This window comes from Nocardia sp. GP40, from assembly GCF_050434125.1.
In the GTDB taxonomy this organism is placed as follows: Bacteria; Actinomycetota; Actinomycetes; order Mycobacteriales; family Mycobacteriaceae; genus Nocardia; species Nocardia albiluteola.
In genome coordinates, this window is sequence record NZ_JBNPVW010000003.1 from 403309 (window position 1) to 518651 (window position 115343).

At 66.6% G+C, this 115343-nt stretch carries 64 protein-coding genes and 1 pseudogene (2 of these 65 only partly in view); 14 read left to right on the forward strand and 51 right to left on the reverse strand.

Annotation, left to right across the window (positions count from 1 at the left end; all coding sequences use genetic code 11):
- The 17 genes from ABH933_RS10930 to ABH933_RS11010 all read right to left on the reverse strand — a co-directional run.
- A protein-coding gene (locus ABH933_RS10930; protein WP_429416713.1) for a pyridoxal-phosphate dependent enzyme crosses the window boundary here: on the reverse strand, positions 1-16362 show its 5' portion. 5580 nt of this gene lie to the left of the window's left edge; 16362 of the gene's 21942 nt are visible here — the first part of the coding sequence; its start codon is at positions 16360-16362; its stop codon lies beyond the left edge, outside the window.
- 34 nt (positions 16363-16396) lie between these two features.
- A complete protein-coding gene (locus ABH933_RS10935) occupies positions 16397-16840 on the reverse strand; it encodes a YbaB/EbfC family nucleoid-associated protein (RefSeq protein WP_429416716.1) in 444 nt (147 codons plus the stop codon).
- 6 nt (positions 16841-16846) lie between these two features.
- Positions 16847-17188, reverse strand: a complete 342-nt coding sequence (locus ABH933_RS10940; RefSeq protein ID WP_429416719.1) for a hypothetical protein — start codon at positions 17186-17188, stop codon at positions 16847-16849.
- A gap of 51 nt (positions 17189-17239) precedes the next feature.
- Positions 17240-18688: a hypothetical protein gene (locus ABH933_RS10945; RefSeq protein ID WP_429416722.1), complete on the reverse strand. Its 1449-nt coding sequence runs from the start codon at positions 18686-18688 to the stop codon at positions 17240-17242.
- Between the two features lie 146 nt (positions 18689-18834).
- Positions 18835-19131, reverse strand: coding sequence for a WXG100 family type VII secretion target (locus tag ABH933_RS10950; protein ID WP_429416725.1), 297 nt, complete (start codon positions 19129-19131; stop codon positions 18835-18837).
- Between the two features lie 35 nt (positions 19132-19166).
- Positions 19167-19505 carry a WXG100 family type VII secretion target gene (locus ABH933_RS10955; protein WP_429416728.1) on the reverse strand — a complete coding sequence of 113 codons (339 nt, stop codon included), beginning with the start codon at positions 19503-19505 and terminating at the stop codon, positions 19167-19169.
- A 65-nt stretch (positions 19506-19570) separates the two neighbouring features.
- Positions 19571-20353, reverse strand: a complete 783-nt coding sequence (locus ABH933_RS10960) for an ESX secretion-associated protein EspG (protein WP_429416731.1) — start codon at positions 20351-20353, stop codon at positions 19571-19573.
- Positions 20350-21315 carry a PPE domain-containing protein gene (locus ABH933_RS10965; RefSeq protein WP_429416734.1) on the reverse strand — a complete coding sequence of 322 codons (966 nt, stop codon included), beginning with the start codon at positions 21313-21315 and terminating at the stop codon, positions 20350-20352. The genes ABH933_RS10960 and ABH933_RS10965 overlap by 4 nt, the downstream gene beginning before the upstream one ends.
- A gap of 21 nt (positions 21316-21336) precedes the next feature.
- Complete coding sequence (locus ABH933_RS10970; RefSeq protein ID WP_429416738.1) at positions 21337-21645, reverse strand: PE family protein; 309 nt, start codon at positions 21643-21645, stop codon at positions 21337-21339.
- Positions 21646-21673: 28 nt separating this feature from the next.
- Positions 21674-22945, reverse strand: a complete 1272-nt coding sequence (locus tag ABH933_RS10975; protein WP_429416740.1) for a hypothetical protein — start codon at positions 22943-22945, stop codon at positions 21674-21676.
- Entirely contained in the window at positions 22942-23598 is a 657-nt protein-coding gene (locus ABH933_RS10980) for a type VII secretion target (RefSeq protein ID WP_429416743.1), read from the reverse strand. Before ABH933_RS10980 ends, ABH933_RS10975 begins: the two co-directional genes overlap by 4 nt.
- Positions 23599-23635: 37 nt before the next feature.
- A complete protein-coding gene (locus ABH933_RS10985; protein ID WP_429416746.1) occupies positions 23636-23959 on the reverse strand; it encodes a YbaB/EbfC family nucleoid-associated protein in 324 nt (107 codons plus the stop codon).
- Position 23960: 1 nt separating this feature from the next.
- A complete protein-coding gene (locus ABH933_RS10990; protein ID WP_429416749.1) occupies positions 23961-24308 on the reverse strand; it encodes a hypothetical protein in 348 nt (115 codons plus the stop codon).
- 110 nt (positions 24309-24418) lie between these two features.
- Positions 24419-25249, reverse strand: a complete 831-nt coding sequence (locus ABH933_RS10995; protein WP_429416752.1) for an ESX secretion-associated protein EspG — start codon at positions 25247-25249, stop codon at positions 24419-24421.
- Complete coding sequence (locus tag ABH933_RS11000) at positions 25246-27399, reverse strand: hypothetical protein (RefSeq protein ID WP_429416755.1); 2154 nt, start codon at positions 27397-27399, stop codon at positions 25246-25248. The genes ABH933_RS10995 and ABH933_RS11000 overlap by 4 nt, the downstream gene beginning before the upstream one ends.
- Positions 27392-28198, reverse strand: a complete 807-nt coding sequence (locus ABH933_RS11005) for an ESX secretion-associated protein EspG (protein WP_429416758.1) — start codon at positions 28196-28198, stop codon at positions 27392-27394. The genes ABH933_RS11000 and ABH933_RS11005 overlap by 8 nt, the downstream gene beginning before the upstream one ends.
- Complete coding sequence (locus ABH933_RS11010; protein ID WP_429416761.1) at positions 28195-30159, reverse strand: hypothetical protein; 1965 nt, start codon at positions 30157-30159, stop codon at positions 28195-28197. The genes ABH933_RS11005 and ABH933_RS11010 overlap by 4 nt, the downstream gene beginning before the upstream one ends.
- A gap of 372 nt (positions 30160-30531) precedes the next feature.
- On the opposite strand from ABH933_RS11010, the gene eccB reads away from it, so the two are divergent.
- On the forward strand, positions 30532-31950 hold the full coding sequence (eccB, locus tag ABH933_RS11015) for a type VII secretion protein EccB (protein ID WP_429416764.1): 1419 nt from the start codon (positions 30532-30534) through the stop codon (positions 31948-31950).
- A gap of 12 nt (positions 31951-31962) precedes the next feature.
- On the opposite strand, the gene eccA is transcribed toward eccB, so the two are convergent.
- Complete coding sequence (gene eccA, locus ABH933_RS11020; protein ID WP_429416766.1) at positions 31963-33798, reverse strand: type VII secretion AAA-ATPase EccA; 1836 nt, start codon at positions 33796-33798, stop codon at positions 31963-31965.
- Between the two features lie 135 nt (positions 33799-33933).
- On the opposite strand from eccA, the gene eccD reads away from it, so the two are divergent.
- From eccD to eccCa, 3 genes are read left to right on the forward strand one after another with little or no spacing between them, the layout of a single operon-like run.
- Positions 33934-35400, forward strand: a complete 1467-nt coding sequence (gene eccD, locus ABH933_RS11025) for a type VII secretion integral membrane protein EccD (protein ID WP_429416768.1) — start codon at positions 33934-33936, stop codon at positions 35398-35400.
- Positions 35397-36839, forward strand: a complete 1443-nt coding sequence (gene mycP / locus ABH933_RS11030; RefSeq protein WP_429455022.1) for a type VII secretion-associated serine protease mycosin — start codon at positions 35397-35399, stop codon at positions 36837-36839. The genes eccD and mycP overlap by 4 nt, the downstream gene beginning before the upstream one ends.
- Positions 36829-40851 (forward strand): type VII secretion protein EccCa, encoded by a 4023-nt coding sequence (eccCa, locus tag ABH933_RS11035; protein WP_429416773.1) that lies wholly within the window; start codon positions 36829-36831, stop codon positions 40849-40851. Before mycP ends, eccCa begins: the two co-directional genes overlap by 11 nt.
- Positions 40852-40874: 23 nt before the next feature.
- Here eccCa and ABH933_RS11040 read toward each other — a convergent pair whose 3' ends face one another.
- The 11 genes from ABH933_RS11040 to ABH933_RS11090 all read right to left on the reverse strand — a co-directional run bounded on the left by ABH933_RS11040 (position 40875) and on the right by ABH933_RS11090 (position 49303).
- Entirely contained in the window at positions 40875-41108 is a 234-nt protein-coding gene (locus tag ABH933_RS11040; RefSeq protein ID WP_429416776.1) for a ferredoxin, read from the reverse strand.
- A complete protein-coding gene (locus ABH933_RS11045; RefSeq protein ID WP_429416778.1) occupies positions 41105-42343 on the reverse strand; it encodes an NADH-ubiquinone oxidoreductase-F iron-sulfur binding region domain-containing protein in 1239 nt (412 codons plus the stop codon). Before ABH933_RS11045 ends, ABH933_RS11040 begins: the two co-directional genes overlap by 4 nt.
- Positions 42340-42903 (reverse strand): ferric reductase-like transmembrane domain-containing protein, encoded by a 564-nt coding sequence (locus tag ABH933_RS11050; RefSeq protein WP_429416781.1) that lies wholly within the window; start codon positions 42901-42903, stop codon positions 42340-42342. Before ABH933_RS11050 ends, ABH933_RS11045 begins: the two co-directional genes overlap by 4 nt.
- Positions 42900-43859 (reverse strand): FAD:protein FMN transferase, encoded by a 960-nt coding sequence (locus ABH933_RS11055; RefSeq protein WP_429416784.1) that lies wholly within the window; start codon positions 43857-43859, stop codon positions 42900-42902. Before ABH933_RS11055 ends, ABH933_RS11050 begins: the two co-directional genes overlap by 4 nt.
- On the reverse strand, positions 43859-44140 hold the full coding sequence (locus ABH933_RS11060; RefSeq protein WP_429416787.1) for a hypothetical protein: 282 nt from the start codon (positions 44138-44140) through the stop codon (positions 43859-43861). The genes ABH933_RS11055 and ABH933_RS11060 overlap by 1 nt, the downstream gene beginning before the upstream one ends.
- 121 nt (positions 44141-44261) lie before the next feature.
- A complete protein-coding gene (locus tag ABH933_RS11065) occupies positions 44262-44543 on the reverse strand; it encodes a DUF3027 domain-containing protein (RefSeq protein WP_429416789.1) in 282 nt (93 codons plus the stop codon).
- Positions 44544-44610: 67 nt separating this feature from the next.
- On the reverse strand, positions 44611-45417 hold the full coding sequence (locus ABH933_RS11070) for an acyl-[acyl-carrier-protein] thioesterase (RefSeq protein ID WP_429416792.1): 807 nt from the start codon (positions 45415-45417) through the stop codon (positions 44611-44613).
- A gap of 282 nt (positions 45418-45699) precedes the next feature.
- A complete protein-coding gene (locus tag ABH933_RS11075) occupies positions 45700-46278 on the reverse strand; it encodes an RBBP9/YdeN family alpha/beta hydrolase (RefSeq protein ID WP_429416795.1) in 579 nt (192 codons plus the stop codon).
- Positions 46279-46312: 34 nt separating this feature from the next.
- Positions 46313-47365: a 3-keto-5-aminohexanoate cleavage protein gene (locus ABH933_RS11080; RefSeq protein WP_429416798.1), complete on the reverse strand. Its 1053-nt coding sequence runs from the start codon at positions 47363-47365 to the stop codon at positions 46313-46315.
- A gap of 41 nt (positions 47366-47406) precedes the next feature.
- A complete protein-coding gene (locus ABH933_RS11085; protein WP_429416801.1) occupies positions 47407-48300 on the reverse strand; it encodes a TauD/TfdA dioxygenase family protein in 894 nt (297 codons plus the stop codon).
- Positions 48301-48328: 28 nt separating this feature from the next.
- Entirely contained in the window at positions 48329-49303 is a 975-nt protein-coding gene (locus ABH933_RS11090) for a quinone oxidoreductase family protein (protein WP_215920517.1), read from the reverse strand.
- Positions 49304-49420: 117 nt separating this feature from the next.
- Here ABH933_RS11090 and ABH933_RS11095 point away from each other — a divergent pair, with 117 nt between their 5' ends.
- Positions 49421-50416 carry an AraC family transcriptional regulator ligand-binding domain-containing protein gene (locus tag ABH933_RS11095; protein WP_429416805.1) on the forward strand — a complete coding sequence of 332 codons (996 nt, stop codon included), beginning with the start codon at positions 49421-49423 and terminating at the stop codon, positions 50414-50416.
- A 27-nt stretch (positions 50417-50443) separates the two neighbouring features.
- Here ABH933_RS11095 and ABH933_RS11100 read toward each other — a convergent pair whose 3' ends face one another.
- The 7 genes from ABH933_RS11100 to ABH933_RS11130 all read right to left on the reverse strand — a co-directional run bounded on the left by ABH933_RS11100 (position 50444) and on the right by ABH933_RS11130 (position 57512).
- Positions 50444-51022, reverse strand: coding sequence for a hypothetical protein (locus ABH933_RS11100; protein WP_429416808.1), 579 nt, complete (start codon positions 51020-51022; stop codon positions 50444-50446).
- 70 nt (positions 51023-51092) lie between these two features.
- Positions 51093-51293, reverse strand: coding sequence for a hypothetical protein (locus ABH933_RS11105; protein WP_429416811.1), 201 nt, complete (start codon positions 51291-51293; stop codon positions 51093-51095).
- Positions 51294-51314: 21 nt separating this feature from the next.
- On the reverse strand, positions 51315-52652 hold the full coding sequence (locus ABH933_RS11110) for an MFS transporter (RefSeq protein ID WP_429416813.1): 1338 nt from the start codon (positions 52650-52652) through the stop codon (positions 51315-51317).
- 139 nt (positions 52653-52791) lie between these two features.
- Positions 52792-53967: an MFS transporter gene (locus ABH933_RS11115; protein ID WP_429416816.1), complete on the reverse strand. Its 1176-nt coding sequence runs from the start codon at positions 53965-53967 to the stop codon at positions 52792-52794.
- Between the two features lie 143 nt (positions 53968-54110).
- Complete coding sequence (locus ABH933_RS11120) at positions 54111-54995, reverse strand: hypothetical protein (RefSeq protein WP_429416819.1); 885 nt, start codon at positions 54993-54995, stop codon at positions 54111-54113.
- 780 nt (positions 54996-55775) lie between these two features.
- Positions 55776-56330 carry a GNAT family N-acetyltransferase gene (locus ABH933_RS11125; protein ID WP_429416821.1) on the reverse strand — a complete coding sequence of 185 codons (555 nt, stop codon included), beginning with the start codon at positions 56328-56330 and terminating at the stop codon, positions 55776-55778.
- 135 nt (positions 56331-56465) lie between these two features.
- Positions 56466-57512, reverse strand: a complete 1047-nt coding sequence (locus ABH933_RS11130) for an SDR family oxidoreductase (protein WP_429416825.1) — start codon at positions 57510-57512, stop codon at positions 56466-56468.
- Positions 57513-57599: 87 nt separating this feature from the next.
- Between ABH933_RS11130 and ABH933_RS11135 the strand changes: the two genes are divergently transcribed.
- A complete protein-coding gene (locus tag ABH933_RS11135; RefSeq protein ID WP_429416828.1) occupies positions 57600-58226 on the forward strand; it encodes a TetR/AcrR family transcriptional regulator in 627 nt (208 codons plus the stop codon).
- A gap of 94 nt (positions 58227-58320) precedes the next feature.
- Here the strand turns inward: ABH933_RS11135 and ABH933_RS11140 are convergent, their stop codons facing one another.
- Positions 58321-58482 (reverse strand): hypothetical protein, encoded by a 162-nt coding sequence (locus tag ABH933_RS11140; RefSeq protein ID WP_429416831.1) that lies wholly within the window; start codon positions 58480-58482, stop codon positions 58321-58323.
- Positions 58483-58901: 419 nt separating this feature from the next.
- Here ABH933_RS11140 and ABH933_RS11145 point away from each other — a divergent pair, with 419 nt between their 5' ends.
- A complete protein-coding gene (locus ABH933_RS11145; protein WP_429417777.1) occupies positions 58902-59162 on the forward strand; it encodes a hypothetical protein in 261 nt (86 codons plus the stop codon).
- Between the two features lie 18 nt (positions 59163-59180).
- Here ABH933_RS11145 and ABH933_RS11150 read toward each other — a convergent pair whose 3' ends face one another.
- Together ABH933_RS11150 and ABH933_RS11155 are read right to left on the reverse strand one after the other, a co-directional pair.
- Complete coding sequence (locus ABH933_RS11150) at positions 59181-59438, reverse strand: hypothetical protein (protein WP_429416834.1); 258 nt, start codon at positions 59436-59438, stop codon at positions 59181-59183.
- Positions 59439-59554: 116 nt separating this feature from the next.
- Positions 59555-60139, reverse strand: a complete 585-nt coding sequence (locus ABH933_RS11155) for a flavodoxin family protein (RefSeq protein ID WP_429416837.1) — start codon at positions 60137-60139, stop codon at positions 59555-59557.
- A gap of 102 nt (positions 60140-60241) precedes the next feature.
- Between ABH933_RS11155 and ABH933_RS11160 the strand changes: the two genes are divergently transcribed.
- The 4 genes and pseudogenes from ABH933_RS11160 to ABH933_RS11175 all read left to right on the forward strand — a co-directional run bounded on the left by ABH933_RS11160 (position 60242) and on the right by ABH933_RS11175 (position 63840).
- A complete protein-coding gene (locus tag ABH933_RS11160) occupies positions 60242-60997 on the forward strand; it encodes a TetR/AcrR family transcriptional regulator (RefSeq protein ID WP_429416839.1) in 756 nt (251 codons plus the stop codon).
- Positions 60998-61117: 120 nt separating this feature from the next.
- Positions 61118-61393, forward strand: a complete 276-nt coding sequence (locus tag ABH933_RS11165) for a hypothetical protein (RefSeq protein WP_429416842.1) — start codon at positions 61118-61120, stop codon at positions 61391-61393.
- On the forward strand, positions 61353-62720 hold the full coding sequence (locus ABH933_RS11170; RefSeq protein WP_429416845.1) for a TIGR01777 family oxidoreductase: 1368 nt from the start codon (positions 61353-61355) through the stop codon (positions 62718-62720). Before ABH933_RS11165 ends, ABH933_RS11170 begins: the two co-directional genes overlap by 41 nt.
- Positions 62721-62855: 135 nt before the next feature.
- A pseudogene (locus ABH933_RS11175) lies at positions 62856-63840 on the forward strand (FAD-binding domain-containing protein).
- A gap of 58 nt (positions 63841-63898) precedes the next feature.
- Here ABH933_RS11175 and ABH933_RS11180 read toward each other — a convergent pair.
- Together ABH933_RS11180 and ABH933_RS11185 are read right to left on the reverse strand one after the other, a co-directional pair.
- Complete coding sequence (locus tag ABH933_RS11180; RefSeq protein WP_429416851.1) at positions 63899-64630, reverse strand: SDR family NAD(P)-dependent oxidoreductase; 732 nt, start codon at positions 64628-64630, stop codon at positions 63899-63901.
- On the reverse strand, positions 64627-64986 hold the full coding sequence (locus ABH933_RS11185; RefSeq protein WP_429416854.1) for a hypothetical protein: 360 nt from the start codon (positions 64984-64986) through the stop codon (positions 64627-64629). The genes ABH933_RS11180 and ABH933_RS11185 overlap by 4 nt, the downstream gene beginning before the upstream one ends.
- Before the next feature lie 27 nt (positions 64987-65013).
- Between ABH933_RS11185 and ABH933_RS11190 the strand changes: the two genes are divergently transcribed.
- Positions 65014-65856, forward strand: coding sequence for a LysR family transcriptional regulator (locus ABH933_RS11190; protein ID WP_429416856.1), 843 nt, complete (start codon positions 65014-65016; stop codon positions 65854-65856).
- Positions 65857-65871: 15 nt separating this feature from the next.
- Here the strand turns inward: ABH933_RS11190 and ABH933_RS11195 are convergent, their stop codons facing one another.
- Positions 65872-66615: a response regulator transcription factor gene (locus ABH933_RS11195; RefSeq protein ID WP_429416859.1), complete on the reverse strand. Its 744-nt coding sequence runs from the start codon at positions 66613-66615 to the stop codon at positions 65872-65874.
- Positions 66616-66746: 131 nt separating this feature from the next.
- Entirely contained in the window at positions 66747-67106 is a 360-nt protein-coding gene (locus tag ABH933_RS11200; RefSeq protein ID WP_215920467.1) for a hypothetical protein, read from the reverse strand.
- Between the two features lie 616 nt (positions 67107-67722).
- On the opposite strand from ABH933_RS11200, the gene ABH933_RS11205 reads away from it, so the two are divergent.
- Positions 67723-69195, forward strand: coding sequence for a sensor histidine kinase (locus ABH933_RS11205; RefSeq protein ID WP_429416863.1), 1473 nt, complete (start codon positions 67723-67725; stop codon positions 69193-69195).
- Positions 69192-70124, forward strand: coding sequence for a TAXI family TRAP transporter solute-binding subunit (locus tag ABH933_RS11210; protein WP_429416866.1), 933 nt, complete (start codon positions 69192-69194; stop codon positions 70122-70124). Before ABH933_RS11205 ends, ABH933_RS11210 begins: the two co-directional genes overlap by 4 nt.
- A 4-nt stretch (positions 70125-70128) precedes the next feature.
- Here the strand turns inward: ABH933_RS11210 and ABH933_RS11215 are convergent, their stop codons facing one another.
- The 8 genes from ABH933_RS11215 to ABH933_RS11250 form a co-directional block, all read right to left on the reverse strand.
- On the reverse strand, positions 70129-70452 hold the full coding sequence (locus ABH933_RS11215) for a hypothetical protein (protein WP_429416869.1): 324 nt from the start codon (positions 70450-70452) through the stop codon (positions 70129-70131).
- Between the two features lie 19 nt (positions 70453-70471).
- Positions 70472-72508 carry a hypothetical protein gene (locus ABH933_RS11220; protein ID WP_429416870.1) on the reverse strand — a complete coding sequence of 679 codons (2037 nt, stop codon included), beginning with the start codon at positions 72506-72508 and terminating at the stop codon, positions 70472-70474.
- Between the two features lie 195 nt (positions 72509-72703).
- The gene (locus ABH933_RS11225) at positions 72704-73060 is read right to left on the reverse strand and encodes a YbaB/EbfC family nucleoid-associated protein (RefSeq protein WP_429416873.1); all 357 of its coding nucleotides are present in this window, start codon (positions 73058-73060) and stop codon (positions 72704-72706) included.
- 23 nt (positions 73061-73083) lie between these two features.
- Entirely contained in the window at positions 73084-73584 is a 501-nt protein-coding gene (locus ABH933_RS11230) for a YbaB/EbfC family nucleoid-associated protein (protein WP_429416876.1), read from the reverse strand.
- Positions 73581-74711, reverse strand: a complete 1131-nt coding sequence (locus ABH933_RS11235; RefSeq protein WP_429416879.1) for a hypothetical protein — start codon at positions 74709-74711, stop codon at positions 73581-73583. Before ABH933_RS11235 ends, ABH933_RS11230 begins: the two co-directional genes overlap by 4 nt.
- A 91-nt stretch (positions 74712-74802) precedes the next feature.
- The gene (locus tag ABH933_RS11240; RefSeq protein WP_429416882.1) at positions 74803-76239 is read right to left on the reverse strand and encodes a sensor histidine kinase; all 1437 of its coding nucleotides are present in this window, start codon (positions 76237-76239) and stop codon (positions 74803-74805) included.
- A 136-nt stretch (positions 76240-76375) separates the two neighbouring features.
- Positions 76376-77953, reverse strand: a complete 1578-nt coding sequence (locus tag ABH933_RS11245) for an MFS transporter (RefSeq protein ID WP_429416884.1) — start codon at positions 77951-77953, stop codon at positions 76376-76378.
- Between the two features lie 52 nt (positions 77954-78005).
- Positions 78006-115343 carry the 3' portion of a C2 family cysteine protease gene (locus ABH933_RS11250; RefSeq protein ID WP_429416887.1) on the reverse strand. Its footprint extends 3912 nt past the window's final position, so the window shows 37338 of its 41250 coding nt (coding positions 3913-41250); the start codon falls outside the window, past its right edge — the gene reads right to left on this strand; its stop codon occupies positions 78006-78008.

Consider the following 115343-nt stretch of genomic DNA (forward strand, 5'->3'; position numbering starts at 1 on the left):
ATCCTCCAGGCGTGTGACCTCGCCCTGAGCGCGCAGGTGTGCCTCTTCGGTGAGCACGGCCGGCTCCGGGACGTGGGGGCCGACCGCCCCAGCTGCCTCCTCACGGGCGGCCGCGGCCTCGGTCAGCAGCGCCCTCCGTTGCGCCAGTTCCGATTCCAGCTGGTCCCGCAGTTCCCGCAGCATGCCGCGGGCCCGCTGGCAGTCCAGGACGGCCCCCGCAGGATCTGCGTCGGCCCGCCGTGCCTGCGCGGTCAGGTCCTGAATCTGCCGACGCAGGCTTTCCGCGTCCCCACGCGGCTGTTCCGGCGCCCGCGTCCCCTGCGTCATCGGCTCGCCGGCCTCGGCCGCATTGTCATGGCGCCGCTCCGCGTCGAGCCGGTCCTGCGCTACCTGCAGCTCCCGCTCGCGAGCCTCCACGTGGGCCTGTGCCAGGGCCAGTTCGACCTCCGCGTCCAGCCTCTGGTCCGTGCCGGCCGCATGCTGGGTCCCGGCCTCCCGCAACAGATCTCGCCGCCGGTCCAGATTCCCCTGCTTGTCATCCCGTGCCTCGCGCGCCTCCCGCAGCGCTCTACGGTACGGCGCGAGCCGCTCGTTGGCCGACTCCGCCCGGCCCCCGGAGGTCGACTCGGCCCGGGCGAGCGCATCCCGAATCTCGACGAGATCGTGTTCGGCCGAACGGAATTCGTGAACGGCCCGCTGCAGCTCGTCCACCCGGATGCGTCCGGCGGCGTCGGGCTGCGCCGCCCGCAGCGCGTCGAAGTGGGCCCGGTCCCCACCGAGTGCCACCAGCGGGTCCTCGAGCCCGGCCGCGGCAGCGTCCAGCTCCGCCGAGGCGCGCTCGAGCCGAGCCTGCGCCTCGGGTAGCGCCAAGCGGCTCCGATCGCCCGGCAGGATGGTTTCCATCGGGTCCAGGCCGGTGTGCAACCGTGACGGATTCTCGGCTCCGCGGGTGGCATGGGCCAGGCGCGTCAGGGCCTCGTTGCGCTCGCGGACCGCATCCTCGAGCGCCGTCACGCCCGCCGGGTCGGCGTTCTGGGCTTGCAGCGAATCCACAAGTTCCTGCCACGCGTCACGTGCCAGCGCTGCACGCACATCGTCCGGTTCTTCGCCCACCGCCCGCACGGCCTCGTCGAGCCCCCGACCGGCCTGTTCGAGTTGCTCCTTGGCGTTGGGGCCCTGCGTCCTCTCCGCCGACCGGAAGTCTTCGATCGCCGAGCCGAGGGCCTCGACGCGATCCAGCCCCTCGCGCCCGGTCTGCCGCTCCCGCAACGCGTTCAGCAAGCTCCGGGCCGGATCGTGCGCCAATGCCTCCAGCACGTCCTGTGGGTCGCGCCCCAGCGCTCGAGCGGCCCGGTCCAGCACCACCGAGGCGTCCTCGAGCCGCTGGAGCGCCCGCGGGCCCTCCATCAGCTCCGCCAGATCGGACCGATAGACGATCTCGGCGCGCCAGTCCGTCCTCGGCGGACGGACCGAATCCCAGTCGAAACCCTGGGCCGCGGCGGCTGCGTTCGCGTCGTCCCAGGTTCGGAAGGGGTTGGTCTTGGTGTCGTTGGCCGCGGTGTGCTCGGCCTCTGCCAGGGCGTCGCGCAGCAGGATCACATCCGACATCAGCGGATGACGTAGCCGCGGAATCACGGTGTCGCCCACCGGTTCCACGCTGATCAGCCGGTCGATTGCCTCGGCGACATCGGCGACCTGATCCATTCGCCGAGAGATGAGACGGCCGTCGGGGTCGAGGTGGTCGACCACCCAGTGTGCCTTGACCATCAGGTGATCGAGCACCTGTTGCACCTGTTCGCGGGTCAAATCCAGTGGCGGTGGTGTATCGGTGAACGCCACATAGTCTTGGCGCACATAGTCTTCCCGCATCTCGTCGGCGATACCCTCGGCCACCTGGTTCACCATCTCGTCGGTGATCTCGCCGTTCCGCATGCGGCCCACGAGATCCCGGTAGGCCGAGCCGACGATCTCGTGGACCGCGTCGGGGTCCTCGGTCCGGAACGCCTCGGAGATCCGCTTGAACTGCGACAGTCCGTCGGCGGCCTGGCCACCGAACATCCGGCTGCCGTGCTCGGCGATCGTGAGGCCGCCGAGTTCGCGCAGCCGCGCGCGCTCGGGATCGCGCAGGTGCTTGGGATCGGGGTCGCGCAGCTGGTCGCGCTCGGGATTGCGCAGCTGCGAGCTTCTCGAGCTGTCCAGATAGTCGTCGATGTGCTGTCGCACCTGGTCCGCGTAGCCCGAATCGGTACAGTCCCCAATGAGCAGATGTTTCAGCACCATGCGCATCTGAGCTAGGGACAGCGCGTCATCCTCGCCGAGCGCCTCTCCGGTCAGCCGTTTATACACCGCGACAAGGGATTCGCTCTCCTCGGCGATCTTGTTCGTATGGGCATCGGAGAAGATGCGCCTGAATCGGGACAGGCCATCACTGGGGACGGTCAGGTCGCCTATCGTTTTCACGTTGCGGTACTTCAGATTTCGGAAGTCTTCGTCCCGTCGCCCGGCCAGGAAGGCATCCATCCGACCCGCCTCATCGACTCCACGCCACGGGCGCTGCACGGATTCGGGACGCATCCGTTCGGCGGGAGGCACCTCATCGATCAGCTCCTGGCGAATCCGCTGCACGATGGTGCGCGCGGCCAAGACACGCTCGTTGCGTTTGTGCTGGTCCAGCCCGGCCACGATCTTGTCCGCCAGATGCGGGTCCGCGCGGTACGTTTCGTATCTCTGATCGGTCCACGACAGCATCTGCCACAGATCGGTGATCGGATCGCCGCCTGCGAAACCGCTCCGCATATGCGGGGTCAGAGCATTCACGACCCTATCGATCACCTCGCTCTGTACCGGTCCGGCGGTGTGAGATTCACTCAGGATGCGATCCAGATCGGTCAGTGTCTTGCGGACAGTCTCCGGATCCTCGATGCCGAATGCGGGCGCGAATTCCTCGATCGCGGACTCGAGATTCCCGTGCCTCAGCATGGCGGTGCGGAATTTCGTGACCACCGCGCGGGCGGTACGGGCCCGCAGTTCGTGCAGGACTTCCTCCGGAGAGCGGTTGCGCAGCCGATCGTACAAGCTCCGCACCTCGGCAGGCCATTCCACGCGAGCCGGATGGACCGTATTCTCGTTGTGATGGCGGATCGGGAACATCGGCTGCTCGTACTGCTGTGCTCCGCGATGCCAGGCGTATCCGTCGAGCATTGTGGTGAACGGCGCCTTACGCTTCAGCCAGGGCCGCTCGAATATCTTGTCGCCAATTCCCGGATGGTTCTGGATAAATCTCTGCACTCGCGGAACCTTCAGCACACTGAACAGGTTTCGTATCTGGCGCTGGGCGAAGTTTATCTCGCCGCCGATATGCGGTGAGAACCCTTCTTCGCCAGTGTCGTTGAAGACACTCTTGCCGGCACCGACCACGAACATGTTGGACGGCAACAGATCTTGCGCAACCTTGTCGGGCGGAATGTGCGCGAACAGCAGATCGAGGGAATTGATGTACTGCACCAGCCCGCCCCACCATTGCGGCGCGCCCTCCTCGTACATCTTGTCCTTGTAGTCCGCGAGTTCTTTCGGAGTGGGCCTGGACCGCCGTCCAGCCATATCCGGATCGATCGGATGCCATCGCCCTACACTGTCGCGCCATTCGCCCAGACGCACCGGGGCGCGGTCGCGACCGGGATCCGCTTCGTAGTAGCGGGTGTCGGCGCTGCCCGGCCCGCTCAGCGGCTCGGGGTGTACCCGTTCCGGGCCGGAGACCATCTGCCAGTACTCGACCAGTGGGCGCGCGAGCATGGCGCGTGCGACCCTCGGATCCTGTTCGATCGCCCGCTGCAGTTCGCGGTCGAATTCGGCGCGATCGCCCTCGGTGTCCAGTCGCGGCCCCAGCACGATGATCCGCGGCGGCGCGGGCGGTCCCTCGGCGCCGGGTTCGGGCGAGGGCTCGTCGAGGACGACGACGCGCTCGGTCGTCTTCGTCAGGCCCCTGTCTGACAGTGCCCGGTCCCACCGGCCGGTCAGGCGCGCGGCCTCGTCATCGAGCCGGCCCAGATGATTCTCGATGGGCCGCAACGCATCCGCGATGCGGCCCAGCTCGTCCAGCATGCTCCGCACGTGCGGCTCGGTGCCGTCGGTGCGCGCGGCGGCCCGCGCACGATGCTCGTCCAGCACCTTGCGCAGTGCGGAGGCATCACCGTGCGCCTGCGCATCGGTGACGTCGACACCGTTGCGCCGCAACCGATCGAGCACATCGGCCAGCCGAGCTCGCAGCTCACTGTGGCTGGTCCGCAACTCCTCGCCGTTGCGTTCCAGCTGCTCCAGCATGCGCAGCACGTCCGGACCCGTGCCATCCGTACGCATCGCAGCCGTCCTGCGATGGGCATTCAGGATCGCGCGCAGGGCGTCGGGATCGCCGTCCACCTCCGCATCGGTGATATGGACACCGTTGCGCCGCAACCGATCCAGCAGCATGGTACGGCCCGCATCCGGGTTCTCCAGCAGCTTGACGCGTTCGGCGTCCAGGTGGAGCATCTTCTCGGCCAGCTCCGGAGGATGCGGGATGCCGTCACCGATGCCATGGACGGCCAGGTCCTGCAGTCGTTCCTCGAGTTTGCCCTGCTCCGCCTTGATGTTGTCGATGCTGGTGACCAACTCCATCAACTTGCGGATCTGCAGGCGGCGCTGCGCGATCTCGTTCGGAGAGGTGGCGCGGTGCTCCACCGCGCCGGGAAAGTCGAGGGTTGCCGGAACGACGATTCGGCGCTCCTGCGCCTCGTGCAGCCGCGCCAGGACCGCCTGGTCGTAACCGCTGCCCGTGAGTTCGTGCACGTGGACCTTGTCCGCGAGCTCAGCGAGCTGTTCCTGCGCCGCCTGCTGCCGCTTGCGCAAGTCCGCCCACCTCCGGACGAGGCGATCGTGTTCGGACCGCAGCGACGAGTCCTGCGTCAGCGCCTCGACCTCGCGGTCGAGCGACGCGATCCGCCTGTCGTGCTCGTGTAACGCTGTCCGTGTGTTGATCAGGTCCCGGACGACGGCCCCGCGCTCCCCGTCATCCTGCACGCCGTCCCGTTCCCGAGCTTGCCGCAACGCCTCGCCGAAATCGTCGTCTCCCAGCGCCCGCCAATTTCTGGCACCTGGGAGGTCCAGCTCGACGGCCAGCGCATCGCCCCGGGTGAGCAGGTCGGCGCGCTCTCTCTCCAGCTGCGCGCGCCACACGCGGAGCTCTTCCAGCCGGGCGCGCGCGGGGTCGTTCGCATTCGGATCGTTCGGATCCTGCGTTGTAGCAGCGGAATCGGGGTGTTCCTCGCGCTGCACCGCCAGATGGCCGTGCTCGTCCGGGACGACGCGCAGCACCACCACGCGCGTGCGGTCCCCGGCCAGCGCTCCGATCTCCGGGCTGTGCTCGGCGGCGCGGTCGAGGACATCGTCGGCGGTCTGCGAATCGCCCCAGAGCACCACGGCCACACGACGTCTCGGGCCGTCGATGACGCCGACATCCGGCAGCCCGGGTACCGAGGTCGCACTGACGGTCCGCAACGCGATCTGTTCGGCGATCGCCCGCATGTGGGTGACTGCCGTTGCCTCGTGGTGAGCCGCGGCTTGGTATGCCCGGAAAGCGGCCTCGAGCTCGTCGTATGCCTCCTGCCGGGTGTCGCCCACCACTAGGCGCAGCGTCGGGTCCCGCAGGTTCGCGATCGCCAATTCCCCATGCTGTGGATCGGCCATCTGCGCCCAGTTCACCCCGGCCGTGTGCATCTCACCGCGCGCGCCCGCCGCCGCCTCGAGCTGGTTGACCTCGGCGATGGCGTCCCGCAGCGCACGCTCGGCCTCCACGCGCGGGCGCACCGCCTCGGCAGCGTCCCACTCGGCCTGTCTCAGCAGCTCCGCCCGCCGCCAGTCCAGCTGCGCGCGTGCTGCTTCCAGGTGCCGCTGGTTCGCGTCCTCGATGCGGGCTGCGTCCGTGGGGACTCGGCCCCACTCGTCCCGGGGCACCATGCCCGCCGTACCTCCGCCGGGGCGCAGCGCCCTCGTGGCCTCCCGATCTGCCGGTGGATCACCGTGCAGCACTGCATGAATCAGTGCGGTCAGCGGTTCGAGGACGGCATCGCCGCCGCGGCGGGCTCGCCGTCCCAGGGCCGCGGCGACCTTGCGAGCGCTCGGCCCGACGGCCTGGTTCTCGTGGAGGGTGTGCCTGCCATGGCGGATGCCGGCCTTGTCCTCGTATTTCTCGACCTTGCCACCGACCCGGACCGGACGTTTTCGGATTCGGGCCTCGGGCACCTTCAGCGCGCGCAGCAGACGACTGCGCCCGCGGGCGACCGCAATGCTGTCGCTGTGCGGGCCTTCGGCCATGATCTTCAGCAGAGCGCCTGCAAGCTCGCGCCGCTGCGACCGGGTCAGCCCCGGCCCGGCCAGCACACGGGCCAGGTTCTCGGGCGTGAGCGGGTAATTCCCGACGACTTTCGCGAAGGCCACACGCAATTCTTCCTCCGCGGAGGTAGTACCGGTCTGGGCCGGACCACCGTCGGAGGCTGCCGAATGCTGCTCGGCCCCGGTCGATTCGGAACTCTCCGAACCGTTCGAATCTCCCGAACCCCGCTCGTCGTCGTTTTCCTCGGTGTTCCATTCCTCCTGCCGCCGCATCGCCTCGGCGAGCTGCTGATGGCTGTGCGCCAACCCCTCGGCCATATGCGCCATCCGCCGCAGGAACTCGTCGTCGGGGTTGTCCTGCGCCTCCCTGGCACTTTCGCGCGCCATCCGGGCTGTCCGGTCAGCCTCGGTCTCGGGTCCGGACATCGTCCGCAACAGGTCCGCGTCCAGCAGAGCCTGCTTCTTGTTCCACTCGGCCTGTTTCGCCTTCTCCTGCTTCGCCGGGTCGCCCGGATCCGCGTCTGCCTCCTCCCGTGCCCGCTCGGCGGCCACGACCTTGTCGTGCGCCAACTGCTCGGCCTGGTCGATATCCGCCGCGCGGCGCAACCGAGCCGCCTGCTCGGCTGCCTCCGGCGTCGGATGTTCGGCCGACGACTCCTCTTCGTCGCCACCCCGTGGCCCCTCGCCGTCCGGCGGGTCCTCACCGCCGCCCGGCGGCTCGCGGTTTCGGCCGACGCCCACCCAGTCCGCCGTGCCGACCTGCTCCTGCGCCTCACGAAGCAAGCGCTCCCGGGTCGGCTCATCGATCCGATCGACCGGCACGCCCTCGTGGTCCAGGAAGATCGCCCCGATACTTTCCACATCATCCGACAGGCGGGACAGATCCTCGTGGACCTCCCCCGTCCCCAAGTCTTCGACCGTGATCCGGTCACCTTCACGCCACAGCAGATAGGCGTGACCACCGACCCGGTTTCCGTCACTCCGCCCGTACATGTCCACCACCAGCGCGGCCCCGCCATCGGGCACCCGATCCGCGACATCGGTATGCCTGGTGAACTGCTCCTCCAGCCGCCCGCCTGTCGCCCCCACGAGTTCATCCCGCGACATCCCTTCGACGCCGATCAGACGCGCGGGCAGGCGAATTCCCGAACGCTCGCCGAAACGCAGCAGCAACCTGCGCAGCGCCCGTATCCCGCACTCGGCGTTGTTCGCGGCGTCCCCGGGAGCCCGGCGCTCCGGCGCCTCGATGTGCGACGATCCCGGATCATGTTCTGCCACAGCGTGTCCGGAGCCAGCTCCGGCCGCATCGGCGGAGCCGGGTTCGAGCACACGGTTGAACGGGTCATCGCCGCCGTGGCGGGTGTGCACCTCGAACAGGTCGATCCGCCTACCCGGGAACCGATCCTGCAGCGCCGCGTCGACCATCCGGCGCACATTCAGGAATTCGGGATGATCGGACTGCGGGTGGTGGTAGATGACGGTTGCCGTCGCCTTGCCGTTGTCAAAATCGCGGTACCACGCCGTGACGTCCACCGTGTGACCGTTGCTCTCGACGCGGACTATGGCCGACCGGTTCTCCCCGAACATCGCCTGGCTGATGTCGACGCCCACGGCCAAGCCCAGATCGATGTGGTCAGGCCCGCGCGCCTCGACCGAGCTCAAAACGAGCTCGGGCACTCCGTCGCCGCCGGTAGTCAGGCGGCTGCGCGGGGAAATAGCGGTGACCACGCCGGCCACCGAATCCCCGTTGGGGCCGGGGAGCTCGACCTTCCGCGGCTCGATCCTTCCCGAAACATCCGGCAGCACAGGATCTTTGGACCTTCTCGTCCACGGCATGCCCCATCGACGGCGCTGCGGGCTCCGCGATCCGTCTTCGGACATCGGCGAGGCGGACCTTCTGCCGTTCCGCTCGGGCACGCCACGCCGAGAGTCCCAGTGCGCGTCGGACGAATCATCGTGCGCGCCAGGCGATTGCGCATTCCGCCTGGTCGGGGGCTCATCCGGATCGATCAGCTGTGGGTGTCCCCCGGGGTCAACGGAACCGGTCAACCTGGTACGGCGCGGGCGGATCACAGCGGTCGGTTCATCGGGATCACCCGGATCAGGCGCATGAGATGGATCCACTCGACCGCCCGGATCGGCATGAGCACCGGGACCGCCCGGATCGGCGTGGCCCGCCTGCTGCGGCGAGGGTGTGGCCTGCTGCCGGAACGGTTCCGGATGCTCCGGATCGAGTTCCTGGTCGGAGCGAGCGTGAGCCTCGAGATCGTCGATGCGCCGCATCATCGACTCGTGCCAGTCCGAGCGTCCGAGCCGTTCGAAATCCGGGCGCAGCGCACGCATCATCTCGCGCAACCGCCGGACCTCCGAGACGGTCATCGAATGGCGCTTCGCCGTACCGTCGGGATTGAGGAAGGTACGCGCGTTGTCGTTGAGCGGCCGATTCGACGGGTCGACGCCGAATGCGAGATGGTCGTTGAGCCAGGCGTTCTGGTCGCCGACCCCGACCCGATCCCAAGGGTCCGACAGCACCGCGCCGACCAGCGCGTCGTGTACGTCCAGGGCCGGTGGGTGACTCTCGTTACGGAACAGCCCCAGCAGTTGACCGCCGTCGAAACCGACGCGCGGGGACAGGTAGACCTTGTCGCCGACCGCCACCGCTTCCGGGACGTCCAGGCCGAGCGCGCGCGCCACCCGAGACGAGAGTTCCACGGCAGCAGCGGATTCCGCACTGGCCAACTGCAAGCGAATGACCGGCGTTCCGTCGGCGAGAATTACCTTTTCCACACTGACGAGCCCGTCGACCGCACGGAACACGGTGAGCGGCTGTTCATCCCGGACAGGCCTGCGCAACTGGTCCAGCACGTGCTCGTCGAAGGGCGCCTCGCCTTGGAGCCTGTCCTGCAGCTCCAGATAGATGTCCCGATAGAATTCGCCGTTGTCGAGATGCGACTCGATCACCGGTCGCAGCGCCCGCACCCCCGCCTTGTGGGCAGTCCAATCCAGCGCCGCACGCTCCGAATCCAACATACGCGCGGCGCCTGGGAAACGAACCCGGTGCGCCTCGGTAATCCATGCCTCCGAGCACGCGTCGATATATTCTTGTACCCCCTCTGGCACACGGATATTCAGACCGGCATCGAGACGTTCCATCGCCCAGACGATCTCACTGGCCTGAGCACGCTGGTGCTCCTCCAGCATCGCCCTGATATAGGACTCCGGCGACTGCCCGTCGCGTCGTTCTATAACGCCCTCGGGGCCCAGCACACCCGCCGTGCGCACGTGGGTGGCCGTCTGGACGATCGCGGCCATGTATTCGTCGTCGGACAGACCCGCGTCGAGCACAAGCTGGTTGCTCAGCGCCTCGTACCGCTGCCCGAGCGGATCGTCCGTGTGCGATATCCGTACACCGCGCATGGTGTCGACGGCCTGCTGGCCGAGCGGAGTCCGCTCCAGTTGCCGGACAATTTCTGTCCATCGTTTCTCCGCAGCCCGGTCGGCCCAGCCGAATTGCTCGACCCGCTGCTCCGACTCGACGGCGTCGTCGGCGTACCGGATGTCGGGGTACTGGTCGGTCGCGCGGCAGATCACCGTGCCGTCGGGGGCCACCTCGACGGTCTCTCGAACCACCCGGTCCGGGGGCAGACCCGCAATCTCTCGCGCGACGGCAGGATCTCCCAGAACATCGGCGTGTTCACCAGGCCCGGTTATCACAACGACCGACGGATCCCTGCCTGTCGTCAGATACGCATGATCCGACAGTCGCGTTCCGTACGCACCCGAGGCGGTGCGCGTCCCGACCACCGCGGCGGCGGCCAGCTTGTTCAATGCGATGTTCTCCCGGCCGACATCCGCGGCGAGGTTCGTCCGCTGCTCGACCAGATCCATCAGGACCGTCAGCCGGTGCTGCCGGCGACGCAGCTCCGGCTGCTGGTCGGTGGGTACCGTACTGAAGTCCGGTTCGGCGTCGATCATTTCGCGCAGTATGCGGACCTCGTCGGGCCCGCTGACCGAAATCCCTAGTTCCGCAGCGCTGTTCGTCAGCGCGTCGTCGATTTCATCGTGCTTGTTCAGGTCATTGTTCCGGTCAGCGGCCAGAGGCCAGATCTGCTTCGCTGCCGCGTCACCGATTTCCTCGGGGGAACCCTCGATCGAGTGCTTCTTCGGCGGGGTGCCACCGGCTATCTTCCAGAGATTCGCGGACCCGTCCTCGAAATCCCAATGATCGCCGTATCGCACGTTGTACGACCGGCCGTCGGGTGATGGCGCGTCTCCGAGGTACGCGACCGCCTTGTCCATCGCCCGCTTGTTCGCCTCGTCCGGCGTCGCACCCTGGCTCATCGCCAGTGCGTGTTCGTTCTCGTACTCCGTGACCACCAATTTGGGCTGGAAAATGTAGCCGAGCGGCTCCAACTCCCTTTCGAACTGCGCCTGCCGAAGGTTGCATCGCACTTCCGCCTCGACATTGGCGCGTACGTAGTCCTCGCGAGTCGGGATCGACAACGGGTCCCGCACGGAGGTTCCGTTCGCGAATTCCTCGGCATGAGTCGCCTCGTGGACCAGGGTCGAGGCCATGTCGGCAATCGTCCGTCCGGAGGTATAGACATTCACTTGCTGCTGGTCGGGCTCGAAACTCCCGTGGCTGCTCCCGTCTCGATCCCTCGCGGGATAACGTTCGCGAACGGGCAGCCGCACAAGGGAATCGAGCACCGTCGAGCCAACGGCGGTCTGCTCCAGCAACTTCCGGACATGCACCTCGATGCCGTCCACCACGCGGATCCCGATCCGGCCGGCAGCGGTGGGATCGAACAGCCGATGCAGCAGTTCCGACCGTTTCTCGACGGTCAACGGGTCGGCCGGACTGCCCTGCCCGTCCAGGAAAATCGCCTTCGGACGGCGGGTCAGCTCGTAGGGTGGGCCGAGCGGGACGCCATGCTCCTCGACCACGCGGTCCGGGACGGCGCGGCCGGTTCCGCGGTCCCGCACGACGAAGTAGTCATTGCCGTGCTCGTCGATTCCGTACGTGACGAGATAGGTGTGGGCACCGACGAAATGGTTGCTCTCGTTCGCCATGCCGGCGTAGGTATCGATGACCGCTGCCGAGGATCCGGGGCCGAGCCTTCTCAGCTCATTGGCGATTCCCTCGTGGTCGCTGTACTCGCCGATTTGGCCGCCGATGGCGGCGCGCAATTCGTCGGCGGAGATGCCGTATTCGTCGATCGGGCGGCCGAACATCCGGATGTCGGCGCCCGGGTACATCGCCCGGAGCTCGCCCAGCACATCCAGGCCACAGACGTTCGGTCTGCCGTCGCGCATCCAGGAACCCTCGATCGGGCGCTCGCCCAGTCGAAGCAGCAGATCACGTCCGAACGCGGTGTCCGACAGGGCTTTTCGGATCCGCCGGGCCTCCTGTGGATCGGCATGCGGAGACAGGGCGTCGAGGACATGCTTGCCGGTCATGGCCGCGGGGAGGCGCGGATCCAATCCGCCTGCCGACAGGACCTCCCGAAGTACACCCGCAACGACGTCGTGAACTATTGCGCCCTGCCTGGCCCGCTGCGCGTGCGCCTCGCCCTCGGCCAGTAGCAACCGGCGGGCGCGGCCTCCGATACGGTCCAGCGGAACGCCCCTGTCGTTCACTAGGATTGCCTTGACGTGGCTCAGCTCCTGCGTGCCGCCGGGCACGAACGGGCGGACCCCGTCGGGATCGAGAATGTGCTCCACGATCGTGCCGCCCCGGTTCTCCAGCAGCCGCAACTGCCCGCCGACGCCGAACTTGTCGGCGGGACCGCGGAAGGACTCGGCCACCAGCGCCATCGATTTCGGGCCCATGCGGTTCAGTTGCGCGACGATCTCGGCCTCGCCCCTGGGGAACTCGCGGAATTTTCCGCCGGTCGCCCCCATCAGTTCGGCGGAATACGCGCCCTCGGGGCCGACCACGCGGGCCAGGTTCTTCAGGAAGCGACTCTTGGGGAAGGCTGCCTTCAGCTTGCCCAGCAAGCCAAGTCCGGGCTTGCTGGGCGAATCGCCCCTTCCCGAATGGTTCTCGGCGCCCGCGCGACTGGTATTTCCCGCATCGTGCGGGCGTCCTGGCGGACGGCTACCGTCGCCGAGGTCCGGACGCGGGGCCCGCCTGCTCTCCCCGGGCGAGTGCTGTGCGGCCACCGCCGGGCGTGCGTTCTCGTCCGGCCGGCGCAGGATATTGCCTGCGCCAGACTCGGATTCCGCGGCCACGGCGGGCTCGGCGCGATGTTCACCCTGTTCGGCCGTCGCCGGCTTCGGGACGGATCCGTCCATGCTCGCGAGGTGTTCCGCCGAGGGACGTGCCGCCGCGGGCGAGGGCTCGACGTTCTCGCCGGCGGGCAGATCCTCTGCGCCATGCGCCAGCGAGGGCAGCATCCCACTCAACCCGCGCCGTAAGCGTCCGGGCGATGCGGGCGCGGCATTTGAGGCCGAGCCGTCGCCCTCGGCGTGTGCGGCATCGATCTCTGCTCGCGCCGTCGCGGATTCGACTCCGGTGAGGTGATATCCGATGACCGCGTCATTCACCTCCGCCCGCTGGGCGTCGGTGAGCTCGATGTTGTTGCGGCCGGACAGTAGCCCGGGCAGCGTATCGACGGCTCCCAATCGGTTGGCGGGCGAGCGCAGCAGCCATGCCGCGTGCTCAGGAAGATCGGCGGTCGCCTCGTCGAACCGCACGGAGGCGGCGTGATGGGCGAGAATCGCGCGCGCAAATGCCAGCAGCGACGGATCGGTCTCGTCGCCAGTCTGCTCGGCGGCCCGATTCAGATGATCGAGCTGCTCCCGGATCTCGCGATCGCGCACCGCGGCGTCGCGCACGGCGCGCAGCGCCGCGGGATCGGTCGCATCAAGGTCGATGCCCAAAGCCCGTGCGGCATCGGTGAACTCCCGCCGGGCCGCCTCACGCGGTCCCCGATCGATCGAACCGTTCCGACCCACGAACATGTGGTCCTTCGCCGCCGCGTCCCGCAGCGCGGCCACCGCGGCCGGATCCGCGGCGGCGACATCGACACCCACGTCCGCCAGCGCCCCGATCCATCGCTGTTCGGCCTGCTCACGCGCGTCGACGACGGCCTCGTGCAGTTCCCCGTAGGAGGCGGACTCGACGTGCTCGACATCGCCGCTCAGGCTTGGGGAGTCGGCCGCTGCCGGGGACTCCTCGCCCGGCGAACCGACGCCGTGGTCGTGAGACGGCACACCGGGGGAGGCGGAATCCCCCGCGCCGGCGGCCTCGGGCGTGGATACCCGCTCTCCCGACCGTTCGGCTACCTCTCCCGGTTCCGAAACGTGCCCTGCGGCAGGGCGTCCCACGCTGCCAACGTCGGGCGTTCCAACAATCGGCTCCGAAGTCCCGATGGGAAGTCCGGTCGCCTCACCGGCGGCCGGTGGCGAAGCAGCCGAGCCCGAAACATCCTGCGGGACGGACCGCTCCAACCCGCGTTCCGGGACGGCACCCTCCCGGCCGCCATTGCCACCGACCGATGTCGACGAATTGTTGTGCGGCCCAGCGGCATCCGGCATCGACGGGCCATCGCCACCCCCGCCGCGACCGAGCCTCCCGGCGGTCGGCACGTCGGACTGCGACACAGACGTATCGGACCGCGGCATGTATGCAGCCGCCTCCGAAATCGACGAGGTGACGGAACCCGCGCCGTGCTGCATCTCCCCACGAAGTCCCCCGCCGACCGCGACAGACGCCATTTCGCGCTGCGGCACAGCAGCATCCGTGCCCAGGTTGTTCTGTACCACCGCACGAATATCCGATGAGCTCGTCACGATCACCGGCTCGGACTGTGGCACAACGACATCCGGCTCCGGCGGACGAACCTCTCCGGCACTCGCGGCGATCGCGGGCTCCGACTGCGACACAACGGCATCCGACTGAACGGATGTCCCGGCGCTCGCACCGTCCGAGGCCTGTGCACGAACGACCCCGGAGCCCGCGGCAATCGCCGACTCGGAGTGCGACACTGCCGATTCCGCCCGATGGATGACTACCGGTCCGCCTGATGCATCGGCGCCGCGCGGACCGGCCATGGCCCCACGGGTCGGACCGCTCGTCCGGTCGTTGGTGGCGGTCGCGCCATGTGGCGCACGGCCATTGGTGGCACCGGTACGTCCGTTTGCCGCAGCAGTCCGGTTGGCGGGCCCCGCGGAGGGATTCGACAACGCTCCGGTGCGGCGGTCCGACGTCACGCCCTGCCTGGTATCGAGCTCTTCACGAAGCCGTTGGAATGCCTTGAGCGGTATTGGATTCCCGGATTTCGCCTTCGCTTGCGCATCAAAATATGCCGCGCCCAGCCTGCGCTGGTAATCCTGGCGGAACGCATTATCGGGGCCCGTCCCATCGGTCGGCACGCTCCGGATCGCCAGGTTTCCGAACATCTCATCGACCTGACCGAAGTCACCGGCCACGATGCCCCTGCGCACTGCGAGATCGTGGGTGAACATGCCGACGCCGTGCATGCCGCCGATTGCCAGGAACTGCTGCGGGTTCAGCCCGAACGTCACGTGTGACCAGTCCGCGTGATGGTTCCCGGCCGGATCGAGCACTCCGAGCCCCGCCTCACCGGCCTGGAATATGGCCCGGCCGACCGTGTCTCCCAACGCCATACCCGGAACGTTGAGCGCCGCCGCCGTTCCGACGCCGGCGACGAACCGGGTCACAAAGCCGCGCTCGGCCAGCTTCTCACCCACCACCTCCCCGGCGGGATGCCCCAGGATCACACCGCCACCCCACGACAAGGACGTAGACATGAACTGCTCGGCATCGAACCCGCTGCGCCGCCCCCGCGCGATCTGGTCGGCCTGAATGCCCAGATCCAGGGCGGCCCCCTGCCCGGCCTGTTTCGCGCCCTCCAGCGCGGCCTTCTTCGCCAACGCCTTCAGCGAGAAGCCCTCAGCCTCCTTCTTCGCCTCCTGTTCACCCGCCGTCTTCGCGGCATCCTCCGCCAACGGCTTCAACAGCAGCTTCTCCGCGGACTTCGCCGCCACATCGCCGCCGACTTTCGTGATCAGCCCCGCACCGTCGCGGGCCGCGGCATCGCCCAACTGCTGACCGACAAGATCTCTCGCACCATCGGACGCGAGGTCTGTCAGCGCGTGTCGCCCGGCCGCACCGCCCGCCTGCGCCAAAGCTTCCGCAGTCACATTGCGCCCAGCGGCCGAACCCCCGCGTTCCAGCACATCGACAGCCACGTCACGCGCGGCAGCCCGGCCGCCCTGCCCCAGGACATCGGCGGTCACGTCGCGCCCCGCAGCCCTGGCCCCCTGGCCCAAAGTATTCTCACCGGCGTCCCGTGCCGCGCCCGCGCCCAGCTCGCCCACGGTATCGCGGCCGATCGTCGAAAGCCCGTCGCGCCCAAGGGTTTGGGCTGCCTTCTCCCCCAAATCCCGTGCGGCCTCACGGGTAAGGTTGGCACCGATCTCCTCGAATACCTTGGGCGCCTGCTCGGCCAGCATCGCCGCGATGGCGTCCGCGGCCGCATCGCGCGCCACCACCTCGGCGCAGTCCCGGGACGCCAGCTGCACCAACTGCCGGAACGCCGCGTACACCCCGGGAATCGCCGCCGATCCCGCGAGCGTCTGGGCCAGCTGAATGACCTGATAGGCCGCCATGGCGCAGAAGAAGTCCTGCTGCTGCTGGGTGTAATCGATGCTCGTGGCGGCGTTGTAGGTCATGCCCTGGACCTGGCGCATCGACGCGACGGTCGACTCCAGGTTGGTCTGCCCGTCGGAGATCATGTAGTCCGACTGCTGGTGGAACGCCGCCTGACCATCACCGATCAGGTGCGCACCCACGTTCCGCACCGCGTTCTTGATCGCGCCGATCCAGCCTTCCAACCGGTCGGCGAACCCGGACCACTGGTCTCCCAACGCGCGCATCTGATCGGGATCGCCGTTCGGATACGCCTGACCGAAGTTCAGGATCTCCGCCGTGGGCCACAGCCACGACGGCAGGCGGGCCCAACTCACATCGGACCCCTACCAAGACATTCGAGGCAAACTGTCACCAGCCGTCCTCGTCCGCTACCGGCGACGTCGAAGCCGGTGGCGGCGCCAGCGAAACCTCCGGCGCGGGCGGGACGAGCTTGGTGAAGTCGGGGAAGTCGGCGGCGAGATCGTCGAACGCGGGAATGCCTCCGAAATCCTGTTGCGCGCCGGACATTACGTCGGCCGACCGCGCCCGCACATCGGCGGCGGCCCGCTGAGTTGCCTTGGTCACCGCAGCGGCGATCTCGTCGTAGGTGAGCTCGTCGACGTCGCCGGAGAAACGGGTCTCGATGACGATCCCGTCGGCGTTCACCGTCACGGTCACCCGCCGACCGGCCTCGGTTGCGGTCGCGGTGAGTCTCGCCCGTTCCTCCTGCGCGGCCGCGATGCTCGCCATGCCCGTGTGGACCGCGTCCATCAACTCGTCCAGCCGGGCGCGCCCGGCAGCTCCTCCGAACATGGCGGCCTACACTTCCAAGGTTCCCGCGCCACCGAACCCCTCCGCGGACGCCTGGTCGACCCGGTTGAACCTGTCGATGGAGTTGGCCAGCGCACCGGCGAGGCCGTTCTCACCGGTGAGCGTCTTGTGGTAGCTGTCCAGCAATGTGGTCAGGTTGTCGGCCAGCGGCTTGTAGTTCTCTTCGAAGCCCTGGCCGATGTCGCCGGTGCCCCACACCGGCGAACTCTCGAAGTCTTCCCGGGTGTCCGCCACGTCCGACCGAACCTCGCCGACCTTCTCACCCGCGTCGTCAAGATTCCGCGCCGCTATTTTGGCCTCGGCGAACTCGACACTGACCTGCTCAGCCATTTCCATCTCCTGACAACGACTTCCGACAATTCCCCCTGCCACCCCCGCACATCACAGGTCCCCGTTCCCCCGATCGGACACCAGCACAGCCAGTGGATCCGGCATGGAATCCGAGCCCGTGCCGGCAATGGCTTGCGGGACACGGTGTTCTGCCGGCGGCTCGGTCATCGCCGAGACTTCGGGCGCGGTGAGCCCGGCAAGGCAGAACTGGTAGTACGCGCCGTCGAGGTCGGATTCGGAGTTTGTGGCGAGTACGTCCACCAGATGCTCGCGACGAACCTCGGCCCGTTCGGCGGCGGCCAGCAGCGTGCCGGCGGCGGCCCGAACACTCGGGTCGGTCTCGGCGCCGAACCTGGCTGCGACGATGCCGACGACGGTCTCGGCGGTCCAGATGCCCGGAACCGCAGCGGTGAACGCGGACGGAGACGGCGAATCTCCGCGGTACCAACCGGTTCCGTCCCACCAGTAGCAGAACGACAGGGTACCTTGCGAGGCACGAGAATTCAGCACCTGATTAGCCACCCAGTAGGGCGCGCCACGATACAACTCGGGCATGTCCCGCAGTCCGTTGTAGGCCGCCTCCACCTCGGGCGCGTTCCAGACGCCGCCCGAGAGCACAGCGCGTCCGCCCGGAATCAGGAACAGGGTGCTGCCGCCACGCGCGGTGCCCTCGAACCACCCCAGCGACGGAAGAATTCGCGGTCCCCGATCCGATCCGGTCGCCACGAATACCGCCGCGAGTGTTGCCCACCGGGCCCACACGATCCCCAGGGGCGGAAATTCCTCGTCGACGGGGGTGGCGCGGGCTCCGGCGACACGGTCCAGCTCCACCTGGAGCACCGCACGCTCGGGGGGTCGCATCTGCCGCCCGTCACGGGCGATATACGCGGCCAGCCACAGCGGTAGCCGCGCGCGCGGAAATACCGCGAGATCATTGAGATACGCCTGCGGCGAGAGCAGTTGCTCCGGCGGGAAGGGCTCCTCGCCGTAGTCGTAGTCGACGGTGATCTCCCCGTCCTCACGTAGGCCGAGGATCATTCGCCACCACGGTTCACCATCCAGCTCGGCCACCGACTCCCGTTGTGCGCCAGCCAGTATGACGATCGACTCCGCGGGGACCGCCTCGACGAGGGTCTCATCGGAGAGGGTGTAGAACACCCGCCGGAACGCGTCGGTGACCGTCATCGAGAACACCGCGTCCAGGCGCGTCCATCCCTCAGGCGCCGCCTGCGCCAACTGCCTGGCGACGGCGTACGCCACTTCGCGTGTGCGCGTGTGCGGCTCGCCGGTCGGTGCCATCTCCCCTCCGTCGGGCGGCACCTCCGGTGCGAAAGCGGGAAACACCCCCGCCGACGCCGGATCGACATCGGTGTCGGCATCCGGGGCCCGCAGGTCGGGGCCGGCATGGGATTCGATGTCTCCCAACGTGAAGCCGATATCCGGCTTCGGCCCGTCCTCCACGCGACTCGGCACGCCGTCGTCTGCGGGGGTGTCTGACATGGTCGTCGCTCCTGTTCGAACGCTCACCGTCGCCATTGACGGAAGGCGCTTGGCCCGATTCACTGCGTTCGGGCATCACGGACGGCGGAAACCCGCCTGGGCCTGCGGGTCCAGCGGTCGCAGGCGCAGGCGGTGATGGGTGATCATCAAGCGCCGAACATTTGCCCGACACCGTTGTCCGCGTGCGTCGTGTTGATATGGGCCTGCTCGACCCCTCCGCGTCCGCTCTTCAGAACGTGCATCACGTTTTCGTGCGCCTTGACGTACTTCGCGAATGCGGCAGCGTACGCCTCTGCGCCCGTACCGTTCCAGACGCCCATGATCTTGGCGTGAGCATCGTGCGCATCGCCGTGTGTAGTCTGCAGGTCACCGTGATGTTTGTCCAGATTTCCCAGCAGCTCATTGATGTGCGCCGCGCTGTACTGCATCAAATCGTCGTTCATGGTGGAATCCTTTCTTGTTGTATGCGCGTCCCGGCTCAGACGAGGTTGGTCAGGGGCGCGGATTCGAGGCCGTTCCCGGCCTGGCCGAATAGATCGGCGTTGCTCACGTCGTTCGTGCCGAGGTGCTTGTTGCCCTCCGCGAGCGCCGTTGTCACGTCGCCGAGGGATTGGTGCAGCTGTTGGATCGCGCCGTGCAGATTGCTGGCGAACTTGTCGAAGGACCTCTTCGCCTCGCCCTTCCATCCGGCGCCGGCGGCCTGCACGCTGGCTTCCAGCTGCGTCGCGGTGCGCTGGAGCGCGGGCACCACATTGTCGCGCATGTGTCCCGTCGCCTGCATGAATTGTCCATGGTCAATGGAGATGTCTTGGGCCATCGGTGGCCACCTCTTTCCTCAGTGTCTTCGGGGTCTCGATCGATTACGTGGGCTGATGTGCGGGGCTAAGGCATCCACCGTCCTCCCGGTAGGGCTTCGATCATGTTCGAGATCGCCTGTGCGAGACGATGATCGGAGCCCGATGTGAGGGTGGTCCAGGTGCGAGGATCGCCGGGCGGCGAGTCGGGGGCGGCGACGATGCGACCGCGGTCGGTGTCGTACACCGCGACCGCGCCGACAACGGCCGCGGCATCCTCTCCGTAGCAGACGATTTCGGTATGGGAATGGCAGGTCGACATGGCCGAGCCGAAGTGGACGGCCTCCTGTCCCGTCGCACCGAAGTGGTAGGCCACATCGGTGAGGTCGGCCGAATCCAGTGCTGTGTCGAGCCTTTCGGCGATATCGGCGGCCGGGGCACACAAGACGGGAATATCGGCGGCGGGAAGCCGGCCCACGAACCTACCGACAATCCGTGCCAGCGTCGAAGGATCGTCGTCACACCATATCTCGCGAATGTCGACGGAATCCTCCTCGCGCACAGCCAGGGCATGATTGCCGCCGCGCCGCGCCAGGCACATCCGCCGGATTCCGGCCGGCCCGAAGGACCGGGCGACCAGCTGCCGCTCCGGTTGCGCCAGCGTGTACAACGCCGAGGCCACATCGGATGTCACGCCGCCGTATTCATCCACGAGACCGTGCCCGCGCAAGGTGTCGAGCCCCGCCTCGTAGGCGGCCCGGGCCTCCGCGATCGTCTCGTGGTGCGGCTCCAATGCCAATACCACTGGCAAAGTGGGGATTTCGAGCAGATCGGCGGCGACCATAAGCACATCCGATGACATTGTCGTCATATCCGCTCCTGTCCCGGAGCAATCGTCGACGCCTGCGCGGCGGCGGTTCCACCGAACACGGCGGGAGTTCCGGCCACTCCGGCGCCGATGCCCAGTGCGTCGGGCTCGGCGGTCGTACAGGGGCTCGCGGCCGGGCGGACGGGCGAGTGGTCGTTCGCGGCGGCCGCGGGCGCCATCGGCACCATCGGCGGCGGTGCGAGCTGCGTCGACGACGCGGCCGTTTGGACAACCGGGTGCGCCGCAAACGCTTGCCGGTCGACCGGCACGTGCTCACCGAGTGCGGCAGCGAGCGTGGGCGTCGCGGCGGGAACGGGAGTCCCCGTGGCGACCGGCAATCGCGGCACGACCGCACTCGGCTCTGCCGGACACGCCTCCACGGCTACCTGCCGCTCGGCCAGCAGGGCGGCATCGCTCGTCACCACGGGCGCCGCGGGCGGCGTCCACGGCTGCGCGACGGGCGTGGTCGCCGCCTCGTAGCTCCGCATGACCTGCGCCGCAATCGATCTCATCGCATGTGCCTCGGACTCGCGGCTCGCGACCGCGCCCAGTAGGGATCCGCCCAGTGGAAATTGCGGTGCAGTAACATCTTTCACGGCCTGCCACACAGCTTGCTCGGCCTCCCCGGGCATGGCGGCCAAGGCGGTGGTGTAGGCGACGGCTTGCGCCTCCGCGCGCGCGGCGCTCACTGCCGCCGCTTCGGCGGCGTCGGCCAGCCAGTTACGCAACCCCGTGAGCCGCTGCACCCCCTCCCCGCTACCCGCCGACCGCCACGCGTCGGCCAGTTCACCGAGTATCGCTTGATATTCCACCGCGGCCTCGCTCAGGACCGTCGACAATTCTCCGAACGCGATGCCCGCATCGACCATGGGTAGCGCCCCCGGCCCGGTGACCAGATCACGAGTCAGCTTGTCCGCGGGTGTCGCCTCCCACACCCGCCCGGTGAATCCGTTCGCCTCGATCATCGCCAACTCCCGCACACCCGCTCAGCGCAAGCCATCGAAGTACGCCGCGGATTGCGCATCCATGGTGCGGAACGAGTGGGAGTGAGAGCGCATGTGCGCGGCCAGCTTCCGCAACTCGAGCACTCCGTTCGCATAGGACGCTCCGAAAACTGCACCGACGGTTTCGAACGTCCTCGCGGCATGCACCGACACCTCGTCCAGCGCGGCGGGCACGGGCGACAGCGCTCCCTGCCGTCCTCTCAGCGCGCCGTCGAGGCGGTCGGCCAGCGCGTCCAGCCGCGCCGCCACCCGGTCGGCCGACACCGCATCGAATTCGACGTATCCACTCATGGTTTCTCCCTGGTCGTCCCGCGGCGGGCTACAGCGTCAATGCCTTGTCCGGCGAATTCGCCACGGCCGCAACCAGTCCGCCGACGACCGGCTTCGCGACATCGTCCAGCTCGCCGACGACCTCGTCGCCGTGCTCGGCGTTCACCAGGTAGTCGCGCGAGGCCACCGACAGCTCGGCGGCTCGCGCGCCCATCCCGGCGCCCATCGGCATCATCGGGGCGCCCGACCGCGCCGCGGTGGTCTCCCCGGCCGCCAGTTCCGTGCTCGCCGTCGCATCCGCCCCGACCGGTCGCACGACCGCCGACGCGCGCGGCTCCCCGGGCGCATCGGTCACGGCGGCCTGCAACGGCGCCCGCGCGGCCCCGCTCGGGCCGCCACCGTAGGCCGCGGCCCCCATCGGCGCGACCCCGCCGGCTATCGCGGCGCCATGGTGGTGCGGCGTGCCTTTGGTCACCGGCGCCTTGTGCTTGGGTAGTGGCGGAACAGGCTTGGCGACAACCTTCTTACCGTGAATCGGCACCGGCTTCACCGGCGGCACGTCGTGCTTCACGGGGTGGTACGGCACCTTCCCGATATCCTTGGGCGGGCCCGGCTTGGGATTCGGCGGGCTGGTGATCGGAACCGGCTGTCCCGCCGCCGTCATCTGCGTGGTCAGCACGGTCAGCTCGGCCCGCACGTGCGCCACCACCGCCGCCGCCTCCGCCGCGGCCTCCGCGGTGGCGGCCGCGATGAACGCCTGCGCGCCCGGTGTCACCGCCGCGGCGGTGATCTCGATGGCCAATTTCGATGCGATGGCGGCCAATTCGGCATTGCCGGTCTGAACGACCGCCGCGGCCGCCACGAGCAGCGACTGAATCAGCGTGGCCTGCTGCGTGACCGCGGTCGCATTGTCCTGCGCCTGAACCGCTTTCGCCACCGCGGCCTGCGTGCCCGCGCCCTGCAGCGCCGACAGGGCGCCGATCGCGGTCGACCCCAGAGACATCACCTGCGTGAGCCCCTCGGAGACCTGCGAGAAGAACTGCGACGGATTGATCGCCCCCATCCCGAGATTCCCGGTACCGAAATGGCCGAACTGATCGGTGATCGGCCGCATCAACGCCACCGGGTCGAGCGGCGGAAGCGCCGGGAGTCCGGGCATCGGGGGCAACGGCGGGAACTGCGGCAGCGGCGGCAGGCCGAGGCCGCCCAGGATCTGATCCACCGACTGGTTTCCGGGCAAACCGATTGCATTGTGCCGCAGCATGTCCAGAATTCCCGGATGCAGCGGCGCCGGGGGTGGGACGGGGACTGACGAGTTCACAGCGCCTCCACGGGAGTCGATTCAGCCGCGCCCGCCCGTGGGATCGGAGGGGCCACCTCCCGCTGGGCCGTCGCGGTCAACGGAACTGCCCTGGACGGCAAGGGATCTGCCGATACCACCCCCGGACGCGGAGCCTCGGCGGGGCGCGCATTGTTGCCGAACTCCGACCGGTACCGCGGATCCGTCTCGGAAGCCTGCGGCTGAGCCGCGGGCAGTGCGCTCGTCTCCGAGAGATTCTGAACGGCATCGAGATTCGGAACCGCATCGCTTCCGAACTCGGCGGCAGGCGAGGCCTCGGAGGGCGACATGGCGGCGCCGAGCCCGGACGACAGCACACCTTCGATCGGCGCGAGGCCGTCGAAGCCGGCGGCCGAATCCGCATCGGCCGATTCGTAACCGGTCGCCGCGGCCTGCGCCGCGGCGGCGGTGGCGGTATGCACCTGCGCGAGTTCCGCCACCGCCCGTGCGTGGTTGGCCTGCGCCACCGCGAACGCGGCGAGAAAGTCCGCCGCGATGGGCCCGAACACCGCCGTGGCGGCCTGAATCGCGGCGACCTGGTCCACCGTGCCCGCGGTGGTCACCAGTCCCGCCTGGGTGGCATTGAGTTCTCCGTGCGCGCGGAAGGCGCCGGGGATAACCACTACCTCGTTCATCTGGTCGTCCTTCTGCCTCAACGCCACGTGGCTGGGACTAGGTGTCGGAGTTGGGCGGATCGGTGTCGTTGAACGCCGCGACCAGAGCGGACTGCTCGGCCATCGCGCGTCGCGCGGCCGTGCGTGAGGCGTCCACCAGTCGCTGGCCGAATTGGCTGGAGGTGAGACGAGAGATGCTGTGGGACAAACGAATGTCCACCAAGCGCCCCTCGCCGTCCACAGCCACCGTCACCGAGCCGTCCGGTGATGTCTCCTCCACCCGAATCGCACGCATCCGATTGCTCAGTTCTCGCATTCGTCCTGCATAGGACCGTAATTCGTCCACCGCGTCCGAAACATCCGACATCTGACGGATATCCACCTCAGACACCTCCGTTGCTGCGCCAGGTCCGCGGCATGTACTCGTATTCGGCCTCCTGCGCGTACTCGGCCTCGGCGACCTCCTCCGCGGTCGCCAGGCCCAGCCGATCCAGCACGTCGCGGGTCACGCCCGCCTCGGCCAGCTCGGCCCGCCGGGTCAGCCGCGCGCGATTCGCCGCCTGCCCGCACAGCCGCACCAGCTCGGCGGCCAAATCGGCTGGGTCACGTTGTAATTCGGACCGATCCACATCGACCGACAGGGGCAAGCCCAGTTCGGTGGTTTCCACGGAGATCAAGCCCGACCACGATGCGGCAGTGCCCGTGAGTACGCCCGGTTCCTCGTCCGGCATTTTCTACCTACCCTTCGAGCGGGAGGGATGCTCGGCCTCCACCGAGACCGGCCCCCTCCCGATTCCGAGAACCTCCCCAGTCCAGCGCATCCCGGGCCGGCCCATGTCGCTCACCATGGTTCTTCGGTTACCGACACACGTGCCGAGTCGGTCACCGAGCGCAGGCTCCCGCCGACTCCCGTCTCGTCCTCGATCATGCCGATGATCGTGCCGATCCCGTTGTTGATCATCACCCGCAACTGGTTCCGGTCGGCCGGAACCGCCACCGTGCGGTTGTCGTCGATCACGTAGCGGCCGTCGTCGACCAGGTCACGCCATTCGAGCATGCGGCGTGACACCCCACGCGGCCCGAATCGCGAACTGCCCTGCTCGATTTCGAACAGGCCGACCGTCGTCGCCGGTGCACTACGGAATGCCTCGGAACGCTCGGCGACGCCGACGTAGTCCGGATCCGGCCACCCGTCATCGACCGACTGGTCCCCCACGTCCGCCAACTCCACGCGACCTCGACCGCCCGCGTCCACCTCCGGCAGCTGCTCAGCGAGGATCCGGGCCAATTCCGTTGCGTAGCACTCGCGCACGACATAGCCGCCGCTGTGGTAGATCGTCTCGCCGGGTATCTGCGTGATGACCACACACCGCTCCCATTTGCGAGCCGCCGCGACCCTGATTCGGGCGGCCGCATTGCGCGGCTCCCGGCCGTCGAACCCGTGGATCCCCACGCGCACATCAGGATCGATCATGATGCTCAGTGCGGCGTCGAAGGACGCATCCAGCTTGCCCTTCAACTGTTCGCTGACGAACCTGACCTCCCGCTGGTACTCCACGTCCGTCACGATCCGCGTCGTGTAATACAACGGCCGCGGCAGATTCCGCTCACCGGAGAGCTCGCACCACCGGACGTCGAGTTCGGTATCGGTCAGGTTCCAGGTCTTGATCATGCGTCGACCGATGGTTCCGGCGGGGCATCGACCTGCGAGCCCGCATCGCTCCGAGCCACTCCGCCGACTGCCGGGGCGGGCGCCGGCTGTGCGGACGCCGCGACCGGCGCGTCGACGACGGTTCCGCTCCCCGGGTTCGCTCCAGCATGTGTCCCAGGATGATCGCCTGTGTCCCAGGGCGGTTGGCCCGGATCGTGGTGCCCGAGACCCTGCAGTGCCTGTTCGATGGACGGTGTCAGCTGCTGGACCTCCTGCGCCACCAGGTTCGTGAACTGCTGGACAACGCCGGTCACCTGCTGCCCGATATTCGCCAGCGCGCTGAGACCCGCAGAGCCTTGGTCGGCCGCCACCGAAGGATCGGAGATCTGCCCAGCGAGCGTTTGACCGGCGGCGGCGGACGGCATTTGGCCGAGCTCCGTGTCTATCTTTTGCAGCTCGGCGAGGATCTGTTGTTCCACCGGCGTGGGTTGGCCGGGTGGTGTCGTCCCGCCGGGCGGCGTAGTTCCACCAGGCGGCGTAGTTCCACCAGGCGGCGTCGTCCCGCCGGGTGGTGTCGTCCCGCCGGGTGGTGTCGTCCCGCCGGGCGGTGTCGTCCCACCAGGCGGTGTCGTCCCACCAGGCGGTGTCGTCTTACCCGGGGGCGGTGTCTTGCCCGGCGGCGTCGACTTATGGGTTGTCGAGGCCACAGAGCCATCGACACCCCCAGCGCTCCCGGCGACCGCCCCGCCCGTAGCGTCACCGTTCGACGTATTTTGACCGCCTGTTGCCGCACTGTTGGCGGACTGTATGTTGGCGGCGTTCGGCTGCGCCAGCCCCAAGCGTTTCTCCAACGCGGCGATTGTGGCGGCATCCCCATTTTGCTGGTTCTGATTCGACTGATTTTGCGGGTTCGGCGTCAGGCCGAGCAGACTCGCCAAATCTCCGCTATTTGCGGCGCCATTCGCCGCGCCGAGCACCGACCCCGCATTCGACATGGCACCGCCGCCGCCGATATCCGCCGGCAGCGGTGCCACCGGGAGTTTCGACATACTCTGGACAGCCCCAGGCGCGTAGATGCTGTCGTAAGTATCGCGCCAGGCCGGACCCACATCCATGAGAGAAGCGAAGAATTGACCCATATCACTTTCTAAGACATGTGTATACTGGGCCGCGAACGTAGCGGAATCCGCAAGCATTGCCGCCTGGAATTGCCGCAGCCAGCCCGCGGTATCCATGAGCTTCGCGGCATTTACCGCCATGCTGTACAGCAGATTCGACGAGTTATCGATGTAATCCTGACATGCCCTGTTCGCCTGCGCAGCACCTACACCGCTCCACGCCGTTGAATCGCCGCCCTGTAGTACCTTGTTCAGGTTGCCCTGCAGAGCTACGAAACAGTCCCTCAACAGGCCGAATAGATCCATCCAACGGCCAGCTACTTGCTCGAAATTCGCATAATGAATCGACCCGATCAGCGTTTTGAAATTATCATCGGTAAGGCTTTTCGAGGCCGGGGGCTTAATGACTACAGTGCGGGTGCCACTCTGCTGCCTACCTGTGGGTTGAAAACCGAGTAGATGCTGCATCCCCCCCGAATCACCTTGCTTAACCGCGGTCAAGACCTGTTTGACGTCCACTGGGGAGTGCCCGCCGTCGTCTATCGACGAGAAAGTCGCGGCGCTCGTGGCATCGGTATTCTTATATTCCCGGTCGGCGGCGTGAAACGTATCGACCATGCTCTGCAGCACGGCCTCATGCCGCTCGAGCGAGTCGACGAAAGCATTGGCCTGCTTGTTGAACTCCTGTTGCATGGTGTCACCCAAAGTCGTGCCGTCATCACCTGGCGGCAAAATACCGGTCGGTGGCGAATCGCCGTTCAGGTACAGGTCATTCGTGTCGCGTTTCACGGCCTGCACTTTCTTCAATGCATCCGAAGCCGCGGCCGCACAGTTTGCCGCCACACCATCTGCTATCGACACCGTCTTCCCGTCCCCGAGCGACAGCGTCTTCCCCTGCAGCTGGGCCGTGAGGCCGGTCCACGGGCTCTGGACACTCGACGGATCGGTCGATGTGTCGAGATAGGTGGGGTCGCTGTCGGCCCTGGTGGACGAACCCGACGCGGTCCCGTTGCTGCCGGACGCATTCGCCGTGCCGCTGCTGGGGTCAGGCATGGTTCTCGTCCTTAATCGTCTCGATCACCGTGATGATCCGGGCGTTGATCAATGCGGTCAGCCGCGCCGCGTCGACGCCGACCGCGAGCGGAGGATTCCCGTCGAGCAGTGCGTACCGGCCGTCGTCCGTGAGGTCTCGCCAGCCGAGTCGAAGCCGGAGCAGGCCTCGCGGGCCGAATTTCGAAGCGCCCTGCTCGATCTCGATCACCCCACGGGAATCGGTCGGCGCGTCGACAAGAGCCCGGGCGCGGTCGAGGTCGCTGTCGTAGTCGTCGGCCGAGCCGGTCGCCACCGGACGATGATGGGAATGATCGACGTCGTCCGGGCTCACCACCGGTGACAGATCCACTTCCCCGCGGCGGCCCGGGGCCACCTTCGGCAAGTGCCCCACCAGGACATCGGCAAGCGCTGTCGCGGGGAACTCGCTGATCGTGTATCCCGTTGCATGCCAGACACTTTGACCCAGCTGCTGGGTGACGATGTACCCGTCGCCACCCCGCCGGGTCGCGAGAATACGCACGCATCGCGAGGTATCGAGGGGGTCCGGACCGAGCGCCCGCGCCGTCACGCGGATGTCGGGCCGGGCGATGCTGTCGATCACCTGGTCCAGCACCGGATCCGGGAACGCCCTCATACGCTCCCGGGCCTGTGCCCGTTGCCGTTGCAGCTCATCGGGATTCACGATCGAAGTCCGGAAGGCCAGCGGCGAGGGAGGATATCGATCCCCGGTGCGCTCCCGCCACCTCTCCAGGAACTCCAGGTCGTCACATTTCCAGCTGCGTTGAGTATCCAATATCACTGTTCAACAATCGGTTTCGAGACCGAGGGCGGCTTGCCGAAGGCCTCCTCCAGGTGCCGTTTCGAGGACAGGTATTCGGCGCGTTTGCGCTCCTTGTCCTCGCCCTGCTTGGCGCCGCCCATGCCGCCCATGCCTCCGGGGGAGCCCATCGACGTTGCACCCGGGGCCGCCGCGGCCGCTCGCGCGTCCAGCGCCTCCTGCTGGACGTCGGCCAGCGCGCGGGGAAACAGTTTGGCGCCTTGTGCCGCCTCCTTCGCCAGGTCGGCGGCGCCGAGACCGCCGCCGAGCCCTCCCCCACCGCCGAGCCCGCCGAACGCACCGGCCTTCACCGCACTCAGCGGGACCTTGCGACCATCGGCCAGGTCGCGTAGGGCGCTGTCGGCCGGCGACAGCGCCTGTGCCGATGCCGGGTTCATCTTCCCCAGGGAATTTTCCGCCTGACTCAACGCATTCTGCGCGTTGCCCTGCGAATTCTGCTGTGGCCCTGTTGGATCTTGTTGTTGCCCAGGCGGATTCTGCCCCGGCGGGTTCTGGCCCGGCGGGTTCTGGCCCGGCGGGTTCTGGCCCGGCGGGTTCTGCTGGCCGGGAGGATTCTGTCCCGGCGGGTTCGGAGTCGCGATAACAGGCGGATCGCTGTTCAGCAGTCCGTTGAGGTTCCCGAGTGGCGTTGTGCCGGTGAATGGATGCAGCGAGTTCACCGGGGGCCCGGTGAGCCGCGTCAGGCCCGCGCCCAGGCCACCGTTGTTCGCGCCCCCGAGCGGATCCCCCAGGGGACCGCCCGGACCCGCGTCCTTGGCCGACGCGGACGTCACCGCCGCGGCGACCGGGATCTGCGGCACATACGACGACGGATCGGTCACGACATTGTGTGCGTAGCCGCTCTCATAGGCCGCGAGGTAGGGCCGGGTGTCGCCGCCGTCCGGAATCTGTTGCTCGACCCTGCCTCCCACCACGGTCGCCGGCGGCGGCGGTGGGGCCGGATCCTGTGGCAACTGCGGCTGCACGGCGCTCATGCAGCTCGCGACGTGCATCAGCATGCCGTGCGCGCCGTACATGCCGCCGGTCAGCGCATCGAGTTGCCCGTTGTAGGCGGACATCGACTGCACGGCAGCCGAATACCCCGCGCCGTCCCACGCCGTCGTGACGCTGTTCTTGCCACCGTTACTCGTGAACAGACCCGTCAGGTCGTCGCACCGCGAACGGAGCTGCCCCGCCATCTGCCACCAGAAGCCCGCCGTCCTACTGGTGGCGTTGGGTTCCATGGTGTACCCGAGGTAGTACAGATCGTTGTAACTCAACTGGGTGCCGTCGAGCGGGGTGACAGCCTTGTTGTCACTCTTACCCCCGTAGTACTTCGGCTCGGCGATCGGCACCGCCTCGGGGTGGTCCAGGCGATCCGCGTAGGCGTGCGAATTCTTCGGCCCCCCGGAGTCGACAGTCAGGCTCTCGAAAGGAGCATCCTTGTCCAACGTGACCGCGTCAGTTGGCGTCGTCGACGACGGATTCGACAGTGCTGCTTGGCGTTTCGCTACATCATCGAAGATCGATGCCGAGTCGTGGTCGGTGCCCTGATACATCTTGCCGATGTTGAGATAGGTGTCCAACATCTCGTTGAGCACCTTGACGTGGCTGTCCAGACTCGATTTGAGGGTGTCCGAGGCGAGCGTGGTGTAGATCAGTCGCGTCTGCTCGCCCGGGCTCGGCCCGGAACCCACATAGTCGCCGGTTTCCGCCAGACCGTTCTCGTAGGGAAGCATGCCGAAGGCACCCTTCGGAAGGTCGAATCCCCCTGCGCCGATTTGATTGTCGACGTTCGACACCTGCTCGAGCACCGCGATGATCTTCCCCGCCACCGTCGCCGCAACCTTCGGATCGAACCGCACCTCCCCTTTGGCCGCCTGCGCGGACAACCCCGCCCACGTGTTCCCGACCTGATCGATCGGTGCAGTCTTGTTCGACATCGTCGCCCCCCGTTCAGCGCGAGTGGCCGAGTGCGCCCCCGGCCGACCCCATCCCACGGCACGCCCGGACGACGTCCGCAGCGTTCCGATTCCATTCGATTTCGCGCGCGGCCGCGCCCACAGTCAAGGCTGTCCCGGCGTCCGCGGGCGGCGCATTCCGCTCGCTCACATCGCAAACGGTACATGCGCTCGTACACATTGCCCAGAGGTCCGCGGAAATAGAAACGAGACCGTCCGCGAAACACCCCGCAGAGCACAAATATCCGCCGACTCGCGGATGTTTCGACTTGGCGCTCCGCAATATAATTACGCGGGACTCTCCGCCCTGAATAAAAGAATTCCAGTATTTCCGAGCAGCCCGGGAGAAGTAACGTGCCGACGCAGTTGACCACCAGGGCTCAGGTCAGCGGGTACCGATTCCTGTTGAAGCGGTTCGAGCACGCACTGATCCGGCGCGACGTCCGGATGCTGCACGATCCGATGGCGGTCCAGTTCCGCGCGCTCATGGTGAGCATGGTGCTGGGGGTGCTCGCACTCGGGGCCTGCGCGGTGCTCGGCCTGCTGCGTCCTCAGGGTGCGGTCGGGAACGCGCACATCATCGTCGGCAAGGACAGCAGCGCGCTGTATGTGCTGCGCAACGGCACACTGCATCCGGTGTTGAACCTTGCCTCGGCGCGCCTGGTCGCCGGCGCTGCGGAAACTCCCACTTCGGTCAAGGAATCGCAGCTGGCGAGCTATCCGCGCGGCCCGCTGGTCGGCATTCCCGGCGCGCCGGACGCCCTGCCCGGGTCGGATGCGAAAGGCTCCGACTGGACGATGTGCGAGTCCGTCACACCGGTGTCGGGGGCGTCGCGGATCGTGGTGGCGGGCAGGCCCGCTCTGGGTCCCGGCCTGCGGGCGCTCGACCCGGGCGAGGCGCTGCTGGTCGCCTCGAACGGCACGAGCTACCTGCTCTTCGACGGTAAACGGGCGCAGGTGGATCTCGCGAACGACGCGACGGTGCGCTCGCTCAAACTGCAGGGCATCGAACCTCGAACCATCGGCTCTGGACTGCTGGACGCCACCGTCCCGGTACCCGCACTCTCGCCGCCGGTCATTCCGCAGCTCGGCAGGCCGAGTCCGGTGCCCGGGGTGAAGATCGGCGCGGTGCTCAGGGTCAGCGGCGCCAGCTCCACCGACGTCTACGTGGCGCTGCCCGATGGTGTGCAGGCGATTTCGCCGCTGGCGGCCGACTTCATCCGCAATGCCGACTCGCTGGGCATGGACGATGTAATCGCGGTGCCGCCGGATGCCCTGCGCGGGATTCCGGTGGTCAGCGAGCTGCCGCTCAACGCGTTCCCCGCGGCGCGCCCCCAGATCCTGTCCGGCGACGACCTGCCCGTCGCCTGCGTCGCCTGGTCGCGCTCCAGCGACGACGGCAACGCGTCGTTGCGCCTGCTCGCGGGCAGTTCCTGGCCGATGCCGCCGGCCGCGGTCCCGGTCGGCATGGTCAGCGGCGGCAGCGACCCGAGCCGGATCGACGCCGCCTACCTTGCGCCCTCGTCGGGCGAGTTCGTCCAATCCACCGGCATCGCACCCGACAGCACGCGTCGCGACAGCCTCTTCTACATCACCGACAACGGCATTCGATACGGCATCCCGGACACGGCCACCGCCGCCATCCTGGGCCTGACCGGCAAGCCCAAACTGGCGCCGTGGGAGATCATCGGCCAGCTCGTGCCCGGCCCGGAACTCACCCCGGACGCGGCCCAGACCGCCTACGACACCCTGCCGCGGCCGAGTCAACGCTGAGCCCCGCGCTGGTCAGCCACTCAGCGAGCCGAGCACGGCGTCGAGGGCCTTGCGCATATCGGCCGCCTCGATCCGCATCAGCGCGGACTCGTCCAGCCCGGACACATCGAGTTCGATACCGCCGCCGGTCAGCCGGAATTCCCGCTCTTCCTCGGCGGCCTCGATCACGTTGCGCACGAAGCGGCCGTTGCCCGCCACATCGATGCCGCGGCGCTGCAGGGCGCCCGGGTCGGTGCTGGGCTGATCGCAGAGCGGATCGCACGCCCGTTCCAGCAGCTCCAAGGCGTCGGCGGAGATCGTGGAATCCCGCTGACGAGCGACGACCTGCGCGATTCCGCTGAGTTCGGACGGGGTGTAGGACTCGAATTTCACCCGCTTGGCGAACCGGGAGGCCAGGCCGTCGTTGGCCGCCAGCAGCCGGTCGATCTCGAGATCGTAGCCCGCGATGATGACGATCAGCCGGTCGCGATCGTTCTCCATCCGGGCCAGCAGCGTGTCCACGGCCTCCTTGCCGAACGCGTCCCCGCCCGACAATCCGGTCTGAACCAGCGTGTATGCCTCGTCGATGAACAGCACACCGTCCATCGCGCGGTCGATGAGCGCCGAGGTCTTCAGCGCGGTACTGCCCAGATGCTCGCCGACGAAGTCGATCCGCTTGGCCTCGACCACCTTGTCGCTCTTCAGCAGCCCCAGCCCCCAGTAGATCTTGGCGATGACGCGGGCCACGGTCGTCTTGCCCGTTCCGGGCGGGCCCGTGAACGCGAGATGCTGGCCGCGCGGGACGCTGGCCAGCCCCTTCTCCGCGCGCACCTTGGCCAGCATCGCCGTCGACTGCAGCTTGGCGACCTGGGTTTTCACCGCGGCGAGGCCCACCTGCTGGTCCAGTTCGGCGCGGGCCTGCTCGAGGATCGTCCTGGCGCGATTCTCGTGCTCGCGCTGGCGGGTCTCCGCCTCGGCCATGGCCAGATCGGGCGCCGAGGAAGGGTCCCAGCGGTCGATGCGACGGTCGATCTGCTCCCGGCTGACGATGGTGATCCGGAATTTCGGATCGCGCATGGCGGCCGCGTTGGCCTCGAAGTCCGGCGCCTCCGAGTACACCTGCTCGAACAGCTGCCGCGCCTGCTCCTCGTGCCCCTGTTCGCGCAGGCACAGCCCGCGGCAGTACATCGCCGTGGTGCGCGCCGAGGGAATCGGCCCGGCCTCGGCCAGCTCGAGCCGCCGGGTGGCCTCGCCGAACAGCCCCAGCTGCGCACACGCCGAGCCGACCATGACATTGGCGCCCGCGGCCAGGTACGCGTCGGGCCAGTCGGCGGAGCCGGTGAGCACCGTCATCACATCGCTCCAGCGCTGGGTGACGAAGTGCAGGTGGGCGCGGACGTAGGCACAGATCCGACCGTCGACCTCGGCATCGTCCGCGGCGGGCTGGGCCCGCCGGTGCCGGGCGAGTTCGTCGAGCAGCCGCTCGGCCTCGTCGTACTGGCCCTCCTCGATCAACCGGGTGGCCTGCGCCAGCCAGATCTCGGTGCGGGTGGCGAGCGGATAGTCGACGTACGGCCCGACCACGAAGCGCCCGGACAGCTCCCGCAACTGCAGGCCGAGCCGGCGCTGCTCCCGGCCCAGCGTCGAGTCGCTGGTCTTGACCAGATTGAACAGCACCTCGCGGGTCAGGGTGCCCGCAGCGGCCCGGCCCAGCCACGCGTCGGCCATGCCCGGATCCAGCTCCGTCGTCCGCTGAAACGCCTTTCTGGCGTATTCGAGATTCCGGGTGGTCTGCCGGCCGTCGACGGACAGGCCGAGCGACAGCACGCCCGCGTCGAAAATCTTTTGCGCTTGCTGGATGCTGGCCATTATCGAATAGCTCCCGCGTGTTTCCCGTGACCGGCCGGGCACCGACGTACCCCACAACTCAACGTAGCCTACCCGCGGCCATTCGGATACACTTCCTTTGTTGGAGGCCGCTCAGCATCATGGGACGCGGGGAAATTGATCGAATCATTTGAAGGGTCGGCCGCCGGTGAACCCGAATTGTGCCGAGTTTCGGTAATCGGGGACAACACGCAGATCGATGTCGGCCTGCCCACGACCGTCCCGATCGCCGAGTTCATCACCGATGTGGTGGCGCTGATCGACTCGCGCAACCCGGACCTCACCGAGCGCGAGGACGCCGCGATCGAGACCCGGCACTGGACGCTCGCGCGGCTCGGACACGAAGCGATACAACCGGATTCGACGCTCGCCGAGGCGCGCGTGTTCGACGGTGAGCTGCTGGTGCTGCGCTCGGTCGGCACGAAAACGGTTCCGGTCCTGTTCGACGACGTCATCGACGCGGTCGCGCGCCTGACGCAGAGTTCGTTCCGCGGCTGGACCGCGACGACCGCGCGGTGGGCCGGGCTGCTCGTGGCCATGGTCGCGGTACCCGTGGCGGTCCTGTTGCTGGCTCTGTCGAAAGGCGATCAGGGTGGGGTGGTCCCGGGCGCCGTGGCGACCTCCACCGGCATTGTCGCGTTCGCCGCGGCGATGATCGTCGCGCGGGTCTTCGCGCTCACCGCGGTGTCCACGGCGCTGTCGTTGTACGCCCTGCTGCTGTTGAGTTCCGGTGTGGCGCTGCTGATTCCGGGTGACCTCGGGAGCCCGCACGCGCTCCTTGGATGCGCGGTGCTGCTGGTCGCCGCGGCGCTGGGACACCGCGTCAGCCGGACCGGGGCGACGATGTTCGCCGCCGCGGTCACCGTCGCGCTGTTCGGCGGGGCGGCCGCGGCGGTCATGATGACCGCGCACACTCCACCCGGCAAGGTCGCCGCCGGAGTGTCGGTCGCGGCATTGATCGCGATCTCGGCGGCGGCGCGGCTGGCGGTGCTGGCCTCCCGGCTGCCGGTGCCGCCCGTGCCGACCGCGGGCGGTGCGATCGATCCGGCCGACCACGAGCCGCGCCCGACCATCGAGGGCGTCGGCGCGATCGGGGCCACGGCGCTGGCCTCGGCCATGGGTCTGACCGAACGGGCCAGGGCCGCAACCGAATACCAGTCCGGGATGCTTATCGGCACCACCCTCGCGGCCGTCGCGGCCGCCGTCGTCACCGCCGGCGCCCCGAGCTCACACCACTGGCAGGGCATCGCGCTGGCGTTCGTCGTCGCGGGGATTCTGTGCCTGCGCGGCCGGGCCTATGCGGACCTGATTCAGGCGGGGACCCTCGTGGGCGGCGGCTGTGCGGCGTTCCTGGGCACGCTGATCGAGCTCGGGCTCGGTGACAGCACCGAATTGGTCACGGCCGCAGCGATATTGCTGGCCATGGCCGCCATCGCGGTCGGCGTGGGCGTGGTGGGGCCGTCGATCGACATGTCCCCGGTCACCAGGCGGGCCGGCGAGATCGCCGAGTACGTGCTCATCGTCACGGTGATCCCGCTGGTCCTGTGGTCCCTCGATCTCTATTCGACAGCCCGGAACCTATGAGAGCCGGTTTCGGTACGGGCGCAGCGGCTCTGGTCGCCGCGGCACTGTTCGTTGCGGTGTCGGCCGCGCCGCCAGCGGCGGCCATCGCACCGCCCGTGGTGGATCCGCGCCTGGTTCCGCATCCCGGCCCACCGGCGCCGCCCGAGCCCACCGGGCAGCGCTCGCTGTGCGCGAAGCCCGTATTGACCCGCGATACGCCGCGCACCGCGCCGGATGCGCAACGGGCGCTTGATCTTCCGACGGCATGGCAGTTCAGTCGCGGCCGCGGGCAGACGGTCGCGGTCATCGACACCGGCGTGAATCGCCATCCGCGCCTGCCCCATCTGATTCCCGGCGGCGACTTCGTCTCCAACTCCGACGGCACCTCGGACTGCGACGGGCACGGCACCTTCGTCGCGGGCATCATCGCGGCCCAGCCGAGTCCCGGCGACGGATTCGCCGGCGTCGCACCGGATGCCACGATTCTGTCGATCCGCCAGCTGAGCCTCGAGTTCGAGGCCAAGAACAGCGGTCACCAGGACGACGCGGGAGCCATGTCCAGCGGCGGCTACGGCACTGTGACGACGCTGGCGAGCGCGATCGTGCGCGCGGTCGACCTGGGCGCGACGGTCATCAACATGTCCGAGGTCTCGTGCGCGCCCGCGGGCGCGAGCCTGAACGACGCAATGCTCGGCGCCGCAGTGGAATACGCGTACGACCACAACGTCGTGGTGGTGGCCGCGGCCGGGAACGTGCAGAGCGACGGGGCGTGCAAGGCGCAGAACGACGGCACCGGCTGGGATCGGGTGAAGACCGTGGCCAGCCCGGCGTGGTTCACGCCGTACGTGCTGTCCGTCGCCTCGACCGATCCCGATGGCAAGGTGTCGGACTTCTCGCTCGACGGCCCCTGGATCTCGGTCGCCGCGCCCGGCACCAACCTCGTCTCGCTCGACAGCACTCCGGGCGGGACCGGCCTGGTCGACGGGATCCCCGCCCAGGACGGGCCGCCGAACCCCATCAACGGCACCAGTTTCTCCTGCGCCTTCGTCTCCGGGGTGGCGGCGCTGGTGCGATCCCGCTTTCCGGCCCTGTCGGCGCGGCAGGTCATCGACCGCATCATCCGCACCGCGCACGCGCCGGGCCCCGGACGGGACGATCGCGTCGGATACGGCACGGTCGATGCGGTCGCCGCGCTCACCGCCCAGCTGCCCGGCCAAACGGTGGCCGCGGCCGCGGGCCGAAGACTTCCGCCCGCCGCGGCGGCGCCCCGAATCGACCCCCTGCCCAGGCGAATTGCCGCCGTCGGCACGATCGCCTGCCTCCTTGCCCTCGCGCTGGGCAGCGCGATCGGGGCCGCGCTGCGGCGCGGGTCCCGGCGCGACGCGACCGAGGACGACGACTCGCCGCTGCACGACCGAACAGGATTTCGCATGAGTGTGAGTTCGACCGATGAGCACTGACAGATTCGTCCGCACGACGCGCCTGGCTCCGCCGCGGGCGCCCGGCGGCGAGGTGGTCCTGAATCCACCGCCCGAGCTGACCCGGACGATACCGGGCGGCCTGTTGCTGAAGCTGATGCCGCTGGTCATGGCCGTCGCCGTGGTCGGCATGGTGGCCCTGATGATCACCACGGGCGGCCGTGGGGTGCTGAGCAATCCGCTGTCGCTGATGTTCCCGATGATGATGGTGATGTCCATGGTGGGCACCTTCGCCGGGGGCGGCCGCGGCGGTGGCAAGAAGGCAGCCGAGCTCAACGAGGACCGCAAGGACTACTTCCGCTATCTGGAGCAACTGCGCAGGGACGTCCGCAAGACCGGTGCGCTGCAGCGGGAGGCCCTGGAATGGAGTCACCCCGACCCGGCCGACCTGCAATCGCTGATCGGCACCCGGCGGATGTGGGAGCGCCGCCCGAACGATCCCGATTTCGCGCACGTCCGGGTCGGCGTCGGCAGCCACAGGATCGCAACCAAGCTCGCCCGCCCCGAGACCGGGCCGCTGGAGGATCTGGAACCGGTGTCGACGGTCGCCCTGCGCCGATTCGTCCGCACCCACTCCGTGGTCCACGACCTGCCGACCGCGATCTCGCTGCGCGCCTTCCCAGCCATCAACGTCGAGGGCGACCGCGCGCAGACCCGGGCACTGATGCGGTCGATGCTGATGGAGCTCACCGCCTTTCACGGTCCGGACCACCTGGCGATCGCGGTGGTGTGCGCCGACCCGGACAGCGAGGCGTGGTCGTGGGCGAAGTGGCTGCCGCAGATCCTGCACGCGACGATGCGCGACGGCATGGGCCAGGCCCGGATGATGTACAGCTCGCTCGCCGAGCTCGAACGCGCTCTGGCGGACGAACTTTCGCAGCGCGGCCGGTTCATGCGCAATGCACCGCCCACCGCCGGGCGCATGCATTTGGTCGTCGTCATCGATGACGGCTTCGTCGACGGCTCCGAGCGGCTGGTCGCGGAGGCCGGCCTGGACTCGGTCACCGTCATCGACCTCACCGCCCCGGCGACCGGGCTGGCCGTGCGCCGCGGCCTGCGGCTGGTGCTGACCGACGGCACGCTGGCCGCCCGGTCCGCGGTCGGCGCCGAGGAGTTCGCCACGGCGGATCTGACGCGCCCGGCGCAGGCCAGGGCGTTCGCCCGGGACATCGCCCGATACCGGATCGCCATGGCGGAGGTGCTGAACCTCGACGACGACACCCGCGCCGATCCGGGGCTGATGTCGCTGCTCAAGATCTCCGACGCCGCGCAGATCGACCCGAACATGGTGTGGCGGCCGCGCACCACACGCGAGCGACTGCGGGTACCGATCGGCGTCACCCCCGACGGCACCCCGGTGGAACTCGACATCAAGGAGTCCGCCGAGAACGGCATGGGACCGCACGGATTGTGTATCGGCGCAACGGGTTCCGGAAAGTCCGAGTTCCTGCGCACGCTGATCCTGTCGATGGTCACCACGCACTCGCCCGACCTGCTCAATCTCGTGCTGGTCGACTTCAAGGGCGGTGCAACGTTTCTCGGCTTGGATCCACTGCCGCACGTCGCCGCGGTCATCACCAACCTCGAGGAAGAACTCTCGATGGTGGACCGCATGCGCGACGCGCTCGCGGGCGAACTGAACCGCCGTCAGGAACTGCTCCGCGCGGCAGGCAATTTCGCCAACGTCACCGAGTACGAGAAGGCCCGCGCCAACGGCGCATTGCTGGATCCGCTGCCAGCGCTGTTCGTGGTCGTCGACGAGTTCTCCGAATTGCTCTCGCAGAAGCCCGATTTCGCCGACCTGTTCGTGATGATCGGGCGCCTGGGCCGGTCGCTGCGCGTGCACCTGCTGCTGGCCTCGCAGCGGTTGGAGGAGAACCGGATGCGCGGGCTGGACTCGCATCTGTCGTACCGGATCGGCCTGCGCACGTTCTCGGCCAGTGAGTCCCGTCAGGTACTCGGCATCACCGACGCCTACCATCTGCCGAGTGTGCCCGGGTCCGGGTACCTCAAGAGCGACGCGGCGGATCCGTTGCGGTTCAACGGCGCCTACGTGTCGGGGCCCTATGTGTCCGCGCGCGGCGCACGACAGAGCGGCGGCAAGTCGGCCGGTGGCCGTCCGGCCGCCCTGTTCACCGCGCGCCCGGTCGAGATCACCGAGCCGCCGAAACCGGCGCACGTGGAGCTGCCGGACCTCGACACCCTGTTGGGGACAACCGAACCGGCCGGACCCGAGAAGACGATGCTGCAGGTCGTGGTCGAGCGGCTGAGCGGGCACGGCCGGCCCGCGCACGAGGTGTGGCTGCCACCGCTGGACGTCTCCCCCAGCCTGGACATGCTGCTGCCCGATCCGGAGTGGAGCTCGCCGCGCAATCGCAACGGGCGGCTGTGGATGCCGATCGGCATCATCGACAAACCCTACGAGCAGAAGCGCGAGGTGCTCACCATCGATCTGGCGGGCGCCCAGGGCAATGTCGCGGTCGTCGGCGGGCCACAGTCCGGAAAGTCGACCACCCTGCGCACCATCATCATGGCCGCCGCCGCGACCCACACGCCGGAGCAGGCACAGTTCTACTGCCTCGATTTCGGCGGCGGCACCCTCGCGGCGCTGACCGACCTGCCGCACGTCGGCTCGACCGCCGGGCGGCTCGAAAGCGATCGCGTGCGCCGCACGATCGCCGAACTGACCACCCTGATGCGGCAGCGGGAGGAGCGATTCCGCGCCCTGGGCATCGAGAGCATGCGCGAATTCCGCATGCGCAAGGCAGAACTGCTGGGGTTGCCGGAGCCCGACCGGGCCGCATACCCGCTCTCCGCCGACCATTTCGGCGATGTCTTCCTGGTGATCGACGGCTGGGCGGCCTTCCGCGAGGAGTTCGAGCCGCTCGAATCGATGGTCAATGCCATTGCCACACAGGGACTGTCGTACGGCATCCACCTCATGGTGGCGGCCTCGCGATGGCTGGAGATCCGTCCGGTCGTCAAGGACCAGATCGGCACCCGGCTCGAGCTGCGGCTCGGCGAACCGAGCGACTCCGAAATGAACCGCCGCGCAGCAGCTCTCGTGCCGATCGGGCGGCCGGGGCGAGGCATCACCCGCGACAGCATGCACATGCTGGTGGCGCTGCCGCGGGTGGACTCCGATACCGATCCCCTGACCATCGCCGAGGGCGTCGCGTCCGCCAAGGAACAGTTCGCGGAGCTCTACGGCGGCCGCGGCGCCCCCGCGGTGCGGATGCTGCCCGCGGAGGTGAAGCGCGATGACGTGGCCGCGGCCGTCGAGGCCGTCGGCGCCGACCTCGGTCCGACTCGGGTCGCCGTGGGGCTCGGTGAGTCCGAATTGCAGCCCGTGATACTGAATTTCGATGCCGAGCCGCACCTGATGATCTTCGCCGACGTGGAGTCCGGCAAGACCACGGTGCTGCGCAATATCGTCGCCGGCGTCGTCGAACGGTCGACCCCGGACGAGGCGCGGGTCATCCTGGTCGACTATCGCCGCACCATGCTGGGCCTGGTGGAGGGCGATCACCTGGCCGGCTACACCACCTCCTCGCAGACCTCGATCCCGATGCTCAAGGAGGTCGCCGGATATCTGGCCAGGCGCATTCCGGGCGCGGACATCACCCCGCAGCAGCTGCGCGATCGCAGCTGGTGGACCGGGCCCGAGATCTACGTGGTCGTCGACGATTACGAGATGGTCGTGGCGAACAACCCGCTGCTGGCGCTTTTGGAGCTGCTGCCGCAGGCCCGGGACATCGGGCTGCACGTCGTCATCGCGCGGCGCGCGGGCGGCGCGTCGCGGGCGCTGTACGATCCGGTGCTCGGGCCGCTCAAGGATCTGTCGGTCAGCGCGTTGCTGATGAGTGCGCCCAAGGACGAGGGGGTGCTGCTCGGAGGGGTCCGCTCGAGTGCGTTACCCCCGGGCCGCGGCACGCTCGTGTCCCGAAGCCGGGGCAACGAGATGATCCAGGTGACCTTCTTCCCACCGCAGTGAGGTACGGGGGGGATCGGGTCGGATCAGCGTCGAGATGCGTGCCCAGGTACGAGGCTCAGCGCCAGACGGGGGCACAGGGCCACGGCGTCGGTGGCGGGCCCGATCAGATGGTTGTCGATGATCGGGTCGCCGGGACGCATCGTCAACGGGTAGCCCCAGTCGTCGCGCGTCAGGAGCTCGGGAAGCAGTTCGGTGCAGAGCCCACGGCCGTCACAGCGGGTCCAATCGATATGCAGGCGTGGGGCTTCGGATGTCATTGCGGAAGGCTCCTTCCGGTTCGTTCCAGCTCGGCCCGGCAGGCGCCGCGCGCGTGGAGTGCGATATCGTCGGCGAAAGCGGTGAGCGCCGAACACACCAGCCGCGCGGTTCCGTCGGGGTGATGACAGGCGCCGCGGCCGTCGACGAGCCCGGCCAGCCGGGCGATTTCCCGAGGGTCGCCGTGGGGTCCGTTGACCAGCTCGGACAGCCGGGCAGCCAACTGCGGCAATCCGTTTCGGCAGGGGCCGCAGCTGCCGGCGCTCTGCGCGGCGAGATATGCGGTGATGTTGGCGGTGGCGCGCAGCCCGCACCGCGTGCGCGGCAATACGGTGACGACTCCGGCCCCGAGGGTCGCATGCAGCGGGCGCAGGGCCGAGGTGGACAGGGCGGCTCGGTGGAGCTCGTCGCTCGGGATCCAGACGCCGTGATATCCGCCGATCAGCACGGCGCTGACGTCGCGAATGTTCGTCCTGCCGCTGTGTTCGATCAAAGCAGCAAGGCTGCAACCGAATTCGACTTCGAGCACGCCCGTGACGGCGGTCCCGGAGAGGGTGACGAGCATCGTGCCGGGTTCATCGTCGGTGCCGGCGCCCCGGAACCAGTGCGGGCCGTAGCGGGCGACCAGTGCCAGATGGGCCAGGGTCTCCACGTTGTGGACCAGGGTGGGCCGACCCCGCAGCCCGGCCTCCGAGGTGCTCCCCGTCCGGTCGGACGGAATGGGCGCCCGCCCTGCCAAACGGTTGACGACCGCGGTCTTCTCCCCGGCGAGGAAACCGTCTGCCGCCGCGGTGATTTCGACGTGGCGGGTGTCGTATCCTGCGGCCCGCCGCTCGCCGAGCGCGCGCCGGATGGGTTCGAGAAGTGGTGCGGGCGCGTACAGATGGCATTCGCGCGCGCCGACGGCGGCTGCCGCGACGGAGATCCCGTCCAGCACCAGGTGCGGGGCGCGGGTCAGCAGGACGGCGTCCTTGCTGCTCACCGGTTCCCCCTCAGCCCCATTGCCGATGACGATCGCGCGGCGTCCCGCGGCCACGGCCGCCAGCTTCCTGGCGACCGGGAATCCCGCGCCCCCGCGTCCCCGGAGTCCGGCGGCCGCGACAGCGGAGATCAGCTCGCCCGAATCCCGTTGCGGCAGTTGCGGTCCGTAACAGTCGAGGTGGGCGGGCAGGCTCGGATTCTCGGCGGCGAGCAGACGCCGGACACCCGCTGGTGCGCCGGACAGCTGTGTTGTCATCGCGGGCTCCCGATCGTTCGAAATTCGGTGAAATCGCTACTCGCGCGCCAGATCACGGCGGCGGCGAAGGTGAGGGAGCACGCGGCCGCCACGATGAGCATCCACGGCTGCGTATTGTCCGTGCCGGTGCCCACCGCGTGCAGCAGCGCAATCGGCCAGAGCAGGTAAGTGGCCCAGTGCACGAGCCGGAAAGCTTGCGGTCCGATCCGCCGCCGCAGCAACGCGGAGATCACGATCGCGGCGACCAGATCGACGGCGACGGTCCCGAATCCGAGCCAGATCGGCCGGTAGGAGTTGGCGAACGGCGCGACCACGTCGACGAGCCGTAGTTGTGCTTGCGGGTCGGCGAGCAGGCTCAGGACGTGCAGACTCACCAGGGCCGTCGCGCACAGCGCCGCGCCGCGATGGAAGTCGGCGAGTCCGGTGCGCGGCAACAGCATTGCGCGGCCGGAGCGGGCCGCGATCCCGACCGCCAGCGCGATCGTCAGTACCACCAGCGCCGCGACGCCGCTGCCGCGTCCGAATGCCCACAGCGCCTGGTCCATTCCCGCGGATGTCATCGGCCGCTCCCCGCAGTGGACTCGGCGGGCCAGCCGCCGAGGGTCAGGACTTCGCCGTCGCGGCCGACAACCCGTGCGGGCATGCCACTTTCGCGCAATCGTGCCGGTGCGGAGCGGCCTCGCACGACCGCCGCGGTGGTCATCGCGTTGGCGGTCACGCACGAGGCGGCCGCCACCGATACAGTTCTCCACACCGGCTCCGCCGCAACACAGTTGCGCGGGTCGACAATGTGATGCACCAGCTCCGCACCGCGCCGCCAGCGCCGCCGCAGCGTGCTCGACGTCGCCAGTGCCGCGCCCTCGGGAAGCCTGATCCGGGTGCCCGGCTCGTTACCGCCGTCCTGCACCAGGATCTGCCACCCCGACGCCGGGGCCGGACCCGCCGTGGCGATGTCCCCGCCCAGACCGACCAGGACACCACACCCGAGTTGCTCCATGACCAGCCGCGCGCACCGGTCCGCGGCATGGGCCTTGGCGGTGGCGCCCAGGTCCAGCAGTACACCCGGCGGTACAGTCACGGTCCGTTCGGTGAGGTGCACCTGCGTCCAGTCGGCGCGGCGGTTCACCACCACGCGAACGGGCTCGGGCGAATCGGTGAGGAGCGCGAAATCTCGGTCATAGCCCAAGTCCCACATTATGTTTCCCACGGTCGGATCGACATCGCCCGCGGTCTCGCGGGCCACGGCGAACGCGACCCGTAGATACTCGGCGAGCACCGGACCGATCGGCACGGCAACTCCGGGATGCGCCGCAAGCCGCATGATCTCCGAATCGTCGCGAAATCTGCTGCAGGCCCGGTCGACCGCATCGAGGTGTTCGACGATCAAGGCCCGGGCCGCGGTCAACGCGCCGCGATCGGTGACGACGATGCGGGCGGTCGTTCCCCACACCGGCCACGCGCACGCGGCGATGCGAGGATCGTCCGTGGTGAGTTCGGCGGGCGGCGAAGGCGTCATCACGACCCCTGTGAATGAGCGTGTACCTGCCCCGAACCGGGCCCGAGCTGCGGCGCCGAGCCGTCCGTACCCAGCTGCGATGCCGAGCCGTCCGTCGCGGGCGCGACCGACGAGCCCGTGTCGGACGTCGGCTGCGTGGTCGCTCCGCTCGATGCGGCGGCGGAGTGCGTGTAGGCGGCCGCCGAGGCGGCAACCGTGCCGACGGTGGCGAGCGCCACCAGTGCGACGGTGGCCTGGCGCCCGGCGCGGCGGCCCGGCTGAGGTGGGTGCGATGGGTTCATGGCGGTGCTCTGTTCATCGATGTCGGCGGAGCGTGGTGCCCGATCGCAGACCAGAGTGCCGACGGAGTCTGTGTGCAGCCTGGGAGTCCGCCACCTATAACGCTGCGAGCGTCACCGGCGCTCAGCCGAAGGAACCGTCGTCGCGGGCCTCGAAGGCATCGCACCCGTCGTGCTCGAACCGCACCCGTCCGTCGAACGCGGATGTATTAGTGCAGACTCCCCAATCCATCCCGATTCGCCCCTGTAGCGCGATCCAGAATCGGCATCCGCCGCACTGCTCCCAGTACCACGCCTCGGGGTAGTTCGGAGCGGCCGACGAGCGGTTCAGCGGCAGCCAGCGCCGGCCGCACTCGGCATTGTGACGTTCACTGTCGCCGGTCCACGGTCCCGCATCGCTCACCACAGCCCAAATCCGAGTAATGAACCAGTGCACCACACAGGTTCACCTCGTACCACGCGAAAGCCGGGTCTCAGCAGGAGCTCTCGCCGGGCCCGGTACCCGCGGCGGATTCGATTCTCGCCAATGTCCTTGCGCTGCCGTCGACTTCGAGCTGCACGCGCAGTCCGGTGGCGTCCTGCCAGGCGCGGATCTGCACGTCATCGCCCGCCATCACCGGCCCGGCGTGTTCGAGGATCACCCGGTAGGGCGCCGGCTGCGCGTCGGGGAACCGGGCCAGCGCCTCCTCCACCGCCGCCCAGTGCACGGCGTTGTTCACATGGCCGTAGCGGTCGACATCGGCGACCCGCAAAGGGAACGACCACGTATCCGCGTCCACGCCGGTGCTCTCCCGCAGCGCGGGCCGCCATCGCAGCCGGTGCTCGGTGGTCGCCGCGAGCATCGGCGCCATGAAGCGGTCGCTCATCCGCGCCGGGCGCCCGGCCTCGATGTCGACGTGGATGAGGAACATCTCCGTCTCGATCAGCCCGCCGTCCTCGCTGCGCACCTGGATGCGCATGTTGCACCATCGGTTCGACAGTGCGGACGGCCACCGGCACAGGTGCACCCGGTCCCCGAACCCGATCGGCGCCAGCACGTCGATGACCGTGCGGCGCACGATCCAGCCCGGGTGCAGGTCCCCCTCCTCGACCGCCACCAGATGGTCGCACCCGATGTCCTGCAGGTACCGCGCCACCGCATCCAGCCGCAGCCGCTCGTCACCGTCGGTATCCCCCAGGCGTACCGGCCATTCCCCGTGGAACGCCCGGCTCAGGTCCCCGCACGCGGGGAGCGGAGACGCTATGTCCAGCAACTCGTCGACGGCTGCGGCAGCACCCATGAACACATCCTTTCGGTGGTCACAGGCAAGCGTACCGACCGGACGGCATAATCCCGAACCCCGACACGGCCGCGGTACGAGACCGTGCCACTCGAGACGGCACCGGTCCGAGACCGTGCCGGACCCAGGACGCCGCCGGCAACGTCGGCCGGGCAGCCGCCGGCATCAGCCATGGACCCGCGCGCGAGGATCATGCGCGGACCCCAAGCCTCGGCCATCCCGTTCACCCGCCGGTATCGGCCGCACTGCCGTCCGCATCAGCCGCCCCACCGTCCGCGACGATCACCCGCGCGACGACATACCGATCACCTCGCGAAGCAGCTCGCCGCCCCGTGGCCAGTGCCCGTACCCCGAGGCGGGGTTCAGGTGGCCGACGTCGCCGAGGTCGACCAGGCGGCTGCCCCAGGCCTCGGCCATCCCGGACACCCGCCGGAACGACGCCAGCGGGTCGGTGGTGCTGGCGGCGACGATCGCCGGGAACGGCAGGCGCTGCCACGGAAACGGGTTCCAGCCATGGTCATTCAGCTCGGCGGTGGTGGGATAGCCCGCAGGCCAGGATGATTCGAAATCCGGTGGCGTCGCCAGCAGCGCGCCCTGCACGGGGCGGGTGGCGTGCCGCGCCCAGTGCACGGTGATCATCACACCGGCACTGTGCGCGACCAGGACCACGGGACCGTCGATGGCGGTCAGCACGGCGTCGAGCGCCTCGACCCGGGCCGCGCGGCTGAGCTTGTCGCGCTCGAGCGGAGGGACGATGCGTACCTTGTCGAGAGTCCCGGCCAGCAGGGTCTGCCAGTGCTCCTCGACGTGATCGCGCAGGCCGGGCACGATCACGACGGTCGGGTCTAGCGAGGCGTTCATGGTGTGCGGCAATTCCTTTCGGTGCACCGACAGGTCAGGCGTGCTGGGTGAATCCGACCTGTCCAGGCTTGCGGTTCGGGGCATATCCGAGCCGGGCCAGGGTCTCGTCGGCGTCGGCGTACACCGTCCCGATCTTGTAGATCTCCCGGGCCTCCTTCACGGTGGCGACCTCGCGGCCGAGCTCACCGGCGATGCGCACCAGCTGCTGAATCTGCTGCACCGAGGTGAACTTCTCGCCCCGGCGACCCCAGATGGTGTCCTCGTTGCCGCACCGGGTGTGCAGGCCCAGCGCCATCGCCATCGCATTCACCGGAAGTACACTGCGCATGAGGGTTTCGAGGGTCAGGCAGGCGCCGTCCGGGACCCGCTGAATGAAGTTCATGATGTTGTACGGGTTCGGTCCGTCGAAGCCGCCGCCGATGCCCACCCAGGTCAGGTTCAGCGGACCGCTGTACACCCCGCGGCGGATCAGCCGCTCCACCGTCTCCAGCTGCGGAATGCTCGACAGCTGGAAATGCGGCTGAATACCGTTGGTCCGCAACCGCTTCAGGTGCTCCGCGACCCACTCGGGACCGGCCGGAACCGTCATCTCCCGATACGCCGCGGCCAGTTCGGGCCGCTCCATCGAGGTCCCCGCGATGTCGTCGGGGGTCATCAGCTCCATGATGTTCATCTGGGAGGTGTTGATCGCGATCGTCACCTGATCGGGCTTCGGGTCGAGCTCGGCCAGCATGTGCCGGGTGTCGTCGGACAGCCACTTCGCGTCCGCGCCTTCACCTTCCGGCGCGAACGAGATCGAGCCACCGACCTGCAGAATCATCTCCGGAACGGCCGAGCGGAGCCCGGCGAGCAGCTCGTTGAACTTCGACAGGCGCTTGGACCCCTTGCCGTCCAGCTCGCGCACATGGATGTGCAGGACCGTGGCGCCCGCCTCGAAGCAGTCCACCGCCTGCTGCACATGCTCCTCCATGGTCAGCGGCAGGTCCTCGCGGAAATCGTCCGGTTCCCACTCCGGACCGTAGGGAGCGGCGGTGATGACCAGCTTGTCCTGGTTCTCCGGGAACAGCGCGTCGTCGTGGAAGTGCATGATGGTGCTCCTTGTTCAAATGTGTTGATGTACTGGAGATTTCAGAACGGCTTGTCGCCGACGATGCCCGCGCGCTCCATGCGGCGCACCGCGGGCCAGTAGTCCTGCACGGCGTAGTGCTGGGTGCAGCGGTTGTCCCAGATCGCGAAGCTGTTCTCGGTCCACCGCCAGCGCACCTGGAACTCGGGCACGCTCGCCTGCCGGATCAGGTACTGCAGCAGTTCCGCGGCCCCGGGGGCGTAGTCGATGCCGAAGCGCACGTGCTCGGGGGTGTGATAGTCGACGAGGTGGGTGGTGAACGAGTTCACGAACAGCACCTTCTCGCCCGTCTCCGGGTGGGTGCGCACGACGGGATGTTCGGCGTCGGGGTACCGGGCGTGCAGCTGCAGCCGCTGTTCGGGGGCCATCGCCGCGCCGAAGCTCGCCTCGATCGAGTGCCGGGCGTGCAGGCCGTCGATCCGCTCGCGCACCGATTCGGGCAGCCGCCGGTACGCCTCGGCCATGTTCACCCAGATGGTGTCCCCGCCGACCGGCGGGCCCTGCACGCACCGCAGCACGCTGCCCATGGGCGGGCACTCCCGCCAGGTCGCGTCGCAGTGGTAGGAGTTCTCGTAGTGCTCCGGGGCGCTGTCGAGATCCTTGTAGATGCGCACCAGACCGGGATTCTCCGGGTCGCTGCCCAGCACGGGATGATCCTCGAGCGGACCGAAACGACGTGCCAGCGCAACATGATCGGCGCGGGAGATGTCCTGATCGCGCACGAACAGCACCTTGTACTCCAGCAGCAGCGCCCGCAGGTCAGCGAACAGCTCGTCGCTGTGTGCGACGGCGGCGAGATCCACATCGATGAGTTCGGCGCCGATATGACAGGTCAGCGGCCGCGCCTCGAGCGCTGCATCGACTGCCCGATGTTCCAGCGGTGCAACGGTATTCATCGAAACTCCTTCAGTCTTCTCGAATTGTTCAGGGCCGCAGCACCGACGAGCCGACACTGATCCCGGCCTCGAGGTCCCGGTGCGCCCGCACGGCGTCGGCGAGCTCGTAGCTCTGGTTGATCTCGATCCGGATCCGTCCCGCGGCCACGTGAGAGAACAACTCCCCCGCCAGTTCGGCGCGTTCGGCGGGATCGGCGATGTAATCGGCCAGGGCAGGCCGGGTCACGAACACCGATCCCTTGATCGCCAGCTGCATCGCATCGATGGGCGGAATCGGGCCCGAGGCGGTGCCGAAGCACACCAGCAGTCCGCGCCGCGCCAGCGAATCCAGCGAGGTGTCGAACGTGGTCTTGCCGATGCTGTCGTACGCGACGCGCACCCCGGCGCCGCCGGTGATCTCGCGGACGCGGTCGGACACGTTCTCCCGGGTGTAGATCACCACGTGATCGCAACCGTGCGCGCGGGCGATCTCGGCCTTCTCCGGGGTGGAGACGGTGCCGATCACGGTGAGCCCCAACAGTTTCGCCCACTGCAGGAAGATCAGTCCGACCCCGCCCGCTGCCGCATGCAGCAGCACGGTGTCCCCGGCCCGCAGCGGATGGATCCGCCGCAGCAGATACGCCGTGGTGAGCCCGCGCATGGTCATGGCGGCCGCGGTGTCGAAGGCGATCGAGTCCGGCAGCCGGATCAGGTGCTCGGCGGACAGGACCCGTTCGGTGCTGTAGGCGCCCAGCGGGCTGCCGGTGTAGGTGACGCGATCACCGGGTGCGAACTCGGTGACGCCCGGGCCGGTCTCCTCGATCACCCCGGCCGCCTCCACGCCCATCCCGGCGGGCAGCGCGGCCGGATACAGCCCGGTCCGGAAATAGGTGTCGGCGAAGTTCAGCCCCACGGCCTCGTGCCGGATCCGGACCTCGCCGGGACCCGGAGCCGGAACCTCGGCGCGTTCCCACCGCAGCACCTCCGGCCCACCGATCTCGTAGAAGCGAACAGCCTGTGCCACAGTGCATCTCCTTGTTCTGCGCGGCGGATGTGATGCATCCGACAGTAGGCGGGGAACGGGTCGTGTGCTTAACTTCAGGGGACACATTGCTGACCTTCTCGGGACATGGAGTGAGCTGTGAAGCCGTTGGCCCGGTACGCGGCCCTCAACGACTACGTCGGCCTCGGGCAATCCCTCGGCCTCGACCCGGCCCGGCTGGTCCGCGAGACGGGCCTGGATCCGGCCGGCCTGAGCCTGCAGGATCGATGGGTCCCCGCGGCCGCCGTCGCCGAACTGCTCGAACGGTCCGCCGCCGAATCCGGGCGCCAGGATTTCGGCCTGCTGCTCGCCGAGCGCCGCCGCCTGTCCAATCTCGGCCCGCTCAGCCCGGTCATCAGGGAGGAGCCGGACGTCCGCAGCGCGCTCACCGTCATGGTGCGCCATCAGCACATGTACAACGAATCGCTGCGCATCCGGCTCGCCGAACGCAACGGCATCGCCACGATTCGCCTGGATCTGGACATCGGCCAACCGGGCGGCACCCGGCAGGCCACCGAGCTCGCGACCGGCGCGCTGCACGGAATCCTGCGCGTCTTCCTCGGCGCCCGGTGGCAACCCGTCGAGACGACGTTCACGCATCCGGCCCCCCGCGATCGCGAGACCCATCTGCGATTGTTCGGGCCGCACCTGCGGTTCGACCGCGAATTCACCGGAATGACCGTCTACACAACGGATCTCGACACCCCCAATCAGCTGTCGGATCCGCTCCTGCGCCCCTATGCCCAGCAGGTGCTGGACTCGGCGCACACCGGACCGGGCGCGACGACGCGGGACCGCGTCCAGGAGCTCATCGAACTCCTGCTCCCGACCGGCCGCTGCACCGTCGAACAGGTCGCACGCAGCCTCGGCATCGACCGGCGGACCATCCACCGCCACCTCGCGACGGAGGGACACACCTTCACCGACATCCTCGACAGCACGCGCAAGGACCTCGCGCGACGACTCGTCGGCAACCAGCAGCGTTCCCTCACCGAGGTCGCCGATCTGCTCGGCTTCTCCAGTCCCGCCAGCTTCACCCGCTGGTTCCGCACCCACTTCGGATCCAGTCCGAGCCGGTGGCGCCGCACGCGGTGACGGCCGCGTGCGGCCCACCCCGGGCGGCTATTTCCCGGACGGTTGAGCCGGGTCCTTGCAGTAGGGCAGCTGCGGCGGGCAGGGCGCCAGGACGGTGGAGAAGTACTGGATGGCCGAGAAGAGCGCGATCGGCCCACCGGCCAGGATGATTCCGGCGATCGACCCGACCGCGCCGAGCGTCGCCGCGCCCAGCACGCACCCGGCGATGGTGGCCCCGACGAACGGCAGCAGCAGCACGATCACCGGACTGGAGATTGCCGCACCGGCCGCGCCTCCGACCAGGCAGCCGATGCCGCCGCCCAGCACCGCGCCGAGCACCGCACTCACCGCCGCGGCGATCGCCATGCGCTGCGACAGCGCCCCCAGGGCCTGGCTGTCCCGCGGGGTGAAGGATTCGGCCGCCTGCTCGGCGGTGACGATCGAGTGGCGGGAGACATCCGGCAGCGGCCGCGGGTTGCTCCTGGACGGCGTGAGAGTCGCTGTGGCGCCGCTGATTCGCGCGGTGACCGGATAGGCGAGGTTGTCCACGCGATAGGTCAGCGGCACGGCCGCCACCGGATTGCCGGTGAGATCGGTGACGATCAACTGATCATCGGCAATCTTCACATGTCCGTCACCGACGGTGAGGACCGCCGAATCACCGTCGCGAGCGACCGTGTAATGAACGGCCGCACCGTCATTCCGGGGTGGCGGCGCGGCAGACGCCGTCGCTGCCGACAGAGTTATCGCCGTCGCGGCGACGAGGACTGTACCGATTTCCTTCTTCACTGACTTCCTCATCTTCGTTGATGCGGCGCAGACCCGGGCGGCCTGCGCACTTCGGGTACTTCGGCTCGATCAGCGCGAAGTCCTGCTCGCAGCGTGGCCATTCACCCACGCCGCCAAGGCCTTCGGCGGATCACTGCCAGGTGCGACAGGGTTCCAGGGAGGCGAGTTTGCGTAGTCCCGCGGGATACGAGCGGCTGCCCACGGCCAGCGCCGCGATCGCGACGAGGCAGGACAGCGGCGCGAGCCGGAGCGCGGCCGACAATCCGACGTGATCGGCGAGAATGCCGACGACGAAGGGCCCCAACGCAAGTCCGAGCAGACTGTTGACCAGGGTCAGCGTGCCCATCGCCGACGCACGCACCGAGGGGTGGGTGAGGTCGGCGACCATCGCGGCCGCTGGTCCCGAGGAGCCGCCGGAGAACCAGGCGCCGATGCCGATCAGAATCAGTTGCGGACCACCGGGATTCAAACTGAATCCGATCCCGAGGCAGAGCATCGAGATCAGGCAGAACGCGATGGCCGTGCGCCACTTGTACTCCGTGTGCACCCGGCCGATGCGGTCGGTGACGATGCCACAGCACACCATTCCCGCGCCGACGAGCAGCACGACCAGCGCCGCGCGTCCGGCGGCATTGTCGGGCGCCAGATGGTAGTAACGATTGAAAAAGCTCGGCATCCACGACAACAGCACGGCCGCTGTGAACAGTTGCGTTCCGCTACCGATGTACGCGCACCACACCGCCGGGTTGGTGAACAAGGTCGACACCGGTGCTCGAAATTTTTTGGGCACGAGGGAATCAGCGACTCCCGGTGAGGAGACGGCATGCCGGGCCAACTTCCCCTCGCTCACTAGCAGCCTGAACAGCAGGGCCAGCACCAGACCAGCCACGGCCATCACCGCGAACGACCACCGCCACCCCAGATGAACGGCGACCAGTCCCCCGAACCACACGCCGAGCACGGATCCGAACGAACCGCCCGCCATGAACGCACCGCTGAGCGTCGCATGCCTGCGAGCCGCGAATACGCCGAGTACAACGGCGATTCCGACGCTGCCGTAGGCGGCCTCGCCGACCCCGACGAGGAAGCGGGCGCCGAGCATCTGCGAGTAATCACTCGCTGCCGCGCACATCACGGTGGCGACGCTCCACAGCACCGCCATCAGAACCAGGCTGCGCACCCGCCCCCAGCGGTCGGCGAGCAACGACAGCGGTAACGTGAGGATGCCCACCATCAGCGCGACCACGCTGCCGAGCGAGGCCAGCTTCGAATCCGACAGCCCCCATTGGCTTTTCAGAAGCGGGAACACCGCACTGAGGACCTGCCTGGACATGTAGTCCGCCAGCAGCAGCCCGAAGGCCAAGACGAATACGAGCCAGGGATACCGCTCGGAGCGGCCCGAACCCGCCTCGGATGAGACTCCGGCGGTCCGGGGCGGTGGCCCGACAGGGTTGGTACGCAACTGCATTGGCGCTCCTACGAAAAACCGGCGGGCACGACGAACCGCCCACCGGTACCGAGGGAATCGGCGGGCGCGGCATCGAATACCGCGGTCCGCTCGATGTGACGCACACAACACTAGGGAGCGAATGCACCCCACGCTTACCTCACCGGGACACAATTCCGCCCATCACGGGACATGCAGCAGTGGCGCCGCGCAGCCGGGTCGCCGGTGCGGGCGGCGGCAGTAGCTCCCCGCATCTCCCGCAGCCGTCATTCCTCGTACTCGCAGGTGTGTCCGTCGGTCTTTGCGGGGTCGCGGTCGAACGCGGCCCGCAATGTCGATCACGAAGATCATCCGCCAGCTCATCAGGTCGACCAGCGCGGCGTCCGCGGCCGGGCCGAGCAGGACCGCGAGGGCCCCGACCGCCCGCCCACGCACCGAGCGCCGCGCCGCGCCGTTCCGGCGGGAAGGTTCGTATGATGACGGCCAGCGGCTGGGGAAGCATCAGCCCCATGCCCAGCCCCTGAATGGCAAAGAACGCGGTGAGCATCGCCATATTCGCCGCGAGGAAGCATCCGACCGCGCCCAGCATCAGCAGTGCCAGGCCGGTGATGTAGATGTTCTTCATGATCTCTGCGTATGCCGGCCCGAGGCCGTCCGAGGTCAGACCGACGAAGAACGCGCCGATCAGCAAGGCACACAACGCAACCCATGGATTACGCGGCCCGGCGGCAACCGGAACGGGCGGTGGGTACACACCGAACGGCTGCGGGCCGGGCATGGGCGGCGGAGCGAAGCCGGGCGCCCGCGCGGCCCCGGCGTAGTGCACGGTCGGTGCCGCGGCAGGCACAGCAGTCTGCAGCGCACCCATCGCGACCGCCGCGAATTCGCCCGCACTGGAGAACCTTTCGCCCGGATTCTTCGCCATTCCCCGCGCAATCACCGCATTCAGCTGCGGCGGCACATCGGGCCGGGCGATCGGCGGCACGGGTTTGGCCAGATGCCCCGCCACCACCTGCCCAGGCTCGGCGGCGGCGAACGGTGACTGCCCGACGAGCAGGGCATACAGGCTGCAGGCGAGCGAATACTGATCCGAGCGCGCGTCCACCGGATCGCCGGAAAGCTGCTCGGGCGAGGCGAATGCCAGTGTGGCAACAAAGGTTCCGCTGGAGGTGAGCTGGGTGTTGGAGGCCAGCAGCCGGGCAATGCCGAAATCGGTCAGCACCGCGCGCTCGGCCCGTCCCGCCTCGGCCGCCGCCAGCAGGATATTGGCGGGCTTCACATCCCGGTGCAGAACCCCGCGAGCGTGCGCGTAATGCGAGGGCGTGCGCGACCTCACCGACAATCCGCACTGCCCGCTCCACGGTCACTGCCCGCGGATCCAGCCGACTCGTATCCACGCCCTGCACAAGGATTCAGGGCTCGGGGCCTTGCGACTGAACTGCGCCAACTGATTTGCGCGACGGCGCATTCGCGATCCGGTTACCGGCGCGACCAACGGAGAAGGCGACGTAAGCGGCTCTGCGGTGCCGGGGGCTCGGGCGCATGCTCCATTTGGACCAGAATCCCGCCCAAGCGCTCCTCCTCCATGATCGCCGGTTGTCCGTCGATGAAACACCTACCGGTCTCGCTGACCTCAACGCATTCTTCGTATTTGGACCCGTCTGCGGTATCGACCGTGTCGCTGTAGTAGGCGATCATTCCGCCACTGAGGTCGATGTTGAAACCGGTGACCCTGCGCCCCGCGCGGTCGGTGGCGCGACGCTGGCACGGTGGGCAAACCGCCCGGGGATAGCGTTCGTTGTAGGTCGTCGGCTGCCGACAGCGGGGGCAGGGCTGGGTGTATCGACGACCGGGGGTCCGGTCTTCCAACAGCAGGTCGTACCGGGCGAGGATCTTGCGACCGGTGTCCCCCTCGGTGCGGTTGCGCCGCAGGACCAGCAGAATGAACTCGGCGTAATCGGCCTGCTCGGCATTGAGCGCCCGACGCAAGGGGAACTCGTCGATGCGCGTGAGACCAGTATCGAAGGCCTCGAGCGCTACCTGCTGCAGCACCGAGAGTTCGCTGTCGGGGATGTGCCTGTTGATATGTTCGGCCTGAGCCAGATGTTCGGCGATTGCCGCATCGATGGTTGGTGTGCCCTCCCACAGTATCCCGCTGTGGTAGGCCGTCGCGGTCACCAGGACATAGGCGTCCATGTCGCCGCGATCACTTCGGATCGTCTCCGCGAAGGCAAAACCTCGCCCATAGCGGGCATTTTCGAGCCCCTCGTGGCGATAATGGATCAGACTGTCCGGATCCCGCGCATGACCGCGCGCCTTTCGCAGCGCTTCGTCGTAGGTCAGCGAAGAGTCCGGACGGTCCATGCCCGTCAGCCTATCGGTGTTGCCGAGATGACATCCGCAGCGCTGCACAGCAACCCGCCGGTCCGGACATCGATCAGGGCCCGCAGAGCCGAGAAAGCCGACTTCGCGCTCGCCTGCTCGAAGGAGATGCCGCAGGAGGTCGTCGGACGGCCGAACAGGGACCTGCCGCATACGGCCAGGAAGGGGCGTTGATCCGGGTGGGTTTGCGGCAGTGAGGTTTTGCAACGAGCCTCAAAGCCCGGCACTGGTTATGAATGTCTTCACCGCTGCGATATTGGCGAGGTGCGTCGCCGAAAGGTGCAGTCCCGTTTTGACATTCAGGTATTCGAACCCCGCTTCGGCGCCGTTGGCCGGGATGCGATAAATCGTGTTGCCGTTGTCGACCAGATCCCCGATGTATATGCCGGTGCCCGCCAGGAGGTTTCGTGTTGGTTCGGAGAATACGTCGGCGCGGCCGGCTGCCCGGGGACGGGCTGGTTCGGAAGTTTCGCCGGCGCGGGCAGCTGCCCGGGGAGCGGTTGGTTCGGAAGATTCGTCGGTACGGCCGACTGCCCGGGGACCGGTTCGTACGGCGGATACGTCGGCGCGGCCGGCTGCCCGGGCATCGCTTGGTTCGGCAGATGCGCGGGGGCTGGCGGCTGCCCCGGGACCGGGCCGTGCGGCGGGTACGTCACGGCTGCATCCTATTCACCCGGAAGGCAATTCGACGATCGCCGATCGGCTGACGCAGAATGAGAAGGGGGCGAAGAGACCTCATCCCCTCCACGTCTCCCGGCAGGCCTACACCTCTGCTGCCGCGACCTCGTAGATGATCTCCAGGCCGTCTTCCTCGTCCCATTGCTCCCCCACCTCGATGAACCCGTACTGCGATGCCAGCGTATACGAGGCGAGATTCTCGGGGCTGATTGTGACTCGAACCGTCTGCACCTGCGGCTCGCGGTTGGCGCGGCGCAGCAAATACTCCAGCGCCGCACGGGCATAGCCGCGACGTCGGTATTCCGGGTCGACGGCATAGCCGATTTCAACCATCCCAGAGGCGTCGGGAAGCCCGTGAAAACCCGCCCGGCCCACGGCAAGTCGCTCTTGTTCGTCCCAGATGACGCCGGTGACCCACCCCGCACTGACCGGATCCTTCTCGACCTGCGCACAACGCATCTGCCACAGCCGCCGAGAATCCGGACCCGCAAAGACCGCTGTCAGCGGCACCGGGCTCGCCGCATTCGCCGCAGCGAGGTCACCACCGGCGAGAGCCTCGAACGTCGCACGGTTCAGGTGCACTATCCGCACCTGCGGAAGCGGGCGACTGTCGTTCGAGGCCACCGGATGTTGAGACATGCGGGCCACCCTCCCATACGACCTTCGGAGGTCGCATCGGAATATCGGTTGAACCAGCTTCGGTCAGGCGGCGTCTCCCCCGGCCTCGGCCATCATGTCGCCGACGCAGATCTGGATTGCGGCAGCCGATCCGGTTCAGGTGGTGCGGATTCCGGCGGAAGTGGCGCTGTTGCCCACGGCCGGTGCGCGTTTCGGCCTGCCCGGATCTGTGACCAACCCGAATCGTATGAGGCTTTCGGCCGTGTCGAACAGAGTCTGCTCCACAGGGCGCTGGGTCCAGCCGAGTTCACTGCGGGCCTTGGCCGCCGAGACGTGTTCCGTGCGGCCGAGATAGTGGGTGGCGGCGCGGGCGTTCGCGTCGAAGCGGGCGGCGAGGCGCACCAGAAAGTCGGGGAGCACGCGGGTGGTGATTCGATACCGGGTGGCGAGGATCCGGGCCATGTCCGGAAACGAAAGCTGTTCGCGGGCAAGGATGTAGCGGTTGCCCGCCGCCCCCGGCGTTGTCAATGCCAGCCGGTGCGCGACGGCCGCGTCTCGAACATCCACGGTGGCGAACGCCAGTCGCGGCACGCCGGGCATCTCTCCGGCCAGCAGGGCACGGATGCCGGCGACGGAGGTGCCGGGCTCGCCGGCATGTTGGATCGGTCCGATGATCATGGCCGGATTGACCACGGCCAGCTCGAGTTCCGGATGCTCTGCGGTGAAGTCCCACGCGGCACGCTCGGCGAGGGTCTTGCTCTTGAAGTAGGCCTCGATACTCTCCGGATCGGCCCAATCCTGTTCGGTGAGTAAGCGTCCGCGGGAGTCGCCGCCGGAGATCGCGGCGCAGGACGAGGTGAGCACGACGCGCTCGACACCCGCGGCCGCGGCCGCGCGCAGCACCCGTCCGGTGCCGTCCACGGCGGGCCGCACGAGCTCGTTCTCGTCCTCGGGAACGCCGACCGGAAAGGGAGAGGCGGTGTGCGCGACGAATCGGCACCCGCCCAACGCCGCATCCCAGCCTCGATCCGAGCTCAGGTCGGCCTCGACGAGTTCGACTGTGTTCGGCAGGTGGTCGAGCATCCGGCTGCGACCGGACGAGCGCACCGTCCCACGCACGCGGTAGCCGTTACTGATCAGTTCGGTGATGACGTGCCCAGCGAGATAGCCGGAGGCGCCGGTGACTAGAACGAGATCGGACATTGCCGCACTCCAATTTGAGCAGTGTTTAGAATGTAATCACTGTATAGATCAGAGGAGTCGGCAGTGTCAACCCCGTACCCTCGTCGCATGCCGACCAAGGACCGCTATCACCACGGCGACCTCCGCGAGGAGTTGCTGCGGGTATCCCTGCGGCTCATCGACGCCGAAGGGCTGGCAGCGGTCAGCCTGCGCCGAGTCGCACGCGAAGCCGGGGTGAGCCCCGGTGCGCCGTATCACCACTTCGCCGACCGGGCCGCACTGCTGGCGGCACTCCGGGCGCGCGGCTTCGAGTTACTGCGCGACGAACTGCTCACCGCGCGCGCCGCCGCCGATCCGGCCGCCGCACTGTCCGCCATGGTCGACAGCTACGTGCAGTTCGCGGTCACCTATCCGTCCTACTTCCGCCTGATGTTCCGCCCCGAACTGGTCGAGTCCGGCAAACACGCCGAGCACACCGTCGCCGGCGACGCCGGCGACGCCGCCTTCGCCGTCCTGGAACAAGCCATCGCCGACGCCGTCCGAGCCGGGATAGTCCCCGCCGAGAACGCGGAAACCCTGGCCCTCACCTATTGGAGCCTCGCCCACGGCCTGGCCTCACTGATCCTCGACGGCAAACTCGGCGAGCGCGCCGCCCACATGGGCATCGACACCCCCGAACTCGCCGCCCGCGTCACCCACATGCTGGCCGCCCTCGTCACAACCGACCGCGACTGAGCCTCTGTTCACCGCGACGATCGGAAGCGGCACAGGCGGATCGGACTGTTCGGTCATTGCCGATGTCGGCATGGTCACCTACCTGAATTTCCGGCTACAACTGACGATTACGCGAGGTGATGCCGAATGCTGTTGCCGCACTGACTACAGCAACGACGGCGACGAACAACCAGCCGTGCCGGAACGCGCTCAGCATCCGGTCGGCCGCGACATCGAGCGACCCGAGGACGGCGATCAGGACGGCGACGCCCAACACCTAGCCGAGCTGGCGCGCGGTGTTCACCACGGCACTCCCGGTAGGGACTGGTCCGCCGGCAGATCGACGGCCGCGGAGGCGATCATGCTGGGCAGCGCGAGGCCGATGCCGATGCCGGAGATCGCCCACCCCGGCAGCACCTCGGTGACGTACCGCACGGGCGTGGACGCAGCGGCCAGCACGAGCAGCACGCCGCCGGCGAACAGTAGATCCCCCAGGGCCACAACGACTCCCACCGGCACGCGTTTGATCAGTCGCTCACTGACCGCGGCGAAGATGGGTACCAGGATGGGGCCAGGGACGATGGCGAACCCGGTCTCGAGGGTGTTGTAGCGGGCCGCGTTCTCCAACCACAGGGCAATACTCAGGAACCACCCCTGCCGATCTTCGACAGCCGGCCCGGGCCGGTCCGGGATGCGCTGCGGCAGCAACAGCGGGACTGGGTCGCGATTCTCGCGACGCAGTTCCGGCTGGCCGCCGCGGCCCGCGAGATCGCGCCCCTCAATCCCGAGGAGGCCGCCTTCCAAGTCGCCGCCGTGCTGAATGCCGTCAATCTGGCACTGCGCCTCGGCGACGACGACAGCGTGAGCATGGCACGGCATGTGGTCAACGGATTGCTCGGTGCGGGTACCGATTCCGACATCCCGCCACGAACTCACCGAGCTGGTCCCCGCGGCTGACCCCAAGTCCTCCAGCCACTACTCGTGCGGCGCGATCACCAGCGGAACGTCGCGAAGCTCGTCCAGGGTGCGGGGCAGCCCGGCAAGGGCACAGATCATCCGCATCGTGATCCCATCGTCGAACGCTGCATCGACGGTGCCGGCAGCCTCGGCCGCAGCCCGCACCTGCTGCGACGGTACGTGGTCGTCGAGGTCGGCTATGTCGAAGCGGTTATCGGTGTGGAACACCAGGAGTTGCCCGTCGACCGCGTAGGCGAAACCCACGTGCCCGGTCATCGCGACGCTGCCGGTGGCCGCGACCTTCCCCGTGGCGGACAGGGCCGCGGTCGTGTGGACCGGTGGGCGCTGCTCGAGGTGCCACAGACAGCGGGTCTCGCCCAGAGCGGTACGCGTCAGGCCAGGACTGCGCCGCGGTAGACGCGGGCTTGGGTGGCAACCCGTGTGCCGAGGAATCGCGCTGTGGCGAGATCGGCCGCGTGGACCGCCTCGGGGCCCTGGTCGTTCCAGGTTTGCGCGCCTGCGCCCAGGTAGAAGCCGAGCCGATTGTGGTCGTCTTCGCTGCTGGTTGTCGTGTTCCAGCCGGGCATCAGGCCGAGGCTGATCCAATGCATTCCATGCTGGGCCGCAAGCAGGGACAGGTACTGCAGGGTATGCAACTTGTCGCCGCTCATGGATCCCGAGTTGGTGAATCCAGCGGCGAGCTTGTCCTTCCACGCCTGCCTCGACCAGCGGCTCGAGGTCGCTTCGGCGAAGACGTGGAACGCGCCGGATGCCGTTCCCATGTAGGTGGGAGTGCCGAAGATGATCGCGTCGGCCGCGTCGAGCGCCTCCCAGTCGATCTCTGCCGGGACGGCCACGTTCACCATTGCGGCGTCGGCGTCGGCGACGGACTCGACGCCGTCTCGGACGGCGGTGGCCAGCTCGAGGGTGTGCCCGTAGCCGGAGAAGTAGGCGATCGCGACGGTGATGGGGTTCATGCAAGTTCCGTTCTCGTTGTGAGCACTGTTGTTAACAGTGGCAACTGTATTGACGTGACATCGTCAATGTCAACGTCAACGAATTTCTGTTACCATCGGCATATGGCAGGCGACCTCGAGCGAACAACGGCAGGCGGCAGGGACGACCAGCGGGAGCGCATCCTCGAAGCCGCGGTGAAACTGCTGGCCGAGGTTGGCCCAACCGGCATCTCCACGCGTGCGGTCGCGGCGGCAGCCGGGGTGCAAACCCCGACGCTGTACCGCCTTTTCCAGGACAAGGACGGATTGCTCGACAGCATTGCCAGTTTCGGGTTCGAGACCTACCTAGCCGAGAAGCGAGCGTTCGAGCCGAGCGAAAACGCCGTCGACGACCTCCGCCGAGGGTGGGACATTCATGTCGAGTTCGGGCTCACGAACCCGGCGATCTACGCACTCATGTACGGCAACGTGCGACCTGGGCGGCGACCGGCGGCCGCCCAGGAGAACAATGACATCCTGCGGCACATGCTCGAGCGCACGAACACCCAAGGACGTCTCCGAGTTCCCGTGGAGGCGGCGACGCGCGCCATCGAAGCCTCCACCACGGGTGCGGTCCTCCTACTGCTGGCACAACCCGAATCGCTGCGCGATCCACAGTTGATCAAGCCGCTTCGTGACGCGGTGCTCGACTCGGTGACCACCGAACCGACGCCGGGGAACGATCCCGAGGTGATCACGTCGGCACGCGCGGATGCCCTGCTCGCGGTCCTTTCGCCCCAGGGTGGCGCCGACCCGCTGACGCGAGAGCTGTTCAGTCCGGCCGAGGCCGGTCTGCTGCGTGAGTGGCTCACGAGGCTCGGGGAACGCGGGCGTCCCTGAACGGCATCGAGCCTGGTCCGGCCAACCGGATCTGCCCGATGCCGCCGAACGTGCCGCCCAGCACGCGGTCGGCCGCCACCCCTATTGCGCGACCCACCGCAACTGTTGTCCCGCAAGGACATGCAAGCGTTCCTGAACCGGTTGACCTTTCTTCAAACCGATGGCGTGATCAGCCAGCAAATCGTCACACTGACCGCAGAACTGGAGGAACGCGACCAAGAGCTCGACGCGGCCCGCGCCGCGAACCGGGAACTGTTCGCCAACATGGGGTGGGACCCGAATACGCCACAAAGGGGCCGCGCTGATGCATCGGCACTGGTCAAGCCTATCGGTGGAGGGGGGTTACAGTCGGGTGATGGGCATCGAGTGTTCGAGTGTGGTGGCCCAATCGCGTGACGAGGTCTTCGAGTGGTTCTCCCGCCCGGGGGCGCTGGCCAGATTGGTGCCTCCGTGGCATCCGGTGACGATCGTGGCCGAGGCCGATTCCCTGTGTGACGGTTGCGCGGTTCTGCGGTTGCCAGGCGGGCTGCGGTGGGTGGCCCGGCACGTGCCGGCAGCCTACGATCCACCACGGTCTTTTGCCGACGAGACCGCGGTCGAAGGACTTACGTCCGCACCGGTGGGACGACTGGTGCCATGGCGGCACATCCACGAGTTCGAGGCGGCCGACCACGGCCGCACCCGGGTCGCGGATACGGTTACCACGCCTGTCCCTGCGCGACTGCTGCGGCCGATGTTCGACTACCGCTACCGGCAGCTCGCCGATGACCTCGCCGCGCATCACCGCGCGAACGCCCAGGGCTTCCGGCCGACGGTGGTCGCGATGACCGGCTCGTCGGGCCTGGTCGGATCGGCGTTATCCGCGTTTCTGACCACCGGTGGGCACACCGTGATCCGGCTGGTCCGCCGCCCGGCCTGCAGTGCGGACGAGCGAGAATGGGACGTCGCGGCGCCTGCGGCCGATCTGTTCGACGGTGTCGACGCCGTGGTGCATTTGGCGGGCGCTTCGATCGCGGGCCGGTTCACCGCCGCGCACCGCCGCGCTCTCGCCGACAGCCGGGTCGGCCCCACCGGAGCTCTCGCCGACCGTGCTGCCGCGGCCGGGGTGCCGACGTTCGTCACGGCCTCGGCCATCGGCTACTACGGACCTGATCACGGTGACGAACTGTTGGACGAGACTTCTTCGCGCGGGCTGGGTTTCCTGGCCGAGCTGGTGGAGCGCTGGGAGGACGCGGCCCGGCCCGCGGCACAGTCGGGTACGCGTGTGGTGCGGATCCGCACGGGTATCGTGCAATCCCCGCGTGGCGGCACGCTTCGGTTGTTGCGTCCGCTGTTCGCCGCTGGGCTCGGCGGCCGGATCGGCGACGGCCGGCAATGGTTGTCGTGGATCGGTATCGACGACCTGGTCGAGATCTATCACCGGGCGCTATGGGATCCGGAGCTGTCGGGGGTGGTGAACGCGGTGGCCCCGAATCCGGTGCGCAACATCGACTACACCGCGGCGTTGGCGCGGGTGCTGCGCCGGCCCGCGCTGCTGCCGGTACCGCGCTGGGGTCCTGCGGTGTTGCTGGGTGAGCAGGGCGCCCGGGAGCTGGCGGCGGCCAGTCAACGGGTGGCCCCCGCTCGCCTCATCGCGGCCGGATACCGGTTTCGCCACCCAGATCTGGACTCCTGTCTACGTCATGTACTCGGTCGCGCGGGTGGTGGCACGGGCGATGGGTAAGGCCGCGAGCCCGCCGGAACCAGGTCCCGGCGGGCTCACGTGACAGGTCGCAGGGTGCACAGCGGTTCGATGGTGTCGATTCCCCCGGTGGTGGGTGAGGTCAGGTATAAGCACGGGTTCATACCGGCGGCGATGATGCCGGTACGGATTCGATCCCATTGCGCGGCAGACAGTTCCGCAGTGCGGGACTCGGTGACCGCGGTGCCGCCCGGCGCGCTCCGGCCGTCGTCCGGCGCCGCCCATTTCGCGGTGTTCACACCATATTTCCGGCGCTGGCTACAGACACCGATCCGGACGGCCTACCCGGCCCCGGATTCGCTGCCGGCACCGGAGCTGGACCCGGGCCGGATACCGGCCGCGGCGAAGCTGTGCCCGGAACACGGTTCGCCCCTGCTGGCCGTCGGTGGCGAGACGACCGGCCGGGAATTGCTGCGCGCCTGGCTGTCCGGGCCCGTCGAGCAATACGGTGCGCACAGTGACGAACTGGCCGCCGACGCCACCTCCGGGCTGTCGCCCTACCTGCACTTCGGCTGCCTGTCGGCGGCCGAACTGGTGCACCGCACCGATCTGTCCACAACCGGCGGCAATGCCTTCGCCCGGCAGCTGGCCTGGCGCGACTTCCACCACCAATTGCTCGCCGCGCGAACCGAACTCGCCTGGACCGACTACCGGCCACCACCGGCTCCGCCACGCTTCGACCCATATGCGGCCGATGCCTGGCGGGCGGGCAGCACCGGGTTTCCCGTGATCGACGCCGCGATGCGGCAACTGCTCGCCCAGGGCTGGATGCCGGGCCGGGCCCGGCTGATCGCCGCGAGCTTCCTCACCAAGACCCTGCACGTCGACTGCTGCCCACTTCCTGCACTGGCTGTTCGACGCCGACATCGCAAACAACCAGCTCAACTGGCAGTGGGCCGCTGGCACCGGCACCGACACCCGCCCGCACCGCATCCTCAACCCAATCCTGCAGGCCGAACGCCACGACCCCGACGGTGTGTACGTCCGCCGCTGGATTCCTGAACTGGCCGCTCTGCCCGGAGGTGCCGTCCACCGGCCGTGGCAGGCACTGACTCTGGCACAGGACTACCCGCCGCCGATCGTCGAGGTCAACGGCATGTGAGGAGCGGCCGGAACACGGTATGGCCGCGACGGACCGGCGCCTGCTGCACCAGTCGTTCTCATGCCCGCCGCCCACCGTCGACCGACAGCGCGATGCCGGTGATGTACGACGCGGCATCCGAGCACAGCCAGACGGCCGCGGCGGCGGCTTCCTCCGGGGTTGCCAGCCGTCCCAGCGGTGTGCTCGCGGCCTCGCGCGCGATCATGTCGGTGCCGGCCGCGACCTGCTCGAATCCGGGGGTCAGGGTGGGCCCTGGGCAGACGGCGTTGACCCGGATCCCCTGGGGCGCGTAGTCGACCGCGGCGACCTTGGTGAGTCCGACGATGCCGTGCTTGGCGGCCACGTAGGCCGGGGCGGTGGGGATCGCGTAGAGGCCGCCGTTGGAGGCGACGTTGACGATCGCGCCGCCGCGTTCGAGCTGCGGCAGTTCGTATTTCATGCACAGGAAGGTCCCAGCCAGGTTCACCTTGACCACGCACTCGAACTCGGCCAGGGGCATCCGGTCGAGCTGCCGGTGGTGCGAGGCCATTCCGGCGTTGTTCACGGCAAAATCGAGGCTGCCGAAGGTCGCGACCGTGCGCTCGACGGCGGCGCGCACCGATTCCTCGTCGGCGATGTCGGCGGCGACGGCCAAGGCCGCGCCGCCGTCTTTCTCGATCAGCTCCACGGTTTCGCCCGCCGAGCTCTCGTCGACGTCGATCACGGCCACCGCCGCGCCGGTGCGGGCGAAAGCCTGCGCCGCCGCGCGGCCGATCCCGCTGCCGGCACCGGTGACCAGTCCTGCCCTCATGCGAGCGGCTCGTGGTTGGCCCAGGCGACGTGGTACGGGTGCCGCGCCTGCCAGCGATCGATCACCTCGTGCGTATCGGGCGCGGCGAAGGCCTTCGCCAGTGCGTCCATGTCCGCCACGCCGACCTGCACGACCGCGGTCGCAATCAGTGCCGCAATAGCCTCCTCGCCGGGGATGGCGAGGTGGCGGCGAGCCGCGAACGATTGCACCAGACCGGTGCCGCGCATCACCTGTTCGATATCGTTCAGATACTGATCGAGGTCGGTATCCGGAAGGGGCTGATCGAAGGAAACAATCATCGTATGAGTGATCATGCAGCCATTCTTCGTGCCTTCAGCGGAGGCGTCCAAGACCATTTCGATCTTCTGCGATAACCTGCAGGCATGAGTGAACTGGAGACCCGCGAACTGGAATACTTCCTCGCGGTCGCCGACGAACTGCACTTCGGCCGGGCCGCCGTCCGGCTCTCGATAGCCCAGCCGGCGCTGTCCAAGGCGATCCGGCGCATCGAAACCCGCCTTGGAGTCCCGCTGTTCGTCCGCTCCAGCCGGCACGTCGCGCTCACCCCGGCCGGTGAGGCGTTACAGGAACACGGGCGACATGCCCTCAACGCGGTCAGCGCGGCCATCCGCAACACCCGCCGCGCCGGCGACAGCCAGGCCCACCTGCGGCTCGTCCTCAAACCCGGCGGCGACGCCGGCCTGCTGTCCGGGATGCTGGCCGAATACTCCCACCAGCCCGACGCGCGCCGCGTCGACATCCTGTTCAGCGGCCCTACCGACCGCACCGACTTCCTGCGCTATGGCCGGGCCGACGTCGGCCTGCTCTACGTGCCCTTCGACGACCTCGAGGGCTTGGCCCACGAAACGCTGCACACCGAGGACCGTGTGGTCATCGTCCCGTCCGGACACCGGTTGGCCGCCCACGCGTCGGCACGCATGTCCGATCTGGACGGAGAGACACTGCCGCGGTGGAAGGGGATCCCCGGCGGTAGCGGCCACGGCCCCGAAGTCGCGGACGTGGTCCAGTTGCTACACATGATCACCGTGGGCCGGATGATCGGGGTGCTGCCCCGATCGCTGGTCGAGCCCGTGCCGCCGGGCCTGGTCTGCGTACCGGTGACCGACGCACCACCCAGCCGCCTCGTACTCGCCTGGAACAAGCGCGACCGCCGGCCACTGGTCGCCTCGTTCGTCGCCGCCGCGCTGGCTCATCGCGATCACTGATCAGGTCAGTTTGCTTCAGCCCCAAGGCCTTACCGGGTTCGAAACACCGATGGCTCTATTCCTATCGGGGTGCACGCCACCGAGCATCGCGGAATCGGCCGAGCGCGACCACCGGTAGCCGTAACCGTGAATCGTGGCGATCCGGCCGGGACGATTCAGCTTGGCCCGCAGGGCACCCATATGAACATCGAGCGAACGAGAGACCGACGGCGTCGTCTCGCCCCAGATCTCCGTCATGATCTGGTCCCTGCTCACCGCGGCGCCGGCCCTCTCGGCCAACACCCGCGCAAGCTCGAATTCCTTCTGGGTCAACTGAATCGGCTCGCCCGCCACATCCACGGTCCGCGCGACCACATCCACCCGGATATCCCCTAGGACCACGACGGCCGGGGGCCGTTCGTCCCCGCTCCGGCGTCTGGTGACCGCCTCTAGGCGGGCGGCCAGCTCGCTCACGCGAGGCGGTTTGACCACGAAGTCGTCCGCGCCGGCGCGCAGGCAGGACACCACGGCACACTCGTTGCTATCGGCCGTGAGCACCACCACCGGAACGGAACTGACCTTGCGAAGCTGGCGCAGTACGAGATACCCGCTCACATCGGGCAGGCCCAGGTCGAGGATCACCACGTCGTATTTGGGGTACGAGGTCAGCAGATCCAAGCCCTCGCGGAAGTGGTCCACGAGCGGAAATCCGTGTGCGCGTAACCCATCGATGACGGCTCCGGCAACACCCTCATCGTCTTCCACCAACACCACATGCACCGCATACCCTTCCGACCCTTGGCAAAGCGTGATGCTAAACGAATCGTCGGCGACTTGTCGACGCACCAGCCCATCTGGGCGACAACGCAACTGCCGGGTCGGCGGCAGCGATCGGCACGCTCTACCGAATCTCAGGCGCTGACATTGCCTCGCTGCCGAGCCTGGGCGTCCTCGGACTCCAGACCGACCGTCCGGCGGCCCACGGTCCGGGGTGCCCCCGACACCAGACTGGGGAACCGACGGCGCAGACCGCTCAGATTTCGGTGGATCTCCCGCAATTCCTCCTGCAGCAGCCGGATTTCCTCGTGCAGTTCCTCCGCGTTATCCAGAAGGGTGGCATGGAACAGGCGCGCCTGTTCGAGCTGGGCGCGGTCCTGGCGCGTGCGGCGCAGCACCTCCTGCGCCGATTGGAGCGAAGCGGCCCGCTCGGCCTCGGGGACCGTCCGTGCGATACGGCGATTCCGGCGTACACGCTTGTCGAATTCCTCCACGGGAAGTCCAGCCTCTCCATAGTCCCTCAACCGCCGCCGCGATGGGTCGGTATCACGAAGCGACGCTCCTCCGAAATTAGGTGCACAATTCCGACTGGGTCAACCCGAATATAAATAATTATGAAAGGCTGGATAATTCTTGATTTCCTTGGTAATCTTTAGAACTTCTTGAGAAGTTTTGATTCAATTGATAAATACACCACCGAACCATTCGCGACCAGCTTCGGAGGAGGCGCGGAACACGCACTCCTCGACACCTTCTTCGATCGCGAAGGCTAGGCATACGGCACGGCCTGTGCGTCCCCGGAATCCTGCGGATACGTTTGTTCGCGCGCTGTTCACCTGTCTCGGTCCATCCAGTCCGGCCACCGCCATACCGATACGGTCGGGCGTCTCGCCCTAATACGGCTGGTACCAGCGGAAACCGAGTTCACTGGACATTAGCGAACATCTTGTGTTGACTGACTATGGGCCAGCCTCGACCGCCGGTTCCGCGGATCGAAAGGCATTGGGACGACGATGCAGACGGCTACCGTCGATGGAGGGCGGAGGCAGCGCACGCCGACAGCATCCACATCGGTTTCACCGCCTGAAACGCTCGGGTGACCGAGGGCGTATGCGTCGACGGCTCCTGACCATTCTGCTCCTGCTGGCGGCAATCGCGGTGACGTGCTTCGCCGTTCCGTTCGCGCAGGCGATCGCCACCGGCCGCACCCGAGAGCTCGTGCTGGAGCGCACCCGCGACGCCGACCGGTTCGCGGCCATGTCTACCAGCAACAAGAATAAGCTGTGCCCGCAGGCACAGCGCTTTCACGACCTGTACGGCGAGGATCTGGTGCTGGTCGACGCCATGGGCCGGGTGCGCTGCAACACGGGCGTACACCTGCAGGATCGCACGGTGCGAACGGCCCTGTCCGAGGCCGGCGCCAACGAGTTACCGGGTCCGGCAATCGATTCGCTGCGGCCCTGGGGTCCGGCGCACATACTCGTCACACGGCACTGGGGCGACCCGGAACAGATGCGCGGGGCCGTCCTGCTCGTCGTCAACACCGCTGGCGCACGCGCGGACATCGGAGCAGGCTGGTGCGGCATCCTCGCCGGGGCGCTGATCGCGCTCGGGGCGTCCACCGTCCTGGCTCTGGGTCTGGCGCAATGGATTCTGCGTCCACTGGACCGGCTGTCACACGTGGTGAGCGAGCTGACCGCGGCACTGCCCACCCCGCGCGGGGATAATCGCCCCATCGAAGACGCACAGAACGGTCCGCCGGAGATTCGCGCGCTGGCCCGTTCGGTGGACACCCTCGCGCTGACGGTGGCCGACTCGGTCGACGCGCAGCGTCAGCTCGTCGCCGACACCGCGCACGCGATGCGTAACCCACTGGCCGCGTTGGCAATTCGACTGGAGTCCCTGGAGCCTGCGGTGCGGGGCGAGGCCGAGGTGAACTTCCAGGGCTCGGTGCGGGAGGTGCACCGGCTCACCGCGCTGCTGGACGGGCTGCTGGCCCTGGCGGTCGCGGAGACGCCCACCGATTCTCAGCTCGGCCGCGCCGGTACCGGCACCGACAGCGACACCGCCGGGTGCGACGCGCTGCTCGCCGCCGCCGACCGGGTGGACGCGTGGCATTCGGCCTTCGCGAAGGCCGGGCGGACGCTACGGCTCGACACGCCCGCGCCCACGGCCGAGACCGCCTTCCCGCAGAGCGCGCTGATTCAGATTCTCGATGTGGCACTGAGCAACTCGTGCCGCTACGCCGGAGACGGGGCGAGCACCACGGTGCTGATCCGGCGCGAGCCCGGCGCGGTGACCGTCTCGGTCACCGATGACGGAACCGGGGTGCCCGCGGCGGATATCGCACGCCTGACCGAGCGGTTCTTCCGCGGGCGGGGCGCGGCGGCAGGAGGGTCGGGCCTGGGGCTCACCATCGCTGCCGCGCTCGCGCACCGGCACGGGGCCACCCTGCTGCTCGAGCCGGCCGACCCGCGCGGGCTGCGCCTGATCCTGTGTATGCCGTTGGCGGGCACGGCGTTTGCCGATACGGCAACGACACGATCACCGGCAGGGCGCGGGAGCGAACCGTGCGCGCGGTGAACCGGTCCGCCGGGATCGGGCGGCGAACCTTCCTCACACTGACCGCGGGAGCCGTGTCCGGCGCGATCGGCGTACCGTTCACTACGCCAGAGCGCGATCCCGATCCGTTCCCGATCCGGATCGCCATCGGTTCGATGGGGCCGACCCGAATGTTCCGTGACGTGCTGGTGGCCGCCGCAGCGGGCAGCGGGGTGCGGATTCAGGAGGTGCCCAGCCTGGGGGCGATGGACAATCTGCACCTGCTGACCGGGCGTCGTGTGGACGCCGCGCTGGTCATGGCCGACGCGGTCACTCCGGATATCACCCGATGCCGCGCGGTAGGCAACCTGTACGAGGCGTACACGCAGGTCGTGGTGCGGCCCGACAGTCCCGTGCGGCACCTGGCCGACCTTCGCGGCGCGCGGATCATGTTGGGCGCCAAGGGATCCGGAGCATCACTGACCGGCATGCGGATACTGCAGGCCGCGGGGTTGCGGCCGGGCGACGATAGCCGGGTCAGCTACCTGCCTCTGGAGAATTCGGTTGCGGCGCTGCGTGATCGGAGCGTCGACGCGGTCGTCTGGCTCGGTGGGATACCCACCCCGGAACTGGAAATCTCCCGCACCACGAGGCTTCTGGATCTGGACGATGTGACCGCTCCGCTGCGCCGGCGCTATCCTTCGTTCTACGATCGAGTGCAGATCAGCCAGGATATCTACCAGCTTCCCGCTCAGTATCACACCATCGGCGTGTCCGTATTGTTGGTGGTCGATCCGCACCTGCCGGACGCCGCCGCGGAGAGCCTCACCGACCTACTGCTACGCCATTCGCATCAGCTCGTCGACGGCTCCGCCGGGTCGCAGTTCATGGACGACGGATCGCTGATAGATACGTGGCCGGTCCGGCTACACCCCGGCGCCATCCGGGCCTATCGCCGGGCACACCGCTGAATGGTCAGGCAACGGCCGCCAACTGCTTGGTCCGGACGGTCTCGGTCTCCGCGAAGGAGTTCGCGGCGTCCACCTGCCCCTGGTAGATCTGCTCGAACGTCCCGGCCAGGTTGGCCATGCCCGCGAGCAGACTGTCGCGCGCGGCCACGTACCCCTGATCACCTTTGGCGAACTTACCACCGAAACTATCGCTGCCCCAGGGACTTCCGTTGGCGGTAAGGGTTTGCAACAGAGCGGTGCGCGCCGTGCCGATGGCGTCGGCGATGGACTTCGACCGCTCGGCGGCTGCCTTCAGCTCGGTCGGGTCGAGCTCGATCTGGCCGGCCATGTGTTGTCTCCTCGGTACTTCACGATTCGGGAGGATGCTTGTGCGGCGGACGATGGTGGTGATGATGATGGTGGTGGCCGCCGTTGCCACCACCGGCCGGCGGCGTCCACGGGATATCTGGAAGCCAGAACGGTTCTCCCGGAGCGGATTTCGCGTTGTAGTCCGCGGGTGGCCGCTCCCATTCCGGCTCCCGCTTGGGCCGCGTCTTCGACTTCATGTCGGTGGCCTTGCCGAGGAAGGCGGACTGGTCCGGCAGCTCCTTGGTGGGGTACACCCGCCCGGGCGGGGGCGTGTCTCGATCCTCCGGCTCCTCGAGTCCGCCGTGTCCCCCACTCCCCCGGACCATCTCGCCGTCACCATGGCTCGCGACGAACGAATCGTCCGGCTCGCTGCCCCTGCTCCGGACCGTGAGGTTCGCCGCGAGATCGTCGTCGCCCGTGCCCACGCCCGCGCCCGCGCCGGAGACGATCGAATTCGGCCGGGACCCACCGCGAACCGGGATCCTCGCCGAGTCCGAATCCGAACCGCCGATATCCCGGATCGAGCCCGTCGACTTCACCGACTCCGAATCCGAGTTCCTGGACGAGAACACCGACGCGCGATCGAGGTTGCTGGATCCGCTGTCCGACGAATGCACCGACTGTAGATCCGATTCGTTGTATGCCCCGCCATCCGATTCCAACGGCCCGTTCTCGGAGACCGAATGCACCGACTGCCGATCCGGCTCGTTGTCCCCGGCGCCAATCGAGTTCTCGTAGGCGCCCTCGGCGGAATTCACCGATTCCGGCCGCGACCCGCCGGATGCGTGATTCGAGTTCATCGACGCCGATTCCAGCTGCGACTCGGCGTGATTCGAGCTGTTCACCGATCCGTTCTCGAGCGGACCGCCTCGGATCTGCTCGCTCACGGACTCGGGCGCCGGTTCCATTACCGGCTCGCTCACGGTCGGAGCCTTGGGCAGCCGGCCTTCGGGCACGTCGGTCACCGAACCGTCGGTCGGCAGATATTTGAGTTCGCTGCGCCCCTTGCCCCACAGGCCGTACCGGATATCGTCGGGCGAGATCGGCGTCGTCTTGACCGCGGCACCGCGCGCGCCGGCGGCGATGGCACCGCGCGCGATACCGCCCACCCAGCTCGAGGGATTGCTCAGGCTGGAGAAGTTGCCGGTGGCCAGGCCCACGGCCGTGTTGCCGAAGACCGAGCTCACCGCGCCCGCGCCGGCACCGATCACGGCCGCCCGCGCGGTGCGCCCGAACCCGTTGGCCAGCCAACGGCCCGCCAGGTTATCGATCCCCATGCCGAGGTACCGGGCGAACTCGCGGGAGGGAATGGTGCCGGCTGTCGACCCCAGCACCGACAGCCCGGCCTCAGCCCAGTTGAAGCTGTGCCGCTTGCCGGTCGCCATCTGTCCTAGCTGCACTGCCGCGTCCATCCCGAAGGAGGTGGTGGCGCCCTCCGCCAGTTTGATGCTGTAACTGGCCACTCCCTTCGCCGACGGCAGCACGAACTCGCCGTGGGCCAATGACTTCCAGAACAGCCGCCCCTTGCCGGAGTAGGCGCCGAACCGGCCCGCGAGGGCCTTCACCCTGTCCAGCGCCGCGTCCTCGACGAGCCGCAGGACCGACCGGGTGCTGGAGATCGCTGCGGCCTCCACCGCCGCCTCCGTGGGCGGGAACGCCATCGCCCACGCGATCTCCAGCGCCAGCCAGGACAGCGACAGGATGATCGTGAGCTTGCTGTCCTGTAGCTCGGTGCCCATATCGAAGCAGGATTCGTGGATCTGGTCCAGGTAGTCCGCGAGCTGTTTCACCGAGCCGTCGCCGTCGTGCAGGCCGTCGAACATCGCGGTCATCCTGGCGGCGCCGTCACCGCTCGAATAGGCGGCCAGGGTGGCGTCCCGGGCGTCGTCGACGTCGTCGAGCCGCTCACGCACCGCGTCGCTCGCGGTCTTCCACGCCGCGGCGTCGGACCACATCCGGTCCTCGTCGCCATCCGGCCAGGTGGTGCCCGCTACCCAGGCCAGCCACCGCCACTGCGGCGGAAGATACAGCGACACCGGCGATTCACCGCCCCTTCGTCCACGACCATCCACTCACAGTTAGACAAGCGTACGAGTTTGAACTCGGCGTGCCTTACAGTCGAACTCGGCCTGAACGAATCACCGGTCCAGCGCACAGGGCGCTCTTCATGCCGGTGATGAGCCGTGCGATATCGGTTCGGGTCGAAGGGATTTCGGTGTCCGAAGCAGCGTTCAGCGCAGTATGTCGCGCAGTGAATCCATTACGGCAGAAAGGGACCCAATATCGGGCACACCCCGTTCGGCATCGACGGAGATGCTCCGGCCCGCCTTCTGCCGGGCCATATCGGCGACGGCCTGCCGCGACGCCTCGGTCACTGCGTCGGCAATCTCGTCGTAGCTCAGATCGTCGATGGCACCGGAGAATCGGACGTCGATGGCAATGCCGTCGGCGTTCACCGTCACGCTCACCCGGCGGTGCGCGGCGGTGGCCGTGGCGGTGAGCTGGGCGCGCTCCTGTCGCAGGCGCGCGATTTCGGCGACTTGCGCCCGGAAATCCGCTATGGCACTGTCGATTTCGTTATCGGCCACGGGGGCTCCTTCTGTCCTCGGGCTCAGCGATCCAGGATGCCGGGCGCCGGAAGCCGACGTTCCACGTCGTCGCCGTAGTCCAGGCCGGAGTACTGCTCGCGCTCCGACGGTGGGGTGAGCGGCGCGGGCACCGGCTGGGGCAACTCGGCGCGCAGCTCGGCCAGCACCGCCAGCCCCGGCATGTGCTCCTCGACCGCCGGCATGCGCGCGCGCAGCGCCATCAACGGCGCCATCAGTTCCTCCCGTCGGCGCCGCGACTTTGCGGCCGCATGCTGGGCCGCGGCCACGATGCCGCGGGCGATCGCGCCGTAAGGCAAATCGGAGACGTCGTCGGAGAATTCGGTGCGCGTTATTGCGCCGGTCGCGTCGACCGTCACGCTGATCCGGCCGTGCTCGGCCGACGCCGTCACCGTCATTGCCTGCTGCAGGCGGCGGGTGTCGGCGATCCGGCCGATGGCCTGCTGGAAGTTATCGATCAACTCGCTGGTCGCGTCGGCCAGCTGCCGGTTCTCGGGGTGTATCACGGCGCCGGTACCTCCTCGAGGATCGCGTCCAGACCGTCAGTCGAGACCTCCAGACCCGCATACCGGGCCAGGTAGTCGATCACCTCGCGCGGCTCGCGCCGGCCGTCGAGGTCGGGCAGCAGCACCAGGAAACGTTCCGGATCGGGATCCTCGCCGACCAGCGCGACCAGCTGGCCGCCACGCAGGCGCAGCACGAGCATCGGAAGGTCGTCGTCCGGGACGTCGCCGAAGCTCTCCTTCAGCGCCCACTCGAGTTCATCAATGAACATGTCCACCCAGCCGATCGGGCGGCTCGCCCCGATCGACGGCCAGTCCTGGGGGTCCACCGCCAGCAGTGCCGGGTCCGGCCACGGGCGGCGCCGATCCAGTTCGGCCACAACACGTTCCAGGAAGTCCAGGATCTCCTCGCGCCCGAAACCGTCGGTCGATTCGACGATATCGTCCGGCAGGTCGGCCGCGGCGACCGCGTCGGCCAGAGCCGGATAGAACTCCGCGACGGTGGGGGCGTAACTGACCCGGTCGATCAGGTCCTGTGCAGCCTCGGCGACGAGATCCTCGCCCGAGAGATCCTCGACGTGGGCCATGGAGGCGCAGAACTGGTGCAGCGGTGCGGGGTCGTCGTAGTCGTCGAATTCGCGTTCCGGCACACGGGCATCCGACGCGTGGGCGCCGGTGGCGGCCGTTTTTGCAGCCTCCGACGCCGGCAGTTCGGCGAGGTCGAGCATCGGGGTGTCGTCCGGGCCGCGCGTGAACATCGGATCCGTGTGCGGTGCAACGGTCTTCGGATAGGCGTCACCGGTGTCGGGCCGATAGCGCAGGTACAGCTCGGCCTCGGCGCCCAGGCCCGGGCGCGCGGGATCACCCGGGACGCCCTCGACGAAGCCGACCTCCCAGTGCAGAATCGCCTCGATGTGCGCGGCAGTCAGCATGTCCCGCGGCATCGGGTCGTCGGCGGACATCACGCCCGGCTCCCCCGTCGCGACGTAGACGGGACGGATCTCGGCCGCGTCCGCGCCGACCGTCCAGTGGCCCTGATCGTCCAACGTCTCCGGTTCGACTACCACGCACACACCGCCGACGCCGACGACGACGGCGCCGTCCGCCCGCCTGCCCACAATTCGTGGCATACATCCTCATTCCGACGCCGACACTACGATCGGGAGGCTACGAGAGAAGCGTCGCCTGGGCCAGGCCGAGGCCGTGCGACGAACCTTCTGTTCACCGTCCCGTAAGACTGTTGTCCGTAAGGACTTCCATACCGTCGGCCACCACGGGGAAGCTGACGGTCACCACCAGTCCGTGCGGTTCCGCGGCGTCGATGAAGAACAGCCCGCCCTGCCTGGCGGCCAAGGTCGCGGCGATCGGCAGGCCCAGCCCGGAACCACCGGGGGCGGCGGCCGCTCCGCGGAAGAATCGAGTGGTGAGCTTGTCGATTTCATCCTCGGGGACACCGATCCCCGTATCGCGCACCGACACCACCACAGCATCGGACTCGAGGTATACCGATACCGTCGCGTCCGTGCCGGCGCCGGAGTAGCGCGACGAGTTGCTCAGTGCGACATCGAGGAGCTGACAGAGTATCTCCGCCGGCACCATCGCCGGCGCGGTCGGAACCGAGAGTTCGATATTCACAGCCATATCGGTGCGGGCAAATGCGGCCCGCCACGCATCGACCCGGTCCATCGCCACACGCACCGCATCGCACCACTCGGGGGTTGCCGCGACCGCTGTCGTGTGCCGCACCTGCGCGGCCGCGCCGGCCAGCAGCTCGTCCAAGAGCCCCGTCAGCCGATCCACCTCTGCGACAACGCTGTCGAAGGTCGATTCGGCCGGGCCGCCACCGGCGATCTGGGGCCGCAGCGTCTCGAGTCGAGCGGCCAAGGCAGCGAGCGGATTACGCATGGAATGCGCGGTATCCGCCACATGCCGTCGCTCGGTGGCGGCCATCTCGGCCACCGCCGATGTCATCGCCTCGACCGCATCCGCCAGCTCCCGAATCTCCGGTGGCCCACTGTCTGTGGTCCGAGTCCGCGGCGGTCCGCCCTCCGGTGCGGGCAGCGTCGCTGTCAAGGTGCCGACCTTGCGCAGCAGTTCGGATACCGGTCGCAGTATCCATCCGGACAACACCAGTGCCACACCGCCGAATACCAGCAGTGCGGTGGCGGTGAGACACGCCAGCTGTATCCAGCCGTCAGCGATTGCGCTACGGGTCGCAGCCGTCGATGCGACGATGATGACGATCCCTCTGGCCTGCGGTGGCGCCCCGAGAGGCTCCGCCACGAGGAACATATTCGAACTCCATGGAAGCAGCGACCGCGGCAGCGACAGCGGCGGAGACTCGAACCGCTGGGAGCGTTCGATGACGTAGGCGACTTTCGGATCCCGCCGATCCACTCCGACATCGGCTACCACGACGCCGCGGGCGTCGATCACCAGGACACCGTTGTCAGTGCGGTCGTGATAGTGCCGGGCCGCATCGTGCACCGTGGCCGGATCACCGGCGGACAACGCCGCGAAGCGGTTGGCGTCCTCGATGCGCTCGATCATCAGCCCGCGGGTCCGACTGGCCGCCAACTCCACGCCGATCCCCACGGCGAGAAGGCTCATGCAGATCGCGGCGATCACGGTGAACATGATCAGCAGACGACCACGCACGTTCGATGGTTCCTTCCGCAGTCCAGACGCCATCTGAACAGTACGGGAGCCTTGACGAGGCTCCGTCACGGCGGCCGTGGAACGGCTCGTGAACATCGAGCGAGGAGCCGCCGTGGTCGGTCGGTCCCCGGCCGAATCAACGAGTTCGTCCCGGTCTCCTCGAGCGGGCGGCCGCGGCGAGTATCACCGCCATCACGGCGGCGACGATGGCGATGGTTGCCAGCAAGCCGTGCCGGTAGCCTGCCAGGAACGCGTCCTGCACGGCCTCGGCGAGCTGTCGCCTGTCCTGCTGTCTTGCTGAAGCGACCATCGCCACCCCCTTGCCGAGTGAGTCCGGGCTGATCGCGGTGCCGCCGAATGGCAGAGATGCTTCCGGCACCACGAGGTGTGCGCGATAGCCGCGATCGACCGTGCTGGCGACGATTGCCAAGCCGAACAGTCCGCTGGACGGCACCGCGGTCGTGGTCGCCGCCCAGGCGGATGCGTTGGGCGACAACGGGAGGGCCGCACTCACCGCGTCGAGCGCGACGCTGAGCACCATGGCGAAACCCACACACGCGACCGTCGCCATGGCCACGATCGGGACGAGGTCGCCCCGGGCGTCGGCGGCGAGACCGATCGCCAGGCCGTCCAGAACCGCCGTCAGGCCGATGACGAGCGCAGCGGTCATCCCGAACCGGCGCTGCACCGCAGATCCCAGCTTCGCACCGATCACGGACGCACCGCACGTCGGTAGGAACAGGACCGAACCCGCGAATATCGGTGAGTGATCGCGCACGGCCTGCAGATACTGCACGATGAGGAACACGATCCCGAACAGCGCCAACCAGGCCGTGCCCAGCGCGAACATGGCCGGCCGGACGCGTGGATCCGCTCGTGCGAAGGGATCGTGCGGCATGGTGCCACCGCGTCGGATGATCGCGGACACCACCGACATCGCGACCCCGGCCACCAATGTCCCGACGACCGGTGGCGCGCTCCATCCCCAATCCGGTGTCTGTATCAGGGCGAACATGATGAGCCCGACCCCGAGCGTCACCGCGATCGTGGCCGGCCAGTCCGCCGGGAACTCAGGATCCGCCGGTGTGGCCGGGACGAGGACGGCGACCCCGATCATCATGAGCATCGCCACCAGCCCGACCGACCCGATCACCCTCGGCCACCACACGTTGTTCAGAATCAGGCCGCTGACCAGAGGAACGACGGTCACACCCGCCGCACAGGAACCCGACCACAGGGTGACGGCCCTGGCCCGCGCGAGGGCGGTATCGCTCACGGCCGTGAGGATGGACAGCGCGGCCGGGAACATGGCGGCGACGCCCGCGCCCATGAACACCCGGGCCACGACCAGCGGGATCGAGGTCGTCGCCAGCACGATATGCGTGGCGGTGCCGCCGACGAACAACAGGCCGCCGACGAGCAGGACGCGCTTGGCTCCGAACCTGTCCGCGAGGGTGCCGCCGATCATGAGAAAAGCGGTGAACGCAAGCACGTACACCTTCGGAATCCATATCGACGTATGGAGTACGGGCCGGTCCCCCAGCTCCTGCAGCAGCGTCGGCACCGCGATGGCGTGCCCTGCGGTGTCGAAGCTGGTCATGAAGCCGATAGTGCACAACACCGCCACCACCAGTCCGCGATGCCAGCGGCCGAGCCGCAGCCGCGCCCCGCCCCGCTCGGCTGTGCGGCGCGGACGGTTCATCCCGAGAGTCATGATCGCCCTTTACGTCCTCATCCGGGCATATCTGCACGCCGGTGCGGTTAATTTACCGCTGCTCGCCGTCCTCATCATCGGTGCGCCGCCGTTTGTTGTCGGGACCGTCGATGCTGGTGACGCTGCGCGGCCTGCGCGCGCGGTTGCTCGGGCCCGGCTGCGAACCATCGGCCGGTGTCTCGCCGGCATCGCCGGTCGCGCCCTCGTTCCACCATTCGACGAACCCGCGCCGACTGGCGAACTCCTCCTCGGCGGCCGAGTTCTCTTCGTGCAGCGCATGGCGATACACGCTCGCGAGCAGCCACGGCCAGATGGGCCGATCGGGGCCGGGCACCGGACCCGCTGCCGGATACACGTCCCGGCCGGCCACGAACCCGATCGGGCCATTGTCTATATCGAGCAGGATCGTGTAGTGGCCGGCCGTCGGATCCGCGTCTTGCCCCGCATCGGCCAGGGCGAACAGGGCCTCATCGCTCTCCTCGATGGCTTGGAGGATTTCGCGTCTATCGGCGCTGATCGACGTGAACATCCGACTGAGCCCGGCCGGGTTCCGAGTGGCGTACTCCACCAGGATCCGGGTCAGGTCGGGATCACCCAGGTTTTCGGGGACGTCGCCGGGACGCGGGCCGGTCGCCGGATCCCAGAGCGGGCCGCGCAGCTCGACCGGCGGGTGCAGCCCAGCCTCCGTGGCCTGCTCGGCGCTTATCATCCACTCATCGTGATCCGCGTCTACGACCAGCACGTTGCCGTCGCGACCCGACGTCACCTCGTACTGCCTGCCGTGGATCAGATACAGCGGGGCGGATTGACCATCCCCTACGCGCCGCGCGTGCATGAGCACGTCGCCAGGCCAGAGAATACCGAGCGAATCGGGACGAGCGAAACTGCCGTCGGCGGCTGCCACGAAACCCTCGGCGCGCAGCTCCGCCAACGTCACCCGTCGACGGTGCTTCTTCTGCTCGACCTCGACGAAGTCCACCTCGCCGTCCTGGCGCCGGGCTACGCCGGTCACTTCCGCCACCGCATCCTGCTGCCAATCGAGCCGGTGATTGGCGAAGCGGAACTTCTTGCGCGCGAAACGCACGAACTCGTCGCCGGTATCCACGGTATCCACGGTATCCAAGGCGTCGGCCAGTATGAAACTGTCCTCACTGGGCACCACGAATCCCGCTTCCCCCAGCTCGGCCGGGGTGACCCATGCAGTGGTGCGAGCTTCGCCCTCCACCAGCACCCGGGACGGGAGCCCGTGCGGCCCGGCATATTCCACCTTGACCACGGTCAGCAGCCGGTTACCCGCGGCGACGACGAGCCGGGTGCCGTCCGCGGCCACGACGACGGCCTCATCCCCGGTGTACCGCAGCAGCGGCTGTGCCCACTCCGTCCGCCGGGGCACAGTCCCGGTCGGCGGCACGAAGAACGGACGGTACGGCTCGCCGGCAGGTACCGGCGACTCGGGCACGAACGGCCGCGGACCGAACCGCGGCACGGCGGGCATCGGATCACCCGACCGCTCCTGGTAGCCGCCGACCAGGTCCGGGTCCTGCTCCAGTAGATGGAAGTCGTTACCGAGTACGAGCCCGTTCGAAATCCAGAGTGCCAGCGCCCGGTCAGCTTGCGCCTGCGGTCTCACACGCCCATTGAACTGGTCGATCACGGCGGCGATCCTGCCGTCGTGGACTTCGATCTGTACGCCCGCGACTGCCACATGATGACCGAACCTTTCGCGCGCCCATGCCTCGGGACGGATACCGGCCGGCACCCGGAAGGTGCGACCGTTTTCGGTAACCACCACATTCAGCCACCGAGAATCCGCCGGTCTCGGTTCCCATTCGTGTTCGGAACCGGTGCGGCCCAGCGCACCCCACTCGGATTCCAGCGGACCGGAGCGGTCGTACCACCGGCCGTCGGCACCGATATGAATCTCGTGCTCGGCGATCGCCGCATCGCCCGACGCGAACTCGACGGCAGCATTCTGATCGGTGGGAACCGCCACCCAGACGGCGCCGTCGACGGACCGGTACAGAGCGCCCACCGGCTGTCTCGGCCCACCGAAACGCAACTGCCGCATCGTTCCGTCGGGGAAATAGACGTCCAGATTCAGTCCAAGCGTCCGCGCTGCCGCAGACAGCGATCCGTCGGCCGACTGGTGATTCCCCGCTGATGCCACCCCACCCTGATCCGCCTGCACCATCGCGGTCGCCGTCCCCTGCCCGTACTGGATGGCGATATCCATGACTCGTGTCAGCGCACGCGACACACGATCGTTCCCCTGCCCGGGCTGCAGCTCCCAGACGCCTACCGGTCCCGGCGGACGGAACCCGGGCGATTCCTGCTCGCCCGTCGGGCCGGCCGCGTCGACTGCCGACACCGTCCGGGCCGGTCCGTCATGCGGCCAGGTCTCTTCTGTTCCCCGATCGGCGAACCTCCAGCGCGCCAGGATATCCGGGCGCACCAAACCGGCGCGTTCGGCCGCTTCCCGGGTAACCGTCCACGACTGCCCACGGTGCTCGACCACCAGCAAACCTTCGCGAGCGCCCGGCCGGACCAGATAACTCCCTCCCCCCTCGACCGGGAACCGCGGGCCGGCTTGCGGCCGCACCAGCCTGTCGCCACGACCGACCGCCGTCGCCTCGTCGATATGCTCCAGGCTGCCGTTCCCGCGAATTACCGAGAACCCGAGCCTCCCCAGCTCGATTCGTTCGACGGCTGCCATGCCGCCATCGGCGAAACCGGTGACCACGATCGGTGCGCCGCCCGAGGAGGGAAAGCGGACGCCCAAGCCGCGGCTCGTGGCCACCGCCTTCGGACCCACCCCCGTGGCGATCGTCAGATCCGGTCCGGCCGGCGACACCCGGTACCAGGGCTCGTAGCGGTCGTCCGGCGCATGACCGAACGCGGCTTCCGTGAGCCCGTATTTATCGATGAGCGTCTGGATCTGGCCGGCACCCAATTCGACACGCACGGATCCGGAGCCGACCAGCCGGAACTCGCCGTCAGGGCCCGAGTACGCGGTGGCCCAGTGACGGCCGTGACGGCCAAGGAGAAGCATCCGGTCGCCGCGTTCTGCCAGCCATGCCCAGATGTCACCTGGCGTGGGACTCTCCGCGCCCGCGAGCCCCAACTGCTCGTGCACAGCATCGCGCCAAGCGGCCCCCGGCATCAGCACCGGGGTCGACTCCGGATCGCCCGCCAGCGGTGCGCCCTCGTCGACCTCGAGCCGATTTCGCTCGTCTTCGAGTATTCCCGTTGCCTCACCCTGCCGCGAAAGCTCCCGCACCGGCGCATTCTCCGGCGCCGCCCCCGGGACTTCGGTATTCGCCCGGACAGCCCGGTTCGCCTCGATGATCATGTGGGCCCAGATCGGCTGCCCGCTCGTGTAGGGCAGATCGGTGAGACAGTCCACCGATACCCATCGCTGTCCGCCGGGTCCATCGACGCGAACCTCGACACTACGGAATTGTCGACGCTCGACGCCGTTCTCGTCGATCGGCACGGCCCAGATGGCCTGCGTTTCCGCACCATCGGCACCGTCGCCGCGGTTCATTCGCAGCATCTGACCGACCACGGCCAGGTTGCTACCGATAATCTCTCGAAGTTCCGAGGCGACCGACCGCGGCAGCGCCGACAGGTCGTTGATCAGATCTTGCCTTGTCGGAGAGGATCTCCCCCACAGGGGGCCGTCGAGCACTCTCGGATGCCGCACTCCCAATTCCGCGGCTGCGCGCGGGTCGACCCACACTGATTCGCCGTCTTGGCGACGCAACAGGATCGCACCGCGGAGACGGGCGCGGGGTTCGACGGTAATTCGGTCACCAACACGGAATGTCACGGATTCACCGGGTAGTCCCGGCACCGTCACGGACGTGATATCGGAGCGCACGTAAATAGGGACGGTACCTCCCGCCTCGGTTGCTGTGCCCGGCCTATAGCCAACCCGATTCAATGCCTCTTCAGGTACATACGCCGGCGTATTAGCTGCCCCCTTCACCAGGCAATAGAACTTCACCTTTCCGTTTGATACGAAATGCTTCCGATGCTCAGCAACTTCCCCGAGGCGCCTGAAGATACGGCCACGGTACGGTTGAATAATCTGGTTGTCCCGGGTGAACAAAGCACCAGTCGGCCGAACTTCCCGCACCCATTCGCGAGTTACCGCGCTGCCATTGCCGTCTTGCCATTCGAAACCCTGCTTCAGCACATTCAGCGGCCTCGTTCCGCCCAGCCGATCGGCATCCTCACTATCGCCGCCCGCCATCCATCCGCCGTCGGGAACCTTATCCTTACCATGCAGTGCCCACGCGCCCGATCCGGTCGTGGAGATATCGTCCTCGTCCGACTCATCCGACGACGACTTATCCCCGGACACTTCGCCGCCCGAGTCCTCATCCGACGACGATTCCTCGCCGGTGGTGTTGTTGACACCGATGCGGACGTCGAGGGTGTTCGGCAGGGTGGCCTCGTCGGCGATGGCGACGTCGTGTGACTGACCGTTCGCGGTGTAAAGGATGGCGTGTGTGGAGCGAACGTTCTCGGGAGTGTGCAGCGGCAGCGGGGCGTCGATGCCCGTCGTCGGGTCTATTCGCAGAATTGCGCCGTCTTCGTTGACGAGCAGATAGGCGTGTGCACCGACGCCGTGCCGGTCGACCGGGCCGGTGTGTTCGTCGACGACGAGTGCCAGTGACCCGTCGCCAAGCCGACGCAGTTGATCGGCGATCGCGTTGTGGTCGGCATACTGCTGAAGCGTGCCGCCCGCGGCTGCCTCGAGCTCCACCCTGTCCGTGCCGTTCAAGCTGCCGTTCGGCACGGGCACGGTCACTGTGGAGCTTTTCGTCATATCAACGAGTTGTTGCAGGGCCAGCTGTACGCAGTTGTTGACGGAGTGGGTGGCGGTCGAATCGTCGTCGACAGCGGGCAGGGCGGTGGCGAGGTCGGTCAGCTCGAGCGGCGATTCCGCGACAGCAGGAGTTGCGGGCGGGACTTGCGACGGTGTGACTATGACCGAGGTGATTTTGCGTTCGGCGATCGCCTCCCGCAGGCCATTGATGCCCGAGTTATATGTAAGTCCTTCGTCAGCAGAATTCTCCACACTGCGATCGACGACTTCGAAGGCGCGATCTGCCAGCACGGTGTACGTTGTCCGGTACTCGGCGTCTTGGAAGTCGATAGTCGTCCCGACCGGGAAGCTGTCCCACGTGAGATGATCATATGATCGATCGGTTCTGTACACCTTGGACGGTAGAATGGGCAAGACTTGTCCTGCGCGAATACGTCTTGCGCGTTTCAATGCCGACCTTTGCGCCTCTTTCTCGCGCTGCGTGGAGTTCACCTTCACGCTGCCGTCCTGGCCCATGTACATGCGACGGAAGCCTGGGGCGAGTTGCAGCCCCTGATACCTGAGGAAGGAAAGGGCGTAGTCGTTCATCTGCGCATCCGGACGGTAGTGCCCGCTGCCGTCCAGCATCCGCGAGAGGATTCCGTCCGTGACGCTGAAGAGCCCTGCCGCGCACACGGTGCGACCACCGAGGAAGGAGGAGTGCTGGATAAGACCGGGAACCTTATCGGCCGAGTAGAGGTTGCCGAACTCATCCATGACGAAGATATGTTCGACACCATTCCTCGTATTCAAGAGACTGCCGTCCTTGGCGTTGTACAGTCTCCCGTCCGACCCTACGAACCGCCGATGGGCTTCACGTTCGTCTTTGTCCATATAGTGGGTCGGGGTGTAGTAGTGCACTATCGTGGACTGCGAGAAATCCGGTACACTCGCCGGTCGCGGAAGCGTCGTCCTCGGCGCTATCGGACGCCTTTCGGCGAGGTACTGCATAATCATGGCGGCACCGTCGAGCAGCGGTTCCGGACCGCGGGTAAGTACCTCGGTAAGCGCCTCGGGTATCTCCTCCGCCGCAGGCAGGGACCGCGGCGCATTCGACCACACCTCGGGCGTTATCACCGAGAACAGCGTGCCGTCCGCCGCGACCCCGACCTCGTAACCGCCGTCCTCCGCACGACGGAGGAAGACGCCCGGCCGCGTGTCGGTTATGCCGAAGGGAATTCTCTTCTGATCCGGATTCAAAAGGATGATGCCCATAGCCCTGTACGTGACCGCCGCATACAGGGAGAACGGTATATCGACGCGCCGACGCAGCAGGCCGCCGGTCACTCCGGACTCACTGCGTAGAGCGAGTATCTCCGCATCGAGGAGTGAATGTTGTCGCGACTGCAGCGACTGGAGCTGAGCGGGATCCGAACTTTCCGGCAGGTTCCTCAGTTCATGATCGATGTCGAGCGTCGCGATATGCGGCACGAGAGCGTCCCGATTAGCTTCGATGAAGTCGGCAACCTTGCGCCGCAATTCGACCAGGTCGCCGGTCTTGAGAATATGAGCGAGGGTGCCGAAAAGGGCGTCCTCCCCGTCGTACACACGGTGCCACGATTCCGGCGTAGGAAATACGACTTCGACGAACCCGACCGAACCGGCTATACCCATCAGCTGTGCCCGGGTGACGACGCTCGGCTCGAGGCGAACCCCGTTGCGCCACGTCACGAGATCGAGCCTTCCATCTTTACGGACCACTGCGATGCTGTTGAACTCACCGACACCGAAGCGTATTTCCGTTCCGGTGACGAAGTAGTTTTCTGTCAACGATTGCGACAAAAGATCAACGTCCAACACGTTGTTCGAGACGGAATCGGTAAAGCCCGGCTGAACTACCTCGACCCGCCCTGTCGCGATTTCTGTCGGCGCGATAGCACCCTGCAGATCGCTCCAGAAATCTTCGACGTCACGCAGATCCGATTCGGTAGCAGACGATCCGTTGACGTCGGACCACGCTACGCCACTGTCATCGTTGAAGAGCAAGCGTATATGCCGATCAGATATCCGGATATCCACCCGCGTGCCTGCCGGATATTCGGCACCGCGGAACTTCGACAGGAAGTATTGCAAGCCGTACCGCTCGATATGAAGATCGTCATGCGGTGCCCCGATGCGCACAATGGGGAGCGGGCCGTCGGTGCTGTTCTCGGCAGTGTGCGCGGCGCCGGCGGGCGTGTACAAGGCCGCGTGAATCGTGTGGATATTCGCCGGAGCGTGCGACGTCTGCGGTATTTTCTGCCCAGTTGCCGGGTCGATCACGCTGATCGCACCGTGCTCATTGGCCATCAGATAGGCGTGAGCGCCGACGCCGTAGTGATCGGTCCGACCACGATAGGTATCGACCACAAGCGCGGTGGCACCGTGACCGAGGGTGAGCAGATGGTCGGCGATGCCGGCGTGATCGGTGAAGGGTTGCAGTGGCCCGCGGGCGGCGTTCTGAAGTTCCTCGGCGCTCATACCCCTGAGGCCGACCATGTGGGCGGGTAGCTTCGCGACGGTGCCGGGGGTGCGGCGGATGAGTTCGGCCAGCGCGAGCGGCCCGCAGTTGTTGATCGCATTGCCGGGCGTGGTTTCGTTCGGTGCCGTCGTGGCGGCGATTTGCCCCGGGGTGAAGAAATCCGGCTCAGATTCGGATGCCGGAGCGGTTGCGGTCACCACGGATTCCGGTGCCGGGATGCTGCCGTCCGTCGCCTGCGGACGCACGCGGCCGGACTTTCTCATCGTGTGTGCATCCGGCCCGGGGGAATCCTCGTCGCGGGTCCGCTTGGACGGAGGCCGCATGGTGCTCGGGCCCGGTGCGGGTTCCGCATCGGGCCGATAGCCGACCACCGTCAAGTCGTGGAACTTGTTCAAATGCTGCGGATGCAGGCGAATCACGCCATCAGCGAGGAACTCGATTCCCCGAACCGGGGTGACGCCCTCGGGATGCGCACCCCACGGGTTGGCCAGCTGTAACCAGCCGGCTGCATCGATACCCCGCAATGCGTACGCGTGGCCCATTACCAGGCCCGGCACCAGATCGGTGTTCTCAGCCTCGATGCCGGAAAGATTCGGGGTGCTCAGCGTCAGCATATTGTTCGGCGCCAGGGCCGCCCGGATGCCCGCCAGGACTACCTGGGCCGCGAACGCGGGCGCCATCTGCCTCATCCGGTGCTCGTTCAGCGCATAGGTGTCTGCCAAGTAGGACGCCAGTCGCTCGAGCGGGCCGGCCCACTGCGTGAGCTGATCCGGCGTGAGCTCGGGCAGCACCATTTCCTCGGTGTCGCCGTCGAACACGAACTCTTGTTTCGCGAGCCACTTCGCGAACTCCTCGTTCCCGAAAAGCGCGGTCAGCGTCGCGACCGGCATACGGTTCGGACGGAAGAGGCCGGAGTGCATCGCGATGTGCAGGCGCGCCCGGCCGGTCGGCGTACGCACGACGGGCGGCAACAACGACCGCAATATCATCTCGGGACGTCCGCCACGACCAATTTTGCCGTAGCCCTCGCCGCCGAGCGCCAGGAACTTCTCCGCCAGAGCGGCCCATAGTGGGTCGCCCGGTTGATGGGCGGTGTAGACGGTGTCATCCGACCCCGTGACGCGATCCCGGGCCGTGTAGAGACGGAGGTCGGTGCGCAACCAGGTGGGCACCCTGAGCTCGGCCCCCTCGCGCACGGGCCGGTACAGCCGCATCGCGACAGAGCCGCCGCCGTACTCGTGGAACATCTGCTGCACCAGGCTCGGCCACCGGTCGGCGATGCCCATCAATGGCGCGAGGAAATAACAAGAGCCCGAGCCTCTCTGGTGCACGTCCTGGAATCGCACCATGTTCCCGGCGATCAGCGGTCCCGCCCGCTCGGTCAGCACCGGCATGTTCAGACCGGCCGCATACTGCGCGGGCAGCGTGTAATAGCTGTCCCTTGCGCCGAACCGGATCTGGGCAACGCCGTTCTCACCCACCACTTCTCGCCCACGCAACTGGATGCCGCCGGGAATGTGCTCGACCGATTGCTCGCCATCACCGTTGTGCACGAACAGGATTCCCGTGCGGCCGGCGCGGTACCCGGTGCCGGTCGCCTCGAGTTCCGCCAGCAACTCGCTGCGCACCGTATAGGTCCCGTCCACGAACGTCTCGCCAGCGGATGTCACACAGTGATGTTCGACCTCGACCAAGCCACCATTCTCGACGACCGGGCGCAACTCCCCCTCGCCGAAGAGCTCGATCACCTGCCCGTGCTCGGCGACCAGGGCCAGTCCCTCGTCCCACGCGTCGAAGGTGGTCAGCGGCTGCGGCGCCGCCGGAAGCAGCTCCGGCAACGGCGCGCGATCCGAGACCACGTACGGCGCAGGCTGTTCGTGCAACGGCAGGTGGGTGGTAGCCGCGAACGACGACGCCTCGATCAGCGGGCCGAAATCGCCGCCGCGCAACGCATCCGCGAGTTCGGCGTCATCATCCTCCGACTCGTCCTCGCTGACCTCCAGCGAACCGCCGACCGGATCCGAATCGCCTTCATCCGACGCAGCCGATGTCATCCCGGCCGCCTCGCCGGATGCATTTCCCTGCTGCGCGGCCGTATATCCCGTCTGCCCGGCAAGCACGATGCCGCCTTGAACATTAGGAGCCGATGGACCTTCGACAGTGAGTCCGGCGAATTTCGCAAGGTGTTCGATACCGACCGCGACTACACTCGGACCTCGACGTGCCGATTTAACATTGTCATCTTCTTTCACAGGACCGCGCGTATGGCGGTAGTCGACCCCCGGAGCGGTAACCGGAACATTCGGATTGTGCGACCACGGATTCTCCAGAACTATCCGAGCAGGGTTCCCATCGACATCAGATTCGACGCCGATCACGGAATAGGCGTGAGTGCCCACCAAACCCGGGACCAAATTCTGGTTCTCGATACCGCCACCAAATGCATGAGTGCCCAGCATCACCTTATTGCCACGCGAAAGCGCGTATTCGATCCGTTTGGCAACGTGACGGGCAATCACAGAATAGTCCGCCATGTTTCTGAGGTGCGTCTCGCGACGGAACATGTCTGTCATATATTTAAAAACCCGTAGGCGTTCGGCGACCGATTCATTGACACCATCGCGATGGAACGTTTCCCACAGCAACTTCGCCATACCACCGGGGCTGTCGAACTCATGGGCCGCCAAAAACGGATGCCACACAGCATCTCGTCCGGATCTATTTTTCCCGTATTCTTGCCGGAAGCGTTGCAAGGTGCCCTGAAGAAGTTGTTCCCGTTTTTCCATGGCAGCCAGCAGTTTCCGCGCAAAGACCTTGCCGGGATCGAGACTCCTACCTCGAGCGTCTTTCAAGCCGAATTGGTCATGCAGAGTATCCAGATCCAACCGAAGTGGATGCAGGAAGAGGCTGTCATCGACATAATCGGACACCTGGTCACGCCAACCCCTCTCGGCTCGATAGAAGCTTTTACCGAGACGGCTTGCAACAATGCCGGGAAATCCGAGCACATCTATAGCGTGATAGCCGCGACCGTCGCCGAACGCCACGGCGTAAGCCTTCTCGATCAGTGCAGCCCACAACGGGCGTCCGGGCGTATGTCCGGCGTAGTAGCCGTTACCGGTCGCGGGATCCACATAGATTTCCATGCTTACCCGAACCCAGAACAGCTCGTCGCCATCGAAGAACCGAACACCGACTGTTCCATCCTTGTAGTCATGGATCATGTCGGTAATCGCGCCGGGATTATGAGTAGCCATATTCTTTAGTACAGCCATAAGGTAGCAATCGCTGATAGCGCCCTGTGCTACGTCATCCGGCGACGGTTTGCCATCGTTGTACAACGGGCTCGTACGACGATCCTCATACCAAGGTGTGCGTAGACTGCCTACCCCGCCAGAGACTTCTTTCCAACGGCGGTGCGGATTAGCCGGATCACCCAGGGCCACCGTGCCGTCAGGCCGCGTCAGCCCCAGCATGGTCGTTCCACCCCGGATCTGCTGCGGGGTTCCGGTGACGGCATCCCAGAAGCGCAACCCGCCGTTGCTGCCGGCCCAGCTCAGTTGGTGCCAAACACCGGCCGCATCGACCGAATTGCCGGTGATCATCAGGTCGCGCAGCCATGAGTCGTGAATCCAATAGCGACCACCGTCGGGCAGGTCCAAGAAATAATGCCCGTCAGCGGTCGCTCGGAACCAATGTCCGACTCCGGCCTCGAAGTCGAACCACGTACCGTTGGACAGGACCACCGTCAACGCCGAACCGTTGACCTTCACCGGGATCGGCACGTCTTTCGGGCGGCCGAGAAATGTTGCCGGCGGTGCCGTCAGATTCGCCCGCGGGTCGGGACGGAGAGACTCCTCGTTCGGATCTTTCTCTGGCCGCCCGAACAGCCAACCTAATCCGATTTTATCGGCGAACAGCAGATTCGCCTCTTTCGCCTCCTTCTCGAACAGTTTCTCCAGGCCGAGGTCCTCACCGGAATCCGGTGCCAGCAGGTTCGCGGCCACAGGCTGCATGGGGGTAGCGGCTGCGGGCGGCGTTGTCATTGCGGCGGGCTCCTCCGCCGCGATCCAATGGCCGTCGGCCACCGGATACGCCTCCTCGTCATCGGATGACTCGTCCATAGGTTCACTGGTCGGCAGCGCCACCGACGACGTTGCCACGCCCTGTATCCCGGCGTGCACGGCCTGAGTACCCGCACCTACCGACGACAAGGCCCTGAACTGGTTCAAGTGCTTCGCCGATACCTCGATCGGGTCCCCGAATCGATGGTTGAGTCGCTGCCCGTTCGGATCGATCAGGCGCACGCCCGTCACATGTCCGGACGCGTCTTTCATAACACTCGACACCGCGTAGGCGTGCTTATGGGACAGGTGGGTGTCGGGGTGCCGCGTCGCCCCCGCTAGACGGCGGGTACTCAGGATCACCGTGTCGCCGCGATCCAACAGATACCCGATTCGCTTCAGCACCCACCGGGTAATCACCGAGTCAGACAATGGGGCGGCAGATTCCCACTTCTCCATCTCCAACAGCATCGGCCTCAGTCTCCGATCCAGTTGTTTATGCCTGACGACCCCCAGCGTCTCCCTCAGGAATGTGCCGAAGCCGACCGACGTCCGGGCATCGCGGTTGCTCAACCACTGGAAATATTCCGCCTTCTCCTCGGCCAAAGGCATTCCGAGGCTGGATATCCTCTTCCATTCCTCCTGCGCCTTTTTCCACTTATCAGGGTGCGCCCAGTCCTCCATCCATGCACGCCATTCCCCCCCGAGGCCCAACACCGTCTTCGCTAGCTCCAGGCTTCCGACCAACTCGGCTAGCGCATCCGGACTCAACATCATCGGATGCGCGAAAGTCTTGTCCTGTACGCCACGCGTCGGCTGCACTCGCCCCGCAGTGCCCAGCACCTCTGGCGGCCGCAACGCAATTGCGGTATCCCGCGGATGTCCGCCGCGGGCACCGGCATAGCCCTGCTCCCCGCCGTGGTACATCGCCCAGGCCTTCTCGATCACCGCCGGCCACAACGGCTGACCTGGCTCATTCGCGGCATAAGCCATCTTCCCGTCATAAGCGTAGAATCGCCTATCCACCGGGATCCACACCACGCTGCCGTCCAGCTTCGTGAACCGCACCTCGAAATTACCGTCCGAGGGACGAACGTGAATCATGTCGCGAATCCATTTCGGATTCTCCTGCGCCAAAGAAATGAGTGGGGCGAGCAGATAACACGTTCCAGAAATACCCTGCTCCACATCTCGCCAATGTGGATCACCCACAAACAGATCGTTAGAGACTTCGTGAAGCGTGGGTACCCGCATACCCTGACGCTCGAGTTCCGCCTCGGGCACCGAGTGCCACACCGGATTGGCGCTCCCGCTCGCGGGCGCGTGTACCAAAATCTGGCCGGGTTCGGTGTCGTGCCTACGGACTGCAATCCTCTCGTGTCCAGCAATGCGCACTGTCGCGCCGTCCGACTGGAATTCGATCCCCGCCGCAGGGGTTCTCACCTCCGCCGCCGGGAGGCGCGGGGTTGCTTCCGAATTACCCATTCTCAACGAAGCGGCGTGTGCTTCGACAATAAGGGCGGGCCAAATCGGACTTAACGTGTCAAATTGTTGATAAGGCAGACGAGTGAAACGATCGACCCGCACCCACTGCGGTCGATCGTCAACCATCAGCAATACCTCGAACAGATCAGCGGTGTCGGCGGGATCACCACCGGCCCGCGGCTCGACAGGCCGCACCATCCGCTCGATGGCTCCCGGATCGGCAGCGAGTCGCTTGAGCTGAGCAACAAGCGCAATATCCTCATCCTGATCAAACAGACCATTCAGGATGTACGTATCCTCCAGCACAGCCCTGCCGGTGGGCCCGAACAGGGGTCCGGCGGCCCTCGACACAATGGGAAGGTTCAACTTCCGAGCCTCGGACTTCGATATCGAAATCGAATTCTCACCGGCGCGGTTCGCTATAATCCTCGTGTTATCAGTGATGTCTGGTTCGACAAAAATCCAGTCGAGCGCAGACGGATCCACGCCGGGTGCGGGCTCCTTCAAGAACAAACGTCGATTAACCGGGTCTATGTGATATCCGGACAACCAGAGCTTGACAATGGAAACCCAGCCACTCCCATTCTCTCCATTCACAAAGACAGCCGTCGATCCGTTACCGTCCGGTGTCAAGTTGAGCCCGTACGGAAGGTTCAGAATACCATCTGCAAATGGTGTCAGCAATCGGTTTTCATTCGTGATAATCAGTTTATCCGGCTCCGCAATTCGATGATTCACCCGAGTGGGGTAGATCACCGACTCGCTCGTCGCACCACTCGGGGCCACAGAAACTGGCCCTAAATCGACGGGGCCAGGCATATACGCATTTATCGCACGATTCGGATTCCGAACCACTTCTGCCCACTCGAGATCACCCGACGAATTCTCGACCTCGATCAATCCTGTCTGCTGAAAATCTTGGGCGACTATCAATTTATTCGAATCACCGAACAGGTAATCGAGTGCCGCATCGTTCACATCGGACACCTGCTCATAATGCTCATCATCCGCGTCCTCCATGCCCATGAGCACGCCCGCATGAACCTGAATCAGCGCAGCCGCGGCAACAGAAGCACCACCGATAAGCTGCACGTGAGTTATCCGCAAATGGTCAGGAACCGCATACATGTTGCCGTACACGTCCATCACCAGGACAGCGTGCGGGTTCCAGCCCTCCGGGGCAATTGAATCTGCTCCGGTACCCCACCTGGTATCGAAAAGTCCACCATCAGACCGCCACAACAAACCACGCGGCCCCACCACGATCCGGAACTTCTCACGCTCAGCGGGCGTGAGCGACCGTCCGGCCGGACCAGGCTCAGGTGCCACCCCGGCGAATTTCAGGGTTTTGGCGTCCAGTCGGTCCGGCACCCGCTCTTTAGTGCCTACGAACACCGGCCGAATATCTTGGGCCACGGCGGACTCAGTGTCTGTGTGCTGCTGGTCGAAAAGTTCCGGTCCATCGCTATAATCACGATCAAGCAGGGTGTCAAGAGGATCCCGGGCACCGTCCCGAAGGCGCTCGACCACAAACTCGGGAGTTCTTTCATACTCCACGCTACCGGGCCCGCTCCGCAACCGCCTCGGACGCAACAGCCGGAAATTTTGACCCAATACCAACTTATTGTCCTGATCGCGCAGATAACGCACCGCCGCATCATTGAATCCTCGACCGGCGACATACTCACCGCCTCGATCCGACAAAATCTCCAAGACACCCGCACGAACCTCGATCTCGGCCGCCGCCATTGCAGGACCACCATCCAATAACGACGCGTGCGAAATCCGATTGCCATTATGATTGGACTCGGCAACCGCGAAAATGTTCCCATGCTGGTCCATCACCATAACCGCACGCCGAGCACTCCCCGGCGGACCCGACACAGTGTCGAACAATTCACCATCGACAGCTCGATACAGCAAACCATCGGGCCCCACCACTACACGGAACGACTCTTGCTCCTCGTCGGACAGCTGACGGTAAGCACCGTCCTTCGCGTTCGCACCACGCCCCAACTGCCGCTTCAACAATGGGTTGGAAACCATCGGAGCCGGCACCGGCGCCCCGGTATTTCCCATGCTCGGAGGATCTACCGTATCCGAGTACACCGAACCGTGGTCGCCCGCGCTCGCCTCGTCGTCCGAGTACACAGAATCCATCTCGACGCCGGCGCTGAAGGTGGGTTCAGATGACGTGTTCTCACTCTGCACCGGGCCAACAAATATCAACTCACGGTTCCAGCCGTGCACGAACCGGGTGCCCGGACCTGCCGACGACATGAACGCGAACTGATTGAGGTGCTTCGCTGGTACTTCGACCCCCTCCCGGGACAATTGGTTAGGGTGCCGCCCATGCGGGTCGAGCAGGCGCACCCCCGTCACACGTCCGGCCTTGTCTTTTATAACACTCGACACCATATGGGCGTGCCGATCTACCAGTCCGGTGTGAGGGTGTCTTCCCGCCCCTCCTGAAAGTTCGCGGGTGCTCAGAACGACCGTATCGCCGTGTTCCAGCAGAAAGTCGATTCGGTCCAGCATCCACTGAGTCAACACCGAATCGACCAATGGTTCGGCGGACTCCCACTTCTTCATCTCGTTCAGCAACTTATTCAGCGGCCGCTTCAATTGCAGATATTTTGCGATACCTAAAGTCGACATAAGGAATTCATCGAAACCGTCCGATGTCCAGGCAGGGGTGTTTGTAAACCGACCGAGGTTCGCTACCCTGCCCTCCGCATTCCTCTTTTTCCAGTCCTCTGGATCAATAAAGCGTTCCGTCCAGGAACGCCATTGCTCCTCGAGCTTCAACACCTCCTGCGCGATCTCCACGCTCCCAACCAATTCCGCCAAAATATCCGGACCCAGCGTCATCGGATGGGCGAAAGTCGATTCGTCCATCCCGCGCATCGACCGCGCTCCGCCCGCCGGCCACAACGCCGCTGCAACCTGCCCGGACATGCCGCCCGTGATCCCGGCATATCCCCGTTCCTTACCGCGGTATATCGCCCACGCCTTCTCGATCACCGCCGGCCACAACGGCCACCCCGGCCTATGCGCCGCATACGCGATCTTGCCGTCATAGGCGTAGAACCTCCGGTCCACCGGAATCCACACCTCGCGACGAACCGGCTCCCCGAACACCACCTCACCAGTCGGCAGCGTCACCCGCCCGTCACTAACCGGCTCCATAAACCGCACTTCGAAGCCGTCGTCGGAGGGTCGGATCATGTCGACAATCCACTCCGGATGCTGCGCCGCCAAACCGATGAGATCGGCCATCAAATAGCAGTCGCCGACCTTGCCCTGCAACGCATCCCAGATATTGGGCATTCCGGAGCCATCGAACAGGTCGCCGGTAGCTCGCACCAGGCTCGGCACCCTGAGACCGGCGAGAGCGCTCCTGCCGACCGCATGCCACCTTGCCTCGGCGTTCCCGGTGGCGGGTTCACGGACCCACACCTGATCTGCCGTGCGTTCGTCCAGACGAACCGCGACCACCGTCCCACCGGCAAGGCTCACCCGCCTGCGGCCCGAGGCCGAGGTGAACGTGAACCCGCCCTGCGGGATATGAACTGCTGCTGTCGGGACACGCGAGGCCGCGTCCGGCTCGTCCATCGGAGCCGGAGCTATCGCCGGAGCTATCGCCGGGGTGCGGTCCGTGCGATCCAATGGGTCGACATTCTCGTTGATGATCGTGGGATCGTGCCGCCTGAGATTCTCGACAGTCAGCGGGGCCACCACGTCTCGCCCGTCCACCACCGCACCCGCCCCCGCGGGAGCATCACTCAGCCACCGATTGACCTTCTCGTGCAACGCTGAACGCTCGGTTCCAGCCTTAGCAACAGGGACCCAGGTGCCCGTTGTCACGTCATATTCCCGGTCGCGCCGGGCCTGGCGGTTTTGGTGCGCCAGATCATCCTCTTGCGCGATGGCATGCGCCGCGAGGACCAGAGCAGGCCAGATCGGCCCCTGCTCGGTGGTCAACGGCAAATCAGTGGAACGGTTGACTCGCACCCACTGCGGCCGACCGGCCACACTCAACAGCACCTCGAACACCTCGCCACGACTGGCGGGAACCATCCGGATCATCGACTCGACAGCACCCGGATCATCGGTGAGAAGGTTACGCAGCTGCACCACAGCCGCACTCAATGCCAAGTGCGGAGAGCGCAGCAAGTCCAGAGCATCCACCACCGGGCGCGGCGAGTGCAGCAAATCCACCCCGTCGACCGCCGGACAGTCCAGCATCGCCAGGTCCTCGACCCTCGGAACACCATCGGCGCCGAACAACAATCCGGTCAGCCTCCGCACCGGACGCAAGCCGAACCTCGCAGCCTTCTGCACCGGCACCGACACCGACACCGACACCGAGCGTTCACCGTTGCGCTGTAACCGCACCGCCTGCGCATCGGCGGGATCCGGCTCGACAGACACCAGATCGTTGACCTGCAGCCGCAGACCGCCCGGGCCGCCGAGGGTGAGGACGAGGACAAGACGCCCGGTTTCCGGATCCTCGTTATATCCGCACGCGGCCAACCGGCGCGCTGAAACCCAACCGGTTCCATTCGCTCCAGTCACAAAGCGCAGCATGTCTCCGGACTGATCGAATCGCCGCTTCGAACTATTGCTATATCGCAGAAGGCCGCCTGGAAGCGGCTCGAGCCATTTGCCGGTGTCCGTCTGCACATCGAAGTTTGCGAGTCGGTTGCGCTGGTTCAGGTTCTCATCCTGCAGATTGACCGGCAGTCTCGCCGGCAGCTCGAATCGGGAACCCTGGTAATCGCGTGTCACCACCGAATCGCTCAGTGCACCGCGCGCAGCAAGCGGAATCGGGCCGGTAATCTTCGGCACGGGTCGATCCTCGGGCGCACCTAGATCCTCGAGATCAGAAGGTTTCCCCTCGAGCTCAGGTGTCCACTCGGGCACGAGAGAATCCTCGAACACCAGTGGACCCTTGAACACATCTGGATCGATTGCACGAGCATCCCGATGTTGGCCGGCCCAACCCAACTCTGACGATGTTTCCTTGACAATAATCAAATCCTGAACATCTTTGCGACCCTCGAGCTCATAGGGTTGCGAATTCAGGTAATCGAGTGCCTTCGCGTTCAGATGAGAGGTGGTCGCATACTCGTTACGCCAATCAAGCATGACGGTGAGCACCCCTGCATGGACCTCAACTATTGCCGCGGCCGCGGCCCGGGAACCGGCGAGCATCGATGCGATCGTGATCTGTTCACGATCGCGTTTCCTTCTTTCTCTCACGGTGATCGCATACATGTTTCCGTATACGTCGATCGCCATATGCGCGCGTCGGTTGCGGGGATCCTGAGTTTTCTGCCACTCCCCGGGATCCCCATCCAGCCCTCCCATTTTCGCATCCCAGGTGGTATCGAAAAGACCACCGTCGACAGCCCGATACAGCAAGCCTCCCGGACCGACGACAATCCGCAATTCCTCACGCCGAGCGGGTTGCAGTTCGGCGTACTTCGTGCCAGGTCTTATCGGCACACTCGCCAACTTCGGGGCATCGGCTGTTTGGGGCGGAAGCTCGGTCATCCGCGGCGGAATCGGGATTGTGGTACCCGCGAACACCGTCGGGTCGGCCTGTGCCACCGCGGGCTCGAAATCCTTACCGTACTGCTGTTCGAGAAATTCGTTCCAATAATCCGGCATCACCAGGTCCGGATGGTTACCGGCCAGCTCCTGTTGCAGGTGCGCCGCCATGGCGGCATGGAACTGCTCGAGCCGATCACCCGCCAGCGCGGCGACAAGCTCACGGGCACGCCCGTATTCTGCCCGGGCCACGAAACCCGTCAGCTCCGCTCTCATTCCCGCAATCGTTATCGCACGATCATCAACGATTCCGATAGCCCGGTACAGATACTTCAAGTAGCTGTTTCGGAGCTGCTCGAAGGAGACCGGCTCCGTCGACTCCCACTTGTCGAGCACATCGAGCAGCAGCGATCGGTGTTCACCGTGCGGTTCATGCAGGGTATTCGCGCCGAATTCGGTCAGCAGATCGTTGACATGAACCACTGTCACCTCCACCGAACGGTCGGCTATCTGCTGCGAATGCAGGATGTCCACCAACCGTCGAACCGTGGTCAACTGCCGGATCTCCCGGCCCTCGTCAGCCGGAACCTCCCCAAACAGGTGAGCACGAAGCCCGCGCACCACATTCAACCGCGGACCCGGATCCCCAAGACCCTTCGCCTTGGCCATCCACCCATCCGCATTATGCAACCCGATCGCCTTGGCCAACTGCGCATCCCGCGCCCGCAACTCCGACGCAGTTTCGGTGACTACGGGCGGTGCCACCTCAGTAGACCGGTTCTGGGGTTGGGTCGAACCGGCAACATTCGAGCGACGGAAGACCGTCTTATCGACGCCGTGCAGGGCCCAAGTCCCCATCCCGGTGGTGGATACCGTCGAAATCTCGTTGAAATGCACAGCGTCGAGCGCGATTTCGCCACCGTACGGGTCTAACAGGTGCAGTGCTGCGAGGTGGCCGTCCGGGCCGGTGGTAAAACTTCCCACTGCGTAGGCGTGGTTCGCGATGAGCTGCCTGCCCGGCCTGCCGTGGGCAGTGACGGTCACCGTGTCCCCTTGGCTGATCGCGTACCGGATCCGGTCACCCATCCAGTGGGACATCACCGGGTTCGGCAATGGGTTCGGTGACTCCCACGCCTCCATGTATTCACGCAACCGGGTCAGCGGCTCGGCCAGTTGCTCGGTCTTCGTCTCGCCCAGGTGTTCCAACACGAACGCGAGAAATCCGTCGGCCCTGAGCAGTGCCCGACCTCTGCTGGGTCCCGGCATGCGAGTCTTGATCCACGCGCGGGTCTGGTCGTCCCAGACGTAGCCGTCACCCGAAGGAATGCTCTCACGCCATTGGCTTTCGAGACTCAGCACCTCGCGCGCGGCCTCGTCACTGCCGAGCAGGTCCGCGAGGAAGTCGCGGCCCATCGTCATCGGATGTGCGGGGGTGACGTCACTAACGGACCGCTCCATCGGCATGCCGCGCTCGTTGCGCGGTTGCACCGGGGGCCGTAGCGCCTGCGCGATCAGGTCTTCGTGGCCACCCTCAATGCCCGCATATCCAGCCGAACGGCCAAAGTGCTGTGCCGCCGCCTTCTCTATGATCGGGCCCCACAACACAGGATCCGGTTCGTGCGCGGCGGCGTACGCCACCTGGCCGTTGACGGCGTAAAGACGCCCATCCACCTCCTCCCAGCTCGCATTCCCTTGCTGATCGAAGAACCGCACCCTGTAGGTGCCCCTCTCCGTCTCGTCCGCCGCGCCCGTGAGCCAGTCCGGATGGTTCACCGCCAGATCGAGGAGGACAGCGTGCAGGTAGCAGGTTCCGACCGCGCCCTGCCGCACGTCCTTCGGGTCTGGCCCTTCGGGTCCGAACAACGGGCCTTGCACCCGCACTACCTCCGGCATGACGCTCGCGAGCGTGCTGGCGTCCACGGGAACGTAGCCGGGTCCCGTGACGGCCCGCGGCGCGGGATCCACCAACAGCCGACCCGGCCCGGTGCGGTCCCACTTCACGGCGACGCGAGCCCCGGCCGGCAGCGAGACGGCATCGAACTCACCGTCGGCGGCGATTTCGATGCCGCCGGCCGGGATCGTCACCACTGCGGCAGGCATCTCGACCAGCGCCTCCTGCTCCACGGCGACGGTCTCCGGTACTGCATCCCACGAGATCGCGAATCCCTGCTGGAACGGATCCCCCATTGTCTCCGCGTTATTCGCGTCGGCAGCCGGCTGCGGCGCTGCCGCGTCGTCATCCGAAGCCAGTACGGAGGATCCGCCCGGCTCGACGGGCGCGCCCGCAGCGAAATCGTATGCGCTGTAAACGCTGAAATCGCCTTCAATCACGTCCAGTACAGATTTATCCGGAAGTTCGCCGGTTCCGGTGGCGAAAAACACCTTGTCATTACGGGTGTCGGTGTACAGGAGGATGATGGGGCGTTCCGCCGGTCCTGCGACCATCGGATAGTCGTCGGGGCGTACAACAGCGAACCTCATGTCCCAGGCTTCGGCCGCCTCCTGCAGCAGGCTATCGGCTTCAGCGCGCGAGGTTTCAGAAGAGGGGTGCAGACCGCGAATCATATCCCGCAACCGTTCGTTGCGGTCAACCGAGACGGCGGTTGCATGATCACCACCAGCGAGGATGGAAATCATCGAGTCGCAGGAGGCCTTCACCTCTTGCCAGCGAGCTACAGGCTGGAGCGGTTCGGGGGAATTCTCTTCCGAAGTGCCCGGGTTGGACAATCGGGCACGGGAGATCTTGCTGTCCCGCGCCTGCGGATCGTGCGGCTGTTGGGGTACAACCTCCGCGTAGATGGTGGGACTTGTGTGAGAGTCGTCGACGGCGGTGATTCGATATTCCGTATCACGCGGCAGCAGAATTTCATACTCCGCGTCGACATAGGTCTCCGCCTGGGCCCAAATCCCCCTCGTGCCCTGCGGAAGTCTCAATTCGAACCGATATTTGTACCAAAAATTGCCCACGGTCATATGCGTCGGATCGATGGAGGTCGACATATAGCTGACCTTCCGCTGTACGGTATCCCTCAAAGAATCGCTGTATTCACGTATCGGGTCCGATTCCGAGGAGAAAACGCGACCGGCCATGCTGTTATCGGCAACATCATGCAGAGCATCGAAGTGATTTTGCCCACGAATTACTACTATCGGATGCGGGAGAACGCGCTCGGTTGCTTCATCCAATTCCTGAAGCCATCGCTCGAGCGCGTCCCACGTCGGCGACTCCCGCATTTCATCCCGTATTTTACGGTGCAACGTGGCGTTGTACTCGAGCGCCGCGAAGCCATTCTCGTGTTCCGCTGACCTCAATACATGATCTATAGCTGCTCCGGTGGTCTCATCAATGAACGGAGCACCTACGAATGCTGTGAGCATTGCAATACTCGGACGCCGATTGCTCAGCCTAAATTTGGCGAGAGCGCGCGCGTACTCATCATCTCTCGGCATTGCGTCGATGAGCTTTCGAAGTTCAGCGATATCCATCTCCAGCAGATCATTCAATACCGGGTTCGAGGTATACCACTTGACCACTTCGCGCTGACTTTCCGACAAGCCGAAGTATATGCTGTCCAAATTCGCCGCCGCGTAATTCGCAGCCTGCGCTCTATTGGGAAAGGTTAGATACCCGTCAGGACCGACCGTGCCGGACCCGGTAGCGGCTGCCTCCGCCACCTCGCTGGTTCCTATCACGGAATGCTCAGCCGCCGCAGATTCGTCGGCGTTCGAGTACATCGAAGTGATACTGCGCGGCCGATAGGGAGCATTCCACACAGGCCAGGAGGACTCCTGGTCGTCGATATTCGACGTATCCGATCTCGACGATGCGGTGTCATCGCCGGTCGGATCCGCGAGTGCGCCGATGCGGGTGTCTGGTGGGAATGCGGGGATGTCTTCATCGCGGAGGAGGGCGGGGCGGCTGATCCTGCCGGTGGCGGTGTAGAGGACTGCGTGGACGCTGGCTGCGGTGCGTTGTCCGGGGAAGATGTGGGTGGGGTCGGCGGTGTCGTGGACGAGGACGAGGCCGGTCGGGCTGACGATCATGCGGTAGGCGTGTGCGCCGATGCCGTTGGCGTTGGGGGTGTGGTGGACGGCGACGACGAGTGCCTGTGCCCCGGGGCCGAGGAGGTCGAGTTGCATGGCGATCCGGTGGACGTCGGGGTAGCCGTGGAGTTCGCCGCCGGCCGCCTCCACTAGCTCCGGTAGTGAGCGGCCGGGCAGGGACGCGGGTTGTTGCGGTACGCGGATCGGAGCGCCGGGCAGGTCGTCGGCGATGGCGGTGAGCGTGTCGACGAGGCAGTCGGCTGTGGTTGCGGTGGAACGTTGCTGGTTCGTGACGGTCGCGTGTTGGGCGGTGCCGTCGTGCACGGCCGGTTCGGTTCGCCGGGACATGATGCTGGAGGCGCCGGACAAACGGGGATCCGTGCTTCGCGACGTGTCGGTGGGTTGCAGGGGGAACGCCCGCTGGTCCGTCACGGACCTCGAGGGCTCCTCGTCCCACCAGCGGATAATCCGGCGTCGACGCTGCGGTGAATCCGTGCGGCCGATCCGGCTGCCCCCGCCCTCGGGCTGATCGATGGCCGGTTGGGTTGGCAGTTCCTTGGATTCGGTGCTGTATACCGAGCTATCGTCCGCGATCTCTTTGTGGAGGCGCAGCGCGGCCCGGACGCTACTCAGGCGGAGAGGCTGGATCACAGGGCCGGTGGAAGTGGCTGGTTCGGAGTAGGCCGATTCCGAGTCTTCGTCGCGCAGGAACGTGAAACGGACGGTGTTCGTGGACGAGGGGGTCGCGGTGCCCGGATGGAAGGGGTGATTTCCCAGGTCGTCGTCGGACTGCTCGGCGCTGATCGACTCGGTGCCGGTGCTTGGGGTGGCGCCGGTGTGGTCGGTGGTATCGGTGTGGTCGGGGGTGCGGACGACGGTGATCTCGGGACTGTCCAGGACCTGCTGCATGGTCTTGGTGACCGGGTTGCCATCGACGACGGCCTTGAGCTCACCGGTCGACGGCAGCCAGAGGTACCGTGCGCCGGACTCGTCGCCCAGCAACGCGACGGTGGAGGCCACGTTGGACTTCCCGAACGAGCGCTTGGTGGGCTCCCGGTAGGTGCCGAGCAACTCCCCGAACTCGCTCCAGGGCCGGGCGGGTGGGTGCGCCGTTGGTTGCCGGCTCGAGGACGGATGGTCCGGCGTGTTCGGGGCCTCCGCCGGGGACTGAGGGTCGGTTGGTCTGGGTTCGGTGACGGCAGGCTTCTGTTCGCTCTCGGAGGCGACGGGTAGGACGTTTGCCCGCGCCGGCGGCGTCTCCTGGAACTGGCCGACGACGTCGCTGGTGAGCCAGACGGTGCCCTTGGGGCCGCGGACCTCGATGAGGGCCACGGCCCGCAGGCGGTGCCCGTCGTGCGGTGCGTTCTGGCGCCAGAGGGTGCGCCGGACGCTGCCGGTTCCGCCGGCCCCGCCTTTGCTGGCGCTCTCACCGCCGAGGGGGAAGCCGGAGATGCCGCCGCGCTGGTCGCCGTCGGCGGAAGTGGGGCCGGACGGGGTGAAGGTCGGAGCGACGGTGGTGGATTTGCTCTCCTGGGATTGGAAGCTGTCGTTCGAGAATTCGAAGCGGTCGGCGATGATCGAGGTCGTGTCGTCCTCGGCGCGGGGTGAGTACAGGCGCACCCACACGCTGGTACCGGTGACCGTAGTGCCCCGAGTGTGCGGCTGCGGCCGGGGCATGTCGTCGTCGCTGGCCGCCTCGACGTTGAGGAAGGGGGCCGTGGCCTCGGGCGCCAAGGGGGTGTGACGGTCGCTGGCGATCAGCGTGTTCAGGCGGGTATTCATGCCCTCGGACGTGCGAGTCTTGTCGTTGGTCTGCAGCGAGGGGTCCACGGCCAGCAGCGCCTGGCCGAATTCTTTCGCGGCGTCGAAGTCGTAGGTCACGAACGGAAGCGTGGGCACCCAGTTGTCGACGGACAGCAGGGTCTGCACGTCGTTGGGTACTGCGTCGGCGCCGTGGCGGTTCGCCTCCAGGTCGGCGTTCTGGGGATTCTCGGCCGCGGGCGACTCGATGATGATGTCGAGAGTCCGGCGGAGTTCCGGCGGGACCGACGGGTCGAACCCGTAGATGCGGGGTGTGGTGCGAGCGACAACGCGCGGGGCGGGGGTGTCTTCGGTGGCAAATTCCGGGGCGGGTTCGGTATCGATCTTGTGGAGACGGAGATGGGACAGAGCCACTGCGGTGGCGGACTTGGTGTGGGAGCTCGGGGCGGGGAGCTGCATGGGGTCCGCGTTCGTAAACGTTCCCGCCCACTGCCCGGCTTGGATGAGCTGCCCGGCGTAACCGAGGCCCTGCCCGGTACGGCTGAGGCCCTCACCGACCAGGGTGGCCAGGTACTTCGACGCGGTCTCGGTCATCGGGCGCCAGTCGACCGTGACGACGTACTCGGTCGGGACGACGAATTGGTACTGCTCGTCGCCACTGCGTCCCCAGGCGCTCAGCCCGCGGCTGGAGTTCTGGGTAGCGCTGTCGGTGCCCGAGCGCTGAACGGCGGCGCTGAATACGGGACGTTGCTTTTTGATCTGGCCGGCGAGGAGGGTGGCGCTCAGCTGCTGACCGCTGGTGTTACTGGCGCCGACGCTGGTGGCGCCGGGCTCGATCAGGGCGTTGCCGTCGGCGCGGTCGTGGCGGTGGACGTTGTCCAGTGCGGCGGACCTGGGGACCAGTCTGCCGCGCAGCGCGTCCAGGTCCACCTCGGTCCGGGGGCGCTGGGTGAACGTGACACCGACTACGCGCGGGCCGAACACCTCGGAGCGGTCGACGAAGTGGAACGAGTGGCTGCCCTCGGACCCGGCATTGGCGAGGGTCCGCACGCCGAAACTGGTGGTGTGCTGGTTGATCAGCGGCCCGACACCCGGGTGGAAGTTGGCCGAGCCGACCTTGGTGGCACCGGGCGATATCTCCTCCACGAGATTCGCCGCGGCGTCCTCGAAGGCGCTGCGGTTGTCGAAGACGACCTCCGTGACACCACCGAAGGCGATCTTGCCCTTCGCCTGGTCCGTGCCCCTCAGCTTCTCGGTGTAGGTGGCGCCCAGCTTGCGAGTCGGTTCCTGCTTCGCGGCGATCTTGGGTTCCTCGCCGCGGTCGCGGGCGGCCTGCTCGACCAGGGCCTGCAGCGCGGGATTGTTGTGCAGGTCGTTGTCGACCAGGAGGAAATCGAGCCGCTGCGGAACGTCGACGACGCGCGTGCGAGTGGTGTGCGGCCCGCGGCGCAGGATGCCGTTGACGATGTTGCGGGTACCGGCCTCGACGGTGACGACGTAGTGCGCGTCCGCGGTGAACTGGTGCACCCCGTTGCCGCCGTAGTCGGACGTGGCTCGCAGGGTATCGGTCGCGTCGCTGGCGGTGGTGTTGGTCGAGGTGGAGGTGTTGCCCTGCCAGCCGCCGCTGGGCCGGTAGCTGGGGTCGGACTTGTCGCCGTAGGTGCCCTGCACGGTGACCGCGCCCTGGTTGCCGCGGTTACGGGCCGTGGTCCGCACCGCGGCATTGGTGGCCTCGAGCCAGTGTTCGGTATCGATCGGCACCGGTTCCTTCACCCGGATGTTATCGATATAGCCCCTGATTTTGATCTTGTAGTCCGTGCCGGCCACGCCGCCCGGGACCGGGACCTCGAACTGGTAGGAGTCGCGGAAGATCAGCGGCGCGTACGAGCTCATGTGGTGCGGCGAGAGCGAGGTGTGGATGACCGAGTGGGCCGTCGACGTCGGATTCGTGGCCGCGTCGCCGAATGCGTTGCGCCAGGCCCACTTACCGGCTCCGACGGCCTTGTCCAGGGCCCAGGCGCCCCAGCCCTGCGGGGTATTTTCGGGGGTGCCGCCCTCCTCCGCGGCGCTGTGCGTCGCCTCGGACGAATCCGCGCTTTCGGTGTGCGTGATCGGGCCGACCAGATCGGTGGAATCGATTGCCGCGCTCGTATTTTCGGAGGTGACGGCGGCCTGCGGCTGGGACGTCGAGCCCGAGGCCGGCTTCCAGCGCGGTAGGACGTAGTCCTCGTTTTCGGGCCTGCGCGGCCGAAAGTACCGGAACAACGAGCCCGTGTTCGGGATCCAGCTCGACCGGGAAACCGCGGTGGACATTTCGGTGATCGGCGTTTCGGTCTGATGGTCGCCCTCGACAGGGTAACTACCCGGCAGCCTCAGGTCGGGTGCATCGACCCCCCGCTCGATGGAGCCGATCATGTCGAACGTGACGTCTTGGAGGATTTCGGCGACGGGGTTGCCCGCGATGACAGCGGACATGGGCAACAGCCCGACCCCGTCGGCGAGCTCCTTCTCGGACCCGTGGTTCGCGGTGGGCAGGGCGAGGCGACGGGCGTCCTGGTCGGGAATCTTGTCCTTGTCGGGATGCTCGCGCACGGTGTGTTCGAGCAGCGGCACGCTGTGGGCTTTGTCGTCGGTGGTGGTGAGATACGTGGGGACGGCCAGGTGCATACTGCCGGCGACGTTGATCGTGTTCGGGTTGGGTCCGTGGCTGTAGGTGATCTCCACGCGGTAGCGAGTGGGCACGCCGAAGAGCTGGAGGCCGGATTCGGGGGTGTTGTTCTTGGGGCTGAATGTGCAGTTTTCCTCGCCGAAACCGGTGTCGAATTCCTCGGTCGTTGTCTCGTTGCCGGTACGGTCATACGACCCGCCGAGGCTGGCGATCACTTCGCTGTGCTTCGCGTTGAACGGATTGGTGAGCGAGGCGCTGGCGCCGACATCCCACGCGAACGGCGCCTTCGAGGACTGTTCGCCGCCGGACATCATGATGCCGGTGTAATTCATCGTCTGCACGTCGGGCATCGACCAGTCATGGGTGACGCCCTGATGGGGCGCCTTCTCGTCGTCGTAGATGCGCTCGGCGATGATTTTGACGGTAATGCGTTCGGTATCGGTCAGGTTGGACTTTTCGAAGACGGTGCGGGTACCACCCTGGATCATCTCGTCCGCCTCCGCAAGCAGACCCAGCCGACCGCTCATCTGCTCGAACTTGCGGACATTCTCCAGCCGCTGATTCTTGCTGGAGTTCGACTCGAACCAATCCTTCCAGGTCGGCTCGTGATCGGGCGGGAGGAATCCGCGATCGGACAGGATCTGCTTGACCTCGGTGAACACCTCGTCGGGGATCTCGACCTCGAGCGGGGTGACCATCAGGCCGAGCTGCTGCAGATGCAGGACGTCTGGACGCAGGTACCTGGGTTGGTCCGGCGCATGGCCGAGGCTCTGTTTCGAGGGCACCAGCATGTTGACCGGGTAGTTGTTCCCGCCGTCCAGGGGCGTATCCAGGCGCGGGGTGACCTCGGTGCCGTCGGGCCGGACGAAGGTGACCTCGACGTCCATCTGCGGCGTCGTGTGCAGCAGATCCGCCACCAGACGCAGCGCGCGCGAGGTGTAGGCCCGGCCGCCGTAGGTCAGGGAATGACTGTTCTGATAGCTGGCTCCGAGTTTCAACGGCGTGAGCGTCGCACCGATCGGTGAGTAGCCGGTTGCCTTGTCGGACTTCCCCTTTCCCAGACCAAGAGACGCTGCCAAGGACAGACCGAGGGAGTTGCTGACCGTGGAATTTCCCTGTATGCGCAAAGCTCGCAGCACGTTGTATTCGAGCCGGGAGCCCCCCTTCATGGTGGGGGCGGTGAGCTCTTTCCCGCCGTGGAAGTCCCGGACCTTCACCTTGAAAAACCCGAGGGGTTTACCGGACGGTGTCTTCAGGGTCGGCGATTGCATCGAACCGCCGTGCGCGCCGGGGGTGTTGGCGAGGAAATTGCGGCCGAAGAATTCCCGCAATGCTACGGCCGATCCCTCGGAGATGCCCTGGACGCGATCGGGGAACCCCGCCATCACATCGGCGAAGAACCGGTCGTGATGCGGGAAGTCGAGCGGACCGTAGAAGGGGACCTGTTCGAGGGAGATTTCTTTCTTCTTCGGATCGCTGTGCGATGCCGAGACGGTGGCATCACCCTCGTCCTTCTCGAGCTGGAATGGTACGGGGACGGTTTCGGGCTTATTCTCATCGGCCGTCGGCATCTCGGTGCTGTCGGCCAGGTGCTGCGGGAACCAGGCCACCAGATCGTCCGGCACCGCGGGCAGGGGTTTCCAGTCGGTCGCCGTCAGCATGTCGGGCGCGAGCACACCGTTCTGACCGTCGGTGTTGCGGCGTATCTCCCACCGCATCTCAAAGTCGAAGGCCTTGGCGTGGGCGTCCGTACTGCGCTTCTTGATGATCGACTGCACCGTCGAGAAGACCGACATGGCGGTGGAGAGCTGGTTGTGGGTGGCGTTGAGCTGCGGAGTCAGGCCCCAATTCATTAGCCCCTGGTCGAACAGATCGAACATGTCCGAGTACGGAATCGACCCGGATCGCAGGTCGTGATTGCTGACGCTGTCGCTGGACTCGGCGAATCCGTACGACCACCGCTGGGCGCTCACCTTCGGACCGTCGATTTCCAGGGGCTTGTGCGGGTCGCGGGCGTGCAGGGACAGGCGCAGGAACGCCGGATACGGGCTGCCCCGGTATTTCACGCCCAGTGGCAGGCCCGAAGCGCTCAACAGGCGGTCCCACTCGGCGACGCCCAGGCGAGCAGTCAGCTTCCGCTCGAGGTCGGCCCTGAACTCGTCGTCCTGGACCCTGTCGTTCTGACCGCCGTCGGTCTCCACCTCATCGATGACGTGCCGGCGCAGCTCCCGCAACGTGGTCTCCGGGATCGGCATGATGTGGACCAGATCCTTGTGGCCGTCCCGCCGATTGCCGAAATCTCGGACAACGTGGCCCAAACCCGGTGGGGCGTCCGAGTCATCGCGCTTCTCGTCCTGGTCGGCAGGTTTCTGTCCAGTGGAGTCGTGAGTCGGGGCCTTCAGGACGATGCTGTCGTCGATGTGTGCGGACTCCTGGGGCGCGGCAGCGGGGTCATAACTGCGAACCGTGCTGGCGCCGAAGTGAACTCGTTTCGTCTCGGCGGTCCTGGCGCCGAGTTGTGGAGCCTCGTGCTGCACAACATCGTCTTGCAAGACCTCATCCTGCACAGACTCTGTCTCGGACTCGGACACCGGAATGCTCACGCTCGAATGCGGACTCGAGGTTCGCGGGCGCGGCGGTTCCTGGATCAGCACTCGGCTGAAGCCGACGAGAGCCGCCGCGAAGCTCAGCTCTCGTGCGAATTCCTCCGCAGTCCGCCGCACCGGCGGCCGCGATCGCGGGTCGTACACGAGGAAATCTTCGTGGTCGCGCACCAGCGCCACAGTGTAGATCGTGCCGGGTGCCGGCACCCAGAGCCTCGTACCGTGCGGCAGAGCGGCGATGTCCAGCTCCGCGTGGTGGATCTGCCTCCAGGACGTGCCCAGCGCGGCCTCCGCCCAGGTCAGCAGATCCTCGACGCTCGTGCCATCGGGCGGCACCGGGAGTTCGTCCTGCTCCTGCGACTCGTCCCGCTGCGACTGCTGCCGCAGCCACTGCACCGTCAGCCATGCATTGGCGAGATCGGCTGGAAGCCCACCCATCTCGGACTCGGACTCGGACTCGCCACTGTATGAAGAGCCGGGCGAATCCCCCCGCAGTTCGTCCGCGAACGCCTGCTGAACATCACTCCGCCACAGCTCGACTCGCTCCGTAAGCGTCGACGGCTCCTCGGCCGCATCCCGGCTCTGTTCGATACCGTTCAGCCACTGGGCAATTCGGCTATCCAGTGCGGCGCCCCGGGGCGGACCCTGCGCCACCTCGGGCTGGTCGAAGTACTCGTCGAGCAGGTCGTACGCCGGGTTGTCACGATCGAATTCCGGACGCACAGCAGTCGAACCATCCTGTACTCGAGTCAGGTTCGCGTCGTATTTCTGCGGCACGGCGGTCGAACCATCCTGCACCCCAGCCAGGTTCGCGATCGGCCGTGCGCTGCGACGCGGGCTCTTGGGATTGCCGGGGCTGACCGCCCCTCTGATAAGGCGACCCAGGGACCTGAGGACCATATTGGGACTGCGAGTGCCGTGGGGTCCCGGGATTGTGTCCAGGTAGAGAGTGTGCGGCGCAAGGACATTCGGGAATTGCACGGCGCCGCGTACATATCCGGTGTGCAGGCGGTGGGCGCCGAAATTCTCGGTGGACGGGTCGATGCCCAGTCCGGGCACGGCGGAGAACCAGTTGCGGAATCCCTGCCTGGCTTTGCCCAACTGGGTGACGACGTCCCACGAGGAGGAGGCGACGTGGACGTGTTCGACCCCGAACTCCGAGGCATGGCGGACGGGCCCGACGCCGGGCGAGCCCAGCAGCGTGATACTCGATAGTTCTTTTTGCAGTTGGTGATTCGCTGCCGCCCAGCCGGCCATGGCGGAGCCGTAGCTGTGCGCAATCAGATGGGTGCGCGGCCTGGGATTCTCGCGGGTCCGGCGCCAGACGTCGAAGGCCGCGATATCGCGGGCCAGCAGCACGCTGCCGGCCTTCGCCAGGGCCGGGGTGGCTACCTCCGTCGGCACGGTGGGATGGTCGTAACCGATCCACATGACCGAGGCCATGCTTCGCCCGCTGGCACCCCCTGCATGGGGAGACACCGTCTCCTGGAAGAGGTTGCGCACCCAGCTCCAGCCGTCGTACAGCCGCGAGAGCCGGCCGGAGAATCCGCTCACGTGCCAGGTGACCTCCTCGGCGGTGTCCAGGTCGCCGAGGGTGACCACAATGCGGCCCTTACCTCGGAAGGCGTTGGGGTCGTAAGACAGTAGCCGCACTGGAGGTTCACCCGGCAAGCCCGCGGCATCCGCCCTGATCTTCCGCAGAGCGTCGTCCAGATTGCACACGTTCTTCCGGAACGCCCGCTGCTGCGTGGTCAGCGAGCCTCGCAGCTCGCCCAGCGCGGCGAGGTCGCGTTCGAAGGCGATTCGGTTGGCCGCGTTGCGGGCGCGTGGCGGGATGCCGTCGGCGTTGCCGATCCGCTCGGGATACAACTCCATCAGAATCTGCTGCTGGTTACTGGACAAACCGCGCCACCACACCGCGTTGTCCTCGGCAGTCTCGCGGGCCAACTCCTGGGTGTCGGCGATGTGGCGGGCGTGGTCGAGGGTGCCGGTCTCCACAGCGATTCTCAGCTGTTTCAGGGACAGCGTATGTTCCGCGAGGTCCCCGCCGGGAGCCGTCCGGTGGACGAGGTTCTTGAGTTCCAACGCATCCGGCAGACCCTCCAGGGGGTCCACGCCACCGGCGGGGAGAGCCATGGAGGCGTGCCAAAGGTTTGCGCGCGCATCGGGCGTCATATGCCGCCAATCCGATGCCCAGCGAGGTATCTCACCGCTCGGAGTTGCCTGCAACGCAATGTGCTTCGTTCTGGCTGCCGGGCTCAATCCGGATTGTTCGTACACACGAGCCGTCGGCGGCCGCGGGTTCATCACCGGAAGCGGCGGCGCACTACCGTCATTCGCCCGATTCACCGCACCCGATGACGCTCCGGACCGCCCGAGCGCCCGATCCTGCTGTTGTTGCTCACTCTTCACCGGTCGCACCGGCGCAAGAGAACTCGAGTTGTCCTGCGCCGCACGATCGTTCGCGCTGTTTGCGGGTTCAGTGAGTGAATCGGACCGTTCCGACGGATGACCCAGCCTATTCGACTGTGTCCCATCGGTGTTCGTCGCGGTGGTAGCAAGCGGGCCGGGCGCCGTCCGCCGAACACGCAAGGCGGCGTAGATGTGGCCGATGATGCCGGCCGAGGTAGGCTGCGCCCCCGATCGCATGCCCTGGCGGGCCTGCCGGATCCGGGCGGGCGCCTCATTCGGATTGTCACGTACAGCCGCCGCGTAGCGAGCCGCTGCGCTGGTCAGATCGGTTCTTATCGACTTCGAGGTAGTGGTCCAGGAGACTTGCACTCGCCGACTCGGAATCGTGGAATCGACGTCTCCGAAGCTCAGACCCATCGAATGGAATCCCGAGGGCGCAGTCGGATCGACCGTTAACAGGTACACCGGCAGATCATCGATTTCCGATTGCTTGCAGACCAGCCAGGCCTCGAGCTCCGCGTCGCACAGGAAGCCCAGTGTTTTTTCGAGTTTCCACCTGTGTTGCCCATCAATGAATTTCGGTATGGATTTCTCGACGTAGCACCGGTTCAGCACATCCCGGACCGCCGCGGGAATGACATCGGAATTCCGCAATGCCGGGAAATCGGTTACCAGGCGATGCTGGTATTCCGATGACAAATCGGCGAAGTACAGGTGGTCCCACCAACTCTGGCCGTGGTCGTTCCACCAATCCGACAACTCCCGCGTCCGCCCGGCATCACCCAGCCGAGTGTGGTACCCGCGCCACTTCTCTGAAAGATTCGGCGGCACGATACGGTCGTCCTCGGAAACCGGTTCCGGATGAGCCCTGAGTTCCAGTTCATGAGAAGGTCGAAGATTGCCCGCCTCGAGCAGCTCCGACCAGTCATCTAGTTCCTGATTCTTCGAATTCAGTATCCCGCGTTTTTCCAGCAACAGCGCGCTGACCTCGTCCGTGCTCGGGAGGTCCTCTCGTCGTTCCAGAGCATTCTGCTGCGCGAGAAGCAGCAGCCGCTGCCGCGCGACCTCGGCCTCCTGCCGGGCCTTTTCCCCGTGCCGCTCCCGTTCACGGAGGGTGCGACCGGCCAAACCGCCCCATGGCCTCCGCTTGAAGTCTGGGCTAACTTTAAGACCCCGGCTTCTCAGCAGATCGAGGGCATAATCATTCATCTGCTGGGTGGGTTTGTAGTGCCCGCTGTGATCGCTCATTTCGGTGAGCAATCCGTTTTCTACCGTTAGATAGCCCGCTGCCGTCACGGTGCGCCCCGCAAGGAACGACGAGTGATGCTTTACCAGGCGGGTATCCCCGGAATACAGGTTTCCGCACTCGTCCATAACGAATTTCGCATGCGCCGCATCGAATAGCGTACCGTCACCGGCTCGATACAGCCTACCGCCGCTACCAACAAATATTCTATGCTGTTCACGCTCCGTCCGGGTCATATAATGAGTCGGTTGACTTACTTCTACTCCGCCGATCTCATATTTACTATATTCAGGATCATTCAGATCGATCCCGAATGTCAGCTTCGTCAAAAACCGCATCGGCCGGTTCTCTCCGGTATAGTGCCTTCCGAGAACCCTGCCGTCCAGCAGGGGAATATGATGAGATGCCAGCACACGCTCGAAACGTGGCGGGACCTCCTCTCGCGAAGCCGCTCCGGTTACGGAATACTCCGGCCCCAGGGGCCGTATTGCTGCAAACAATGAACCGTCGGGATTTAAACCGATTTCATAGTGACCATCTATTGATTCTCGCAGGTGCACGGTCGGGCGCCACAACTCATCCGACGAGCGAGAAGTCCGACCATCCAAGTGATGCAGCACGATGTTCATCTGATATTGATCACCCGCCAAGACCAGCAATCCCTGGCGCGTCAGGAGGCCTTCGGCAATCAGATCGTCACCGACGTTACGCCAATTCGCATCGAATAGTTCCTGCCGCAGCATTCCCTGACCATCAGAAGAATTTGGCGATTCCGATATGAGTATTGGACTGTATATGTCGGACAGGTCCATGAACAGTTCGGCGAGGTCCTTCCGCAGGGCAGCCAAATCACTCTTGTTGAAAATCCAAGCGAGTGCGGAGAAAAATGGGTCGCTATCGCTGCCCACCAGTACCCAATCCTTCTCTTTCGGGAACTGGGTGTCCGGCTGGGCCAGCACCGCAGGTTGCTGCGAGGAGGCAGGTTGCTGCAAGGAGGTTGCGGTCGGCTCCGCATCGGGTATATCGCGAGATGTAGACTCGGCCCAAATCGAATTCATCGTATCAACAGAAGCACCGAAAACGTGGAAGTGAGACAAGCCTCCCACATAAAAACTCAAGTCATCGATACTCCCGATAGACATTTCCTTACCGTCGATGTCCGTGACCACAGAGAAAGTGCCATCAGCCAGGCGCTTGACATACATTCGAACATTCTCCGCGATGGCGAAGCTCAATAAATTGCCGGGATCCGACTCCAAGAATCGCCGCATTTCATCGATGCCGTTAACGATCGCAACTTCGCGCCGCACCGGCCGCGAGAATGCCTCCCCGGTGATACCGGTCTGCGGGGAACCAACGACGCCGGAGGCTGGGTGCTGCCCCGCGGACGTGGTCGAGGTCCCCTGGCGGGCGGGGCGTACGGGCCCGGACGTGCCGGCAGCGACCGGGGTCGACGAGGGGCTGTGCGCGGGATCCACCTCGGCCAGTGGCAGGTCGGCGTCGCGGTGCAGGGTGTATCCGCCCACGCCGCCGGACGATATGCCGGCGAAGTGGTTCATGTGCTCGAACAGCACCTCGACGACCCGGTCCGGGGCGGTGGCATATTTCGTCGGATCGATGAACCACGCGCCCACCGTCTGTCCGGCGCCGTCTCGCAGCGGGCCGCCGAAGGTGTACTCGTGCTCGGACCGCACCCCCGTCACCGGGTGGGGTGCGCCGGCGGCCACACGCGCGGTGGCCCGGCCCCAGAATGTCACCGCGTCGCCCCGCTTCTTCAACCAGAGCGCCTGTGCGACAACATGTTCCGAGATCGGCAGCTGGCCCGCCGCCAAGGTCGCGGCCGATTCCACCGCCCGCAGGTCCTTCGCGATCTCCTCGATCAGCTCGTCGGTGCGCTTCTGATCGCGGAAATCCGGATCGATATGCCGGTACACGACATCCCGGAAGCCCTGGGAGGTGGCGGGATTGTTGGCCAGCTGCCAGTCCTCGACCTCACGCGCAGTCATCGTGGTGCCGTCCGGTTTGACATACACCGCGGCCAGCGGGGCCCAGGACGGCAGACCATTGAGCTGCATGGTGCCGGACGAGGCGAACGGATCGGCCCAGCCGCGCAGGTCCTGCTGCCATTTGTCAGCCACGGCCAGGATCGCGCGCGCGGGCGGGGTGTGACCGTAGCGGTCCAGGAAGTCGTCCGGCCCCAGGCGCAGGGGATGGAATTCGTGCAGATTGTCGGCGCCGCGCAGGGACATCGGCTGACCGAAGGAGCCCGTGACGTTCGGCGGCAGCAGCCGCTCGGCCACCACGCCGGAATTGCCGTGCTCGATCTTCGCGTAGTCGGCTCCGCCGAATTTGATCGCATAGGTCTGCTCGGCGACCGCAACCCAGGAGACGGTCCGGAAATCGGCGTAGATCGGCGTGCCATCCGCCGCCGCCGGGAATGTCAGATCGCTCGGCACGAGCTCCCACTCGCCGGATTTCTCATCGCGCCACCACATCGCGACCCGGCCGTCGTCATCGGTTTCGAACAGCGATTTCAACCACTTCGGATGACTTTCCGCTAGTTCGATGAGCGGTGCGTGCAGATAACAGTCGTTCAGGGCGCCCTGTTTCACGTCCTCGGGTTTCGGCAGGTCGTGGAAGAGCGGAGTGGTCGCGGCCAGTTCCTGGTCCCCGGTGTGCTGCATCAGCCACGACAGCTCGGGTTCCAGCGACCTCGAGCCCCTCGGCGGTCCGTAGCCCCGGAGCCCGTTCTCGTCGTCCAGCGGCGAGGAGACTACGGGTGTCACGTGTGCACGGGTGTGGCCCGTGTTCGAAACATCGTGCGATTGCACGGTTTCCGACGTGTCGTGCGCGGAATGCGAAGGTTCGTGCGCGGAGTCGTTGTGGCCGGGCCGCGGCGGCGTGACCGGCTGCTGCGGAGGGCGCTTGGGGGCGTGGGCCGGCTGCTCGAGAGCGGAGTTACCCGCACCGGGCGGAGCGTTGGCCGGGTGTGTGAGCGGGCCGTGCACCCCCAACTGCGTCCGCATGCGATCCGCGGCCGCCTCTTGAATCGGCTTCACGAGATCGCTCAAGGTCTTGCTGGCTCGGGAGAGGTCGTCCTTTGTCTTGTTGGTCTGTTCGGTGTTGTGCTTTTCGACGGCCTGCTTGTACTGGATGACGGCATGTTGGACGTGCGGGTTGTCGGACAGAGCGTAAAGGGGGCTATCGGCGTCGATAATGAACTCATAGGTACCCTTGTCGTCCTGGCGACCGACGCGGGCGATGGTTTGAATATCGACGACCTCATGTTCGGAGTGGCCGGTAATAATCGAGTGCATGCCGAGGTCTTTCCTCAACTCGAGGATCGGTCTAATATCCGCGCCGCGGTTCAGTCCAGTCCCGATGGTGATCGCATCCGGTTTACCGCCTTCTTTAATAATTTCCCGTTCCAGCCGCTCCTGCATGCCTTGTTTCGATCCCACATCCTCGGTCCATTCGAGCCGCCGTGTGGCATCGATCCAATTGGGATCGTAATTGCGGGCCTTCATCTCGTCCACAATGCGTCGTACGAGGTGATCCTCGTGAACGTTGACCAGCACCGGTAGACCCGTCTTATGCAGCTCGATGATTCTGGTGACGATCGTGTCGACATGCTCTTCCACCCCGTGGGTGACCGTGTCGCCGGCATGCTCCCGATTGGAGGCGTGGTGCGAGGGAATGACCACGACCTTCTCGATACCGTGCTTCTCGTGCAGTATGTCCGCGAATTGCCGTACGGTGCCGGACAGGCCGCCCTTCCCGTCGTAGGTTTTCTTGCCGTAGAACTCATCGCCGTCGAGCTTTTTGACCTCACCCGCATCGGAATCATCACGTATTTGGACACCCTGCCTGGACTCGATGGCCTGTGCCAGCCCACCGTTCCAACGGTTCTCCGTGGACTGGGTGGGATCAGCAAGCGGTTCGCCGCTGAACTGGTCGATAATGACGGCCTTGCCCTTGTACATGATGTAGTGCACGCCCATCTTGTACTCCCACTTTTCAGCGGCAGCCATGTTGACCCGGCGAATCACCTCATCTACCTTGTCGGGATCGACTCCCAGTAGCTCCACAACCTTGGCCTCTCCCTCCGGGGTGAGTATCGCGGGTCCACCGGGCCGGTCGGTGGTGCGACCGAAATCCCGATAGGTCAGGGCGCCCTTGTCCAACGCTTCGTCAAAGAAATTGCGGGCGCCGTCGAC

Bases quoted from the DNA above. Each gene is read 5' to 3' on its own strand.
- ABH933_RS10940 (WP_429416719.1), bottom strand. From the start codon at position 17,188: ATGGCTGAGCAGGTCAGTGTCGAGTTCGCCGAGGCCAAAATAGCGGCG.
- eccA (WP_429416766.1), bottom strand. From the start codon at position 33,798: ATGGCCAGCATCCAGCAAGCGCAAAAGATTTTCGACGCGGGCGTGCTG.
- ABH933_RS11120 (WP_429416819.1), bottom strand. From the start codon at position 54,995: ATGGACCGTCCGGACTCTTCGCTGACCTACGACGAAGCGCTGCGAAAG.
- ABH933_RS11235 (WP_429416879.1), bottom strand. From the start codon at position 74,711: ATGCCACGAATTGTGGGCAGGCGGGCGGACGGCGCCGTCGTCGTCGGC.
- ABH933_RS11080 (WP_429416798.1), bottom strand. From the start codon at position 47,365: ATGCACTTCCACGACGACGCGCTGTTCCCGGAGAACCAGGACAAGCTG.
- ABH933_RS11055 (WP_429416784.1), bottom strand. From the start codon at position 43,859: ATGACGCCTTCGCCGCCCGCCGAACTCACCACGGACGATCCTCGCATC.
- ABH933_RS11150 (WP_429416834.1), bottom strand. From the start codon at position 59,438: ATGACCGGGCACGTGGGTTTCGCCTACGCGGTCGACGGGCAACTCCTG.
- ABH933_RS11045 (WP_429416778.1), bottom strand. From the start codon at position 42,343: ATGACAACACAGCTGTCCGGCGCACCAGCGGGTGTCCGGCGTCTGCTC.
- ABH933_RS11060 (WP_429416787.1), bottom strand. From the start codon at position 44,140: ATGAACCCATCGCACCCACCTCAGCCGGGCCGCCGCGCCGGGCGCCAG.
- ABH933_RS11170 (WP_429416845.1), top strand. From the start codon at position 61,353: ATGGGCATCGAGTGTTCGAGTGTGGTGGCCCAATCGCGTGACGAGGTC.
- ABH933_RS10980 (WP_429416743.1), bottom strand. From the start codon at position 23,598: ATGAACGAGGTAGTGGTTATCCCCGGCGCCTTCCGCGCGCACGGAGAA.
- ABH933_RS10955 (WP_429416728.1), bottom strand. From the start codon at position 19,505: ATGGCCCAAGACATCTCCATTGACCATGGACAATTCATGCAGGCGACG.
- ABH933_RS11135 (WP_429416828.1), top strand. From the start codon at position 57,600: ATGCCGACCAAGGACCGCTATCACCACGGCGACCTCCGCGAGGAGTTG.
- ABH933_RS11185 (WP_429416854.1), bottom strand. From the start codon at position 64,986: ATGGTCTTGGACGCCTCCGCTGAAGGCACGAAGAATGGCTGCATGATC.
- ABH933_RS11040 (WP_429416776.1), bottom strand. From the start codon at position 41,108: ATGACATCCGAAGCCCCACGCCTGCATATCGATTGGACCCGCTGTGAC.
- eccCa (WP_429416773.1), top strand. From the start codon at position 36,829: ATGAGCACTGACAGATTCGTCCGCACGACGCGCCTGGCTCCGCCGCGG.
- ABH933_RS10970 (WP_429416738.1), bottom strand. From the start codon at position 21,645: ATGAGTGGATACGTCGAATTCGATGCGGTGTCGGCCGACCGGGTGGCG.
- ABH933_RS10960 (WP_429416731.1), bottom strand. From the start codon at position 20,353: ATGACGACAATGTCATCGGATGTGCTTATGGTCGCCGCCGATCTGCTC.
- ABH933_RS10965 (WP_429416734.1), bottom strand. From the start codon at position 21,315: ATGATCGAGGCGAACGGATTCACCGGGCGGGTGTGGGAGGCGACACCC.
- ABH933_RS11010 (WP_429416761.1), bottom strand. From the start codon at position 30,159: ATGTCGAACAAGACTGCACCGATCGATCAGGTCGGGAACACGTGGGCG.
- ABH933_RS11085 (WP_429416801.1), bottom strand. From the start codon at position 48,300: ATGAATACCGTTGCACCGCTGGAACATCGGGCAGTCGATGCAGCGCTC.
- mycP (WP_429455022.1), top strand. From the start codon at position 35,397: ATGAGAGCCGGTTTCGGTACGGGCGCAGCGGCTCTGGTCGCCGCGGCA.
- ABH933_RS11130 (WP_429416825.1), bottom strand. From the start codon at position 57,512: ATGTCCGATCTCGTTCTAGTCACCGGCGCCTCCGGCTATCTCGCTGGG.
- ABH933_RS10950 (WP_429416725.1), bottom strand. From the start codon at position 19,131: ATGAACGACGATTTGATGCAGTACAGCGCGGCGCACATCAATGAGCTG.
- ABH933_RS11160 (WP_429416839.1), top strand. From the start codon at position 60,242: ATGGCAGGCGACCTCGAGCGAACAACGGCAGGCGGCAGGGACGACCAG.
- ABH933_RS10935 (WP_429416716.1), bottom strand. From the start codon at position 16,840: ATGTTCGGAGGAGCTGCCGGGCGCGCCCGGCTGGACGAGTTGATGGAC.
- ABH933_RS11180 (WP_429416851.1), bottom strand. From the start codon at position 64,630: ATGAGGGCAGGACTGGTCACCGGTGCCGGCAGCGGGATCGGCCGCGCG.
- ABH933_RS11205 (WP_429416863.1), top strand. From the start codon at position 67,723: ATGCGTCGACGGCTCCTGACCATTCTGCTCCTGCTGGCGGCAATCGCG.
- ABH933_RS11000 (WP_429416755.1), bottom strand. From the start codon at position 27,399: ATGCCTGACCCCAGCAGCGGCACGGCGAATGCGTCCGGCAGCAACGGG.
- ABH933_RS11075 (WP_429416795.1), bottom strand. From the start codon at position 46,278: ATGAACGCCTCGCTAGACCCGACCGTCGTGATCGTGCCCGGCCTGCGC.
- ABH933_RS10995 (WP_429416752.1), bottom strand. From the start codon at position 25,249: ATGATCAAGACCTGGAACCTGACCGATACCGAACTCGACGTCCGGTGG.
- ABH933_RS11125 (WP_429416821.1), bottom strand. From the start codon at position 56,330: ATGTCTCAACATCCGGTGGCCTCGAACGACAGTCGCCCGCTTCCGCAG.
- ABH933_RS10945 (WP_429416722.1), bottom strand. From the start codon at position 18,688: ATGTCAGACACCCCCGCAGACGACGGCGTGCCGAGTCGCGTGGAGGAC.
- ABH933_RS11110 (WP_429416813.1), bottom strand. From the start codon at position 52,652: ATGCAGTTGCGTACCAACCCTGTCGGGCCACCGCCCCGGACCGCCGGA.
- ABH933_RS11245 (WP_429416884.1), bottom strand. From the start codon at position 77,953: ATGACTCTCGGGATGAACCGTCCGCGCCGCACAGCCGAGCGGGGCGGG.
- ABH933_RS11190 (WP_429416856.1), top strand. From the start codon at position 65,014: ATGAGTGAACTGGAGACCCGCGAACTGGAATACTTCCTCGCGGTCGCC.
- ABH933_RS11070 (WP_429416792.1), bottom strand. From the start codon at position 45,417: ATGGGTGCTGCCGCAGCCGTCGACGAGTTGCTGGACATAGCGTCTCCG.
- ABH933_RS11165 (WP_429416842.1), top strand. From the start codon at position 61,118: ATGCAAGCGTTCCTGAACCGGTTGACCTTTCTTCAAACCGATGGCGTG.
- ABH933_RS11050 (WP_429416781.1), bottom strand. From the start codon at position 42,903: ATGACATCCGCGGGAATGGACCAGGCGCTGTGGGCATTCGGACGCGGC.
- ABH933_RS11215 (WP_429416869.1), bottom strand. From the start codon at position 70,452: ATGGCCGGCCAGATCGAGCTCGACCCGACCGAGCTGAAGGCAGCCGCC.
- ABH933_RS10990 (WP_429416749.1), bottom strand. From the start codon at position 24,308: ATGCCGGACGAGGAACCGGGCGTACTCACGGGCACTGCCGCATCGTGG.
- ABH933_RS11155 (WP_429416837.1), bottom strand. From the start codon at position 60,139: ATGAACCCCATCACCGTCGCGATCGCCTACTTCTCCGGCTACGGGCAC.